The organism is Lentzea sp. NPDC020367 (genome assembly GCF_044387305.1).
Lineage (GTDB): Bacteria > Actinomycetota > Actinomycetes > Mycobacteriales > Pseudonocardiaceae > Lentzea.
Window position 1 is genome coordinate 1 of sequence record NZ_JBIRVV010000025.1, and the last position, 88,927, is coordinate 88,927.

82 protein-coding genes, 2 tRNA genes and 1 riboswitch are annotated in these 88,927 nt (G+C 69.1%); of the genes, 58 read left to right on the forward strand and 26 right to left on the reverse strand.

The window, feature by feature from the left end; genetic code table 11:
• Positions 1 to 148 precede the first annotated feature (148 nt).
• On the reverse strand, positions 149 to 676 hold the full coding sequence (locus ACH413_RS45010; RefSeq protein WP_360048235.1) for a YbhB/YbcL family Raf kinase inhibitor-like protein: 528 nt from the start codon (positions 674 to 676) through the stop codon (positions 149 to 151).
• A 203-nt stretch (positions 677 to 879) separates the two neighbouring features.
• Between ACH413_RS45010 and ACH413_RS45015 the strand changes: the two genes are divergently transcribed.
• The 4 genes from ACH413_RS45015 (at position 880) to ACH413_RS45030 (ending at position 3,076) form a co-directional block, all read left to right on the forward strand.
• A complete protein-coding gene (locus ACH413_RS45015; protein WP_360048234.1) occupies positions 880 to 1,536 on the forward strand; it encodes a polysaccharide deacetylase family protein in 657 nt (218 codons plus the stop codon).
• A 65-nt stretch (positions 1,537 to 1,601) separates the two neighbouring features.
• Complete coding sequence (locus ACH413_RS45020) at positions 1,602 to 2,054, forward strand: hypothetical protein (RefSeq protein WP_360048233.1); 453 nt, start codon at positions 1,602 to 1,604, stop codon at positions 2,052 to 2,054.
• 12 nt (positions 2,055 to 2,066) lie between these two features.
• The gene (locus ACH413_RS45025) at positions 2,067 to 2,537 is read left to right on the forward strand and encodes a hypothetical protein (RefSeq protein WP_360048232.1); all 471 of its coding nucleotides are present in this window, start codon (positions 2,067 to 2,069) and stop codon (positions 2,535 to 2,537) included.
• A gap of 62 nt (positions 2,538 to 2,599) precedes the next feature.
• Positions 2,600 to 3,076, forward strand: a complete 477-nt coding sequence (locus ACH413_RS45030) for a hypothetical protein (protein WP_360048231.1) — start codon at positions 2,600 to 2,602, stop codon at positions 3,074 to 3,076.
• A 70-nt stretch (positions 3,077 to 3,146) separates the two neighbouring features.
• On the opposite strand, the gene lon is transcribed toward ACH413_RS45030, so the two are convergent.
• Positions 3,147 to 5,498 carry an endopeptidase La gene (lon, locus tag ACH413_RS45035; RefSeq protein WP_360048230.1) on the reverse strand — a complete coding sequence of 784 codons (2,352 nt, stop codon included), beginning with the start codon at positions 5,496 to 5,498 and terminating at the stop codon, positions 3,147 to 3,149.
• A gap of 76 nt (positions 5,499 to 5,574) precedes the next feature.
• Positions 5,575 to 6,285 carry a hypothetical protein gene (locus ACH413_RS45040; RefSeq protein ID WP_360048229.1) on the reverse strand — a complete coding sequence of 237 codons (711 nt, stop codon included), beginning with the start codon at positions 6,283 to 6,285 and terminating at the stop codon, positions 5,575 to 5,577.
• Positions 6,286 to 6,331: 46 nt separating this feature from the next.
• Here ACH413_RS45040 and ACH413_RS45045 point away from each other — a divergent pair, with 46 nt between their 5' ends.
• Entirely contained in the window at positions 6,332 to 7,168 is an 837-nt protein-coding gene (locus ACH413_RS45045) for an SAM-dependent methyltransferase (RefSeq protein WP_360048228.1), read from the forward strand.
• Here the strand turns inward: ACH413_RS45045 and ACH413_RS45050 are convergent.
• Positions 7,141 to 8,169: a hypothetical protein gene (locus ACH413_RS45050; RefSeq protein ID WP_360048227.1), complete on the reverse strand. Its 1,029-nt coding sequence runs from the start codon at positions 8,167 to 8,169 to the stop codon at positions 7,141 to 7,143. The genes ACH413_RS45045 and ACH413_RS45050 overlap by 28 nt on opposite strands.
• Before the next feature lie 585 nt (positions 8,170 to 8,754).
• Between ACH413_RS45050 and ACH413_RS45055 the strand changes: the two genes are divergently transcribed.
• Positions 8,755 to 9,255 (forward strand): hypothetical protein, encoded by a 501-nt coding sequence (locus tag ACH413_RS45055; RefSeq protein ID WP_360048226.1) that lies wholly within the window; start codon positions 8,755 to 8,757, stop codon positions 9,253 to 9,255.
• Positions 9,256 to 9,261: 6 nt separating this feature from the next.
• Here ACH413_RS45055 and ACH413_RS45060 read toward each other — a convergent pair whose 3' ends face one another.
• Positions 9,262 to 11,142 (reverse strand): patatin, encoded by a 1,881-nt coding sequence (locus tag ACH413_RS45060; protein WP_360048225.1) that lies wholly within the window; start codon positions 11,140 to 11,142, stop codon positions 9,262 to 9,264.
• 64 nt (positions 11,143 to 11,206) lie between these two features.
• Here ACH413_RS45060 and ACH413_RS45065 point away from each other — a divergent pair, with 64 nt between their 5' ends.
• Positions 11,207 to 11,815: a hypothetical protein gene (locus ACH413_RS45065; protein ID WP_360048224.1), complete on the forward strand. Its 609-nt coding sequence runs from the start codon at positions 11,207 to 11,209 to the stop codon at positions 11,813 to 11,815.
• Between the two features lie 9 nt (positions 11,816 to 11,824).
• Here the strand turns inward: ACH413_RS45065 and ACH413_RS45070 are convergent, their stop codons facing one another.
• Genes ACH413_RS45070 through ACH413_RS45085 form a run of 4 tightly spaced genes read right to left on the reverse strand, consistent with a single transcriptional unit; the run spans position 11,825 to position 15,792 of the window.
• Positions 11,825 to 12,361, reverse strand: coding sequence for an ATP-binding protein (locus tag ACH413_RS45070; protein ID WP_360048223.1), 537 nt, complete (start codon positions 12,359 to 12,361; stop codon positions 11,825 to 11,827).
• A complete protein-coding gene (locus ACH413_RS45075) occupies positions 12,358 to 12,990 on the reverse strand; it encodes a CatB-related O-acetyltransferase (protein ID WP_360048222.1) in 633 nt (210 codons plus the stop codon). Before ACH413_RS45075 ends, ACH413_RS45070 begins: the two co-directional genes overlap by 4 nt.
• Complete coding sequence (locus ACH413_RS45080) at positions 12,987 to 14,861, reverse strand: ABC transporter ATP-binding protein (protein WP_360048221.1); 1,875 nt, start codon at positions 14,859 to 14,861, stop codon at positions 12,987 to 12,989. The genes ACH413_RS45075 and ACH413_RS45080 overlap by 4 nt, the downstream gene beginning before the upstream one ends.
• Positions 14,862 to 14,895: 34 nt before the next feature.
• Positions 14,896 to 15,792, reverse strand: a complete 897-nt coding sequence (locus ACH413_RS45085) for an alpha/beta hydrolase (RefSeq protein ID WP_360048220.1) — start codon at positions 15,790 to 15,792, stop codon at positions 14,896 to 14,898.
• A 69-nt stretch (positions 15,793 to 15,861) separates the two neighbouring features.
• Here ACH413_RS45085 and ACH413_RS45090 point away from each other — a divergent pair, with 69 nt between their 5' ends.
• The 3 genes from ACH413_RS45090 to ACH413_RS45100 are packed head-to-tail and all read left to right on the forward strand — an operon-like array spanning position 15,862 to position 18,425.
• Positions 15,862 to 16,884 (forward strand): M48 family metallopeptidase, encoded by a 1,023-nt coding sequence (locus tag ACH413_RS45090; RefSeq protein WP_360048218.1) that lies wholly within the window; start codon positions 15,862 to 15,864, stop codon positions 16,882 to 16,884.
• Between the two features lie 15 nt (positions 16,885 to 16,899).
• The gene (locus ACH413_RS45095; protein WP_360048216.1) at positions 16,900 to 17,676 is read left to right on the forward strand and encodes a serine protease; all 777 of its coding nucleotides are present in this window, start codon (positions 16,900 to 16,902) and stop codon (positions 17,674 to 17,676) included.
• Between the two features lie 23 nt (positions 17,677 to 17,699).
• Positions 17,700 to 18,425, forward strand: a complete 726-nt coding sequence (locus ACH413_RS45100; RefSeq protein ID WP_360048214.1) for a serine protease — start codon at positions 17,700 to 17,702, stop codon at positions 18,423 to 18,425.
• Here ACH413_RS45100 and ACH413_RS45105 read toward each other — a convergent pair.
• Positions 18,397 to 20,592: a tetratricopeptide repeat protein gene (locus ACH413_RS45105; RefSeq protein WP_360048213.1), complete on the reverse strand. Its 2,196-nt coding sequence runs from the start codon at positions 20,590 to 20,592 to the stop codon at positions 18,397 to 18,399. The two genes, ACH413_RS45100 and ACH413_RS45105, sit on opposite strands and share 29 nt — an antisense overlap.
• Before the next feature lie 33 nt (positions 20,593 to 20,625).
• Between ACH413_RS45105 and ACH413_RS45110 the strand changes: the two genes are divergently transcribed.
• Complete coding sequence (locus ACH413_RS45110) at positions 20,626 to 21,528, forward strand: ricin-type beta-trefoil lectin domain protein (RefSeq protein ID WP_360048212.1); 903 nt, start codon at positions 20,626 to 20,628, stop codon at positions 21,526 to 21,528.
• Between the two features lie 3 nt (positions 21,529 to 21,531).
• Here ACH413_RS45110 and ACH413_RS45115 read toward each other — a convergent pair whose 3' ends face one another.
• A complete protein-coding gene (locus tag ACH413_RS45115) occupies positions 21,532 to 22,140 on the reverse strand; it encodes a LysE family translocator (protein ID WP_360048210.1) in 609 nt (202 codons plus the stop codon).
• A 148-nt stretch (positions 22,141 to 22,288) separates the two neighbouring features.
• On the opposite strand from ACH413_RS45115, the gene ACH413_RS45120 reads away from it, so the two are divergent.
• Together ACH413_RS45120 and ACH413_RS45125 are read left to right on the forward strand one after the other, a co-directional pair.
• Positions 22,289 to 23,023 (forward strand): serine protease, encoded by a 735-nt coding sequence (locus tag ACH413_RS45120; RefSeq protein ID WP_360048208.1) that lies wholly within the window; start codon positions 22,289 to 22,291, stop codon positions 23,021 to 23,023.
• Between the two features lie 13 nt (positions 23,024 to 23,036).
• Complete coding sequence (locus ACH413_RS45125; protein WP_360048207.1) at positions 23,037 to 23,495, forward strand: GNAT family N-acetyltransferase; 459 nt, start codon at positions 23,037 to 23,039, stop codon at positions 23,493 to 23,495.
• Here the strand turns inward: ACH413_RS45125 and ACH413_RS45130 are convergent.
• A complete protein-coding gene (locus tag ACH413_RS45130) occupies positions 23,449 to 24,642 on the reverse strand; it encodes an 8-amino-7-oxononanoate synthase (RefSeq protein WP_360048206.1) in 1,194 nt (397 codons plus the stop codon). The genes ACH413_RS45125 and ACH413_RS45130 overlap by 47 nt on opposite strands.
• Before the next feature lie 43 nt (positions 24,643 to 24,685).
• Here ACH413_RS45130 and ACH413_RS45135 point away from each other — a divergent pair, with 43 nt between their 5' ends.
• Positions 24,686 to 25,747 (forward strand): hypothetical protein, encoded by a 1,062-nt coding sequence (locus ACH413_RS45135; RefSeq protein WP_360048204.1) that lies wholly within the window; start codon positions 24,686 to 24,688, stop codon positions 25,745 to 25,747.
• Here ACH413_RS45135 and ACH413_RS45140 read toward each other — a convergent pair.
• Positions 25,731 to 26,564 carry a zinc-binding dehydrogenase gene (locus ACH413_RS45140; RefSeq protein WP_360048203.1) on the reverse strand — a complete coding sequence of 278 codons (834 nt, stop codon included), beginning with the start codon at positions 26,562 to 26,564 and terminating at the stop codon, positions 25,731 to 25,733. The two genes, ACH413_RS45135 and ACH413_RS45140, sit on opposite strands and share 17 nt — an antisense overlap.
• Before the next feature lie 84 nt (positions 26,565 to 26,648).
• Between ACH413_RS45140 and ACH413_RS45145 the strand changes: the two genes are divergently transcribed.
• From ACH413_RS45145 to ACH413_RS45215, 15 genes are all read left to right on the forward strand, one after another.
• Entirely contained in the window at positions 26,649 to 27,155 is a 507-nt protein-coding gene (locus ACH413_RS45145; RefSeq protein WP_360048201.1) for a helix-turn-helix domain-containing protein, read from the forward strand.
• Positions 27,156 to 27,165: 10 nt separating this feature from the next.
• Entirely contained in the window at positions 27,166 to 28,125 is a 960-nt protein-coding gene (locus ACH413_RS45150; protein ID WP_360048200.1) for a beta-eliminating lyase-related protein, read from the forward strand.
• Positions 28,126 to 28,155: 30 nt separating this feature from the next.
• Positions 28,156 to 28,292: riboswitch (cobalamin riboswitch) on the forward strand.
• Positions 28,293 to 28,329: 37 nt separating this feature from the next.
• Positions 28,330 to 30,234, forward strand: a complete 1,905-nt coding sequence (locus ACH413_RS45155; protein WP_360048198.1) for a putative cobaltochelatase — start codon at positions 28,330 to 28,332, stop codon at positions 30,232 to 30,234.
• 138 nt (positions 30,235 to 30,372) lie between these two features.
• Positions 30,373 to 30,987 carry a cob(I)yrinic acid a,c-diamide adenosyltransferase gene (cobO, locus tag ACH413_RS45160; RefSeq protein ID WP_360048197.1) on the forward strand — a complete coding sequence of 205 codons (615 nt, stop codon included), beginning with the start codon at positions 30,373 to 30,375 and terminating at the stop codon, positions 30,985 to 30,987.
• Positions 30,988 to 30,991: 4 nt separating this feature from the next.
• Positions 30,992 to 32,371, forward strand: coding sequence for a cobyrinate a,c-diamide synthase (locus ACH413_RS45165; protein ID WP_360048196.1), 1,380 nt, complete (start codon positions 30,992 to 30,994; stop codon positions 32,369 to 32,371).
• A 30-nt stretch (positions 32,372 to 32,401) separates the two neighbouring features.
• Positions 32,402 to 33,445, forward strand: coding sequence for an SAM-dependent methyltransferase (locus ACH413_RS45170; RefSeq protein ID WP_360048194.1), 1,044 nt, complete (start codon positions 32,402 to 32,404; stop codon positions 33,443 to 33,445).
• The gene (locus tag ACH413_RS45175; RefSeq protein WP_360048192.1) at positions 33,445 to 34,266 is read left to right on the forward strand and encodes a hypothetical protein; all 822 of its coding nucleotides are present in this window, start codon (positions 33,445 to 33,447) and stop codon (positions 34,264 to 34,266) included. Before ACH413_RS45170 ends, ACH413_RS45175 begins: the two co-directional genes overlap by 1 nt.
• Complete coding sequence (locus ACH413_RS45180) at positions 34,263 to 35,519, forward strand: cobalamin biosynthesis protein (protein ID WP_360048190.1); 1,257 nt, start codon at positions 34,263 to 34,265, stop codon at positions 35,517 to 35,519. The genes ACH413_RS45175 and ACH413_RS45180 overlap by 4 nt, the downstream gene beginning before the upstream one ends.
• A gap of 104 nt (positions 35,520 to 35,623) precedes the next feature.
• Entirely contained in the window at positions 35,624 to 36,994 is a 1,371-nt protein-coding gene (locus ACH413_RS45185) for a M36 family metallopeptidase (protein WP_360048188.1), read from the forward strand.
• Between the two features lie 125 nt (positions 36,995 to 37,119).
• The gene (locus tag ACH413_RS45190) at positions 37,120 to 37,893 is read left to right on the forward strand and encodes a serine protease (protein WP_360048186.1); all 774 of its coding nucleotides are present in this window, start codon (positions 37,120 to 37,122) and stop codon (positions 37,891 to 37,893) included.
• A gap of 44 nt (positions 37,894 to 37,937) precedes the next feature.
• A complete protein-coding gene (locus ACH413_RS45195; RefSeq protein ID WP_360048184.1) occupies positions 37,938 to 38,651 on the forward strand; it encodes a PIG-L deacetylase family protein in 714 nt (237 codons plus the stop codon).
• A 51-nt stretch (positions 38,652 to 38,702) separates the two neighbouring features.
• Positions 38,703 to 39,911, forward strand: coding sequence for a uroporphyrinogen-III C-methyltransferase (gene cobA / locus ACH413_RS45200; protein ID WP_360048183.1), 1,209 nt, complete (start codon positions 38,703 to 38,705; stop codon positions 39,909 to 39,911).
• A 123-nt stretch (positions 39,912 to 40,034) separates the two neighbouring features.
• A complete protein-coding gene (locus ACH413_RS45205) occupies positions 40,035 to 40,898 on the forward strand; it encodes an RICIN domain-containing protein (protein WP_360048182.1) in 864 nt (287 codons plus the stop codon).
• Between the two features lie 130 nt (positions 40,899 to 41,028).
• The gene (locus ACH413_RS45210; protein ID WP_360048242.1) at positions 41,029 to 42,759 is read left to right on the forward strand and encodes an ABC transporter ATP-binding protein; all 1,731 of its coding nucleotides are present in this window, start codon (positions 41,029 to 41,031) and stop codon (positions 42,757 to 42,759) included.
• Positions 42,756 to 44,588: an ABC transporter ATP-binding protein gene (locus ACH413_RS45215; RefSeq protein ID WP_396426058.1), complete on the forward strand. Its 1,833-nt coding sequence runs from the start codon at positions 42,756 to 42,758 to the stop codon at positions 44,586 to 44,588. The genes ACH413_RS45210 and ACH413_RS45215 overlap by 4 nt, the downstream gene beginning before the upstream one ends.
• On the opposite strand, the gene ACH413_RS45220 is transcribed toward ACH413_RS45215, so the two are convergent.
• From ACH413_RS45220 to yaaA, 4 genes are all read right to left on the reverse strand, one after another.
• Positions 44,533 to 45,711: an MFS transporter gene (locus ACH413_RS45220; RefSeq protein WP_360048180.1), complete on the reverse strand. Its 1,179-nt coding sequence runs from the start codon at positions 45,709 to 45,711 to the stop codon at positions 44,533 to 44,535. The genes ACH413_RS45215 and ACH413_RS45220 overlap by 56 nt on opposite strands.
• Before the next feature lie 327 nt (positions 45,712 to 46,038).
• Entirely contained in the window at positions 46,039 to 47,598 is a 1,560-nt protein-coding gene (locus ACH413_RS45225) for a DEAD/DEAH box helicase (RefSeq protein ID WP_396426061.1), read from the reverse strand.
• 225 nt (positions 47,599 to 47,823) lie between these two features.
• Positions 47,824 to 48,792, reverse strand: coding sequence for a serine protein kinase RIO (locus ACH413_RS45230; RefSeq protein ID WP_396426063.1), 969 nt, complete (start codon positions 48,790 to 48,792; stop codon positions 47,824 to 47,826).
• A gap of 208 nt (positions 48,793 to 49,000) precedes the next feature.
• Positions 49,001 to 49,729 (reverse strand): peroxide stress protein YaaA, encoded by a 729-nt coding sequence (gene yaaA, locus ACH413_RS45235; protein ID WP_360048176.1) that lies wholly within the window; start codon positions 49,727 to 49,729, stop codon positions 49,001 to 49,003.
• A 61-nt stretch (positions 49,730 to 49,790) separates the two neighbouring features.
• Here yaaA and ACH413_RS45240 point away from each other — a divergent pair, with 61 nt between their 5' ends.
• From ACH413_RS45240 to ACH413_RS45250, 3 genes are all read left to right on the forward strand, one after another.
• Positions 49,791 to 51,119: a hypothetical protein gene (locus ACH413_RS45240; RefSeq protein ID WP_360048174.1), complete on the forward strand. Its 1,329-nt coding sequence runs from the start codon at positions 49,791 to 49,793 to the stop codon at positions 51,117 to 51,119.
• 16 nt (positions 51,120 to 51,135) lie between these two features.
• Positions 51,136 to 51,208: transfer RNA gene (locus tag ACH413_RS45245), tRNA-Gln, on the forward strand.
• 8 nt (positions 51,209 to 51,216) lie between these two features.
• A tRNA-Lys gene (locus ACH413_RS45250) sits at positions 51,217 to 51,288 on the forward strand.
• Between the two features lie 65 nt (positions 51,289 to 51,353).
• Here ACH413_RS45250 and ACH413_RS45255 read toward each other — a convergent pair.
• The gene (locus ACH413_RS45255) at positions 51,354 to 52,109 is read right to left on the reverse strand and encodes a class I SAM-dependent methyltransferase (RefSeq protein WP_360048172.1); all 756 of its coding nucleotides are present in this window, start codon (positions 52,107 to 52,109) and stop codon (positions 51,354 to 51,356) included.
• 86 nt (positions 52,110 to 52,195) lie between these two features.
• Here ACH413_RS45255 and ACH413_RS45260 point away from each other — a divergent pair, with 86 nt between their 5' ends.
• Positions 52,196 to 53,152, forward strand: coding sequence for a GNAT family N-acetyltransferase (locus ACH413_RS45260; RefSeq protein WP_360048170.1), 957 nt, complete (start codon positions 52,196 to 52,198; stop codon positions 53,150 to 53,152).
• A gap of 235 nt (positions 53,153 to 53,387) precedes the next feature.
• Here the strand turns inward: ACH413_RS45260 and ACH413_RS45265 are convergent, their stop codons facing one another.
• Complete coding sequence (locus ACH413_RS45265; RefSeq protein ID WP_360048169.1) at positions 53,388 to 53,747, reverse strand: VOC family protein; 360 nt, start codon at positions 53,745 to 53,747, stop codon at positions 53,388 to 53,390.
• A 135-nt stretch (positions 53,748 to 53,882) separates the two neighbouring features.
• Between ACH413_RS45265 and ACH413_RS45270 the strand changes: the two genes are divergently transcribed.
• Positions 53,883 to 55,625, forward strand: a complete 1,743-nt coding sequence (locus tag ACH413_RS45270) for a proline--tRNA ligase (protein ID WP_360048168.1) — start codon at positions 53,883 to 53,885, stop codon at positions 55,623 to 55,625.
• A gap of 76 nt (positions 55,626 to 55,701) precedes the next feature.
• Here ACH413_RS45270 and ACH413_RS45275 read toward each other — a convergent pair whose 3' ends face one another.
• A complete protein-coding gene (locus tag ACH413_RS45275) occupies positions 55,702 to 58,257 on the reverse strand; it encodes a BTAD domain-containing putative transcriptional regulator (protein ID WP_360048167.1) in 2,556 nt (851 codons plus the stop codon).
• Between the two features lie 44 nt (positions 58,258 to 58,301).
• A complete protein-coding gene (locus tag ACH413_RS45280) occupies positions 58,302 to 58,577 on the reverse strand; it encodes a hypothetical protein (protein WP_360048166.1) in 276 nt (91 codons plus the stop codon).
• Between the two features lie 746 nt (positions 58,578 to 59,323).
• Between ACH413_RS45280 and ACH413_RS45285 the strand changes: the two genes are divergently transcribed.
• Positions 59,324 to 62,311: a BTAD domain-containing putative transcriptional regulator gene (locus ACH413_RS45285; protein ID WP_360048165.1), complete on the forward strand. Its 2,988-nt coding sequence runs from the start codon at positions 59,324 to 59,326 to the stop codon at positions 62,309 to 62,311.
• A gap of 97 nt (positions 62,312 to 62,408) precedes the next feature.
• Here ACH413_RS45285 and ACH413_RS45290 read toward each other — a convergent pair whose 3' ends face one another.
• A complete protein-coding gene (locus tag ACH413_RS45290; RefSeq protein ID WP_360048163.1) occupies positions 62,409 to 63,374 on the reverse strand; it encodes a hypothetical protein in 966 nt (321 codons plus the stop codon).
• A 119-nt stretch (positions 63,375 to 63,493) separates the two neighbouring features.
• On the opposite strand from ACH413_RS45290, the gene ACH413_RS45295 reads away from it, so the two are divergent.
• Positions 63,494 to 64,453 (forward strand): ABC transporter permease, encoded by a 960-nt coding sequence (locus tag ACH413_RS45295; RefSeq protein ID WP_360048162.1) that lies wholly within the window; start codon positions 63,494 to 63,496, stop codon positions 64,451 to 64,453.
• On the opposite strand, the gene ACH413_RS45300 is transcribed toward ACH413_RS45295, so the two are convergent.
• Both ACH413_RS45300 and ACH413_RS45305 read right to left on the reverse strand, forming a co-directional pair.
• Positions 64,349 to 64,756: a YjbQ family protein gene (locus ACH413_RS45300; RefSeq protein WP_360048160.1), complete on the reverse strand. Its 408-nt coding sequence runs from the start codon at positions 64,754 to 64,756 to the stop codon at positions 64,349 to 64,351. The two genes, ACH413_RS45295 and ACH413_RS45300, sit on opposite strands and share 105 nt — an antisense overlap.
• Positions 64,757 to 64,760: 4 nt before the next feature.
• Positions 64,761 to 65,318 carry a sugar O-acetyltransferase gene (locus ACH413_RS45305; RefSeq protein ID WP_360048159.1) on the reverse strand — a complete coding sequence of 186 codons (558 nt, stop codon included), beginning with the start codon at positions 65,316 to 65,318 and terminating at the stop codon, positions 64,761 to 64,763.
• Positions 65,319 to 65,340: 22 nt separating this feature from the next.
• On the opposite strand from ACH413_RS45305, the gene ACH413_RS45310 reads away from it, so the two are divergent.
• The 4 genes from ACH413_RS45310 (at position 65,341) to ACH413_RS45325 (ending at position 68,500) form a co-directional block, all read left to right on the forward strand.
• Complete coding sequence (locus ACH413_RS45310; protein ID WP_360048157.1) at positions 65,341 to 66,294, forward strand: nucleotide disphospho-sugar-binding domain-containing protein; 954 nt, start codon at positions 65,341 to 65,343, stop codon at positions 66,292 to 66,294.
• Positions 66,295 to 66,305: 11 nt separating this feature from the next.
• Positions 66,306 to 66,770: a DUF4442 domain-containing protein gene (locus tag ACH413_RS45315; protein WP_360048155.1), complete on the forward strand. Its 465-nt coding sequence runs from the start codon at positions 66,306 to 66,308 to the stop codon at positions 66,768 to 66,770.
• Positions 66,763 to 67,716 (forward strand): aminotransferase class V-fold PLP-dependent enzyme, encoded by a 954-nt coding sequence (locus ACH413_RS45320; RefSeq protein ID WP_360048153.1) that lies wholly within the window; start codon positions 66,763 to 66,765, stop codon positions 67,714 to 67,716. Before ACH413_RS45315 ends, ACH413_RS45320 begins: the two co-directional genes overlap by 8 nt.
• 67 nt (positions 67,717 to 67,783) lie before the next feature.
• A complete protein-coding gene (locus ACH413_RS45325; protein ID WP_360048151.1) occupies positions 67,784 to 68,500 on the forward strand; it encodes a hypothetical protein in 717 nt (238 codons plus the stop codon).
• Here ACH413_RS45325 and ACH413_RS45330 read toward each other — a convergent pair.
• Both ACH413_RS45330 and ACH413_RS45335 read right to left on the reverse strand, forming a co-directional pair.
• Positions 68,497 to 68,925, reverse strand: a complete 429-nt coding sequence (locus ACH413_RS45330) for a ferritin-like domain-containing protein (RefSeq protein ID WP_360048149.1) — start codon at positions 68,923 to 68,925, stop codon at positions 68,497 to 68,499. The genes ACH413_RS45325 and ACH413_RS45330 overlap by 4 nt on opposite strands.
• Entirely contained in the window at positions 68,922 to 69,365 is a 444-nt protein-coding gene (locus ACH413_RS45335) for a hypothetical protein (RefSeq protein WP_360048148.1), read from the reverse strand. The genes ACH413_RS45330 and ACH413_RS45335 overlap by 4 nt, the downstream gene beginning before the upstream one ends.
• Positions 69,366 to 69,494: 129 nt before the next feature.
• On the opposite strand from ACH413_RS45335, the gene rimP reads away from it, so the two are divergent.
• The 18 genes from rimP to ACH413_RS45425 all read left to right on the forward strand — a co-directional run bounded on the left by rimP (position 69,495) and on the right by ACH413_RS45425 (position 88,700).
• Positions 69,495 to 70,019, forward strand: a complete 525-nt coding sequence (rimP, locus tag ACH413_RS45340; protein ID WP_189153688.1) for a ribosome maturation factor RimP — start codon at positions 69,495 to 69,497, stop codon at positions 70,017 to 70,019.
• Positions 70,016 to 71,029, forward strand: a complete 1,014-nt coding sequence (nusA, locus tag ACH413_RS45345) for a transcription termination factor NusA (protein WP_360048145.1) — start codon at positions 70,016 to 70,018, stop codon at positions 71,027 to 71,029. Before rimP ends, nusA begins: the two co-directional genes overlap by 4 nt.
• 126 nt (positions 71,030 to 71,155) lie before the next feature.
• Positions 71,156 to 71,398: a YlxR family protein gene (locus ACH413_RS45350; RefSeq protein WP_396426078.1), complete on the forward strand. Its 243-nt coding sequence runs from the start codon at positions 71,156 to 71,158 to the stop codon at positions 71,396 to 71,398.
• A gap of 87 nt (positions 71,399 to 71,485) precedes the next feature.
• Entirely contained in the window at positions 71,486 to 74,710 is a 3,225-nt protein-coding gene (gene infB, locus ACH413_RS45355) for a translation initiation factor IF-2 (RefSeq protein WP_360048144.1), read from the forward strand.
• A 71-nt stretch (positions 74,711 to 74,781) separates the two neighbouring features.
• Entirely contained in the window at positions 74,782 to 75,078 is a 297-nt protein-coding gene (locus tag ACH413_RS45360) for a DUF503 domain-containing protein (RefSeq protein ID WP_258947864.1), read from the forward strand.
• A gap of 13 nt (positions 75,079 to 75,091) precedes the next feature.
• Entirely contained in the window at positions 75,092 to 75,541 is a 450-nt protein-coding gene (gene rbfA / locus ACH413_RS45365; protein ID WP_360048142.1) for a 30S ribosome-binding factor RbfA, read from the forward strand.
• Between the two features lie 157 nt (positions 75,542 to 75,698).
• Positions 75,699 to 76,685: a bifunctional oligoribonuclease/PAP phosphatase NrnA gene (locus tag ACH413_RS45370; RefSeq protein ID WP_360048140.1), complete on the forward strand. Its 987-nt coding sequence runs from the start codon at positions 75,699 to 75,701 to the stop codon at positions 76,683 to 76,685.
• Positions 76,682 to 77,815, forward strand: coding sequence for an ROK family transcriptional regulator (locus tag ACH413_RS45375; protein WP_360048139.1), 1,134 nt, complete (start codon positions 76,682 to 76,684; stop codon positions 77,813 to 77,815). Before ACH413_RS45370 ends, ACH413_RS45375 begins: the two co-directional genes overlap by 4 nt.
• Before the next feature lie 50 nt (positions 77,816 to 77,865).
• Positions 77,866 to 79,167: an MATE family efflux transporter gene (locus ACH413_RS45380; RefSeq protein ID WP_360048137.1), complete on the forward strand. Its 1,302-nt coding sequence runs from the start codon at positions 77,866 to 77,868 to the stop codon at positions 79,165 to 79,167.
• Positions 79,168 to 79,265: 98 nt separating this feature from the next.
• A complete protein-coding gene (locus tag ACH413_RS45385; RefSeq protein ID WP_396426074.1) occupies positions 79,266 to 80,627 on the forward strand; it encodes a nitrate/nitrite transporter in 1,362 nt (453 codons plus the stop codon).
• 11 nt (positions 80,628 to 80,638) lie between these two features.
• The gene (truB, locus tag ACH413_RS45390) at positions 80,639 to 81,526 is read left to right on the forward strand and encodes a tRNA pseudouridine(55) synthase TruB (protein WP_360048135.1); all 888 of its coding nucleotides are present in this window, start codon (positions 80,639 to 80,641) and stop codon (positions 81,524 to 81,526) included.
• 75 nt (positions 81,527 to 81,601) lie between these two features.
• Entirely contained in the window at positions 81,602 to 82,534 is a 933-nt protein-coding gene (locus ACH413_RS45395; RefSeq protein WP_360048134.1) for a bifunctional riboflavin kinase/FAD synthetase, read from the forward strand.
• Between the two features lie 84 nt (positions 82,535 to 82,618).
• Positions 82,619 to 83,107 (forward strand): helix-turn-helix transcriptional regulator, encoded by a 489-nt coding sequence (locus tag ACH413_RS45400; protein ID WP_319977437.1) that lies wholly within the window; start codon positions 82,619 to 82,621, stop codon positions 83,105 to 83,107.
• Positions 83,108 to 83,378: 271 nt separating this feature from the next.
• Entirely contained in the window at positions 83,379 to 83,648 is a 270-nt protein-coding gene (gene rpsO / locus ACH413_RS45405; protein ID WP_045318466.1) for a 30S ribosomal protein S15, read from the forward strand.
• A gap of 234 nt (positions 83,649 to 83,882) precedes the next feature.
• The gene (locus tag ACH413_RS45410) at positions 83,883 to 86,132 is read left to right on the forward strand and encodes a polyribonucleotide nucleotidyltransferase (RefSeq protein WP_360048132.1); all 2,250 of its coding nucleotides are present in this window, start codon (positions 83,883 to 83,885) and stop codon (positions 86,130 to 86,132) included.
• Between the two features lie 107 nt (positions 86,133 to 86,239).
• On the forward strand, positions 86,240 to 87,532 hold the full coding sequence (locus tag ACH413_RS45415; protein ID WP_360048237.1) for a pitrilysin family protein: 1,293 nt from the start codon (positions 86,240 to 86,242) through the stop codon (positions 87,530 to 87,532).
• Positions 87,529 to 88,266 (forward strand): 4-hydroxy-tetrahydrodipicolinate reductase, encoded by a 738-nt coding sequence (dapB, locus tag ACH413_RS45420; protein ID WP_360048130.1) that lies wholly within the window; start codon positions 87,529 to 87,531, stop codon positions 88,264 to 88,266. Before ACH413_RS45415 ends, dapB begins: the two co-directional genes overlap by 4 nt.
• Complete coding sequence (locus ACH413_RS45425) at positions 88,263 to 88,700, forward strand: tetratricopeptide repeat protein (protein ID WP_360048129.1); 438 nt, start codon at positions 88,263 to 88,265, stop codon at positions 88,698 to 88,700. The genes dapB and ACH413_RS45425 overlap by 4 nt, the downstream gene beginning before the upstream one ends.
• Positions 88,701 to 88,927 lie beyond the last annotated feature (227 nt).

Here is an 88,927-nt window from a genome sequence, read left to right on the forward strand (position 1 = left end):
GTCAACTCGACGAAAAGCGTGTCGAGTTGACACCCCTCCTCAGGTGCAGCAAGAGCTATGGCGCGACTCGTGACGGGACCCCACCGCCCAGCCCGCTTGGTAAGGACGGCTCGCCTTCGGCTTCGCGGGTGGTTGGGCGCTGGTGGCGTTAGTGCTGGTAGGTCGGGGTGATGATCGCCCTTGCCAGGGTGTGGAAGGCCAGGTTGAAGCTGACCACCGCTGGGGAGGCGTTTTCGTCCACGTCCAGCTTGTCCACGTCTACGGCGTGCACCACGAAGTAGTAGCGGTGTGGGTGGTCGCCCTTGGGAGGGGCGGCGCCGCCGAAGGCTCGGGTGCTGTAGTCGGTGCGCACGTGGAAGGCGTCACCCGGAAGTGTGGCGTCCGAGGTGCCTGCGCCGGTGTCCAATTGGGTGGTTGTTGCCGGGAGGTTCACGGCCACCCAGTGCCAGAAGCCCGAGGGGGTTGGGGCGTCCGGGTCGTAGCAGGTGACTACGAAGCTGCGGGTGTCCTCGGGGAAGCCCGACCAGGAGAGTTGAGGGGAGGTGTTGCCGCCCTCGAAGACCTGGGCGTCGTCCAGCTGTTCGCCGTCGCGCACGTCCGTCGAGGTGACGGTGAAGGTGCCGACCTGCGGGAGCAGCTGGTAGGGGTCGGGAGCGACTGGGCGCTCGAGGCTCATGGGAGTCCTCCTTTTGTGATCAGTTCGACCCTATCCCCGTGCAACCATGGAGGCCTGCGCGACGTCTTTCGCGTGGAGGGGGATTTTTGATGTCGAGGTTGCGGCTTTTTGCTGCCTTTTTGCTGGTTGCTGGAGTTGTGGCGTGTGCGGACGCGCCTGAGTCCGGGACCGGTGGGCCGGTGCTGACCACGTCTGCTGCGCCGGTGACCACCACTACGGCGGAGCGGCCCAAGCGGATGTTCGAGCCGCCCTATCCGTACGGGACTGTGCAGGCGAAGGCGCCTGCTGTGGTCGACGGGATGGTGCCCGTCGTCACGCGCATTCAAACTGACAAGCCGTACGTGTTCATCACGATCGACGACGGGGCCGTGCAGCATCCGAAGGCTCGTGAGCTGATGATCGAGGCCGGGGTGTGGCCTTCGGTCTTCCTGAACACGAAGTACGCCGAGGGGCACAAGGACTACTTCAAGCAGTTGCCCGTCACGGTGCACAGTCACACGACTAGCCACCCGAACCTGCAAGGCAAGGGGTTGGAGTTCCAGAAGCACGAGATCTGCGGCAACGCGGACTTCCTCGCTGCGGACTACGGGAAGCGGCCCACGTTGTTCCGGCCGCCGTTCGGGAACTACGACGCGACTACTCGCCACGCGGCGGCCAGTTGTGGGTTCAAGGCGTTGGTCAACTGGACTGCGGCGGTCAACGACGGGCACGTGCAGTTCCAGCAGGGGGACAAGCTCAACCGCGGCGACATCGTGCTCATGCACTTCCGCACGACGTTCGTCGAGGACTTCACGGCGTTCCTCAACCGGGCCAAGCAGGACGGGCTGACGCCGGTGCCGCTGGAGGACTTTCTGGGGTAGCGGGGCAACCGGGAGGCCCTGTCGCGCGTGATCTGCGCGGGCGTCTTCTGGGAAGAGGGGGAGAGATGAAGCGAATCGCAGCAGCAGCGCTTGTCGCCGTGGGGATGGCGGTGGGTGTTGTGCCGGCCGCGTCGGCGGCTGAGGGGAACGAGCTGACGGCCATCCGGACCGGGCTGCACGCCGGGTACGACCGGGTCGTGTTCGAGTTCAACGGGGCGCGGCCGAGCGTGGTGGAGTCCCGGGCGGCCTCGCTGGAGCACTGCGCGTCCGGCAAGCCGATCGCGGCCAAGGGGGATGAGTTCCTGGTCGTGAGCATGCGGTCCGCCAACGCGCACAACTACCCCGGGCTGCGTGCGTTCGACACGCCTGGGCTGGCGAAGGTCAAGAGCGTCACGAACACGTGCGACTTCGAGGGCCACCTGGACTTCGCGATCGGGTACGCCGGGACGGGGCGCGCGTACACGATCTCGTTCCTGGACAACCCGAGCCGTGTCGTGGTCGACGTCAACAACAGCTGACTGGGGAGACGAGTGAAGAAGCGTCTTGGTGCGGTGCTGCTCGCGGTGGCCGCGGTGTTCACGAACGTTTCGGTGGCATCGGCGCAGGGGCATGCCGAGCTCACGAACATCCGGACCGGCAAGCACGACAGGTTCGAGCGCATCGTGCTCGACATGAACGGCTTGCCGAGCAACTCCCAGTCGCGGGAGGCGACCGAGGTCTCGAACTGCGCCTCGGGCAACTCGGTTCCGATGGCGGGCAACGAGGTCCTGGAGACGATTTTCTTCAACGCCGCGTCGTACGACGAGAACTTCAACCGGACGTACACCGGTCCGCGCAACTTCGTGCCGGAGGGGCTGACCAACGTGAAGGGCGTCGCCTTCACGTGCGACTTCGAGGCCACGATGGGCATCGCGGTCAGCTACGCCAACGTCAACTCGTGGCACAAGGTCTTCACGCTGACCAACCCCGACCGGGTCGTCATCGACATCTACTCGTACTGACGCAACTGTGGTCTGGGTCACACGTCTTCAGGGTGTGGGAAGAGCCCTGAGAGGGGGCCGAGATGAACAGACGTCTTGTCGCGGTGCTCGTGGCGGTGCTGGCGGTGTTCACGATCGCGCCGATGGCGTCGGCGCAGAGCACGGTCACGCTGTCGGACATCAGGACCGGGCAGCACAACGGCTTCAGCCGGGTGGTGCTGGACCTGTCCGGGTTGCCGGGCGAGTACCGGGTCAGTGAGGTCACCGGCGTGTCGCACTGCGCGTCCGGGAACCCGATCACCGTTGCCGGGCCTGGAATCCAGGAGATCCTGGCGGTCACGCTGATCGGCGCGGCCGCGCACGACGACAACGGGAACCTGACGTACACCGGGTCGCGGAACTTCGCGACGCCTGGCCTGAGCAACGTCCGCGGGGTCGCGCTCACGTGCGACTTCGAGGCCACGCTGGGAGTTGCCGTCGGTTACGCCAACGCCGCGTCGTGGCACCGGGTGTTCACGCTGGCGAGCCCGAACCGGCTCGTCATCGATGTTGGCCTGTAGAAACGAAAAAGCCTCGTGGGGGCAGCAGTCGCCGCTACTGCCCCCACGAGGGGTCTAGTCGATGAAGCCGTTACGCCGCAACGGTCGTGGCGACGGTCTCCTTCGAGAGCGCGTGCTCCAGCACCTGTGCCACGTCCGAGACGAAGTGCACGGTCAGCTGCTCACGCACCGACTCCGGCACGTCCTCCAGGTCCGGCTCGTTGCGCTGAGGCAACAGCACGGTCGTGATGCCCGCACGGTGAGCGGCCAGCAGCTTCTGCTTCACGCCACCGATCGGCAACACCCGGCCGGTCAACGAGATCTCGCCCGTCATCGCCACGTCCGAACGCACCGGGCGGCCGGACAGCAGTGACGCCAGCGCCGTCGTCATCGTGACGCCCGCGGACGGCCCGTCCTTCGGCACCGCGCCCGCCGGGACGTGGATGTGCACTCCCCGGTCGGCCAGTGCCGCGGCCCTGTCGTCGTGCGCACGCAGGTACGACAACGCGATCTGCGCGGACTCCTTCATCACGTCGCCCAGCTGACCGGTCAGCGTGACGCCGGACGAGCCGGTGTCCTTCGGGGCCAGCGAGGCCTCGATGAACAGCACGTCACCACCGACACCCGTGACCGCCAGACCCGTTGCCACGCCGGGGACGGAGGTGCGCTCCGCTGATTCCGGCGTGTTCTTCGGGCTGCCGATGTAGGACTTCAGCGACGGCTGGTCGATCGTGATCGGGAACTCCGCCTCGCCCAGTGCCACCTTCGCGGTCGCCTTGCGCAGGATGCGCGCGAGGGCCCGTTCCAGTTGCCGCACACCGGCTTCCCGCGTGTACTCGCTCGCGAGCTGGTGCAGCGCGGGCTTCTCGAACGTGACGTCCTCAGGGGTGAGGCCGGCGCGTTCGATCTGGCGCGGCAGCAGGTGACCGCCGGCGATCGTGACCTTCTCGTCCTCGGTGTAGCCGTCGAGCTGCACGAGTTCCATGCGGTCGAGCAACGGTGCCGGGATCGTGTCCAGCACGTTCGCGGTCGCGAGGAACACGACGTCCGAGAGGTCCAGCTCGACCTCCAGGTAGTGGTCGCGGAACGTGTGGTTCTGCGCCGGGTCCAGGACCTCGAGCAACGCCGCCGTCGGGTCGCCGCGGTAGTCCGAGCCGACCTTGTCGATCTCGTCGAGCAGCACGACCGGGTTCATCGAACCGGCCTCGGTGATCGCCCGGACGATCCGGCCCGGCAACGCGCCGACGTACGTGCGGCGGTGACCGCGGATCTCGGCCTCGTCGCGCACGCCACCCAAAGCGACACGCACGAACTTGCGGCCCATCGCCCGTGCCACGGACTCACCGAGCGACGTCTTGCCGACGCCGGGAGGGCCCGTCAACGCGAGCACGGCGCCTGAACGACGTCCGCCCACGACGCCCATGCCGCGGTCGGCACGGCGCTTGCGCACGGCCAGGTACTCCGTGATGCGCTGCTTCACGTCGTCCAGGCCGGCGTGGTCGGCGTCGAGGACCTCGCGCGCCGCCTTGATGTCGTAGGAGTCCTCGGTCCGCTCGTTCCACGGAATCTCGAGGACGGTGTCGAGCCACGTCCGGATCCAGCCCACCTCAGGCGACTGCTCGGAGGTGCGCTCCAGCTTGTCGACCTCGGCCAGCGCGGCCTTCGCGACCTTCTCCGGCAGGTCCGCCGCCTCGACGCGGGCGCGGTAGTCGTCCTGCTCGGTCGCGGGCTTGCCGTCGAGCTCGGCCAGTTCCTTGCGGATAGCGGCCATCTGCTGGCGCAGCAGGAACTCGCGCTGCTGCTTCTCGACGCCCTCCTTGACGTCCTTGGCGATCGTCTCGTTGACGTCGAGCTCGGTCAGGTGCGCCTGACCCCACTCCACCAGCTTCTCCAGCCGGGTGGTGACGTCGCTCGTCTCCAGCAGCCAGATCTTCTGCTGGTCGTCGAGGTAGGAGGCGTAGCCCGCGAGGTCGGCCAGCGCCGACGGGTCGCTGATCTGCTGCACCGAGTCGACCATCTGCCACGCGCCGCGCGTCTGCAGGATGTTCGTCACGAGGGCGCGGTACTGCTTCGCGAGCTCGCGGGTCCGGTCGGTGATCGGGGAGTCGTCCGCGATCGTCGCGTTCACCCACAGCGCGGCGCCCGGCCCCGTGGTGCCCGTTCCGATGCGCACCCGCTTGGTACCGCGCACGACGGCAGCGCGTTCGCCACCGGGCAGGCGCCCCACCTGTTCGATCTCGGCCAGTGTGCCTACTGCTGCGTACTTCCCGTCCAGCCGTGGGACCAGGAGCACTTGATGATTTGCCGCGGTCGTGGCGGCGTCTACGGCCGCACGGGCCTCAGCGCTCGCGTCCGCACCGGAGATGCGGATCGGCACCACCATGCCGGGCAGCACCACGACGTCGTCCAGCGGCAGTACCGGCAGGGCCAGAGTCTCGCCCATCTCGTCACCCTCCAAAGTTGAGTCTGTACCGCTCAACCATCTGGAGTGGGGTGGTGTTCCCCTGGCGTGTTCGCTGTCAGCGAGCAGCTGCCCGCAGGCGCCTGACCAGCGCGATCTCACCGGTCACACGGGCGAGCGCGGTGCTCGTGGGGCACGCGGCCAGCACGCCGACGGGCCTGCGCCGCAGGTCGAGGCGCTCACCGCCGGGAAATTTCACCGAGCACCGGTTGGCCGCCGCGACGAACGGCAGGAGCATCTCGCCTGCCTCGACCGTACGCCCGCTCAGCACGACGGGGCGGGGCGTCCGGCGGGGAGGAGCGAGGGGAACCGGGGTGTCGAACCGCAGCAGCTCCTCGACGGCGTCCCGCGCGAGCGCCGGTTCGGACCTGAGCAGCTCGGCCTGGGCCGGATGATCGTGGAGCGCGCGCAACGCGTTCGTGAGGAACGCCTGCGTGGTGGCCAGGGCCGTGGCGGCGAACGCTTCCACGCCGTGCGCGAGCGTGAACGCCTCGGCCGCCGTGGCGGCAAGCGATTGCGCGAACGTGGCGTCGTCGGCGTCGAGCAACTCGAGGGTGCTCATGGTGACCACGGGCCGGACGACCTTCATGGCGTGCGCGATCGCCCGTTTGGGTAACGGGTCCGGGTCGCCCGCGTCGAGGTCGAGCACTGTCAGTACGTCGTCGTAACGGGTGATGCACCAGCCACCGATATCGGCGTCGAAGTGCACCGGCGAGCGTTCCCTGAGAAGGCGGAACCTCGCGTGGAGCTCAGCGGTGCTGGAGGACATGTCCTCCCACACGTGACCGAAACCATCCCGGTTCGGTGGTGTGGCGGTGGACACCCGTGCGGCGACGACGGAGGATGCGCACGTGATGGAAGAGCTGAAGTGGGTCCCGTCCACGGTCGACGTCACCCGCCCGAGCGTGGCGCGGATGTACGACTACTACCTGGGCGGCTCGCACAACTTCGAAGCCGACCGTGCCGCCGCCAAGCAGGTGGAGCAGATCTTCCCCGGCGTAGCCCAGAGCGCGCAGGCGAACCGCTCGTTCCTGCGCCGGGTCGTCCGCCACCTGATGACGCAGGGCGTCGACCAGTTCCTCGACCTGGGCTCCGGCATCCCGACCGTGGGCAACGTCCACGAGATCGCCCAGCACGACAACCCGGACGCGCGCGTCGTCTACGTCGACTTCGAGCCTGTCGCCGTCTCGCACAGCAACGCCCTGCTGGCCGACAACCCCAACGCGAACGCGATCCTGGCCGACCTGCGCGCCACCTCGTCGGTGCTGGCCGGCGCCCGCGAGACGCTCGACTTCTCCCGCCCGGTCTGCGTGCTGGTCATCGCCGCGCTGCACTTCGTCTCGGACACCGACAGCCCGTACGAGGCCATCGCCCAGTACATGGCCGACCTGCCGTCCGGCTCGTACCTCGCCATCACCCACGCCACCTGGGACACGCTGTCCGAGGAGGAGCTCGCCGAGGCCCGTGAGGTCGCCAAGATCTACAGCAGCTCGGACAACAAGCTCACCATGCGCACGCACGCCGACGTGACGCGGTTCTTCGACGGCATGGAACTGCTGGAGCCGGGCGTCGTCGCGGTCAACGACTGGCGCCCGGACTCCTTCGACGACGCCCACGTGGGCATCTACGGCGCTGTCGGCCGCAAGCCCTGAAGCAGCCTGTCCCTGATCTCGTTCGTCTCGTGGTCGGTGAGGGTGCGTTCCGGCGCCCTCATCGTCACGCGGATGAGCACGTTCTTCTGACCGTGCTTGATTTCCAGCCTCTGCAGGACGTGCGGCGGTAGCTCTTCCGAAGGTGTCTCGCTGAGGATCTCGATCTCCTCGACGACGTCCTCCGGCACGAGCGCGCGGATCCGGTCGCCCAGGGTCTCCACGTCCTCTTCGTCGCTCGCGACGATCGAGATGTCCCTGATCGCGGCCGGGTGCCGGGAGATCGGCCGGTACTCGGTGAGGTCCAGCATCTGCGTCCTGATGCGCGGGTCGTCGTTGCGCAGCAGGCGGATGTCCGGGATTCCCTTGCGCAGCATCAGGATCCGGTCCAGGCCGAGGCCCATCGCGAGTCCGTGCGGATGGTGTTTGACGACGTGCCGCGCGGCCCGTCCGCACTCGCCGACCTCGACCCACTCACCGTCGTGCTCGACGTCGATCTGCTTGCCGTGCGTGGTGTACGGGTGCTGGGCGTCGATCGTGCGATAACGCTTGCCGGGCAACAGGGTTGTGACGACCGTGTGGATTAGCGCGTCGAGCGGTTCCTCGGCGCTGCTGATCCGCCAGACGTCCAGCTGGTGCGGTGTGCCGGTGTGCAGGCGGTCGACCGTGTCGCGGCGGTAGACCAAGCCGGGGCAGAGCAGCGTCACGTCCGGGGTCGCGTCCCTGAGCGCGGGCGGGATCATCGCCGTGGTGTGGCTGCGCAGCATGCACGTCTCGCTGACGTACCTGGTGTAGCGGGCGTCCCGGGTGATCGCGTCCTTCGGGTAGCCGAGGTGTTCGTAGTTGTGCTCCACCGGGACGAGCGGGTGGTGGCGGACTTCCCGCGGGTTGTCCAGTGCCTGTTTCAGGTCGGCGATGAGGAGTTGCATCGCGTGCGGGCCCTGCGCGGGATCGGTGAGATCGCGGACGTTCAGGGCGTGCACGAGTTCTTCGGTGCGGTACATGGGGTTTCCCGTCTTCCGGTCTGGGTTCCTGACTGCGGAGTCCCCCGACCGACGGGAAGGTTTTTAGGCGCGCGCCACCCACGCAGGTCGGGGGCAGCTAAATCGGCGCGTCATGGGTCCCAGGCTAGCGGGTGAGGTCAAGGTGATAGCGCCGATCGGGTGATGGAATCGTCAACGTGTTAACGCGCGGTGACTGGTCTTCGAACCATTGGGCAGCCGGCTGCTCGTGCCCACATGACCTTCTCCGCAAAGGCGAGATCCATGACCGAACCGACTCAAGGGCCCATCGGGCAGCCGCCTGCAGGGCAGCCGCAACCCACCCAGTGGCAGCCGCAGCCGGGCGTGTCCGCAGCTGAGCCGTCCGTCCAAAGTCCTTTTCCGCCCAGGAAAAAGCCGCATGCTGTCGTGTGGCTGGCCGCAGGTATGGCGGTGTTGCTGATCGGCGCGGTGGCGCTGGCGGGCCGCTCCTCGCGGCCACCGGCGACTGCTGTCGGAGTGAGCTCGTCAGCTGTCACCACGACCACGAGAACAACCACCACTACGACCACGACGACCACCACCACTCGGCCGAAGTTGCCACCCTCCGTGTTCAAGGGTTCTGGCGACGACGTGATCACCCTGGATCGACCTGCGGGCTTGAAGATCGTCAAGTTCGAGTGCCCCGCCTGCACGCGCAACACCGTCGTGAAGTCCGATGGCTTTGATTCCTTGCTGGTGAACGAGATCGGTGCGTACAGCGGTCAGATGTGGATGGACATCCGCGACGGTAGCCGCACGAGCACTTTGACGGTCAGTGCGACCGGCGCTTGGACGCTGACCGTTGGTGACATCGACATGGTGACCGTGGCGACCGGGCCGATGTCGGGCAACGGCGACAGCGTCGTTCTGTACACGGGAAGTTCCAGCAAAGCGAAGATCACCAACGCTGGAGCGCGCAACTTCACCGTGCACGTCGTGCCGATCGCGACCAGCACGATCAACCTGGCTGTCAACCACATCGGCGGTTACGAGGGCACGGTGCCGTTCAACGGACCCGCGTTGGTGCAGATCTCGTCGACCGGGGCCTGGACGATCACGCCGTCCTGATCGTGCCTACTCCGGTGGCGTCAGCCGCAAATCCGGATCCACCGGCGGCACCCCGTCGAACGGCCCGTCGTCCTTGAGGCGCCCGACGTGGTCCAGCGCGACGTCGATCTCCTGCCGGAACGGATCGCCGTCGGCCGGGGGAGTGCGGAACCAGTCGTGCAGTTCGGCCGGGATCTCGAACCGCTCGAGCAACTCCTCGTACAGCGCGTCGCGGTCGGCGGCCTGCGTGCCGAGCTCCTGGTACTCGCGCAGCGTCATGCGCAGCCGGATCCAGCGGTAGCGGTCGGTGTTGTGCTGCTGCTCGAACCGTGCGCGCAGCATGTCGCCGGCCTGCTGCCCGCGCAGGGCGAGCTTCTTGATCGTGGCGGGCGGCATGAACAGGTTCGAGCCGCCCTCGTCCGCCGACTGCCGCACGTGCGCGATGCGGCCGCGGTAGCCGGGGAGCGCGGACTGCATGGTGTCGCGCCAGTCCAGGAACGTGTCCAGGATGGACACCAGGAACCGCGGCACGGAGCTGATCGACGAGTAGGGGGTGCCGGAGGCCGACGCGTCCTGCTCCGGCAGCCACACGTCGTTCTTGTCGCCGTTCGGGTAGGGCTGGATGGTCAGGCCGAACGTGGGCCAGCGCGGCAGCAGTGCGTCGAAGAAGTGGATCGGGAAGTTGCTGGTGATGCCGCCGTCGGAGAACCAGTGCACCCGCCCGTCCTTGCACAACGGCACGGCGGCGATCAGGCCGGGGAACGAGAGTGACATCCGCACGGCGACCACGACCGGAAGCTGGTCGCGCGGAGGGAGTTCCCGCAGCGGCATGAACTCGTGCAGCGGGCACTTGGCCGCCGTTTCGCGCCCGTTGAGCTGCTCGACCACCCGGCTCGGCAACACGTAACCCAGGCACTCCTCGCAGTACTGCCACTCCTCCTTGAACGGCAACCGGTACGGCCGCCCCTCGGACAGGTCCGTCGTCATCAGCACGAGGTTGATGTCGCCGAGATCGCCGAACGTCAACGCCTCCGAGGTGCCCGCGATGTCGTCCAGCTGGTCGGCGATCCAGTCGGCCAGCGGTGGCACGCCCGTCGACTTCGGCACCCCTGCCAGGCGATCGAGCCACGACGGCGTGAAGTCGCCCGTGCCCGGCACGAGTCCGAAGTGGATGGACCGCGCGTTGTTCTTCAAGAACCGTTGCATGGCATACCCGTACGTGACGAACAGCGCGCTGACGGCCGCGAGCGACAGCACCAGCCACACGAGCAGCACGATCGCCGCCGTCGCGTAGTGCCGCGAGAACGCCAGGCCCAGCACGAGCGGCACCGCGCCCAACACCCAGGCAGGCCAAGGCAAACTCGACCGCAACGGCCACAACACCATCACCAGGCACGCCACCGCCAGCACGACGACCAGCGCCGCGATCCAGCCCGGATACGCCGAGGGCGCGAGCCACGCCGAGAACAGCACGGGCCCGCCCAGCCACAACAACGCCATCAGCGCCAGCACCGACTTCGCCCGAAGCCCGACCGCCCCGAGCAACGCGAAGAACAGGCACGAGAACGCACTACGCCCCGTCGTCTCGCGCTTCTGCATGGACGCGATGACGATCCGGTACAGCGCACGGGTCTTCTCGGCGGGCTGGAACAGCTGAGCCATCCGCCACCGCTCCGCGCCCGAACCGGACGTGAACCAGTCGATCAGCCCGGCCAGCTTCTCGAACCCGCCGGACGCACGACCACGTTCGGCCGCCGCCGTGAACCCCGCGGCGATCGCACCGGCGGACGCGCCACCGATCTGCTTGAACTCGTAGTGGCGGGCCAGCGAGGCGACCGCGAGGGGGTACACGACTCCGCTGGTCGTGCCGCCCCGCATGGTCAGGTCGCAGTAGCGGTCGTACTCCATGTGCCCATGATCGCGCGATCAGCGCAGTCCGTCGGAAAAATCACTCGGACGCCACGGTGAACAGGTGGCGCACGGGCTGCCTGCCGCGCTCGACGTCGTGCTCAGCCCCGACAGCGATGACCGGCACCACCTCTACGACACCGCGTGGGCGCCCGGCGAGGAGCTGGCGTCCATGCGGGACGGTGCGGGCAACGAGTACGCCGTCGTGTTCACGGCCGCGGGCGCGTACGTGCGCGGGTTCGACCACGAGTCGCCCATGAGCCCCTACGCCACCGACGATGAAAAGGCTTGGCCTGGCGTTCTCGACAGCGTGCCCGAAGTGTTCCGGGCGTGCGTGGAGGAGCCGGCGTTCTCCGACGAGCTCGGCATGCCGTTCGTCACCGTGTGCCTGTGGCGGGAGCACAGCGGCACCGCCTGGCGGCACGGCGACATCGACTTCCCCGGCGACGGCGACGACGGGGCCGACTGGCTGTTCGCCCTGCTGACCGACGGCACGCCCGAGGCGTTCCAGGACTGGGCGCAGAGCTACTACGAGATGCCGGTCGACCTGGGCGCGGTGCGGCACTTCTACGCGGGGCTGCCGCTGACCGAGGACGTCGTGACCGCGCTCAACCCCGCCACCACCCTGGCCGCCGTCACCGACCAGGTCGCCGCCACCGGTCACCCGATCTGACGTCCGGTCCTAGGTCGACGACCCCATCGGGATCGGCTCCCTGAGCAGCCATTCCAACCCCACCTCGAGCGACACCTCCTCCACGGGCCGGTTCGCGTCCTTCACGTAGTCCTCGATCGAGGACGACGCGAACAGCGTCTCGAGTTCGTCGGCGCGGTTCAGGTGCCACCGCAGTTCCGCCTCGTCGAGGTGCCGCGCCAGGAGTCGTTCGTGGATCACGGACAGGTCCGCCTTCAGCCGGCAGACCGTGAGCTCCCCGCCGACGGCCTCGGCGTACCGCTCGCGATCGGCCCGGCTCTCCACGACACCCGCGAGCACGAGGCGGTCCGTGTCGGCTTTGGCGTAGTTGCGCGCCACCGCCCGGAGGTTGCGCAGCTGCAGTTCGAGCTGGAACGGGTCGTCGGACGGCGCGGGCAGGCACTTCGACAGCCAGTCGAGGTCCACGACGGCCACCTGCCCTCCTGCCCTGGCCAGGTGTCCGCCGACCGCCTCGGCGACCGTCGTCTTGCCGACCCCGACCGGGCCGGTGATCAGCAACGTCCTCATTCGACGGCCGCGAGCTCGGCCGGGGTGCCCGCCATGATCACGCGGACGTGCTCGGTCACCTTCTCCACCGGCCAATCCCACCACGCGACCCGTTCCAGCAGCTCTACCTCGGAGTCGCTGTACCGCTTCCGAAGCAGGCCGGCCGGATTGCCGCCGACGATGCCGTACGCGGGGACGTCCGACACCACCACGGACCCGGCGGCGATGATCGCGCCGTTGCCGATCCGCACGCCCGGCATGATCAGGGCGTTGTAGCCGATCCAGACGTCGTTGCCCACCACGGTGTCGCCGCGGCTCGGTGCGCCGAGGGCGATGTCGAGCGTCTTCTCGCCCCAGACGCCGCCGAAGATCGTGAACGGGAACGTCGACACGCCCGCCATGCTGTGGTTGGCGCCGGACATGATGAACCGCACGCCTTCGGCCAAAGCGCAGTAACGGCCGATGACGAGCTTTTCGGCGCCGAAGTTGTAGAGCACGTTGCGCTGCTCGAACTCCGTGGCGTGGTGCGGGTCGTCGTAGTAGGTGTACTCGCCGATCTCGATCTGCGGGTTCTTCACCAACGGCTTGAGCAGCACCGTGCGCGCGTAGTCCGGCAACGGGTACAGGTTGTCGGGCGAGGGGATGGTCACGGTGCTCCGATCGGCTCTTCGCTGAACTGAGTGCGGTACAGCTTGGCGTAGTGGCCTTCCAGGGCCAGCAACGTCTCATGCGTACCACGTTCGACGATCTGACCGGCGTCGACGACGAGGATCTGGTCCGCGGCCCGGATGGTCGACAGCCGGTGCGCGATCACCAGCGACGTCCGGCCAGCCAGCGCCTCGACGAGTGCCTCCTGCACGGCGGCCTCCGAGCGCGAGTCCAGGTGCGCGGTCGCCTCGTCCAGGATCACCACGCGGGGCTTGGCCAGCAGCAACCGGGCGATGGTCAGCCGTTGCCGTTCGCCACCGGACAGGCGGTAGCCGCGTTCCCCCACCACGGTGTCGAGCTGATCCGGCAACGACGACACCAGGTCCGCCAGCCGTGCGCGGGTCAGCGCGTCCCAGATCTCCTCGTCGGTGGCCGACGGGGCCGCGAGGCGCAGGTTCGCGCCGATCGACTCGTGGAACAGGTGCCCGTCCTGCGTCACCATGCCGACGGTCTCGCGGATCGAGTCGAACGACAGGTCGCGAACGTCCACACCGGACAGCCGGACCGCGCCGGAGTCCGCGTCGTACAGGCGGGGCAGCAGAGAGGCGATCGTCGACTTGCCCGCACCCGACGCGCCGACCAGTGCGATCAGCGAACCGGGCTCGGCGACGAACGACACCCCGCCGAGGATCACGTCGCCGCCACGGGTGTCGAGCGTCGCCACCTCCTCCAGCGAGGCCAGCGAGACCTTGTCCGCGGACGGGTAGGCGAACCTCACGTCCGAGAACTCCACGGACACCGGGCCGTCCGGAACGGTGACCGGCGACGGCTTCTCCTTGATCAGCGGCGGCAGGTCCAGCACCTCGAAGACCCGCTCGAACGACACCAGCGCCGTCATCACGTCCACCCGTGCGCCGGCCAACGCCGTCAACGGCGCGTACAGGCGAGTCAGCAGCAGCGCCAGCGTCACGATCGTGCCCGGCGCCATCTCCCCGGCGAACACGAAGTACCCGCCCAGGCCGTAGACCAGCGCCAACGCCAACGAGGACACCAGCGTCAACGCCACGAGGAACAGCCACTGCGCCACGGCGGTCCGCACGCCGATGTCACGCACGCGCCGTGCCCGCGACCCGAACTCGGCGCTCTCGATGGAAGGACGGCCGAACAGCTTGATCAACGTCGCGCCGGGCGCGGAGAACCGCTCGGTCATCTGCGTCGTCATCGCCGAGTCCAGGTTCGCGGCCTCGCGGTGCATGGACGCCAAACGCTTGCCCATTCGCCGTGCCGGCAGCAGGAAGATCGGTAGCAGGATCATCGCGAGCACCGTGACCTGCCACGACAGCGTCAGCATCACGATCAGGGTCAGAATCAGGGCGATCACGTTCGTGACGACACCGGAGATCGTCTCGGAGAACGCCCGCTGCGCCGCGATCACGTCGTTGTTCAGCCGCGACACCAGCGCACCGGTGCGCGTGCGGGTGAAGAACGCGATCGGCATCCGTTGCACGTGGTCGAAGACGGCCTGCCGCAACCGCAGTATCAGGTCCTCGCCGACGCGCGACGACTGCCACCGCTCGGCCAGTGAGAACCCGGCCTCCAGCACCGCCACCCCGGCGATCGCCAGCGCGAGCCACACGACCAGACCGAAGTCGCGGCCGCCGATGATGGTGTCGACGACCCGGCCGGCCAGCACCGGCGACGCCACCGCGAGCACCGCCGCGACCGAGGAAGTGGCCAGAAGTCCGTACACGGCACGCCGTTGCGGGTGGGCGAACCGGGCGACACGCTTCAACGTCGCCCGGCTCACGCGACGGCTTTTCTCGTCCTGCATCGCGCTTTCGAGCGCGTACCAGGCGTTGAAGTCGATGTTCATGACGACCAGTCTCGAACCTCGACCTACAACGAGGTCAAGCCGTTTTCAGGAACTCGTCGACCTCCGCGAGAGCCGCCGCACGCACCGGCTCAGGCGAGAGGAACAGGTCGTGCATGCCGGCCTTGATCTCCACGACCCTGACCGATGATCCGATCTTCGGACCCCACTTCCGCATGCCCTCGACGTCGAGCACGGCGTCCGCCTTGGACACGTCCTCGCTCCACTCCTTGGCGTTCAACATGCTCTTGTCGGAGTGCAGCACCAGCACGGGCACGCGCACGTCGAGTCCGTTGTGGACCTTCTCCTGCGCCACCAGCACCGCCCGGATCCACCCGGCCAGCACGGGGAAACCGGCCAGCGGCTTCCACTTCAGGTCGAAGTCCCACTCGCCGTTGCGCGAGCTGTGGATCGCGGCCCCGTACGCCTCACCGAGGTTCGCGCGGATCTTCACCTTCGGCGCGATCCCGCCGATCACCTTCACGAGTTGCCGCACGAACGGCGGCTCGACGACGTCCAGCCACGGGCTGTTGAGCACCAACGCGTCGATCAGGTCGCTGGAGCGCCGTTCGTGCGCCCACAACGAACTGGTGAGGCCGCCCGTCGAGTGCCCCATCAGCACCACACGCGAATGCTCTTCACGAATGACGGCGATCGCGGCGTCGATCTCCTCGAAGTACACGGCCATGTCGGTCGTGTAGTTCGGCACCTCGCCGTCGCGCAACGACCGGCCGTATCCGCGCAGGTCGACGGCGTAGAAGTCGTAGCCCTGGGCCGTGTAGTGCGCGGCCACGTGCTCCTGGAAGAAGTAGTCCGCGAAACCGTGCACGTAGAGGATCGCCCCACGGTCGTTGGCGACCGCACGACGGCGGACCAAAGTCGCTGAGGCCCCGCCGTGCAACGGCAGAACTGTGGTGTCTTCGTCGCTGCTCACCGGGCAAGTTTGCAACCATCCGGCGCCGATTCCGTGCAGCCTTGTCCGGATCGTGTCTAACCTGGGGGAGTGACGGGGGATATTGAGCAGTCATCGAGGGTGCGGTTCCCGGGCATCAGCCCACGCGCCTATGAGCATCCTGCCGACCGAGGCGCCCTCGCGGTGCTGAGGGCGGTGCCCGCCGTGGCACCGATCCTCAAGGCGGTCGCCGGAGCCTTCACCGAGCGGGGTGAGCGCCTGCTTCAGGTGGCGTCCTCCGTCCGGGTGGGCCCCAAGCAGTACCCGAAGCTCGACCGCATCCGCAACGAGGTGGCGGCGACGTTCGACCTCACCGAGGTGCCCGAGCTCTTCGTCGAGCGCAACGCGCAGGCGTACGGCTACACCTACGGCATCGACAAGCCGTTCATCGTGATCAGCACCGGCTCGGTCGACCTGCTCGACAACGAGTCGCTGCGCTTCCTGATCGGTCACGAGATGGGCCACGCGATGTCGGGCCACGCGCTCTACAACACGCTGCTGCGCAGGCTCGTCGACCTCACGACGTCGTTCGCGTGGGTGCCCGCGGGTGCCATCGCGATGCGCGCGGTCATCGCGGCGTTGCGCGAGTGGCAGCGCAAGACCGAACTGTCCTGCGACCGGGCCGGCCTGCTGGCCTGCCAGGACCCGCAGGCCGCGCTGCGCACGCACCTCGCGCTCGCGGGTGACCTCGGCGGCAACGTCGACATCGCGTCGTTCCTCGCCCAGGCCAAGGAGTACGAGGAGGTCGAGGACATTCGCGACAGCATCCTCAAGCTCCTGCACACCGAGACCCGCACGCACCCGCTGGTCGTGGTGCGGGCCGCCGAACTGCAGCGCTGGTCGGCGAGCGAGGAGTACCGCGAGATCCTGACGGGCACGTACGCGCGCCGTGAGGACGACAGGCCGACGACGAACCTCGGCGACGACATCAAGAGCGCCGCCAGGTCGTACAAGGACACCATGAGCAACTCCGCCGACCCGCTGATCAAGACGATCAACGACATCGGCGAGTCGGTCATGGGCGCGGCAGGCAGGGTCTGGAGCAAGGTTGCTCCGAACGGACCAGCGGAGTAGCTACCATCTGGAGTCATGAGACGACTCCTGGTGTTGGTTCTCTCCGCATTGCTCGCTTCCACGGGCACCGCCGCCGCCGACGAGCAGGTCGTCGGCGGCGAGCGGGCCTCCATCGAGGCCAACCCGTGGGCCGTCTACCTCGTCGACGACCGCGGGGGCCAGTTCTGCGGTGGCACGATCGTCGCGCCGGAGAAGGTGCTCACCGCGGCCCACTGCGCGCTCGGCCGCTCGCCGAGTGAGCTGAAGGTCGTCGCCGGCCGCGAGGACAAGCAGGACCGCACGGCAGGGGTGACGGCCGTCGTCACGAAGATCTGGATCCACAAGCAGTACGTCTCCGCGGACGAGGGCGAGGACGTGGCCGTCCTGACGCTGAAGGACGCGCTGCCGTACCGGCCGCTGCCGTTCGCGGAACTGTCCGACCGGGCGCTCTACCAGCCGGGAACGCAGCTGCGCGCGCTCGGCTGGGGGCGCACGGCGGAGAACGGCAAAACCTCCCGCTTCCTCATGCAGGCCACCGTGCCGGTGCTGCCGGACGACTTCTGCGTCGACACCTATCCGCAGTTCGTGAAGGCGGACATGTTCTGCGCGGGCTACGAGGGCGGCAAGGTCGACACCTGCCAGGGCGACTCGGGCGGCCCGATCGTGGTGGACGGCAAGCTCGTCGGCGTCACGTCGTGGGGCGAGGGCTGCGCGCGCAAGAACAAGCCCGGCGTGTACGTCCGGATCTCCCGCTACGCCAAGGATCTTCACTCGGTCGTGGATGCTTCGCCGCCCGGGGTTGTCGACCCGTAGGCCGCTGGGGTCAGCTGGTCCACATGCGACTGCTGGCGGTGCTGGTCCTGCTCGTGATCACGGTGACCCCGGCCCGTGCCGACCCCCGGATCGTCGGCGGCGAAGTGGTGGACGACGTCGCCGAGGTGCCGTGGATGGTGGCGCTGACGACGTCGTCGGGTTACCAGTTCTGCGGCGGCGCGCTCCTCGGACCCCGGCAGGTGGTCACGGCGGCGCACTGCGTCCACGGCCGCGAGCCCGGCTCGATCACCGTCGTCGGTGGGCGGCTCGACCTGCGCACCGACGGCGGTTCCACCTCGGCCGGCACGTCGTACGAACTCGTCGACGGCTACGTGACTCCCTCGCGTGGCAAGGACATCGCGTTGCTCACGCTCGCCGAACCGTTGCCGTACCGGACGATGCCGGTCGCCGCCGCCGGTGTGTACATGAACGGCAGCGTCGGCGTCGTGTACGGCTGGGGGCGGCAGGCGGAGAACGACGCGGACAAGAGTCCGTTGCTGCACAAGGCTTACGTCCCGATCATGCCGGACGAGCAGTGCGCCGCGACCTATGCGCGCTACGACGCCCAGTCCATGTTCTGCGCGGGATATCCCGACGGCGGCATCGACGCGTGCGTCGACGACTCGGGCGGCCCGTTCGTCGTCGACGGCCGGTTGGCGGGCATCGTGTCGTGGGGCATCGGCTGCGCTCGTCCGAACGCGCCCGGCGTCTACACGCGCGTCACGACGTACCTGAGCGGAGTGTCCTGACCAGGTCGGCCCGGTAGCGCAGTCCGGCGCTCTCCGCTCGTTCGATCGCCTTGTCGTACAACGTTTCGTCGTGCGTAAGCGCGGCTTTGCCCGCCAGCGCGCGCACCTCGATGATGCGGAACCCGGCGTCGGCCGCACGGCGCAGCACCTCGTCGTACCCGGCGACCGACCGGTTGACCTCCGCGAGCACCAGGCAGGCGTCGACCTCGATGAACAGGTCGTCGTCGCCCGCCAGTTCGAGCGCGCGTTCAGCGTGGTCACGGGCTTCCTCGCGGCGGTCGAGGGCGATGAGCAGCTCCGCGTACTCGACCCGCGCGGACATCTCGATCGGCCGCAGCCCGTGCTTCCGCGACAGGTCGAGTGCCTCGCTGAACGCGGCTTCCGCGGCTGCGTGCCGGTGCCGGGCGGCGAGCACCACGCCGAGGTTGTTCAGGCCGTTCGCGAGGTGTTGCCAGTCGTCGATCTCCCCGGCCAGTTCGACGGACCGGCGCAGCGCGTCCTCGGCGGAGGAGAGCCTGCCGAGTTCGAGGTCGACCAGCCCGAGGTTGCCGAGACCGCCGATCAGCTGCGATCGCATGCCGTTGGGCCCGTAGAGCTCGATCGCCGCCGCGAGGTGCTCGCGGGCGCGGGCGAGGTCACCGAGGTCGTGGTGGATCCCGGCGAGGATGTTGAGCGCGGTGGCCTCCGGGGCCTGCGTGCCGGCGGCGCGGTACTCGGCGATGGCCCGCTCGCTGTGCTCGATCGCCGTCCGGTGCTCGCCGGACCGCCAGTCGAGGTAGGCGAGGCAGACCCGCATCGCCGCCGCGCGCTGCCCGGTCTCGCCGCCGTCCAACGCGGCACGAGCGATCGTGCGCAGGTCGGCGTACTGGCCCGTGAGCAGCAGGAACGGCCTCGTGGCGACGACTAATGCCGCGTCGGGGTGCTCTTCGGCGAGCGCGACGAGGTTCGGCCGTTCCACTTCGAACCAGGCCATCGCCTCCTCGCGGTCCGCGAACGCGACGGCGTCCGAAGTGGACGGAAGCAGGCGAGTGAAACCGACCTGCAGCTGTGCCTCGGCACCGTCTGCTCGTTCGAGGTACCAGTCGAACACCGTCCGCCGGTCCTGCTCGGTCGCTCGTTCGTGCGCGTAGAGGCGCAGCAGGTCGTGCAGCTGGTAGCGGTTGTTGTTCTGCTGCACCAGATTCGCCGCGACCAGCTCGTCGGTCGCGGCTCCGGCCAGGTCGTGCGGGATGTCCGGGCCGGGCACCGCGCCGAGGAAGTCGAACGTCCTGCGCGCCCGCGGTGAGAGCTTCCGGTACGAGAGGTCGAAGGTCGCCTGCACGGCCGTGTCGTCGTCTTCGATCTCCAGCGCCTCGAGACGGTGCTCGCGCAGTTCCTCGACGTAGTCCGGCAGGTGCCGCCCGGCGAGGTTCGCTCCGGCGATCCGCAACGCCAGCGGCAGCCGCGCGCACAGCCCGATCAGCTCGCTCGTGTCCCCTTCGACCCGCATGCCCTTGAGCAGCTCCCGTGCCTCCTGCTCGGCCAGCACGGACAGGGTGACCTGCGCGAACTGCGGCAGGTCCTGGCGGCTCGTGATCAACGCGGCGCAGCCGGGGGCGGCCGGCAGGAGGGGCTCGATCACCTCGGCGGTCGCGTTGTCGAGCACCACCAGCACCCGCCGGTTGCGCAGCAGCTCGTGGTAGTCGTCGTTCGGCCCGCCGCCCAGCGCCTTCACGAACCGCTCCAGCGCCTGCCCGACCGTCATCGCCGGCCCGGTGGAGAAGCCGCGCAGGTTGACGTAGAGCTGGCCGTCCGGGAACTCGGGCCGCAGCCGGTGCGCCTCCCTGATCGCGAGCACGGTCTTGCCGACGCCGGGCAGCCCGGTGATCGCCCGCACCGGCTCGTCGATCAGCTCCAGCCGCGCGATCTCGTCCCTCCTGCCGACGAAGTCCGGCAGGTCGGCGGGCAGCTGGCACGGCGCGGGCGGGCGCGGCACCAGCCGGTACCCGGTCGGTTCGGTGATCACCTGCTCGGTGCCGCGCAACCGGCTGACCAGCGTCCGCAACGCCGCGCGCGGATGCATCGGCGGCTCGTCCGGCCACACCTCGGCGGCCAGCACGTCGAACGGCACCGGCTCGCCGGGACGTGCGGCCAGCGCGTCCCGCAGTGACTGCAGTCGATCCGCCACGAACTCGATCGTAGATCCGTAGCGTGCAGGGGTATGGGGAAAAGATCGTTGGGTGTCGTCGCCGCCATCGCGGCCGCGCTCACCCTGGGGGCAATGACCACCGTTCCCGCGAGCGCCGAGCCCGCCGGGAACCCGATCATCGAGGTCAAGGGCGTCGCCCGCGACCAGTGCATGACCTCGGCCAGGAGCACTTACTTCCAGGTCGAGATGGCCGCCTGCACGGGTGCGGACACCCAGCGGTGGGAGAAGGTCGGCCTGCCGAACGGGCAGTTCTTCCTGCGCAACGTGGCCGACCGGTGGTGCGTCGACGGGGAGCGTTCCTTCGTCACCGAAGCGTGCGACGAGGCAGACGGGAACCAGCGCTGGGAGTTCGTCACCGACGCGTCCGGCGCCACGAGGCTCAAGGCCGCGACGTGGCAGGGGTTTGCCGACACGACCTGGTACGACGAGTTCGATCTCAAGATCATCCCGGACTCGTCGCAGGACAGCGACCACCAGCGGTGGGTCGTGACGGAGGTCAGCTCGGTGCCGCCGTTGCCGGACACCACCGGCGCCCTGGTCACCCTGGAGAACTCCAGGTGGTGGGCCGTCGAGCTGGCCGACTACTGCGCAAAGGGCGCCGGCATGGGTCCGTGCCCCGGATCGCCGTACCAGCGGGTCGAGCTCGACGGCGGCGCGTTCCAGCTGCGGGCGGGCGAGGTCTGTCTTCGTTCCAAGCCGGACACGAGGTTCGTCGACCTGGCGGGGAGCTGCGCCGCGGCAGATCCGGCACAGCAGTGGCGGCTGGAGGGACCTGACCTGTTCGGCGGTCACCTGATCCGCAACGTGGGCAACGGTGACTACCTCACGCCCGGCTCCGCAGGTCTGACCCTGTTCCAGAAGGATCCCCCCGGCCGGTACGTGCAGGTACAGAGGTGGTACCTCCACCTCGCGTGAGGCCTAAAGCACCAGACCGACCGACATGGTGAGGAAGACGGCCGCGCAGACAGCGTCGAGCGCGGTCGTCACACCGGGTCGCTTGAGCTTCCCGGCCACGCGGGAAGCCGCCAGCACGATCATCAGCTCCCACACCGCCGCCAGTCCGAGGAACACGACGGCGAGCATCGCGAGCTGAGGCGCCGGTTCACCCGATCCGATGAACTGTGGCAGGAACGCGAGCGAGAACAGGATCATCTTCGGGTTCGTGATGTTGGTCAGGAAGCCCTGCCGGAACGGCCGCGTGCTCATGACCTCCTCCGGCTCGCCGCCGGAGCGCTTGATCAGGCCGCGCGTGATGGAAATCGCCAGGTAGAGCAGGTAGCCGGCGCCGATCCAGCGCAGCGCCGTGAGCACCATCGGGTACCGCGCGAGCAGCACTCCGAGGCCCGAGATCACCAACGCCACCTGGACCGCCGCGGCCGCGTGGATGCCGCCCAGCGCGAGCAGTCCCGCGCGGGTGCCCGAGCGCAGTGACGTGCGCAGGAGCAGGAACGCGTCCACGCCGGGGGTCACGATGACGACCGCGCACGCGATGAGGAAGGCCGGAACCTGGCTGAAGTCGAACAACACCGTACATACCCCCGTGATCTAAGTCATAGACCGCAAAATCTCCGGCCTGATGGGACATTAACACGAGAATCTCCGGTTTTGACGCCGTCCTAGCGCGATCGCTACCGTTGGTGACCGATCGTCCACCTGGCGCAACGAGGAGTGGTCCGTGAGGGGTAAGCGGTGTGCCGTGCTGGTAGCGGTGATCGCGCTGGTCAGCGGTGGTTCGTCCGCTGATGCGATCGTTGGGGGGACACCCGCGCGGGTGGCCGACACCCCGTGGGTTGTGGCGATCACCACCACGGACGGTCAGCTGATCTGCGGTGGCGCGCTCGTCGCCCCGGACAAGGTCATGACGGCCGCGCACTGCGTGACGCTCAAGGGCGTGCTGGGCAAGAACCAGCGTCCGCCGGAGCAGTTGCGGGTGGTCGCCGGCCGCACCGACCTGCGGAACAAGGCCGAGGGCGTCGACGCGGCGGTCGCGGGCGTGTGGCGGCACCCCGACTACGTCGAGGTCACCAAGGGCGACGACGTGGCGGTCCTGACGCTCGCGAACCCGGTGCCGTACCGGACGATCGCGCTCGGCGAGGTCGGTGACGACGGCGTGGTGCTCGGCTGGGGCCGCACCGCCGAGAACACCCCGCCCGCCATGTCGCTGCGCAAGGTGACGGTGCCGATCCTGTCCGACTCCGAGTGCCTGCTGAAGGAACCGGACTACCGGCCGGGCGCGATGCTGTGCGCCGGGCGAGGTGGCCGGGACGCCTGCACGGGCGACTCCGGCGGCCCGCTCGTGGTGCGCGGCAGGCTCGCGGGCGTCGTGTCGTTCGGTCGCGGCTGCGCACGCGCAGATGAACCTGGTGTCTACACCCGGCTCGCTCACTACCGGCAGACGCTGGGCTTCTGATATCCACGACCAGGTGCGAACCACACAGTTTCCGGCCACCCTGCGCCGTCAGTGGGGACTCGACCTGAGCCCCACCCAGCTCTACGCGATCTTGCGGCTGCGCCAGGACGTTTTCGTCGTGGAGCAGAACTGCGTCTACGCCGACGTCGACGGTCGCGATCTCGACCAGGGCACACGGCATTTCTGGCTGGAGTCCGAGGGATCGCACGAGCCGCTCGCATACCTGCGACTGCTCGAAGAGGCAGACGGCACGTTCCGCGTGGGACGCGTCGCCACGGCGCGCATGGCCCGTGGCCGCGGCTACAGCCGTCGCCTCATGCAGGCCGCGCTAGTGGACATCGGCACCGCGCCGTCAGTGCTCGACGCGCAGACGTACGTCGCCGACTTCTACGCGTCGTTCGGGTTCGTCGCCGAGGGCGCCGAGTTCATCGAGGACGGGATTCCACACCTGCGGATGCGGCGCTCTCCCTGATCACGCGCACCGCGCGCTCGATGTCGGCCTCGGTCAGATCGGCGCGCGCGGTGAGCCGCAGCCTGCTGATCTGGTCCGGCACCGACGGCGGCCGGAAGCAGCCGACCACGACACCGCTCGCGCGGCAGGTCTCGGCCCACTGGAACGCCTGCTCCGGCGACGGCGCGCGCACGCTCACCACGGCCGCGGTCGGCGTGCTGACCTGGAAACCGGCTTCCTTCAGGCGGTGGCTCAGGTCGTGCGCCACGGTCAGCGCCCGTTCGGGACGGTCCGGCTCCTCGCGCAGGATCTTGATCGCCGCGAGGGCGGCCGCCACGCTGCTGGGCGCGAGACCGGTGTCGAAGATGAACGGGCGCGCGGTGTCGATCAGGTGCTTGATCACCCGGCTCGGGCCGAGGACGGCACCGCCCTGCGCGCCCAGCGACTTGCTCAGCGTCAGCGTGGTGATCACGTCCGGCGCCTTGATGATGCCCGCCGCGGCGACCGCGCCCCGGCCACCGGGGCCGACGACGCCGAGGCCGTGCGCGTCGTCCACGACCAGCGCCGCACCCGTCGCGCGGCAGGCCTCGTGCAGTTCGTTGAGCGGGGCGATGTCGCCGTCGACGCTGAACACCGAGTCCGTGACGACGATCGCGCGCCGCTTGCCGCGGGTCTCCAGGGCGTGCCGGACCTTGCCGACGTCGCAGTGGTCCGCGACGACGACGTCGGCCTTCGACAGGCGCGTTCCGTCGATCAGCGACGCGTGGATGTGCTGATCCGCGACGATCGCCGTGCCGGGGCCCGTGAGCGCCGTGACCGCGGCGAGGTTCGCCATGTACCCGCTGCTGAACACCAGCGCGGACTGCGAGCCGCAGAAGTTCGCGAGCTCGAACTCCAGCTCGGCGTGCAGCTCCGTCGAGCCCGTGACCAGGCGCGATCCCGTGGAACCGGAGCCCCACTTCAGCGTGGCGGCGGCCGCGGCACCCGCGACGCGCTTGTCCTTGGCGAGGCCCAGGTAGTCGTTGCTCGCGAGGTCGAGGTCCGTCGAGTCCGACGTGCGCGGCCGCAGCCGCCGGCTCAGACCCGCCTTGGCTCGCGCTTCAGAGCGGACGTCGATCCAGTCGAACGTCGACTCACCACCACTGGAAATCGCCTCAGTTGTGCTCACGGTCACCGCCTGAGTCTCCCATCCGCCCGCTAGCGTGCCGCTCGTGGACCTGTTCACCTTCACGCGCGCCGAACTCACCTCGCCGGTGCAGTTCCTCGGCGGCCGCTGGGTGGTGTCGGCCTACGAGGACGTGCGCGCCGTGCTGGCCGATCCGGTCACCTACCTGCCCGACAACGCGCTGACCGCCGTGACTCCGGTGGGCACGGCCGCGTTGCGTTCGCTGGTTCGCGCCCGTTTTTCCTTGCCACCGACGTTGGCGAACAACGGTTCCGAGTCGCACGCTCAGTTGCGCCGCCTCGTCGCGTCGTTCTTCACGCCGGTCCGCGTTGCCGCTGCGGAGCCTCGCATCCGATCTCTGGTTTTGGAACGGCTGGGTGGCACGGATCTCGTGCGCTCGCTCGCGTGGGACCTGCCCGCGATCGTGCTGATGGACCTGCTCGGGCTGGAGAACGTCGACATCCCGACGCTGAAGCGCTGGAGCTCCGGGTCGCTGGAGTTCTTCTGGGGCGACATCTCGCGGGAACGGCAGCTGGACCTGGTCGACGACGTCGGTGACTTCCACCAGTGGCTGATCAAGCGCTACCACGCCCGTGACGGCGAGCTGTTCTGCGCGCTGGCCGATGCCGGAGTGTCCGCTGAGGACTCCGCCGGCCTTTGCTACTTCCTGCTGATCGCGGGCCAGGAGACGACGACTCAGTTGTTGTCCACGGCGTTGCGCCGCGGGTTGCAGGACCGCGAGTTGTGGGCGCGTCTGGGTTCGCCGGGTGTCGCCGAGTCGTTCGTCGAGGACGTGCTGCGGACCGAGACGCCCGTGGTGACGTGGCGGCGGCTCACCGCGCGTGAGGTCGTGTTGTCCGGTGTGCGCGTGCCTGCCGGTGCGGAGCTCGTGTTGTTGTTGAGCGGTAAGGAAACCGATCCTCGGCACCTGGCGTTCGGCTACGGCCGGCACTTCTGCCTCGGCGCCGGGCTAGCTCGGTTGGAGGCCGCGGTGACGTTGCGGACGGTGGCCGAGCACGAGCCGTCGTTGCGGCTGGACGGCTCGGAGCCGGAGTGGCTTCAGCTGCTGTCGTTCCGCGCGCCCAAGTCGGTCACGGTCGCGCGATGAGCTTGCCCGCCGTGGTGCGGGCTTCGAGTGCTCGGTGGGCTTCGGCGATCTCGTCGAGCCGGTAGACGTCGCCGAGGACCGGCTTGAGGTCCAGTGCGAGCACCTCTCCGGGCGTGACGTCGCGGGGCAGACCCATGACCGCGACGCCCTTGCGGAAGATGTCGCTCGCCGTCACGTCCAACGGCTCGCCGCTCGCGTAACCGAACACGACCATGCGGCCGACACCGTCCTTGAGCAGCTCGAACGCGCGTTTCCCGACTGCGCCGCCGATGGACTCGAAGACGACGTCGACCGGGTCGAGGCCGTCCCAGTCGTAGCCGAGACCGCCCTTGCTGGACGCCGCGAGCACGGTCGCGCCCGCCCGTTCCGCGAGCTGCACGAGCAGACTGCCGACGCCACCGGTCGCCGCCTCCACGAGCACGCGATCGCCCGGCTGGATGCGCGCCGCCTTGGCCGCCGCGACCGCCGTCGTGCCTTGCAACAGCAGGGCGAGAGCCTCGTGGTCGCTCACGCCGTTGGGCACGTCGATCGGGTGCTCGATGACGGCCTTCGTGGCGTAGGCGCCGTCGCGCGGCACGCCCATGACCCGTCGGCCTTCTCCTGTGGTGCCAACGACTTCCGAGCCGAGGACGACCGGGAACGACGGCCCCGGGTACCACGGGAACAGCTCCCTGCCCTTGCCCCGGCGGATGACCGTCTCGCCGTAGTTGAGGCCGATCGCGGTGACGTCGACGAGCGTGTCGCCGGTCGGGTCCGGGACCTCCTCGACCTTGAGCACCTCGGGCCCGCCGAACTCGTGGAACCGCACTGCCTTCATTCGCTGCCTCCCCTGGATAAGCGGACCGCTGGTCCGGTTGCTAGAATACGGACTGCCGGTCCGCTTGTGTCAAGGGAGAGTTCGTTGGAGCGTGCCGATGCCGCCCGCAACAGGGCCGCGATCCTGGCAGCCGCCACCCGGCTGATCGGGGAGCGCGGCATCGACGCCGTGTCGGTGGACGACGTGGCTGTCGCGGCGGGCGTCGGCAAGGGGACCGTGTTCCGGCGGTTCGGCGACAAGGCCGGCCTGGTGAGCGCCGTGGTCGACGAGACGGCCGCTTCCTGGATCAAAACGGCATCGTTGGAGTGCCGCTCCGCCGGAGAGTTCGCGGGCACCCTGTTCGACCACGTGCTGGCGTCGTTGCCGCTGGTCATCGCCGTGGAACGGACGACGGTCCGCAGCTGCGAGGGCAACTTCCGGATCACCGTCGAACGGCTGGCCAAGCTGGTCGGCTCGACGTTCAAGGCGCACACCGTGCTGGCCGTGCTGCGAGGCGAGCACATCGAGTTCCTGCTGGCCCAGGGCATGACGGCGGCCGAGATCCGGGCGGGCGTTATCTCGCTCGCGGACACGCTCGCCGCTGAGGTTTGATGCGGTGGTGATGAACCGACAGCTCTCCGGAACCCGCAAGAAGACGCTCCTGGAGAGGCTCGGCCCGGTGCCGGACGTCGACCCCGACCGCTACGGCGACGGCGGCCCGGTGGGCGCGCTGGAGACCCGCGTCGCACAACTGCTGGGCACCGAGGCCGCGCTGTTCGTGCCGACCGGGACCATGGCGCAGCAGATCGCGCTGCGGTGCTGGGCCGACCGCACGCACAACCCGATCGTCGCGATGCACTCGCAGGCGCATCCGCTGAACCACGAGGACGACGCGCTGACCGTGCTGTCCGGCCTGCGTCCGATCAAGGTCGAGAACTCCGAGGTCGCGACCTGCCCCGAGCCCTACGGGACGCTGCTGCTGGAGGTCCCGGACCGCGAGCGGGGGTTCGTCCTGCCGACGTGGGACGAGCTGACGTCGCTGGTCGACGCCGCTCGCGAACGGGACGCGGTCGTGCACCTCGACGGCGCGCGGCTGTGGGAGAGCACCTTCGGCCTGGGCAAGCCGCTGCCCGAGATCGCGGGCCTGTTCGACTCGGTCTACGTGTCGTTCTACAAGTCCCTCGAAGGCATTTCCGGCGCGGCGCTCGCCGGCACCCAGGACTTCGTCGACCAGGCACGGGTGTGGCGGCACCGGTACGGCGGCATGCTGTTCCAGCAGTGGCCGGCGGCGCTGTCCGCGTTGCACGGCCTGGACACCGTGCTGCCCCGGCTGGGCACCTACGTCGAGCACGCCAAGGTCGTGGCCGCCGCCATGGGCATGCCGGAGCCGCACACCCACCAGTTCGCGCTGCACCTGCCCGGCGACCCGAAGCGGCTGACCGAGGTGAGCGGCAAGTTCCTCGGCAACTTCTGGCGTGACGGCCTGCTCGCGAAGAACGAGATCACGATCGCCGAGCCCGCGCTGGAGTGGACGGCGGACGAGGTCGCGGAGGCCTGGGCGGAGTTCCAGAGCCTGATCTAGGGCGACGTCGCTCACCTGGCTGTTGGACCCGGCGGTGCGAAATGCGACGATGCCGGGGCTGTGAGGGGAGTGCGAGGAAGCCGGTGCGAATCCGGCGCCGTCCCGCGACTGTGACCGGTAGTGAGAGAACCGGGAGTCAGGAACTCGTTCCCCTCTTGATCACCGACCGCGGGCGTGGACACCCGAGGAAGGACTTCGCCGAGCATGTTCCCCTTTTCGGCTGTCGTCGGCCATGACGACCTCCGGCTTGCCCTGCTGCTGAACGCCGTTCATCCCGGCATCGGCGGCGTTCTGGTCCGCGGCGAGAAGGGGACCGCGAAGTCGACCATCGTGCGTGCCCTCGCCGCGCTCCTGCCCGAACTGGACGTGTCTCGAGGCTGCCGGTTCGGTTGTGTTCCGGGCAGCACCGACTGCCCCGACGGGCCGCACGACGGTGTCGACCGTCGACCGGCCAAGCTCGTCGAACTGCCTGTCGGCGCCACCGAGGACCGGCTGGTCGGGTCGCTCGACCTGGAGAAGGCGCTGACCGAGGGCGTGCGGGCGTTCCAGCCCGGGTTGCTGGCCGCGGCGCATCGCGGCGTGCTCTACGTCGACGAGGTCAACCTCCTGCACGACCACCTGGTCGACCTGCTGCTCGACGCCGCCGCGATGGGGCGCGCGCACGTGGAACGCGAGGGCGTCTCGGTCTCGCACCCGTCGCAGTTCCTGCTGGTCGGCACCATGAACCCCGAGGAGGGCGAGCTTCGGCCGCAGCTGCTCGACCGGTTCGGGCTGACCGTGGCGGTGAAGGCGGCGCGGGACGTGAGCGTGCGCACCGAGGTGATCCGGCGCCGGCTCGCCTACGAGGCCGACCCCGTCACGTTCGCGGCGAAGTGGGAGGCCGAGGACGCGAAGCTCAAGCAGCAGATCGCCGACGCCAAGCAGAAGCTGCCGCAAGTGTCCCTTCCGGACAGTGAGCTGCGCCGGATCGCCGCTGTCTGCGCGGCTTTCGAGGTCGACGGCATGCGCGCGGACCTCGTGGTCGCTCGCGCCGCCACCGCCCACGCGGCGTGGCGAGGTGCCGAGACCGTGGAGGAGACCGACGTCGAGACCGCCGTCCGGCTCGCCCTGCCGCACCGCAGGCGCCGCGACCCGTTCGACGAGCCCGGCATCGAGGAGCAGCAGCTCGAGGACGCGATGAAGCAGGCCGCCGAGCACGCGGAAGAGCCGGAAGAGGGCCCGGACGACGACGGCCCCGGCGGCGGCGAGCTGCCTGAACCGCAGGAAGGCCCGAAGGGCAACGGGAACGCGCCCAACGACCGTCCCGCGCCGGAACCGTCGCCCGCGTTCAAGGCGCGGCTGCTGGAGGTTCCCGGCGTCGGCGAAGGCGCGCCCGGCAAGCGTTCGAGGGCCCGCGCCCGCACCGGCCGGATCGTCCGGTCGTCCAAAGTGGACGGCAACGGACTGCACCTGGTCGACACGCTCACGAACGCCGCGCCGCACCAACGAGCGCGTGGCCGCAGCGGCCCCGGACTGCTGCTCACCGCCTCCGACCTGCGCAAGGCGGTCAGGGAGGGCAAGGAGTCGAACCTCGTCCTGTTCGTCGTCGACGCCTCCGGCTCGATGGCGGCGCAGAAGCGGATGTCGGCCGTCAGCGGCGCGGTGATCTCGTTGCTGCGCGACGCCTACCAGCGCCGGGACAAGGTCGGCGTCGTGACGTTCCGCGGCCAGACCGCCGAAGTCGCTTTGCCCCCGACGACCTCCGTGGACGCGGCGGCCACCAGGCTCAAGAAGATGCGCACCGGAGGCCGGACCCCGCTCGCGGACGGACTGCTCAAGGCCCACCGCGTCCTGGAGATCGAGCGGATGCGCGACCCGCAGAAGCGTCCGCTCGTGGTGCTGCTGACGGACGGCCGCGCGACGTCGTCCGGCCTGGGTGGAGACCCGACCAAGGATGCGCTCAAGGCCGCGACGTTGCTGGAGAAGACCGCCGTCGTGGTCGTCGACTGCGAACAGGGCCATGTCCGCCTGGGTCTCGCGCAGAAGATCGCCGAGGCGTTGCAGGGCACCTGCGTGAAGCTCGACCAGCTCAGCGCCGACCACCTCGCCGGCGTCGTCCGGGCCGCGTGAGTTCGCGCTGGTCGTCCGGCCGCCCCTTCGTCGGGATTCGGCGAAGCCCAATCATGGCGAAGCGGCGGCCGGACGACCAGCTTCCCGGCGAACTCACCGGAGTCTGCGGAGCAGCGACCAACGAGCAAGGAGATTCCAGTGCCTCAAGGACAACCCACCGAGGTGCCGAAGGACGGCTTGACCACCCGCCAGCGCCGCAACCGGCCGCTGCTGATGCTGCACACCGGTGAGATGAAGGGGAAGTCGACGTCGGCGTTCGGCATGGCGCTGCGCGGCTGGAACCAGGGCTGGGACATCGGCGTGTTCCAGTTCGTGAAGTCCGCCAAGTGGAAGGTCGGCGAGGAGTCCGCGTTCAAGGCGCTCGGCAAGCTGCACGACGAGACCGGCGAGGGCGGCGCCGTCGAGTGGCACAAGATGGGCGAGGGCTGGTCCTGGACCCGCAAGCAGGGCACCGAGGACGACCACGCCACCGCCGCGCTCGAGGGCTGGCACGAGATCCAGCGCCGGATCAACGCCGAACGCCACGGCTTCTACGTGCTCGACGAGTTCACCTACCCGCTGCACTGGGGCTGGATCGACGTCGACGACGTCGTGGAGACGCTCGCGAACCGGCCCGGTCACCAGCACGTCGTCATCACCGGCCGGTACGCGCCGCAGAAGCTCATCGACGCCGCCGACCTCGTGGTGGAGATGACCAAGGTCAAGCACCCGATGGACGCGGGCCAGAAGGGCCAGCGGGGGATCGAGTGGTGACCGGATGGTGAACCGCCTGGTCGTCGCGGCCCCGGCCTCGGGCAGCGGCAAGACCACCGTCGCGACGGGCCTGATGGCCGCGTTGCGCAGGGCCGGGTCGCGGGTCGCGCCGTTCAAGGTGGGACCCGACTACATCGACCCCGGCTACCACTCGCTCGCCACCAACCGGCCGGGCCGCAACCTCGACCCCGTGATGGTGGGCGAGCACCGGATCCCCGGCCTGTTCGCGCACGGCTCGAAGGGCTGCGACATCGCCGTCGTCGAGGGCGTGATGGGCCTGTTCGACGGCCGCATCGACACCGCGGGCATCGGCTCGACCGCGCACGTGGCCAAGCTGATCAACGCGCCTGTGCTGTTCGTCGTGGACGCGCGCGGGCAAAGCCGGTCGCTCGCCGCGCTGCTGCACGGCTTCCGCGGCTACGACCCGACGGTCCGGCTCGGCGGCGTGATCCTCAACCAGGTCGGCTCGGAACGGCACGAGCAGGTGCTCCGGTCGGCGTGCGACGAGGTGGGCCTCGACGTACTAGGCGTGCTGCCGCGCGATCCGCAGTTCTCCTTGCCCTCACGGCATTTGGGGCTCGTGACGGCGGCGGAGCACGGGCCGGAGGCCGTCGCCGCGGTCGACGCGATCGCCGCCGCCGTGGGCAAGCACGTCGATCTCGACGCGGTCCGCAGACTGGCCTCGTCGGTGCCCGCGATGGCCGTCGCCGCGTGGGAACCTCAGGTCGACCGAGTCGGGAACGAACCGGTGGTCGCCGTGGCGGGCGGAGCGGCCTTCACGTTCGGCTACGCCGAGCACGTCGAGGTGCTGAAGGCGGCAGGAGCGGCCGTCGCCGTCGTCGATCCGCTCCACGACGAAGATCTTCCGGAGGGCACGGCGGGCCTCGTCCTGCCCGGCGGATTTCCGGAGCAGCACGCGGAAGCTTTGTCCGGCAACGCGAAGTTGCGCGAGGCGGTGGCTCGGTTCGCTCGTTCGGGTGCGCCGGTGCACGCCGAATGCGGAGGGTTGCTTTACCTCGCGCGATCACTGGACGGGCACCCGATGTGCGGAGTGCTCGACGCCGAGGGCTTCATGACCCCGAAACTGACCCTCGGTTATCGGGACGCGGTGGCCTCCGCGAGCTCACCGCTGCACCCGCCCGGCAGCCGCGTGACCGGCCACGAGTTCCACCGGACCCAGCTGTCCACACCGCACTCGACCCCGCCCGCGTGGCACTGGCGCGGCGTCGACTCACGGCCCGTCGCCGAAGGGTTCGTGATGGGCGGCGTGCACGCGTCGTACCTGCACACGCACCCCGCCGGTGATCCGGAGGCCGTAGCCCGTTTCGTGCGGGCCTGCCACCCGTTCGTGGCAGGAGTGGCAGACGGTACGGTCATCGCTTAAGTCTCTCCCCAAACCCCCTGTGGAGCTGTCGTGACGACGACCGGTCGGGTCTCCTTCGTCGGCGCCGGTCCCGGTGCCGCCGACCTCATCACTCTCCGAGGCGCGCGCCGCATCGCGGAAGCCGACGTCGTCATCTGGGCGCCCACAGCGGTGGACGCCGAGTGCGTCCGCGAGCACGCCCGTGCCGACGCCGAACTGGTCGACTTCTCGCGCGTCACGCCCGAGGAGATCACCGACGTGTACCGCCGTGCCGCCGCGTCACGTCAGGTCGTCGTGCGTCTGCACTCGGGCGACGCCGCGACCGGCGGAGGCGTCCAGGAGCAGCACGACCTGTGCGTGCGTCTCGGGCTCGAGACCGAGGTCGTGCCGGGCGTGTCCGTCGTCGCCGCCGCTGCCGCGAAGATCGGCCGCGAGCTGACGCTGACCGAGGCGTCGTCCACCGTGCTGATCTCGCCGGAGAGCAGCGAGCTCGTGAGCGAGTTCGCTGCGCTGCAGACCACGATGGCCGCCACGGTCTCGGGCGCGCGCACCGGCCAGTTCGTGGAGAAGCTGCTGCAGGGCGGGTACTCCGAGGCCACGCCGGTCGTCGTCGCGTACAAGGTGAGCCAGGCCGACGAACTGGTCGTGCACACCACGGTCGGCGAGCTGGAATCCGTCGTGAAGCAGCACAAGCTGTACCGCCCGACGCTGTTCCTCGTCGGTGCCGCGGTGAAGGCGCCCACGCGTCGTGTGTCGGCCTCGGCGACGGCGTCGGTGGACGAGCCGCTGCGCGCCGCCCGCCCGACCCGCTGGTCCCGCCGCGCCGCCTCACGCATCGCGACCCGCGTGGACGAGCCCATTCCCGCGTCCGTGCCCGCGCCGGCCACCGCGCCCGTCGCCGAGCCGAACCCGGCGTGGACGGCGGTCGAGGAAATACAACAGTCGGTGCGCAAGCCCGCCGAGGAGCCCGCGCCGAAGCCGAAGCTGGTGGTGGTCGCGGCGGAGAAGCCGAAGCCGCCGACGGTCCGCGCTTCGACGGCCACTCCCAAGAAGCGGCCGACCGCCCGTAAGCCCAAGCGCACCGCCGGCAACTGATGTCGTTCGAGAAGCTGCTGGAGGCAGCGGGCCGCCCCGTCGAGGTCGTCGACGCGGCGGACGGCCTGCGTCCCGCGCTGAACGTGTGCCGCGCCCGCTCCGCCGTGCTCGTCAAGCTGGCCGCCGGCATCGGGCCCGCCGAGATCGGCGCGGGCCTCGCGGGCTGGCGCCGATCGCTGATCGTGCAGGACTCGGGCGAACTGACCACTGTGGACCCGCGCGACGCGGTGACGAGGCGCTGGACCGCCCCGGACGCCGTGTTGTGCCTGGCGGACAACGAGTTCCTCCGCGCGAACGACGGCTGGGCGCTGCCGGACGACGCCTTCGGGAGCCGCACGCACGTGCTCGGCGCCGAGGTCCGCGCGTTCGTGCTGGCCCGTCTCGCTCCCCGTCCCGGCGTGCTGGTGTGGGACGTGCTGGCCGGTTCCGGCGCGGTCGGCGTCGAGTGCGCCCGGCTCGGCGCCGCGGTCATCGCGGTCGAGCCGGATCCCGTGCAGTGCGTGCGCATCATCGCGAACGCGTCCGCGCACGGCGTGGATGTCCGTGTCGAGGAAGCCGAACTGGACGCGCCCTCGTTGCCGCGCCCGGACGCGGTGTTCGTCGGCCGCGGCAACCTGAGCGCGGTCAAGGCGAGCGCGGCGGCGTCGGCCAAGCGCGTCGTCGTCGCGACCGAGAGCGTGGACGAGATCGTGCCCGCGCGGGACGCGTTGCAGGCCGCCGGTTACGAGGTCGAGGGCGTGCACTGGACCGCCTCGCGCCTGCTCGACTCCGGGTTCGCGCCGGCCGTGCCGGTGACCGTGCTGTGGGGAACCAAGAAGTGATCGGTGTGTTCGCCGGCGCCGCCCAGCGTGGTGACGCCGCAGATCTGGCCGGGCTCCTGGGTGCCGACGCGGTCGTCCCCGACGGTCCCGTCAAGCCCGCTGTCCGCGGTCTCTGGCCCCGCCTGGGCGCCGTCGTGCTGTTCCTGGACGCGGCCGCGGCGGTCCGGTTGATCGCGCCCCTGTTGCGGGACAAGCGATCCGACCCCGCCGTGGTGTGCGTGGACGAGCACTTCGTCGTCGCGCTGGCCGGTGACGTGGACGTGTTCGCCCGCCACGTCGCCGATCTGCTGAACCGCACGGCCGTGGTGACCAGCGGCCCGTCCATCGACTCGGTGCTGGACGAGCTGGTCGAACAGCTCGACGCCACCGCGGACGGTGACGTCGCGGCCTGCACCGCCGCCATCGAGGCGGGCGAGAAGGTCGTGCTGCGCAACCCGTTGAACTTCCCGCTGCCCGCGCTGCCGCCCAACGTCGTGGCGGGTGGCGAGGACGCGACGTGGGTGATCGTCATCGACGACCGGGCCGCCGCGACCAAGGACAACGTGCTGCGGATCGTGCCGCGCACGCTCGTCGTCGGTGTGGGCTCGACGCGCGGTGCGTCGGCCACCAGCGTGGGTGCCGCACTGTCGGAACTGGACACCCACGGTGGTCTGGATCTGCGTGCCATCAAGGCATTCGCGACGGCGGACGCCAAGGCGGACGAACCCGGCATTGTCGATGCCGTGGAGGACTGGGGTTTCTGGCACGGCGACACCGCCGAGCTGCTGACGTTCCCGACCGAGGAACTCGCCGAGATCGGCGTGCCGAACCCGAGCTCGGTGGTGCGCAACTCGATGGGCACCGCGAGCGTCGCGGAGGCGGCCGCGTTGCGAGGCGCGCGGAGCATCGGCCACGGCGGCCCGATCGAGCTGGCGGCCGAGAAGTTCAAGCGGGACAACGTGACCGTGGCCGCGGCACGGGTGCTGCCGCGCGGCCGGCTCGCGCTGGTCGGGCTCGGGCCGGGTTCGGCGGAGGAACGCACGCCCCGGGCCGAGGCAGAAATTCGGCGCGCGGCGTTCGTGATCGGGACCCCGGAGGCGATCGACGCCGTCGGGCCGCTTCTGCGCTCTGGCACCGAAGTCGGTCATGAGGGCGCGTGCGATTTGGCCTCACGTGGGGCCGCGGTCGCGTTCGTCGCTTTCGGAACCGGACCAACGCTGGACAATCCGGTCGAAGCCGACGTAATTGTTGTTCCCGGAGTATGGGAACACTGATGTTTTTCCTTCTTTCGTAGGGTCTCCGCTGAAGTTTTCTTGATTAGCGTCGCCATGCACACGGCCCACCCCTGCACCGGGGCCCGAAAGCACTGGAGACCGGCATGAGAGCCCGTCGTCTCGTCGCTGTCGCCTGCACCGCCGGCGTCGCGCTGTCCCTGCTGACGATCACCGCCCAGGCCGCCGCACCCAAAGAAGGCCTGCGGCTGCTGACCGTTCGCGACTCCCTGACCGCCACGCACACGTGGTACGAGCAGACCTACGACGGAAAACCAGTGCTGGGCGCCTACTACGTCGAGCACGTCGACAAGGCGACCGGTGTGAAGAACGTCGACGACGGCCGGCTCGCCGTCGGTTCGGTCGACGTCACCCCGGCCGTGACCGCCGAGGACGCCAAGACCAAGGTCAGCGCTCCCGAGGGCGCGAACCTGAAGGTGCTGCCCGGCACCGGCCTCGTCTACGAGGTGATCTCCGACAACGGCAAGGGATCCGAGCGCACGCTGGTGCACGCGGAGTCCGGCGCCGTCGTGAAGACCGAGAGCCTGGTCAAGCACGCGAACGGCACCGGCAAGGTGTTCAGCCCGAACCCCGTTGTCTCGCAGCAGAACCAGAACCTCAAGGACGCCAACGACGCCGACTCGGCCGTGCCCTCCGCCGCGTACAAGTCGGTCACGCTGTCCGATCTGGACGGTTCCGGCTACCTCAAGGGCAGCTACGCGACGATCACCGGCGCCAAGAGCAAGCTGGCGTACAACAAGAGCAACAAGTTCGAGTACACCCGCACCAACGACTTCTTCGAGCAGGTCAACGCCTACTGGGGCGTGACGGAGGCGCAGAAGTACATCCAGAGCCTCGGGTTCAAGAACATCAACAACGAGGCGCAGAAGATCACCACGCTCGGCCTGACCGAGGACAACTCGTTCTACGACCCGTCGAAGGACCAGATCACCTTCGGCACGGGCGGTGTGGACGACGCCGAGGACGTCGAGGTGGTGTGGCACGAGCTCGGCCACGCGATCCAGGACGCCCAGGTGCCGGGCTTCGGCTCGTCGCTGGACGGCGGCTCGATCGGTGAGGGCTTCGGCGACTGGTGGGCGCTGGTGCTGTCCTCGCGTGACTCGCAGGACACGGCCAAGACCCCGTTGGCGTGCATCATGGACTGGGACTCGACCTCGTACACGACCACGACGCCGCACTGCATCCGTCGCGCCGACACCGAGCTGAAGGTCGGCGACCGGCAGAACGAGGTGCACTTCGACGGCCAGATCTGGTCGCGGGCGCTGTTCGACGTCTTCAAGGCGTTCGGCCGGGACAAGGCGGCGAAGATCGTGCTGGAGTCGCAGTTCTCCTACACGCCGAACACGACGTTCAAGGCCGCCGCCGAGGCGACCGTCGCCACGGCCAAGAAGCTCTACGGCGACGCGGATGCCGCCACGGTTACGGCCGCGTTCAAAGCCCGCGACATTCTCAAATAGGTCAAATGTGAAGTCGGACATGTGCGACTAATGGCGGTTACGTCGCCGAATCCCCGCCCGTGACGCTGTGTGTGCCGCAGTTGTACACCCTGCACACACAGTGTCATCGGGAAGGACTGGCAAACATGGCGAAAACCCTGCATCGCCTGATCGTGTCCGTCGTGGTGTCCGCTCTCGCGGGCATCTTCTTCATCGCCCCGGCCACCGCGAGTGACGTGTCGCCAATGATCGTCGGCGGTACGCGAGCGAGCACCTCCACCTATCCGTGGGTCGTCTACCTGGCGTCCTCGTCCGGATCGCAGTTCTGCGGTGGAACGCTGGTGAAGGCCAACAAGGTCCTCACCGCCGCGCACTGCGTGAAGGGCAGTTCCGCCTCCAGCGTGCGCGTCGTGCACGGTCGTGACGACAAGCAGAGCACCGCGGGCACGGTCGTCAGCGTGACCAAGATCTGGGTGCACCCGAGCTACACCACCGCGACCGCCGGCTACGACGTCGCGGTGCTGACGCTGGCCAGCGGCATCAACTCGGCCACCCTGCCGCTGGCCACGCCGTCCGACACCGCGCTCTACACGGCCGGCAACTCCGCGCTGATCCTCGGCTGGGGCACCACGTCCTCGGGCGGTTCCGCCTCGCGGTACCTGCTCAAGGCCAACGTGCCGCTGACCTCGGACGCGACCTGCAAGACCGCGTACCCGCAGTACAGCAACACTTCCATGGTGTGCGCGGGCTTCCCGCAGGGCGGCACCGACACCTGCCAGGGCGACTCCGGTGGCCCGCTGGTGTTCGGCGGCAAGCTCATCGGTGACACCTCGTGGGGCCGCGGCTGTGCCGGCGCGGGCTACCCCGGCGTGTACGGGCGGATCGCGCCCTACTACTCGGTGATCACCGCTCAGCTCTGACCCACCTGTTGCAGGGTGCGTGCCCCGGCGCGCACCCTGCACGCATGGCTGATCTGGAAGCTGTACCGGAAGACTGGTCGAACGCGCTGGTCGTCGTCGCTCACCCCGATGACATGGAGTACGGCGGTGCAGGCGCCATCGCGCGGTGGACCGCCCAAGGCAAGAACATCGTGTACCTGCTCGCGTGCCGCGGCGAGAACGGCATCGACTCGATCGAACCGAGTGTCTGCGGGCCGTTGCGGGTCGCTGAGCAGATCGCGGCGTGCGTGGCCGTTGGCGTGACCGAGGTCGAGTTCCTCGACCACCCGGACGGCACGATCGAGTACGGCCTTCCGCTGCGGCGTGACATCGCGGCCGCCATCCGCCGTCACCAGCCGGAGTTCGTGATCACCGGCAACTACCGCGAGACCTGGCCGGGCGGTGGGCTCAACATGGCCGACCACATCGCCGTCGGACGCGCCACCGTCGACGCGGTCAGAGACGCGGGCAACCGGTGGATCTTCCCGGAGCTCGGCCTGGAGAAGTGGGAAGGCGTGAAGTACCTGGCCGCGGCGTCCTCGCCGTTGGCGACGCACGCCGTGGACATCACCGACTCGTTCTATGCCTCCGTGGTCTCTCTACGCGCGCACAAGGCGTACCTGGAGGCACTGACTGGCGACATGGCCGATCCGGCGGCGTTCCTCCGTTCGATGGCGGAGAACACCGGGAAGCGGTTCGGAGGAGTGCTGGCCACCTCTTTCGAGCTGTTGACGCTGTGACCATGTTCCCTTCGGCTGGACACGGCGTGTCCCGTGTGGATGCTTCTACGCATGCCCTTTGAACAGCACTACCTGGCCGGCCTCGACCTCCGGGGCCGGCGCGTCCTCGTGGTCGGCGGAGGCACGGTCGCGCAGCGCCGTCTTCCTCGCCTGATCGCGTCCGGCGCCGTCGTCGAGCTCGTGTCGCCGTCCGTCACACCCGCCGTGCAGGGCATGGTCGACGCGGGCGAGCTGACGTGGCACGAGAGGCGCTACGAGGCCGGTGACGTCGAGGGCGCTTGGTACGTGGTGGCGTGCACGTCCAACATCGAGGTGAACGCGCAGATCGGCGAAGAAGCGCTTTCGCAGCGTGTGTTCTGCGTGCGCGCGGACATCGCCGTCGAGGGCACGGCCGTGACTCCGGCGACCGGTACGCACGACGGCATGTTGATCGGTGTGCTGGCGGGTGGTGAGCACCGCCGCTCGGCCTCCGTGCGGGACGGGCTCGTGGCGGCGTTGCGCGACGGGCGCATCGCGGACCAGGCCGCCCCGCCCGTCGGTGTGGCGCTGGTGGGTGGCGGACCCGGCGATCCGGAGCTGATCACCGTGCAGGGCAAGCGATTGCTGGCTCACGCGGACGTGGTCGTGGCGGATCGGCTGGCGCCACGCGAGTTGCTGGAGGAACTGCCCGCGCACGTCGAGGTCGTGGACGCGGCGAAGATCCCGTACGGCCGTGCGGCGACACAGGAGTTCATCAACCAGACGCTGATCGACCGCGCCAAGGAGGGGAAGTTCGTCGTCCGGCTCAAGGGCGGCGACCCGTACGTCTTCGGGCGCGGCTTCGAGGAGCTGCTGGCGTGCGCCGAGGCCGGGATCCCGGTGACCGTGGTGCCGGGCGTGACTTCGGCGTTCGGTGTGCCCGCGCTGGCCGGCGTGCCGGTGACGCACCGAGGTGTGGCGCACGAGGTCGTCGTCGTCTCCGGTCACGTCGCGCCGGACGACTCACGTTCTCTCGTTGACTGGTCAGCGATCGCACGCCTTCGCGGCACCGTCGTGCTGATGATGGCCGTCGAACGAGCCGGTGCGTTCGCCACGGCGTTGATGGAAGGCCGCCCCGGTTCGACGCCCGTCGCCGTGATCCAGGAGGGCAGCACGGCGTCCCAGCGCGTGTACCGGTCCACTTTGGACTCGCTGGGCGCGGACGTGAAGACCTGGGAGGTTCGTCCTCCGGCGATCATCGTGGTCGGCCCCGTCGCCGGTATTGCTTCCGCAAATAGTTAGATAAGTTTCTTTACAAAAGCCGCGCACCCGGTGGACTCTGCAACCACGCCGCCTAAGTCCACCGGTTTTGCGGAGGCCCGCATGAAACGCGTCCTGTCTTTGGCGGCAGGCATTTTGCTTGCGATGTCCGGTTTGGTTGTTTCGGCCCCGGCGAACGCGGCACCCCAACAGGTCTTCTGGACCTTCTACGGCTGGTACGACAACACGCCGCCCGGTGGTGACATCGCCTACCCGCAGATCCACGACACGGCCGGCGGGAAGGGCACGTGGTCGGACCCGATCACGTTCGCGACGTCCAGCAAGGAGGCCAAGCCGGGAACGAAGATCTATTTCCCGCGGGTCAAGAAGTACTTCATCATGGAGGACTCCTGTTCCTCCTGTGAGCAGGACTGGAACGGCAACGGCCCCAACGGCGGCCCGAAGCTGTGGCACTTCGACGCGTGGATCGGCGGCAAGGGCGGCAACGCCATGAACGCGATCGACTGCGAGGACGCGCTGACGAACTACCACGACGACGGCAAGCCGGTGATGGAGGAGACCATCCTCAACCCGCCGTCGAACCTGCAGGTGGACTCGACGCCGATCTTCAACACCTCGACCGGCGAGTGCTACGGCGGCGCGAAGCCCAAGACCACCAACGGCGAGTACAAGAACGTCTCGACCGGCAAGTGCCTGCAGGGCGGCTCGTCCGGCGCGCAGCTCACCACGGCCACCTGCACCGGTGCCGCGAACCAGCAGTTCAAGTTCCACGGCGCGTTCATGGAGCAGGGTTCGCCCCAGCAGTGCACCACGTTGTCCTCGGGCAAGGTGCTGCTGAAGAAGTGCGACGGCGGACCGGCCCAGCAGTGGTCGATCAACCCGAACAAGACCATTTCGGACATGCAGTACAACACGAAGTGCTACCGGGACGCGTCCAGCAAGGTGACGGCGGCGTCCTGCTCCGGTTCCGCCGCGCAATGGACCTTCAAGGCGGCCGCCAAGAAGTAGCAAATTCACTTTGCGGCTTTACTTGCCACCGTTCAGGCTTCGGTCTGGACGGTGGTTTTTTCGTGCACGTCTCGACCCTCAGGAGCCTTGCTTGTCCACCCAGACAGCCTCGCCACCAGGCGGGGATCGAGTGCTCACCCGCCTGCTGACGACCTACCTGCGGCCATATCGCAGGGAACTGATGATCGTCGTCGGGTTGCAGCTCGTCGGCACGATCGCCTCGCTGTACCTGCCGAGCCTCAACGCCGACATCATCGACAACGGCGTCGCGCGCGGTGACACCTCGTACATCGTGGACCAGGGCGTCTGGATGCTCGTCGTCTCGCTGGTGCAGATCGCCTGTTCGATCGTCGCGGTCAAGTTCGGCACGCGCACCGCGATGGCGTTCGGGCGGGACGTGCGGTCCGGGGTGTTCCACCGGGTCGGCTCGTTCTCCGCGCAGGAGGTCGCGCGGTTCGGGGCGCCGTCGCTGATCACCCGCACGACGAACGACGTGCAGCAGGTGCAGGTGCTGGTCGTGATGCTGACGACGATGTTCGTCGCGGCGCCGATCATGTCAGTGGCCGGTGTCGTGATGGCGCTGCGCGAGGACGTCGGGCTGTCGTGGCTGCTGCTGGTCTGCGTGCCGGTGCTGGCGATCGCGATCGGCATGATCACCGTGCGGATGGTGCCGTTGTTCCGGCGTCAACAGGAGCGCATCGACCACGTGAACCGGGTGCTGCGCGAACAGCTCACCGGCGTGCGCGTGGTGCGGGCGTTCGTGCGGGAGAAGGCGGAGACCGAACGGTTCGCCGACGCCAACGCGCAGCTGACGGACATCGCGCTTCGGGCGGGCCGGCTGCAGGCGATGATCTTCCCGACGGTCACGCTGATCTTCAACGTGTCCAGCGTCGCGGTGCTGTGGTTCGGGGCGCACCGCGTGGCGGACGGGGAGATGCAGGTCGGCGCGCTGACCGCGTTCCTCGCCTACCTGCTGCAGATCCTGATGTCGGTGATGATGGCGTCGTTCATCTCGACGATGGTGCCGCGTGCCTCCGTCAGCGCTGGGCGGATCATCGAGGTCATCGAGACCGAACCGTCGGTGCACGCTCCGGTGGAGTCGGTGGCCGCGTCTCACGGGCGTGGCGAGGTCTCCTTCCACAGCGCGGAGTTCCGGTACCCCGGTGCGGACGCGCCGGTGCTGCGGAGCACGTCGTTCGCCGTGGGCGCCGGGCAGACCACCGCGATCATCGGCAGCACCGGATCCGGCAAGACGACGTTGATGAGCCTGATCCCGCGGTTGATCGACGTGACGGCGGGGGAGGTGCGGGTCGGCGGCGTCGACGTGCGGGCGCAGGACCCCGAGACGCTGCGGTCGCGGATCGGGCTGGTGCCGCAGGTGTCGTACCTGTTCACCGGCACCGTGCGGTCGAACCTCCAGCACGGCGCGCCGGACGCCACCGACGAGCAGATGTGGACGGCGCTGGACATCGCGCAGTCCCGCGACTTCGTCACCGCGATGGGCGGGCTCGACGCCACGATCGCGCAGGGCGGCACCAACCTGTCCGGAGGCCAGCGGCAACGACTCTCCATCGCACGGGCGCTGGTGCGCAGGCCGGACGTGTACCTGTTCGACGACTCGTTCTCCGCGCTCGACCTCGCCACCGACGCGGCGTTGCGCGCGGCGCTGAAGCCGTACACGCGCGACGCCGCCGTGATCGTCGTGGCGCAGCGGGTGTCCACTGTGGCCCAGGCCGACCAGATCCTCGTGCTGGAGAACGGCGAGATCGTCGGCAGGGGCACGCACCGCGAGCTGATGGACAACTGCCCCACGTACTTGGAGATCGTCCACTCCCAGCTCACGCCGGAGGAAGCGTCATGACCACCACCCGTGAGCAGCCGCGGCCGATGGGCGGCCCCGCCGGGCGGTTCGCCATGCAGGCGCCGGTCAGCAAGGCCGCGGACTTCGGCACGTCGGCCCGGCGCGTGGCCGGCCTGATGAAGCCCGAACGCGTCACGTTCGTCGCCGTCGTCGGACTCGGCGTGCTCGGCATCGCGTTCACCGTCCTGGGCCCGAAGATCCTCGGCGACGCCACCGACATCATCTTCAACGGCCTGCGCGGTTCGGGCATCGACTTCGGTTCGCTGGGAGCGGTGCTCTCGTTCGCGCTGGGCCTGTACGTGTTCGCCTCGTTGTTCAGCTGGCTGCAGTCGCGGCTGCTGAACGGCGTGGTGCAGCGCGTGGTCTACCGGCTGCGCGAGAGCGTCGAGGAGAAGCTGCACCGGTTGCCGCTCAAGTACTTCGACGGCCAGCCGCGCGGCGAGCTGCTCTCCCGCGTCACCAACGACATCGACAACATCGCGACGACGTTGCAGCAGACGATGAGCCAGCTGCTGACGGCCGTGCTGAGCATCATCGGCGTGACGGTGATGATGTTCGTGATCTCGCCGCTGCTGGCGGTGGTGATGATGCTGGTCATCCCGATCTCGGTCGCCCTGACCGGCGCGATCGGCAAGCGCGCGCAGAAGCAGTTCGTGGCGCAGTGGAAGCACACCGGCCGCCTGAACGCGCACATCGAGGAGGCGTTCAGCGGCCACCAGCTGGTGACGGCGTTCGGCAGGCAGCAGGAGTCGGAGGCGGAGTTCCGCCGCCGCAACGACGAGCTGTACGAGGCGGCGGCCGGCGCGCAGTTCATCTCCGGCCTGATCATGCCGTCGATGATGTTCGTGTCGAACCTCAGCTACGTCGCCATCGCGGTGATCGGCGGCCTGCGCATCACCTCCGGCGGCATGACGCTGGGCGAGGTGACGGCGTTCATCCAGTACTCGCGCCAGTTCACCCAGCCTTTGACGCAGGCGGCATCGCTGTCGAACCTGCTGCAGTCCGGCGTAGCGTCGGCGGAGCGCGTCTTCGAACTCCTCGACGCACCGGAACAACGCCCGGACTCCTCGGACGCCGTTCCACCCCCGTGGCGCTGCGGCAAGGTCGAGTTCCAGAACGTGTCGTTCTCCTACGACCCGGACAAGCCCCTGATCGAGAACCTGTCCCTGGTCGCCGAACCGGGCCAGATGATCGCCATCGTCGGCCCCACCGGCGCCGGCAAGACAACGCTGGTGAACCTCATCATGCGGTTCTACGAACTCAGCGGCGGCCGCATCACCCTCGACGACGTCGACATCACCTCACTGCGCCGCGCGGACCTGCGCGCACAGGCAAGCATGGTGCTGCAGGAGACATGGCTGTTCGGCGGCACCATCCGCGACAACATCGCCTACGGCAAACCGGGCGCCACAGAGGAGGAGATCCTCGCCGCGGCCGAAGCGACCTATGTGGACCGTTTCGTGCGCTGCCTGCCCGACGGCTACGACACCGTGATCGACGAGGAGGGCTCGAACGTCTCGGCGGGCGAGAAACAACTCCTCACCATCGCGCGTGCGTTCCTGTCCGACCCAACGCTGCTGATCCTCGACGAGGCCACCAGCTCGGTCGACACCCGCACGGAGTCGTTGGTGCAACACGCGATGGCAGCACTGCGTTCGTCGCGCACGTCGTTCGTCATCGCCCACCGCCTGTCCACCATCCGCGACGCCGACCTGATCCTGGTGATGGAGGCCGGGAGCATCGTCGAGCAGGGCACGCACGAGGAGTTGCTCGCTAGGCAGGGCGCGTACCACCGGCTGTACTCAGCGCAGTTCGCGGCAGCGATCTGAGGCTGAGCAGCCCCACGGCGGTTCGCAGCGCGACCGACAGGTACCAAGGAGCAAGCAGGCCGAAGTAGTCAGCGGTGAGTCCGCCCAGCAGCGCGCCGACCGGCTGAACACCCCAGGTGATCAGGGTCTGCGCGCTGCTGACGCGGCCGAGCAACTCCGTGGGCACCACCCTCTGCCGGAAGCTCGAGGTCGCCACGCCCCACACCGCCGTGCAGAACGAACTCACGACCGCGAACACCGCGACCGTGGCGAGGTCGTGGGCGAGCGTCGCGATCCCCAGCCACATCAACGGAATCAGCACCACTGTCACCGCGACCGCGTGGCGGTACCGCGCGAGCAACCGCTCGGCGAGCAGCCCACCTGCCACCCCGCCGCACGCCAGCGTGGCCAGAAAGGCCCCGAACCCGGCGTTCGTCAGCCCAAGTCTCTGCTGGGCGAACAACACCAGCGTCGCCATCGTCATCGCGATGCACAGGTTCGTCGTCGCCGAGACGACCGTGATGGTTCTCAGCGCCTTGTGCTTCACCAGCCACCGCAAGCCTTCGGTCACCTTCGGCCGGGCCGACGGCTCCTTGCGTTCGGTGCGCATCTTCATGACCAGCACCGCCGCGATGGCGAACGTCAGCGCGTTGACCCAGAACGGCGCAGGCACCGCGATCGCGAACAACAGCCCGCCGAGCGGTGGCCCCGCGAACTGCAATGCCACCGCCTGAGACGCGAACAGCCGCCCGTTCGCCCGCTCCAGCAGGTGGTTTTCCACGGTGGCCTTGATGAGCGGCTGTCCGACTGCCCTCGGCACGGTCTCGGCAGCGCCGATCAGAAACGCCATGCCGTACAGGAAGGCGATGTGCGCACCGTGGAAAGCGGCGAGCAACGCCATGAGCGCGCACTGGACCCACAAGGCCGTGAGCAGCAGACGCCGGCCGTCGTACCGGTCTGCCGCGGCTCCTGCCTGGAGTGCGACCAGCAGCCAGGGGAGCGTGCCGAAGAAACTGACACCCGCGATCAGCTTCGGATCCTGCGTGAGCGTGGTGGCGAGCAGCGGAAGTGCCGCCAGGAAGATGCCGTCCCCCAACGCCGAGATGGCGCTGCCGCCCCACAGCAGGTACCAGTTCCGCCCCATGCGGCACCTTACGTGCCGCACCGAGAACGCCCGCTGCTCAGGCCCCGCCCACCCAGGGGGCTGACCACCTGCCTCCACCCAACTTAACGACGATTCTGGCGCGTCAACCCACCGCTCACCGATCTGTGGACAACTCGGCCGCAGAAACGGCGAAAGCGGCGCCTCGTCGTGGGAAACGGCCCACTCAAGCGCAGCCAACGCCGTTCCCGACATGAGGAGGCAGCTGCGTACGGCAAAGGACGTCTTTCAAGACGCCGACCCCCGCACACGACGAAGGCCGCCTCCCCGAGACGGGGAAGCGGCCTTCAGCCGTTGATCAGATCAAGCTCAGTGCTGCGGTGCTGCCCGGCGCGGACGACCCGCGCCGCGCTCGGTCCGCCCGAACGTGCGACCACCCTCGGAACGCTCCGAACGGCGCGGTCCACCGCGGAACTCGCCGCCCTCGGTGCGCCGGCCGGAGCCGCCGCGGTAGCCACCGCCACCGCTGCCGGCGGCCGCGGGGGCGCCGAAGCGACGACCGCCGGAGCCGCCGGAGCGGCGGGCCGGCTTCTCGCGCTCGATGATCGGCTCGCCGGAAGGCGTGCGGGCACCGGTGATGCGGACCAGGTCGTCGTCGCCGGGGCGCACCTTCGTGCTCTCCGGACGGATGCCCGCGCGTGCGGCCATGCCCTGGACTGCGCGGCGCTGGTCGTGCGTGACCAGGGTGACGACCGTGCCGGACTGGCCTGCGCGGGCCGTGCGGCCGGCGCGGTGCAGGTAGTCCTTCGGGTCGGCCGGCGGGTCCACGTGCACGACGAGTGAGACGTCGTCGACGTGGATGCCGCGTGCCGCGACGTCCGTCGCGATCAGAACTGGCGTGGTGCCCTCGCGGAACTCGCCGAGCACGCGGGTGCGTGCGCTCTGAGCCTTGCCGCCGTGCAGGGCGCCGGCGTGGACGCCGACCGAGCGGAGCTTCTTGGCCAGGCGGTCGACGTGGTGCTTGGTGCGCACGAACATGATCGTGCGGCCCTCGCGCGCGGCCACCTCGGTCACCACGTTCTGCTTGTCCTCAGCGGACACGAACAGCAGGTGGTGCTCCATGGTCGTGACGCTGGCGGTGGCCGGGGCCACCGAGTGCGTCACCGGGCTGTGCAGGTACTGGCGGACCAGCTTGTCCACGTCGCCGTCGAGCGTCGCGGAGAACAGCAGGCGCTGTCCGTCCTGCGGGGTCAGGTCGAGGATCGCGCGGACCTGGGGCATGAACCCCATGTCGGCCATCTGGTCGGCCTCGTCCAGCGCGGTGATCTCGACGGAGCCGAGGTCGCACGTGCCCTGGCGGACGTGGTCGGACAGGCGGCCCGGCGTCGCGATCAGCAGGTCGACGCCGCGGCGCAGGTGTTCGATCTGGCGCGGGAACGACGTGCCGCCGACGACGACGCGGCACCACAGGCCCAGCGAGCGGGCGTGCGGCATGAGAGCCGTCTCCACCTGCATCGCGAGCTCGCGGGTCGGGACGAGGATCAGGCCGCGCGGCTTGTTCGGCTGCGAGCGGCCGGTCGCGAGGCGGGTCAGCATCGCGAGGCCGAACGCCAGCGTCTTGCCGGAGCCGGTCTGGCCACGGCCGAGGATGTCGCGGCCGGCCATGGCGTCGGGAAGGGTGGCCGCCTGAATCGGGAACGGCTCGGTGATTTCGTTGGCGACGAGCGACTTGATCAGCGCGTCGGCAAGGCCGAGTTCAGCGAACGAGGGCAGCGGGCCTTCCGGCAGCGTGCTCTCGAAGACCTCGGCGACGATCGGTTCCTCGACCCGCTGCTGCGGACGCGAGGAATTGCCCTGGCGACCCGAGCGGCGCCGCGGTGACCTGCGGCTTTGCCCACGCTCGGAACGGCCTTCGGACATTGATGGCAAAACAAACCTCCGGGACATGGCACGTCTCGAGGCTGCCCCGCGAGCTACCGCGGTGCCGATCACAAGGACGGGCCCGGCGTGATGGTCACGCCGCTGATGAGTGGGTGGAAACACCGGTCAACGGCCGTCAAGCCTGCATCGGTGTACAGCACAGTCTAGCTGATCTATCGCGAAGCCTTGCGCGCCCGGCAGTGTCGTTGGACACGGCCGGGCGCGCAACGTGGGTCAGGCCATACCCGCCACGTCCAGCAGCGTCGCCACCAGCGCGGACGGGTCGCCGATCTCGTGCGGCAGGCCGCGCGAGGCGAACCAGCCGCAGATGTTGCGGACGTCGCGGTCGAGGAATTCCGGGCCGCGGGGGTTCGCGACCAGGTCGACCACCTGCGGCAGGTCGATCATGATCAGCCTGCCGTCGTGGACCATCAGGTTGTACGCCGAGAGGTCGCCGTGCGTCATGCCCGCCTCGGCGAGCGTCATCAGCGTCGCGACCAGCTGACGCCACAGGTCGAGCAACTCGTCCTCGTCGGGACGGGCCTGCGCGAGCCGCGGTGCCGCCGTGCCGTCGGAGTCCCCGATGAACTCCAGCAGCAGCTCGGTGCCGCTGCGCTGCACCGGATACGGCACGGGTGCGCCGATCTGCCACAGCTGGGCGAGCGCGGCGAACTCCGCGACCGCCCACTGCTCCGCGATCAGGTTGCGCCCGAACGCGGTGCGGTTCGCGATCGCCCGCGTCTCACGGGACTTCTTCATGCGACGACCCTCGAGGTACCCCGCGTCGCGGTGGAACATCCGGTGGTCGTTGCTGCGGTAGCGCTTCGCGGCGAGCAGGGTCGACCTGTCGCCGATGGCGCGTTCCAGCAGGAATACGTCCGCCTCCTTGCCGGTCTTCACGATGCCCAGCTCGCGGTCCACCGCGGCCAGTTCCGTGATGAGCCAGTCAGGATGCGGTTTCGGACCCTGGTCGGCGTCGCCCCACGTGGACCAGCGGTCGCCGTCCTCGGGGGTGTCCGCGGAGCTGAGCTGGTCCTCGCGCAGTCGCGAGACCCGCAGCTTCTCTTCCTCGGTCATTCGGCCGCGACGCGTCGGTCCCGCGTCGTCGGCGATCCGGTTGGTGCGCTTTCCCTTGCGCCGCATGGTGTCGTCGGCGCCATCGAAAGCAGATTCGTAACGTTCGAAAAGATCGTGCTCGCGCACGGTGGGGTCTCCCAAAAGGCGAAGGTGACCGCCCCACTGGCGCTCTGCGATCAAACGGTGCTGATCAGGCGCGAGGGGCGGCTGGACGGGTCGCGAACGCGGTGCCACGTCCAAAGACAGGCTCTGACATCACGCACCTCCTCGATCCAGCTTCGTTTCACGCTTCGGAGAGAAGCTTGCCGCGCGGGTCCCGATGCCCGCAACCGAATTAACCGGTGATCAGGTCCGCGGTCTTCTCGCCCGTCGGCACCATCGTGAGCCCGGCCTTCTGCGCGAGCCTGACCAGGCCTTTCAGGTCGTGCGGCTCCGTGCTGGACGTCGCGATGGCGCGCGCGAGCAACCCCTTGTGCGCCTTGTTGAAGTGGCTCACGACCTTGCCCTCGCTCGTGATCACCCGGACGACGACGGCGTGCGGGATCCGCGCGAGGCTGGAGTACGCGCCGGAACGCAGGTCGACGACGAACTCGCCGGCGTCCGCGAACAACGGCTCCAGGGCGGGCTTCCACACCGTCCGCAGGCTGCCGTGGTCGGGCAGCGTGCTGCCGCCGGACAACCGGTACGCGGGCACGGGATCGCCGCCGCGCACCGCCCCGAACAGCGCTGACGCGACCGCGAGCCGCTGGTAGGCGCGTTCCTTCGCGGCCTTCTTCAGCGACGGGAAGTCCAGGTTGTCGTAGAGCACGCCGGTGTAGCGCAACAGCGCGGGCGTGGTCTCCGACGTGCGCAGCGCCGCGTTGCGGTGCACCTCGTCGACCTGGCGTTCGGAGATGTCGAGCGCCTTGAGGCTCGCCGGGACGTTCTTCGCGAGATCGGCCAGCGCGGACACCAGCTTGTCGCGCACGGGGTTGAGCTCGGGGAACGACAGCGCGTCGAGGTCGAGCGGCGCGCCCTCGCCGCCGATCGCCTTGGTCTCCGACGGGGGAAGCAGCACCAGCACGGTTGAAAAGGGTAGGGCAAAGCCGGAAAACGGCTGGACAGGGCGTGGTCATCTGGAAGGCGTGGACGCACTCGACCGCCTGTACCGCTCGCTCGACGCCCGGCCGCGCCCGGAGGACGTGGCCGTCCTCGTGCTGGAGGCGCTGCCGTCGCTCAAGCGGCGCGAGCGTGCGGTGATCAACGGTGTCGCGGCGCACGCGTCCCGTTGGCACGGCTTCTCCGGGATGAGCGACGACTACGCCCGCCCGGTCGGTGCCGCACGTCAGGTCGCCGCCACCCGCCGCCTGTTCGAGATGGACGACGTGGTCGACGTCGAGGACCCGCTGTCGGTGCTGGAGTTCGCGGCGCTGGCCGGTGCCGGCATCGGCTTCGACCCGGAGCACGCGGACTTCCTCGCGGACCGGCTGAACCGCGACGCCCGCGCGTCCGCCGGCATCGAACTGTCGAAGCGGCAGTACAACCGCCGCTTCCGCGTGCTGCGCAGGCTGTCCGCGAAGGCCGATCGGCTGGGGCGCGCCCAGGAACTGCGCCGCGCGACGCTGCTCGCGTCGGCTGGGTTCGTGGGTGTGATCGACCGCGACCGCTTCCGGGCGGACCCCGACGCGGCCTGCTTCGTCGCGTACTTCACGGCCCGTCGCAAGCTGCGCCGCGAGTTCAGCCTGGCCGGCCGCGAGAACCCGTTCGACCAGGTCGCCGACGTGCTCCTCGAACGGTGCCGGTCCGGCACGGACTGGGCGATGATCGCGCTCGCGCACCCGGTGTGGGACGTCCTGCGGCACCTGTCCGCCGAGCAACTCGGCGAGTTGCTAGGCCGGTGGTCCGCGGCGACGAGGTCCATCGCCTCCGTGCTCGGCGAGCTGTGGCGCACGTCCGACGTGGACAGGGCGACGATGATCGTGCGTTCCGGTGTCGACTCGTCGACCTGGAACGCCTACGCCGGTGCCTACAACGCCGCCCGCACCGCGTGGATCGCCTGCTTGCACGCCGCAGGCCTCACGTCGTTGCTCGAGGCCGCCTGGCCGGGCAAGACGATGCGCGTCATGGCGGCAGACCTGGCCTGGTGGCACGGGCAGTCCGGTGGCGGCCTGCACCCGGACACCGCCGTGTGGGCATCCCTGCCGCTGCCGTGGGAGGTGCTGGACGGCACCGCGACGTGCACGCGTTCGTTCGTCGAGGTCGCGTGCCGTTCGCACGGTGTGGACCCGGAGCGCGCCGGCTGGACCGCGCCCCGCAAGCACGGCCTGATCGCGCGTTTCCGGCCGACCCCGGAACTCGTGCACGGCGTGGCCGTGTCGGATCCGTTGTGGGCCATGACATTGCGGCGTGCGCACGCGTTCAGCGGCAAGGCACTGCGCACCGAGGTATTCGGTGGACAGGACCTTCCCGGTTGAGCAGGCTGGAGTGCGTTCGGTGGTAGCTCAGAGGTAGAGCGCCCGGCTCTGGGACCGGGTGGACGCCGGTTCGAGCCCGGTCCGCCGAACGCACTTGGAACGCGTAGCTCAGTGGTAGAGCTCCGGCTCTTGATCCGGAGGGACGCCGGTTCGAGCCCGGCCGTGTTCCCCGACGGAGGTGCGGCGCGCCGGCCTCGTCCGTGACTGTCGCGGACGAGGCCTACCGGACCAGGCCTACGGCGCCTGGAGCGTCAGGTAGGCCAGGCCGAGCGTGCCGCGCCACCCCCGCAACCGGTAGCCGCGGGAGGTGTCGGCCTTCGCCCTGATCTCCGGCGCGTGCTCGGAGTCCGGGTTGTCGCGCAGCCAGCGTTCCCAGGCGAGACCGTGCCCGTTCTCGAACACGTCCCACTCGTCGAGGCTCGCCTGTTCCACCGCGAGCATGCGGTAGCCGTGAGAGTGCGCGAGGTCCACCAGGTCGGCCACCGAGCCGTACTGGTCGCGCGGCACCGGCATCGCCGCCAGCTGCTCCTCGGTCGGCTCGCGTTCCCAGAAACCCTCGCCCAGCAGGAGCCTGCCGCCCGCGCGCAACAGCTGCTTCGCCGCCGTGAGCGCGTTCGCCGTGTGCTGCAACGGGTCTCCACCCCACACCTGGCTGGCGCCGTTGACGATCACGACGTCGGCCGGCCGGTCCGGATGCCACCGGGCCACGTCCGCCACCTGCAGACTGACGCGGCCGGCCAGGCCTCGTGCCTCGGCGTTGGCCTGACCGTGCGCGATGTCCGCGGCGTTCAGGTCGACGCCGGTGCCGGTGGCCGTGGGTGCGGCTTCCAGGGTCCGCAGGAGGAACTCCGCCCAGCCGCAACCGACGTCCAGCACGTGGGCGTCGTCCAACGGCAGGAGTGAGCGGATGAGGCGAGCTGCTCGTGCCTCGGACAGAGGCCCGTGGAACGTCAGGTCCTCGTGCAGCGGTGCGATCTCCGGTGGCGTCATCGCTCGCAGGATGGCCCCGGTGGCTCATCGCGGGCAACGCGTTATTCGGTTGTTGGCGACATCCCCTCCCCGTAGCGTCATTCGACGTGGAACTCGTGTGGCGCCCGCTCACGACAGCGGACATCCCGGCGGTGGCCGCGCTCTACAACGCGGCCGAGGCGGTCGACGACACCGGCGAACTGTTGTCCGAAGAGGACTTCGCGGAGTCGTTCGGCAAGGCCGACCTGCCCGGTGGATCGCTGGCCGTGCTCGCGGGCGGAAGGCTTGCCGCCTACGGGCTGGTCGTGTTGCGCGACAACCCCGTGGGCACGCACCGCGTCCGGCTCGACGGAGCGGTCCACCCCGAGTTCCGCCGCGAGGGCATCGGGCGGCAACTGCTGCCGCGCCTCGCCACCCTGGCGCACGACCTCCACGTCGCACGACACCCGGACCTGCCGCTCGCCGTGTGCACCATGGTCGAGAGCCGCTCCGAGGGACACGTCGCCCTGGTCGAGAAGCTCGGCTTCGGCGCCGACCGCTACTTCTACGAGCTGGAGGTGGCACTGGGCGAGTCACTCGCCCAGGTCCCGGTCCCGTCTGGCTACGAGATCGTGCCGTTCTCCGCGGCTCGCGACGAAGAGGTCCGCAACGTCTGCAACACGGCCTTCGCCCAGCACTGGGGGTCGGTCGACCGCAGCCCTGAGGAGTGGGCGGCGTCGTTCACCGACAGCTTGCGGTTCGTTCCGGAGTCCTCCTTCCTGGCGCTCTCCGAAGGCACCGTGGTCGGGTTCGTGCTCGCACGGCACTACCCGGTGGTCGAGGAGATGACCGGCGTCCGCGAGTTGTGGATCGGGGACGTCGGCACCCTGGAGGAGCACCGCGGGCGTGGCGTGGCCTCGGCCCTGCTGAGCCGCACGCTGGCTCAGGGCAGGACGCAGGGCTACCACCGCGCCGGGCTCTCCGTGGACTCGGCCAACTCGACCCGTGCGCTCGGCGTGTACGAGCGCGCCGGGTTCGAGGTGGCGCGGACCTGGATCGACTACGGGCTGCCGGTCGCGCTTTGACCGGGTGACCCGGTCCGGTGGTGAGCGGATTCGCCCGGCGCCGGACCGAGCCGTGCCGCTGGAGCTCTGGGCTGCTGGTGGCGCTTTGACGGTGTGACTCGGCCCGATGGCAGGCGGATTCGCCCGGCAACGGACGAGCCGCACCGCTGGAGCTCCCGGCTCCCGATGGAGCTCTGACGGCGTGACCCGGCCCGGTGCGGAGCGAACTCGTCCGGCGACGGGCCGAGCCGCGCCGCTAGAGCTCTTCGCCGGCCTGGCCGACGCAGAACTCGTTGCCGTCCGGGTCGGCGAGCACGGTCCAGACGAGACCGGGAACGCTGTGCACCGCGACCTCCGTGGCGCCGAGCGCGACCAGGCGGGCGACCTCCGCCAAACGGTCGGGCACGTGCGAGTCGAAGTGGACTCTGTTCTTGCCCGGCGTGGCGTCCGGCACCTGCTGGATGCCGAGCGCCGGACCGGTCTCGGTGTTCGGCGCGAGCACGATGAACTCACCCCAGTCGTTCTGGATCGTGGTGCCGAGTGCGGCCGTCCAGAACTCCGCGAGCTTGCGCGCGTCGCCCGTGTCGATGGTGATCATGGCAATGGTCAGAGGCATGGATCGGACGCTACTCAAGGGGTCTGACAATTCTGGTTCGCCCAGGTCAGAGCCCAGACGGAGCACCGCGCGCGATTTCGCGGAACGCCCAACCAGTACGCTGTTTCAACTGCCCGTGAACGAGGAGCACCCACCGTGATCACCAGGATGTCGTCGCTGTTCCTGCGCACCCTTCGCGAGGATCCGGCGGACGCCGAAGTGCCCAGCCACAAGCTGCTGGTGCGCGCCGGCTACGTCCGCCGCGTCGCGCCGGGCGGGTACACCTGGCTGCCGCTGGGCCTCAAGGTCCTGCGCAACATCGAGGCCGTCGTCCGCGAGGAGATGGAGGCCTTCGGCGCGCAGGAGATCCAGTTCCCCGCGTTGCTGCCCAAGGAGCCCTACGAGGCGACGAACCGGTGGGAGGAGTACGGCCCCAACCTGTTCCGCCTCAAGGACCGCAAGGGTGCCGACTACCTCCTCGGGCCCACGCACGAGGAGATGTTCACCCTCACCGTGAAGGGTGAGTACAGCTCCTACAAGGACTACCCCGTCACGCTGTTCCAGATCCAGACCAAGTACCGCGACGAGGCGCGTCCCCGTGCGGGCATCCTGCGCGGCCGCGAGTTCCTGATGAAGGACTCGTACTCGTTCGACCTCAGCGACGAGGGCCTGAGCCAGTCGTACCAGGACCACCGCGACGCCTACATCCGCATCTTCGACCGGCTCGGCCTGGAGTACGTGATCGTCTCCGCCACGTCCGGCGCGATGGGCGGCTCGGCGTCCGAGGAGTTCCTGGCCGTCGCCGAGACGGGCGAGGACACGTTCGTGCGCAGCACCGAGTCCGGTTACGCGGCGAACGTCGAGGCCGTCGCGACGCCCGTGCCCCCCGCGCAGTCGATCGACGACAAGCCCGCCGCACAGGTGCACCACACGCCGAGCACGCCCACCATCGAGACGCTGGTGGACTTCCTCAACGCCAACACCGACCGCAAGTTCACCGCGGCCGACACGTTGAAGAACGTCCTGGTGAAGGTCAAGAGCCCCGGCAAGGACTGGGAGCTGCTCGCGATCGCCGTCCCCGGTGACCGCGAGGTCGACTTCAAGCGCCTCGAAGCAGCCCTCGAACCGGCTGAGGTCGCGATGCTGGAGGCGGCCGACTTCGCCAAGAACTCGTTCCTGGTGAAGGGCTACATCGGCCCGGGAGCCATCCAGGCCAACGGCATCCGCTTCCTCGCCGACCCCCGCGTCGTCACGGGCACCGCCTGGGTCACCGGCGCGGACAAGGCCGACCACCACGTCGTCGACCTGGTGGCGGGCCGCGACTTCACCCCGGACGGCGTCATCGACGTCGCCGAGGTCCGCGAGGGTGACGCGTCGCCGGATGGCAAGGGTGTGCTGGTCGCCGCGCGCGGCATCGAGATCGGCCACATCTTCCAGCTCGGCCGCAAGTACGCGGACGCGTTCTCGCTCGACGCCCTCGGCCCGGACTCCAAGCCCGTCCGCATCACCATGGGCTCGTACGGCGTCGGCGTCTCGCGGCTCGTCGCGGTCATCGCGGAGCAGTCGCACGACGACCGCGGCCTGATCTGGCCCCGCAACGTCGCCCCCGCCGACGTCCACGTCGTGGTCGCCGGCAAGGACGAGACGCTGATGAACGCCGGTGAGGACTTCGCGAAGCAGCTCAGCGCCAAGGGTCTCAACGTCCTGCTGGACGACCGCAAGGCGAGCCCCGGCGTGAAGTTCGCGGACGCCGAGCTCGTCGGCATCCCGACGATCCTGGTGATCGGCCGCGGCCTGAAGGACGGCACGGTCGAGGTCAAGGACCGCCGCTCCGGCGAGCGCGTCGAGGTGCCGGTCGCGGAGGCCGTCGACCACCTGGTGCAGGTCGTCACCAGCTGAAGCAGGAACTGAACGCCGGGCAGCGCGCTGGGGGTGGGTCGCGCGGCCCGGCGTTCAGCGTGTCACCGGGGAGCGGTCAGCCCGCCCGGCGGTCGGTGAGGTCCAGCGCCGGTTCCTCGAACCAGCCGAGCGCGCGTTCCCGCTTCACGGCCCGCTCGGCGCGGGGCAACTGGTCGGCCACGACGTCGCGCACCAGCAGATGCCGGAACCCGTACTCGATCTCGCCCGTCTCGCTGTTGCGGCCCTGACGGCGCAGGAAGTCGCGCTGTTCCAGCAGTTCCAGCGCCTTGGCGACCTCGAGAGCGTTCCGCTGCCCCGCCGCGGCCACCGCTCCTGGCGACACCAGATCACCCGCGACGGCGGCGTCCTGAAGCACTGCCTTCACCTCAAACGGCAGTGAGTCGAGCTGAGCGGTCAGCACGCCACGCACTGATGGCGGGACCGGCAGCGAAGCGTCGTTCTGCACGCACGGCATGCGCGGATCGGCCACCATGCGGGCGTACTCGGTGGCGAACAACGGGTTGCCGCCGACGCACGTCACCAGCGCCTGCCAGAGTTCGGACGACAGCTCGCGGGTCTGCAGCAACGAGTTCAGCAGGCTGCGCGTTCCGTTGTGGGACAACGGCTCCAGGCTGATCGTGGTCGCGTTGCGCTTGCCGCCGAACCACGAAGGCCTGCGTTGCAGCAGCTCCGGCCGCGCGGTGGCGATCACCAGCAACGGCACGGAACCGGCGTGCTCGCTCAGTTCCTCCACGAAGTCGAGCACCACGTCGTTCGCCCAGTGCACGTCCTCCAGGAAGACGACCAGCGGGTCGGACTCCGCGACCTCCTCCAGGAACCGCCGCCACGCCGGGAAGTCCGCCCGCACGCCAGGACCGGGTTCGGCCAGGCAGGCGAGGCTCCCGTGCAGCCGGTCCGCGAGCTCACCGACGCCGACCAACGACGCGAGAGCGGCCCGCAGGGTCTCGAAGGAGGAGAAGCCGCTCACGACGTCCGACAGCGGCCCGTAGCCGTGGTCGTCGCCGAAAGCCGTTGCAGTGCCACGCAATGCGGTCTTGCAAGATGACGTGAGCTCGTTGACGAGCCGTGTCTTGCCCACGCCCGCTTCGCCGAGCACGGTCACGAAGTGCGGGCGTCGGCGCGTGCGGACTTCCTCGAGAAGCCCTTGCAACACCAGCAACTCACGCTCACGTTCCACGAACGGCACGGCGGCCTGCGAACGCCGGGTCGCGCCACGCGGTGACACGCACGAGACCGCCTGCCAGCCCCCGGTCGGAGCGCCATCGGCCTCCCACGTCACGGAACCGGCCGCCTCACGGGTCGCGGAGCACGCACGAACGGCGCCCAGTGGAGACAACGCCATCAGCTGACGGCACTGATCGAGCAGCACACCCGTGGCAGTGGGCGTACCGGACGAAGGCAGGCGCACGAGAGAGTCGCCGGTCGCCACGCCGATCTGCACGTCGGCGACAGCGGCCAACCGGTCGCGGATGGCCAACGACGCACGCACGGCACGATCGGCGTCGTCCTCGGCCGTTTTGGGCACACCGAACAGAGCCAGGAACACGGAACCCACGTTGCCGCCGACGACGCCCCCAAGACGGGAGACCTCGGCGGAGACGACGGAAGCGACTTCCTGGTGCACCGCGTCGACGTCCTCCGGGTCACCGTCACCGGTCGCGAGACCGAGCTGGGCGGACACCATCACGACGCTGACGAGCTTGCGCTCCACGGTCGTCACGTTCATCGCGCCCGCGGTGACCGCCGGTGCGACGGGCTCTGCGACGGGTGGCGTGATCACGACGGGAGCGGACACGGGAGAGGCATGGCCGACGGAGAGCAGATGTCTGCGTTGCACCGACGGCGGAAGGTCCAGCGCGGGGGCGTGGTCGAGGATCGCGCGCTCCAGTTCCTGGAGCTCGCGACCCGGTTCGAGGCCGAGTTCCTCCACCAACGCCGCCCTGGTACGGCGGTAGACGCTCAGCGCGTCCACCTGCCGGCCACACCGGTACAGCGCGAGCATCAGCTGCCCGTTGAGTCGTTCGCGATACGGCTCCACCTCGATCAGCGACTCCAGCTCGCCGATGATCTCGTAGTGCCTTCCGCAGGCGAGTTCTGCCTCGAAGCAGTCCTCCTGCGTCGCCAGCCGCCCGTCTTTGATGGCGGTCAGCTCCGGCCAGTTGATGCCGGTCTCCGCAAGATCCGCGAGCACCGGTCCGCGCCACAAGCTCAGTGCCTTGCGGAGCACAGTCGCCGCGGCGGGCCAGTTGCCGGCGGAGAGTTCACCTCGTCCCTGTTCGGTCAGTTGCTGGAAACGCGACAGGTCGAGGGAGTTCTGGTCCACGCGCAGCAGGTACCCCGGCGCGTGGGTCAGCAGCAGTGCGGACCCTTCGGGGTTGCTGCCGTGGGGAGTGAGAACGCCTCGCAGCCCTGAGACGGCGTTCTGGAGCATCTTGCGCGCCGTGGGCGGGACATCCCGTGACCACAACGCTTGGAGCAGCTTGCTCGTCGCCACCACTCGGTTGGCGTGCAACAGGAGGAAACCCAGAGCCGCGCGCTGCTTGACGCCGCCCAGCGGCACGGGCAGGTCGTCGTCGAGGACTTCCAGTGAGCCCAGCAGGTGGAATCGCATGGTTCTGGCCTCCTTGGGTGACTATCCGAACGGAGGGGGAGCGATCAGCCCCAAGGAGTGTCGTCGTCCCACGGGGTGTCGCCGTCGGCCGGAAGGGCCGGCAGCGTGATGCCCTTGCCCCACGGGGTGTCGTCGGAAGCGATGGCGCCCCAAGGGGTGTCGCCGTCGTTGACGATCTGGCTCCAGGGGGTGTCACCGCCCGCGCCCTTGCCCCACGGGGTGTCGTCGTCGGCCTGGGCGGTGCCGGTGAAGAGCGTCAACGCGAGGGCCGCCGGGATGGCGGAGAGAACCAGAGCGGCTGCGGTCGTCTTGCGGATCATGTCGGCCTCCTCTTTCTTGGTCGGTCCTTGGTTCGAGTTGTGCTTCAGACACCTTCGAGTGGTGCCTGAGAACGAAGTTAGAAGTGCCGCCCATCGCCGCTCTATCGCGCACCCACCGCGTATCAATCGGCCGTGATGGCGGGGCTCGCGCAACCAATTGAGACGCTCCAATAGCTGACCCGCCAGTCAGCACACAGCTGTTACTACGCAGGGTGGTCGCTTATCCGGAGAATTAGGTGCGGTGTACCGCAATGGTTGGGTGCGGTTAGCGATCCGAACGAACGGCTTGTGCCGCTCGGAGTAGTCCCGATGAGACGTTCAGGCTGCTTGGCGGCATGCCGTACGATCGCCGTGAAGTCCGCCGCCACAACGATGAATTCTCGGGTTCACGTACTCGTTGATCTGCCAAGATGCCCCGGATCTGATCATCTCCAAATGAGATGCCTATTGAGATCGAGCGCATTATGGTGGATCGTGTAGTCATGCACAAGAAGGATCTTGACAGTTTTCCTCGCCGAGGCTAACTTCGGAGATCATCACCCATCGGAGTACTCGCCTGCAGTTGATGCAACCGGAGGTCAAACACGAGATGTGAAGGATTTTCATCTTAAAACCGATCTTGAGATGACGTCCTGGAAGTGCCTTTTTCCACGTCTTCGGTAAATGTAATTCGGTAGCGGTGAAAACGACCGGAGCGTGAGGTGCAGGGGCATTGCGGGAAATAGAGGCGCGAGGGGTCGTCCGTCATGAGCTCCGCCCCTGACGAGGAACTGATTTTCAAGCTGCTCGGTCCGATCGAGGTGATCGGAGCGGAGGAGCAGGTGCAGGTGCCGCCAGGACGTCAGCAGACGATCCTGGGCGCATTGCTGCTCGAAGCCAATCGCGTTGTCAGCATGGACCAGCTGATCGACCTCGTCTGGGAGCACACCCCGCCGTCGACCGCACGGGCGCAGATCCAGATCTGCGTGTCCGCGCTCCGGCGGGAGTTCGCGAGAGTCGGCGTCGACGCCCAGATCGAGACCCGCCAGCCCGGCTACCTGCTGCGCGTCGCCGCGGACAAGATCGACACCTTCCTCTTCGAACGCCGCGTGGCCGACTCCGACGCCGCCGTCCGGCAGGGCCGCATGGAAGAGGCGTCGACGGTGTTGCGAGCGGCATTGGCGTTGTGGCGCGGACCCGCACTCGGTGGCGCCGGTGCCACGTTGCAGAACAAAGCGCTGCGCCTCGACGAGAAACGCCTGTCGGTGCTGGAGAACTGCGTCGACATCGAGTTGTTGCTGGGCCGCCATCACGCACTCATCGGTGAATTGCAGAGCATGGTGACGGAACACCCGCTGCGAGAACGGCCGCGCGGCCAGTTGATGCTCGCGCTCTACCGCTCCGGCCGGCAGTCCGAGGCGCTCGACGTTTACCGCGCCGGCCGCGACCTGTTCATCGAACACCTGGGCCTCGAACCGAGCGACCAGTTGCGCAAGCTCGAGACCGCGATCCTGACCGACGACGAGGTGCTGCGCCTCGATCAGGAGAAGTCGGTTCCGGTCACCGTGCAGAACGTCGTGTCACCGCACCAGCTTCCGGCCACCATCTCCGACTTCATCGGCCGCCAGGACGTCGTGGCGCGCGCTGAGAGCATTCTCGCGGGCGACCACATGACCATGCCGGTGGTGAACATCTCCGGCAAGGCGGGCATCGGTAAGAGCGCTCTCGCGGTGCACGTGGCCCATCGCGTCGCCGCCGAGACCTACCCGGACGGCCAGCTGTACTGCGACCTGCGCGGCACCCAGGCGAAACCGGCCACACCGGCCGAGGTGCTCGGCCGGTTCCTGTCCGCGTTGGGCGCCGTGGGCTCGACGTTGCCCGACGGCGTCGACGAGCGGGCGGACATGTACCGCAGCATGCTCGCGAACCGCCGCGTGCTCGTGGTCCTGGACGACGCGGGCAGCGAGTCGCAGGTGCACCAACTGCTTCCGGGCTCGCCCACGTGCGGTGTGGTCGTCACGAGCCGCACCCGGCTGACCGGTCTCGCCGGATCTCATTTGGTCGACGTCGACTTCATGGACTCCGATGACGCTCTGGAGTTGTTGGGGCGCATCATCGGCAAGCAACGCCTGCAGAGCGAACCGGTCGCCGCGGCCGCGTTGGTGGACGTCGTGGGAGGGCTCCCACTGGCGTTGCGGATCATCGGCGCCCGCCTCGCCGCCCGCACGCACTGGAGCCTCGCCTCGATGGTCGGCCGCCTCGCCGACGAACGGCACCGCCTCGACGAACTGGTGCACGGCGACATGGTCGTGCGCGCCAGCCTGTCGCTGACCTACGACGGTCTGGAGTCCGACACGTGCCGCGTGATGCGGCTGATGTCGTTGCTGGAAGCGGAAAGCCTGCCCGTCTGGACGGCCTCGGCCCTGACGGACGACGACCGCCACCGCGGCTTCGACCTGCTGGAGCGGTTGGTCGACGCCCAGCTGCTGGACGTGGTCGGCAGCGACATCACCGGCCTGCCCCGCTACCGCTTCCACGACCTGATCCGCCTGTTCGCCAAGGAGCAGCTCGCGGTGCACGAGGCCCCCGCCACGCAACTGGCCTCGGTCGAACGCGTGGCCGGCGGCTGGCTCGCGATGGCCGAACAGGCCCACCAACGCCTCTACGGCGGCGACTTCACCGTCCTGCACGGCACCGGCCGGCGCTGGCAGCCCAGCGCCCCGTACCTCGACCAGGTGCTGCAGGACCCGTTGGGGTGGCTGGAAAGCGAGCGCCCGAACATCTGCGCCGCCGTCCTGCAGGCCGCCGACGCCGGCCTGGACGAGCTGTGCTGGGACCTCGCGATGACGCTCGTGACGTTGTTCGAGACCCGCAGCTACCTCGACGACTGGCAGCAGACCCACGAACGCGCCCTGGACGCCGTGCGCAGGGCGGGCAACAAGCGCGGCACCGCGGCCCTGCTGTGCTCGCTCGGGTCGTTGCACCACAGCCAGCGGCGCATGGACGCGTCCCGTGCCGCTCTCGAACCGGCGCTGGAGCTGTTCACGGAGCTCGACGACACCCACGGGCTGGCGCTGGTGCGCCGCAACCTCGGTCTGCTGGAGTACAACGAGGGCCGTCCGGAGATCGCCCTGAGGATCTTCGAGCAGTCGCTGGTGGGCTTCAAACGCGTCGGCGACGTCGTCGGCCAGGCCTACGTGGTGTCGCAGCTCGCGCAGCTGTCACTGGACCGCGGCGAACACGAGCTGGCGGTCGGTCAGCTGCGCGGCGCCCTCGGCATGTGCCGCGAGATCTCCAGCCCGCGCGTGGAGGCCCAGGTCCTGTACCGGCTCGGCAGCGCGATGCTCGTGCAGGGGCGCTACGAGCAGGCGCAGCAGCTCATCACGTCGGTGCTCGGCATGGTGCAGCGCTCCGGCGACACCGTGGGGGAGAGCTACGCGCTGCACTCTCTCGGTCTGATCCACGGCCGCATGCGCATGTTCGCCGAGGCGGGGCGGTTGCTGCGGCGCGCGATCCGGCTGTGCGAGGAGAACCTCGACCGCGTCGGGGCCGCGCGGATCAGGCTCGACCTGGCCCAGCTCGTGTCGCAGCGCGGGGAGACGTTCCACGCGATCGCGATCGTGGAGCAGGCGATGATGACGTTCCAGGAACTGCGGCTCGCGCTGTGGGAGAGCAAGGCGCTGGCGGTGCTGGAGAAGATCACCGCCGAGAACCCGCTGCCCGCCGCCGTCACGTCCAACGGCGGCGCGCGCTAGTGGTGTGGCTCGGAACGTTGCCGGGGGAATTCGCGCCGCGAGGTGCCCTGCTGAGCGTGGATCACCTCGCCAAGGTTCCGAGACGCGCCACCAGGTCCTAGGAGGTCGGCGTCAGCGAGTCGACCATCTTCTGCAGGTCCGACTCCTTGAGCAGCGGCGGGTTGGTGCCGCCTCCGCCACCCTCCAGGTCGCCGTTCACGGCCAGCACGTGCAGCTTGTTGCTGCCGTTGAGCACCACGACCTTGACCATGCCCTTGCTCGCCAGGCACTTGTTGCCGGTCTGGGTGACCGTGGCGTCGATCTGCACGCCGTCGACGACGACCTTCTTGCCGTCCTTCTGGGTGTGCTGGATCTTCACCGGCTTGGGTTCGGCGGTCGTGACCTTGGGGTCGCCGCCCGACGAGTAGTACTGCGCGGCGAGGGCCTTGGTGAAGTCGGTGGCCGTCTTGTTGATGTCGCTCTTCGGGAGCAGGGTGCCGCCGTTGGTGCCCTTGGTGAACGGCTTGCCCTCGCACGTGTAGTCGCCGTAGGTGGTGATGCCGGACAGCAGGACGCCGTCGAACCCGTCCACCGGGATCTTGGCGTCGGCGATGACGTCCCAGTTCTTCGGGACCACGTAGTTGTAGCCGAGCCCCGTCTCGATGCACTGCTGGCCCTCGTTCTTCGGGCACGCGGTGTCGGTCGGTTGCGCGGAGGTGCTGTTCGAGGTGGACGGGTCGGGCTGCGCGGTCGTGTTGTCCTGGCGCGAGAGCAGGAACCAGGTGAGGCCACCGCCGACGAGCAGCACGAGGACGACGGAGCCCATCACGAGCCAGAGCGTCTTCTTGCTCTTCTTCGGCGGCTCGTTGTCGAAGCCCCCGTACACGCCGAGGCCGCCGTACCCGCCGTAACCCTGCTGCGGGAACTGACCTTGTTGCGGGAACTGGGGCTGCTGCGGGAAACCACCGGTCTGCGGGTAGCCGCCGGTCTGGTAGCCACCGCTCTGGTAGTCACCCTGTTGCTGCTGGCCCCAGCCCTGCTGGTCGTTCCAGCCGCCCTGTCCGCCGCCACCTGGGTAAGTCACGGGGAAACGGTACCTGGTGGGTCTGACAGAGGCTTAATTCATCACGCGTTGACTTCGGGAACAGGCGAGGCGTAGCGTGCGCGTTAAATTCAACGCATGATGAACTAAGGAGGCAGATGATGCGCACCGCGCTGGTCACCGCCGTCGCAGGCGCGGTGGTGGCGTTTCTCCTGGGCCTGCTGACCTTCGGCGTGCAGGCCACCGTGCACCCGCACGACGTTCCGCTCGCCGTCGTGGCGCCTCCGCCGATCGCGGAGAAGGTCAAGGCCGCCGACTCGGCCGAGGTCGACATCCGGGTCGTGTCCGCGGACGAGGCGCGGAACCTCCTGCGGGACAAAGAGGTCTACGGGGTGCTGGAGATCGCGCCCGGTCAGGCGACGATCCGGCTCAACCCCGCGGTCAACCCGTCCGGCACGCAGGTCGCGCAGCAGGTGCTGACCGGTGTCGCGCAGGGTGCCGGGCTGCCGGTCAGGATCGACGCGCAGACACCGACGGCCGCCGAACGCACCGCGCCGCTCGCCGCGTCGGCACTGCTGTGGGTCGGCGGGATGATCGCCGGACTGCTGTTCGTGGTGCTGAAGGGCGGCAGGCTCAGGTGGCTGTCGGCGCTGACCACGGCCGTCCTGGTCACCGGCTCGACCACGGGACTGCTGGCGTGGTGGGGCGTCACGTTCAGCGTCGAGGCGCTCACGTTCCTGCTCGCCGTCGCCGTGTCGTTCGCGCTGCTGCAGGCCGGGCTGTTCAAGCACCTCGGCATCCGCGCGATGGGGATCCTCGGCATCCTCTACCTGATGGCGCCCGCCGTCGCGGGCCAGGTGCCGGAGCTGCTCAACCCGGCCTACAAGGCGGTCCTGTGGTCGTGGACGCCGTTCCGGTTCTCGGCGGAAGGCCTGCGCAGCCTCATGTACGACGGGTCCGTCAGCACCGAGTGGTGGGTGTTCGGCGGGATCGCGCTCGTAGGGCTCGTCCTGCTGCTAGCCGGCGAGAAAGCTCAGACGGACCGTGCGAACGGGGTTGTCGACGTTGGTGTCCACGAGGCAGATGGACTGCCACGTGCCGAGCGTCAGCACACCGCCTAGCACCGGGATCGTCGCGTAGGGCGGCACCAGCGCGGGCATCACGTGGTCACGGCCGTGGCCAGGGGTGCCGTGCCGGTGCCGCCACTTCACGTCGCGGGGCAGGATGCGCTCCAGCGCGGTCAGCAGGTCGTCGTCGCTGCCCGCGCCCGTCTCGATGATGGCGACGCCCGCCGTCGCGTGGGGCACCCACACGTGCAGCAGGCCGTCACCGCTCTCGCTGTCGAGGAACCGCTGGCATTCCCGCGTCAGGTCGTGCACGACCTCGTCGGCACCGGTGCGGATCTGGATCTCCTCGCTGCGCATGACCTCAGATCTTACGAACCACCCGTGCGGGGTTGCCGACCGCGAGCACGTGAGCAGGCAGATCACGCGTCACGACACTGCCCGCGCCGACCACCGTGTTGTTGCCGATGGTGACTCCGGGGCAGACGATCACGCCGCCGCCGAACCACACCTTGTCCCCGATGACGATCGGCGCGGTCGTCTCCCAGCCCTCGATCCGCGCGTCGTGGTCCTCGATGGGGTGCAACGCCGTCAGCAGCTGCACGCTCGGACCCATCATCACGTGATCGCCGATGGTCACCGGGCCGCAGTCGAGGATGATGCCGCCGTAGTTCATGAAGCTGTTCGCGCCGATGCGGGTGTTGTAGCCGTACTCGATCTGCAGGCGCTGCATGAACGTCGAGTTCTCGCCGATCTCCGCCACGAACCCCTTGAGGATCGCGTACATCCCGTCGACGTCCTCCGGATCGTGTGCGTTGAACCGGGCCATTTCACGCCAGCCGCGCCGACGGTCCGCGTCCAGCTCGGGGTCTCCGGGGAGGTAGGGCTCGCCATTGATCATCTTCTCGCGGTTGGTTCCCATGAGGACTCAGTATCGTCAGATCATGCGCGTGCTCTTCGCCAGCATGGCCACGGTCGGCCACACCTATCCGTTGATCCCGCTGGCGTCGGCCTTCCGCGCCGCCGGCCACGAGGTGCACTTCGCGGTCGGCGAGGAGATGCACCCGGTGCTCGGGAAGCTCGGGCTGCGGCCCTTTCGTCCGGGGGTCGTGTTCGGCGAGATCTACGCCGAGGACATCGCGCCGGAACTGGAACGGTTGCTGCCCGACCTCGTGATCGGCGAGTGGGCGGTGCCCGAGGTCGTCACCGAGGCCCGGCGCCGCGGGTTCTCCGCGCTGTTCCACGGGTTCGGGCGGATGTTCCCCGACGGCATCGGCTTCGTGCGGCCCACCGGCGGACGGCACCTCGACATCTGCCCGCCCTCGTTGCAGGATCCCGCCTTCCTGAAGCAGGACCGGATCCCGCTGCGGCCGGTGCCGTTCTCGCCGCCCGGTGACGTGCCGGTGCGCACCACGGGCAAGCTGATCTACCTCACGCTCGGCACGGCGTTCGGCACGCGCGAACTGCTCGCCGAGGCGGTCGTGGGGCTCGGCAAGATCTCCGAGGCGCAGGTGGTCGTGGCCGCGCCGCGGGTCGGACTCCGCGACGTGCCGCCCAACGTGAAGGTGTACCCGTGGCTGCCCCAGGCCGAGGTGCTCCGGTACGCGGACGTCGCCGTTCACCACGGTGGCAGCGGCACGATGCTGGGCGCGCTCGCCGCCGGGGTTCCCCAGGTCGTGCTGCCGCAGGGCGCGGACCAGTTCGGCAACGCCGACGCGCTCGTCGCGGCCGGTGCGGCGCTGCGGCCGGCCGCGTTCAGTGCCGGGCCGATCGCGGACTGTGTGCGACAGCTGTTCGCGGACTCCTCCTACCGCGAAGCCGCAGGTCAGATCACCCGGGAGATACGTCACATGCCCTCGCCCGAGGAAGTTGCGGACAGTCTGGCGAGCGTTGTGTAACACTGTTTTTTATGAAGGCAAGCCGCCTGCGCTTCGGGATGAACCTGTGGCCGCCGTTCCTGTTCGCCGGCATCCGCGTCGTGGAGATCTCGCCGGACTACCGGTACGCACGGGTGCGGATGCGTCTGCGCCCGTGGAACCGCAACTTCTTCGGCACCCACTTCGGCGGTTCGCTGTTCGCGATGACCGACCCGTTCTGGGTGTTGCTGCTGTTCAACCAGCTCCAGGGCGACCACGTCGTGTGGGACCAGGCCGGTGAGATCGAGTTCGTCGCGCCCGGCCGCGGCACGGTCCACGCCGAGTTCCGGCTGACCGACGAGCACGTCGCGCAGGTGCTCGAGCAGACCAGCGGCGGCGAGAAGGCCCTGATCTGGTTCGAGACGGACGTCGTCGGGCAGGATGGGACCGTGATCGCACGGGTGAAGAAGCAGGTCTACGCGCGACGTAAGCGCGGCAAGCAGCTCGCGCATGCGTGAGGCCTTCGGAGCGGTTTTCGACGTCGAGCCCGGTTACCTGAACACGGCGTCCATCGGCGTGCCCCCGCGGCACGTCGCCGACGCGGTGAGCGCCTCGCACGAGCGGTGGCGGCGCGGTCAGGACACGTCGTCCACGTTCAACGACGCCGTGGAGATCTCGCGTGAGGCGTTCGGGCGGTTGATCGGGGTGCCCGCCACGTCGGTCGCCTGTGGCGCCACGGTGTCGCAGTTCGTGTCGCTGGTCGCGCAGTCGTTGCCGGCCGGCTCGAAGGTCTTCGTGGATCCCGGCGACTTCACCAGCGTCACGCTGCCGTTCGTCGCCGCCGGGCACCAGATCGTGTCCACAGTGGACGAGTGCGACCTCGTCGCGATGAGCGTGGTCCAGTCGGCCGACGGGAAGATCGCGGACCTCGAAGCGTTGCGGGCGTCGGGCAAACCGGTGCTGCTCGACGTGTCGCAGGCCGCCGGGTGGCGGCCGTTGTCGTTGGCGTGGGCCGATTTCGTCGTCGGCGTCGCCTACAAGTGGCTGATGGCACCGCGCGGCGCGGCCTGGATGGCGGTGCGGCCGGACCGGATGGAGTCGCTCAAGCCGTTGGCGGCCAACTGGTACAGCACCGGCGAGAACTACGGCACCGATCTTGTGCTCCGTTCGGACGCGCGGCGGTTCGACCTCTCGCCGACGTGGTTCTCGCACGTCGGTGCGGCGGTCGCGCTCCCGTGGGTGGCCACACTGGACCTCGAAGCAGTGCGCGCGCACTGCGTGAAACTGACGGATCGCCTCCTGAGTGGACTGGGCCTGCCGCCCAACGACTCGGCGATCGTCTCAGTCGGCAGGCCACCCGTTCAGGGCGTTGTTTCCTCGGTTCGTGCAGGTCGCACGCGGTATGCGTGTCACATGTACAACACGATCGAGGACGTTGATCGGGTGCTCGAAGCGCTCGCGTGACTGCCGTCCGTTACCGTGGGTCCTTGTGTCGGAACCACGCCAGTCACCTGAAGAGGTGACCCAGAACATGCCTCGCTTCCCACCGAGGCCCACCGACACCGCGCCGTTGTACCCGGCCGACGAGCTCGTGAAGCTCCAGTCGATCATGGACAACCGCCAGGGGCACTTGCCCGCGCCGCCGCCTCCACCCCAGCGCAAGTCGACCTGGGTGGGCAAGGCGCTGGCGCTCGTCGGCGTCGCGGTGGTGTCGGGGTTCGTGTGGTGGGTGCTGCAGCCGTCGGACCCGATCGACCAGCAGGTCGCGCAACCGCAGAAGACCGCGGGGGAGTTCGAGTTCACCACCGTGCCGGAGTTGCCGGAACCGGTGAAGGACAGCGACTGCGCTGCCCACGCGACGAGCCAGACGCAGGCCTTCTTCAAGACCACGCCGTGTCTTCAGCTGACGCGTGCGTTCTACACGGCCAAGTTGCCCAACGGCAGCACCGTGTACTCGTCGGTGTCCGTGGTGAAGATGAAGAACGCGGACGAGGCACGGCAGCTGCGCGAGCTGACCCAGAAGGACGGCACCGGCAACGTCAAGGACCTGGTGCTGGACAAGGCGATCACCGTGCCGCCGCTGACCACGCTGGCCAACGGCGGCTACGCCTCCGAGCAACGCGACCAGCTGGTCGTGATCGTCGAGTCCGACTCGCCGACCAGGGGCGCCGACGCGCTCGCGCACAACAAGGAGATGAAGCGGGTCTCCGCGGACGCGATCAGGCTCGCGTCCTCCTTCGGCAGCTAGCCCGAGGCGACACCCGGCATCGTGATCGACGCCGGGTTCGTCCCGGCCGTCCGGCGCCACCGGGTCGCACGGACGGCGGCCGTGGTCAACGCCTCCAACGCCGACGTGCGCAGCGCCTGGTCGTCGGTCCGCTCCAGCACGCCACGCCACGCGGCACAGGTGTCCTGCTCGACGGCCACCAGCGCGGCGAGCGCGGAAGGCCCGTCCGACACCGGCGTGGGCGGCAGGTAGGCGGCCGCGGGCGGGTTCGGGGTCGCGCTGTGGTCGCGCAGCCACCGCTCGGTCGTGTCCCGGCGTGCCCGGTGCAGGTTCGCGCCCTCCGCGACGGCGGCGGCCTGGTCGCCCAGGAACGCCGACACCATGCCGTAGGTCCACAACGCCGCGTGCTCGGTGCCGAGCGCGGTCTGGACGGATTCGACGCTCATGCGAGCACCTCCCGCAGCGAGGCGCAGCCGGCGGCCACCGAGCCGACTAGACCGGCGCGGTAGGCGGGCAGCTTGGCGACGACGGCCGAGGCCTCCCGGACGGAGTCGTCGAGCGCGGTCCGCAGCGCCGCCAGCGGGTCGGGCGGCGTGGGCGGCGAGGTGGGGGCGGGCGGCGCCGTGGACGACGCGGGCGGGCGTTCGCGGTCCACCTCGGCCTGCAACAACGAGGCGTGCGTCTCACGGGCCTTCGCGATCTCGGCGGCCGCGGGCACCGTCGTCAGCGCCTGGGCCAGCTTCGCGTCCGCACGCGCCTGCGCCGCGAGGGCCGACAGCGGGTCCGGCGGCGGTGGCGGCGGAGGTTCTGTGGTGCACGCAACGGCGAGCGGTGCGGCGGCCACCGCGAACAGCACACGGCGGCGGCTGACCGATTCGGAGATCACGCGACCCCATATTGCCAGCAGCCGTGCGGCGCGGTGGGAGCCGGGCGAACCAGATAGTCTGGTCGTCCACGGCCGCCGAAAGTACCGTCGGCCGGGGTTTTCATGCGTTCGAACTGAAGGAGACACCACGTGTCCAGCCCGCCGCGCGGAGAGCTTTCCGCGCAGCTAGCACCCGTTGTGCGGGAAGCTCTCGAGGCCGCCGGCTTCGACCTCGACGCGCTCGACGTGAATCAGGCTGGGCGCCGCCGTCTGGTCAAGGTCGTCGTGGACGGTGAGGACGGCATCGGGCTCGACGAGGTCGCCGAGGCGAGCCGCGTGGTCTCCGCCGCGCTCGACGAGCACGACCACATCATCAACGGGCCGTACACCCTCGAGGTCACCTCGCCGGGTGTCGACCGCCCCCTGACGCGCCCGCGCCACTGGAAGCGCGCTCACCTGCGTCTCGTGAAGATCAAGCAGCCCGAGCAGGCCGAGTGGTTCGGCCGGGTCGGCGAGTGCGACGAGACCGGGGTCGAGCTGCTGCACAAGGACGAGCTGCGGCGCGTGGAGTACCGCCATATCGAACGCGCGGTCATGGAGATCGAGTTCAAGCAGCCGCCGGTCGAGGAACTGGCTCGGCTCACTCGGAAAGCACCGAAGGAGGAGCCGAGGTGAACGTCGACATCGCCGCCCTGAGGGCGATCGAACGTGAAAAGGACATCCCCTTCGAGACGGTCCTGGAGGCGATCGAGTCAGCACTGCTGACCGCCTACAAGCACACCGACGGGCATGCCACGCATTCGAAGGTGGAGATCGACCGCAAGACCGGTGTCGTGCGCGTGATCGCGCAGGACATCGCGCCGGACGGTGCGATTCGGGAGGAGTGGGACGACACTCCCGAGGGCTTCGGCCGCATCGCGGCCACCACGGCGCGGCAGGTCATCCTGCAGCGCCTGCGCGACGCCGAGCACGAGCGCACGTTCGGTGAGTTCGCCGCCAAGGAGGGCGAGATCATCGCGGGTGTCGTCCAGCGCGACGCCCGTGCGAACGCCCGCGGCATGGTCGTCGTGCAGGTCGGCGACACCGAAGGAGTGCTGCCGCCGGCCGAGCAGGTGCCGGGCGAGCAGTACAACCACGGCGAGCGCATCAAGTGCTACGTCGTGAGCGTGTCCCGCGGTGCGCGCGGGCCGCAGATCGCTCTCTCGCGCACCCACCCGAACCTCGTGCGGCGGCTGTTCGCCCTCGAGGTCCCGGAGATCGCGGACGGCACCGTGGAGATCCCCGCGGTGGCACGTGAGGCAGGTCACCGTTCGAAGATCGCGGTGAAATCAACGGTTGCCGGAGTGAACGCCAAGGGCGCCTGCATCGGCCCGATGGGTGCCCGTGTGCGCAACGTCATGCACGAGCTCGGTGGCGAGAAGATCGACATCATCGACCACTCGGACGACGCGGCCACGTTCGTCGGGAATGCCTTGTCCCCGGCCAAGGTTGTGTCTGTTCGGGTGCTCGACGAGCGCGCCAAGACGGCGCGTGTCGTGGTGCCGGACTTCCAGCTCTCGCTGGCGATCGGCAAGGAGGGGCAGAACGCCCGCCTGGCCGCCCGTCTGACGGGCTGGCGCATCGACATCCGCAGTGACGCGGAGGCTCCGGCCGCCGGTGCGGTCACATCTGGTTCGGCTGAGTGAGCTCCAGGGGATAGAATTATCAACGGTTCAACGTCGGGAGCGGTCTCCCAGCACATCGGCCCTGTTCGTACGTGCATTGGATGCCGTGCCCGGACGTTGCCGTCTGAGCTGCTGCGTGTGGTCGCGGTGGACGGTTCGGTGGTTCCGGACGTCCGTCGGCGGCTTCCTGGTCGAGGTGCTTGGTTGCATTTCGATCTCGAATGTCTCCGCAACGCCGAGCGGCGACGGGCGTTCTCGCGGGCCTTCAAGGTCCAGGGAGCACTCGACGTCGCTTCGCTGCGCGAGCACGTGGAGCGGCAGCAAGGGAACTTGGCCTCGGGACAGCCCCGCGGCCAACAAGCAACAAGGAAGCAGGTCGACCCGTCATGAGTCAGCCGTGAAGCTGAAGACATGAACGCGCGACGTTAAGACGAGGTCGATGGGACTTGCCCGCCGGCCTCACTACCTAGGAGAGCAGTGGCAGGCAAGGCCCGCGTGCACGAGCTCGCAAAAGAGCTCGGTGTTACGAGCAAGGAAGTTCTCAACAAGCTCGCCGAACAAGGCGAATACGTGAAGTCCGCGTCCTCGACCGTCGAGGCCCCCGTGGCCCGACGGCTTCGTGACGCGTACGAAGCCAAGTCCTCGAAGCCGTCGGCTCCCAAGCCGGCCGCTCCGAAGCCGAAGGCACCCGCACCCGCTGCTGCCGCGGCGCCCGCCGCACCGGCGGAGTCCAAGCCGGCAGCATCCGACAAGCCCGCAGCGCCCAAGGCCTTCCCCGGCCCGAAGCCCGCGGCTCCGCGCCCTCCGGCGCCCAAGCCCGCTCCGGCAGCTCCTGCCGCGCAGGCCCCGGCTCCCGCGGCGCAGGCTCCCGCTCCCGCCCAGCAGCCCCAGGCTCCGGCCGCCGCACCGGCACCCGCCGCGTCGGCTCCGGCCGCCCCGAAGGCTGCCCCGGCTCCGGCCGGTGGCTCCAAGCCGGGCAGTGGCCCGCGTCCGGGCCCGCGCCCGGCTCCGCAGCAGGCGCCCGCAGCACAGCCCCAGCAGCCGCAGGCTCCGGCCGCGTCCGCTGGTGGTCAGTCCCCGTCCGTGGTCCCGCCGCGCCCGCAGTCTTCCAAGCCTGCCGGCCCGCGCGCCCCGCGTCCGGGCAACAACCCCTTCGGCGTCGGTGGCGGCAACGCTCCCTCGCCGCGTCCTGGGCCTCGTCCCGGCCCGCGTCCGGAGCAGGGCGAGCGCCCCTCCGGCCCGAAGCCCGGCGACCCGCGTCCGGCGAACCCTCGTCCGAGTGGTGCGCCCGGCCAGGGTGGTCAGCGTCCGGCTGCCGCACAGGGCGGTCGTCCCGGCGGTCCCGGCCAGGGCGGTCCCCGTCCCGGTGGGCCCGGTCAGGGCGGTCCTCGTCCCAACCCGGGCAACATGCCCCCGCGTCCGAACCCCGGCATGATGCCGGGCAACCGTCCGGCCGGTAACCGGCCTGGTCCCGGTGGCGGCGGCGGTGGCGGTCGTCCTGGTGGCGGCGGCGGTGGCGGCGGTCGTCCCGGTGGGGGCGGTGGGGGCGGTGGCGGTGGCGGCGGCTTCCGCGGAGGCGGCGGTGGCGGTGGCGGCGGTGGCGGCTTCCGTCCCGGTGGCGGCGGTGGCGGTGGCGGTGGCTTCCGTCCCGGCGGCGGTGGCGGCGGTGGCGGTGGCTTCCGACCCGGTGGTGGCGGCGGCGCAGGTGGCGGTGCCCCTGCCGGTGGCGGCGGTTTCCGCGGTCGTCCCGGTGGCGGTGGCGGCGCTGGTCGTGGCGGTACTGCTGGTGCCTTCGGTCGTCCGGGTGGTCCGGCGCGTCGTGGACGCAAGTCCAAGCGGCAGAAGCGCCAGGAGTACATGGACAACATGCAGGCGCCTTCGGTCGGTGGCGTCCGCCTGCCCAAGGGGCAGGGCGAGACGATCCGCCTGCCGCGCGGTGCCTCGCTGACCGACTTCGCCGACAAGATCAACGCCAACCCGGCGTCGCTCGTGCAGGTGCTCTTCCACCTGGGCGAGATGGTCACGGCGACCCAGTCGGTGTCCGACGAGATCCTGGAGCTGCTCGGCTCCGAGATGAACTACGTCGTGCAGGTCGTGTCCCCCGAGGAGGAGGACCGCGAGCTGCTGGAGACGTTCGACATCACCTACGGCGAGGACGCCGGTGACGAGGACGACCTCCAGATCCGTCCGCCGGTCGTGACCGTCATGGGTCACGTCGACCACGGTAAGACGCGACTGCTCGACACCATCCGCAAGGCGAAGGTGGCCGAGGGCGAGGCCGGTGGCATCACCCAGCACATCGGTGCCTACCAGGTCCAGACCGAGCTCGAGGGCAACCCGCGGCTCATCACCTTCATCGACACCCCGGGTCACGAGGCGTTCACCGCCATGCGTGCTCGTGGTGCGAACGCGACCGACATCGCGGTCATCGTCGTCGCAGCCGACGACGGCGTGATGCCGCAGACGGTCGAGGCGATCAACCACGCGCAGGCCGCTCAGGCGCCGATCGTGGTCGCGGTCAACAAGATCGACAAGGAGGGTGCGAACCCCTCCAAGATCCGCCAGCAGCTCACCGAGTACGGCCTCGTCGCCGAGGAGTACGGCGGCGACACGATGTTCGTCGACATCTCGGCGAAGCAGGGCATCAACATCGACAGCCTGCTCGATGCCATCCTGCTGACCGCCGACGCGTCGCTGGACCTCCGGGCCAACCCGGACATGGAGGCCCAGGGTGTCGCGATCGAGGCTCACCTCGACCGCGGTCGCGGTCCGGTCGCCACGGTCCTCGTCCAGCGCGGAACGCTCCGCGTCGGCGACTCGATCGTCGCGGGTGACGCGTACGGTCGCGTCCGCCGCATGGTCGACGAGCACGGCGACGACGTGCACGACGCGACCCCGTCGCGTCCGGTGCAGGTCATCGGTCTGACCTCGGTGCCGCGCGCCGGTGACTCGTTCCTCGTCGTCGACGAGGACCGCGTCGCCCGCCAGATCGCCGAGCGTCGTCAGGCCCGCACCCGCAACGCCGCCAACGCGGCGAAGCGCAAGCGCGTCAGCCTGGAGGACCTGGACGCCGCGCTGAAGGAGACTTCAGCACTCACCTTGATCATCAAGGGTGACAACTCGGGTACCGTCGAGGCCCTCGAGGACGCGCTCATGAAGATCGAGGTCGGCGACGACGTCGAGCTGCGCGTGATCCACCGCGGTGTCGGTGGCATCACCGAAGGCGACATCAACCTCGCCGTGGCCGGTTCCGCCATCGTCCTGGGCTTCAACGTCCGGGCCGAGGGCAAGGCGACCGAGCTCGCGAACCGCGAGGGTGTGGACGTCCGGTACTACACGGTCATCTACCAGGCGATCGACGAGATCGAGGCGGCCCTCAAGGGTCTCCTCAAGCCGGAGTTCGAAGAGGTCCAGCTCGGCCGCGCCGAGGTCCGCGACGTCTTCAAGTCCTCCAAGGTCGGCACGATCGCGGGTTGCATGGTCCTGTCGGGCGAGATCCGCCGCAACGCGCGTGCTCGCCTGATCCGTGACGGCAAGGTGATCGCGGAGAACCTCCCGATCAGCTCGCTCAAGCGGTTCAAGGACGACGCCACCGAGGTCCGCGAAGGTTTCGAGTGTGGTCTCACGCTCGGCAACTACAGCGACCTGAAGCTGGAAGACATCATCGAGACCTTCGAGATGCGCGAGAAGCCGCGCGCCTAGTCGGTCGATGAGGGGTGCGGAGCCGTTTTAACCGGTGGCTCCGCACCCTTTTCTTCTGGAGGATCTTGCCCATGTACGTGGGTGCTCTGGAACTGGACGTGCTCTTGGGCGACGTCCATTCGTTGAAGGAGAAGCGCTCGGTGGTGCGGCCCGTCGTGGCCGAGCTGCGCAAGCGCTTCGAGGTCGCTGTCTCCGAAGCCGGTCATCTCGACCTGCATCGGCGCAGCTTGATCGGGGTCGCGGCAGTCGCCGCCGACCTGGAGCACGTCAGGGACGTCCTCGCCGGCTGTGAAAGGCTGGTCGCCGGACGTCCCGAACTTGAACTGCTCTCTGCCCGGACGCGTTTCGTCGGGCCGGAGGACGACTAGGAAGGGGAGGCTCGTGGCCGACACGGCACGTGCCCGCAAGCTCGCCAAGCGGATCTCGCAGATCGTGGCTTCGGCTCTGGAGCACGAGGTCAAGGATCCGCGGTTGGCTCGGGTCACGATCACCGACACCAAGGTGACCGGGGATCTGCACGACGCGACCGTTTACTACACCGTGCTCGGTGAGCGCCTGAACGTGGAGCCCGACTACGCCGGGGCCGCTCTGGCCCTGGAGAGCGCCAAGGGTGTGCTGCGGTCGATGGTCGGAGCTCAGACGGGGGTGCGTTTCACGCCCACGCTGACGTTCATGACCGACACCGTTCCGGACGAGGCTCGGAAGATGGAAGAGCTCCTCGCCAAGGCGCAGGCCTCGGACGCCGAGGTGGCTCGGCGCGCGGTGGGAGCTGCTCCCGCCGGAGAGGCCGACCCGTACAAGGCTCCTCGTGAGGACGAAGACGAGGACTGACGAGCAACTGACCAAGGCGGACACGTGCGAACGTGTCCGCCTTTGTGTTGCGCGGCCGTTCGTCCACATGGCACACAGGCGCGGAAATCGGATGGAAACTGTCTTGTCTGAGGGTGCCGTACAACATTTCGAGACGGTGAGCGGCTAACGTCTCCCTGTGGCAGACGACCTGAGCACGACCATTGCCGAGGCCGCGCGGTTGCTGGCCGGTGCCCGTGATGTGACCCTGCTCAGTCACATCAACCCCGACGCGGACACGCTCGGGAGTGCCCTCGCGGTGGGACTCGCGCTGCACCGGCGCGGAGTGACGGTGCGGGTGGCCTTCGGCGAGCCCGAGGATGTGCCCGAAAGCCTGAAAGCGCTGGACACAGCGGGGTTGCTGGTCCACCGCGACGAGGTGCCGGAGCAGCCGGAGTTCCTGGTCGTCATGGACACGGGAAGCCTGCAGCGGCTCGGACCGCTCGCCGGCCGCGTCGCCGCCTGCACCGGGCCCGTCATCGTGGTGGACCACCACGTGTCGAACACGCGGTACGGAACGGTGAACTGCATCGACGACCGTGCGGAAGCCACGGCGCTCATTGCACTCAAGTTGCTCGACGAGATGGACGTCGAGATCGACGAGCCCATTGCCCGCTGCATTTACGCCGGACTCGTGACCGATACCGGGGGCTTTCGGAAGGCCGGACCCGAGGCTCACCACACCGCCGCGCGCTTGCTCGAGACCGGAGTGGACGCCTACGCCGTTACGCGGCCGTTGATGGACGCACATCCGTTCGCGTACCTCGGCATGTTGTCGCGGGTGTTGGCCAAGGCAGAGCTTGACCAGAAGGCCGCACACGGCCTGGGACTGGCGCATGCGGTCGTGAGCCTTGACGACGCGCGTGGAGTGCGTAGCGAAGAGGTGGAGAGCGTCATCGACGTCGTGCGCTCCGCCTCCGAGGCCGAGGTCGCGGCCGTGTTGAAGGAACTGCGGCCTGGGTTCTGGTCCGTGTCGCTGCGGGCCGTGAGCCGGGTCGATGTTCGTGAGGTGGCGCAGATCCTCGGGGGCGGTGGGCACCGGCTGGCGGCCGGGTTCACCTTCGACGGGGCCGCTGAGCAGGTCGTCGCCGCGCTGAAGGGCGCGTTGGAGCAGGTGGGGTCATGACACGGACAGGGAGCCCGCGGCTGCTGCGGGAGATCAACGACCGGGCCGCGATCGAGACGCTGTTGCGCAGTGGGGCGATGACGCGGGCCGAGCTGGAGGAGGTCATCGGGCTGTCCAAGCCCGCGACCGCCCAGCTGCTGGCACGGCTCGAAGAGGACGGCATGGTCGTCCGCACCGGGTTGCGCGGTGGCGGGCGTGGACCTCGGGCACAGATGTGGGCCGTCAACGGCGGCGTCGGGTACGTGGCCGCGGTGGCGTTGACGGCCGAGCTGATCGACGTGGCCATCGCGGACATCACCGGATCGCTGCTGGCCGAGCACAGCGCGCCGATGCCGAAGGAGAACACCCTTCAGGCCTTCCGGGAGACGGTGCAGAAGGCGACGGCGCTGGCCGGGCTCAAGCTGGACGCGCTGGCGCACGTAGTGGTCGGCACTCCGGGTGCCGTGGATCCGTCCACCGGGCACCTCGGGTTCGCGCCGCACCTGCCGGGGCTGGTGGACGTCGACCTGCCCTCGACGTTGCGGGAGCTGTTCGGCACGTCGGTGTCGATCGAGAACGACATCAACCTCGCCGCGCTGGAGGAGATGAGCTCCGGCAAGGCGGCCGGGGTGCGCAACTTCGTGCTGTTCTGGCCGGCGGACGAGATCGGGTCGGCGGTCGTGGTCAACGGCGTGCTGCTGCGCGGCGTCACCGGCGGCGCGGGTGAGATCGACTCGATGCAGGTGCCCGGTGGGCGCTACGGCGACCAGGTCGACAGCGACGCGATCGTGGAGCTGGCGGCCGAGTACGGCATCAAGGAGTCGTCGGGGCTGGAGGCGGTGGCGCACGCGCTCAACGCCGGTACCGAGGGGCGGGCGTTCCTCACGGTTCTCGCGCATCGGATCGCGCTCGGGCTCGCGAACGTCGTGTGCGTGCTCGACCCGGAACTGGTGCTGCTGTCCGGTGGGGTGGCGCACGCGGGTGGCGAGACGTTGTGCGATCTCGTGGCCGCCGAGCTGCTGAAGCTCGTCGTGCCGCGGACGCCGGTGTACCTCGCGCAGATCACCGCGAACCCGGTGCGGTCCGGGGCGTTGCACTCGGCGCTGGCCGTGGCGCGCGAGCAGGTGTTCGGGCTGCCCCAACGGTCGTGAGTGGCCGCCATCACCGCACGGTGGTGGCCGTCACCGCATAGGTTCGTCCGGTGGAGGATCGGGTTCCCGCTCGGCGGGTCATCGGGCTGGCGGTACCCGCTCTCGGGGTGCTGGCGGCCGAGCCGTTGTACGTGCTCGTCGACACGGCCGTGGTCGGGCACCTGGGGGCGTTGCCGCTCGCCGGGCTCGCGCTCGGCGGTGTGTTGCTCACGCAGGTGTCGACGCAGCTGACGTTCCTCTCGTACGGCACGACGGCGCGCACGGCCCGGTTGCACGGGGCTGGGCGGCGTCAGGAGGCCGTCGAGGAGGGCGTGCAGGCGACGTGGCTGGCGCTGGCGGCCGGAGTGCTCGTCGTGCTGTTGGGGCAGCTGTTCGCGCGGCCGTTGGCGGAGCTGCTCGCCGGTGGTGGCGCTGTGGCGGACGCGGCGGTGGAGTGGGTGCGCATCGCGTTGTTCGGTGCGCCGTTCATCCTCGTCACGATGGCCGGCAACGGGTGGATGCGCGGTGTTCAGGACACCAAACGGCCCCTGAAGTACATCCTGATCGGCAACGGCATCAGCGCGGTGCTGTGTCCCGCGCTCGTCTACGGCGCGGGCTGGGGCCTGGAGGGCTCGGCCGTCGCGAACGTCGTGGCGCAGGTGCTCTCGGCCGGGCTGTTCTTCAAGGCGCTGTTCGCGGAGCACGTGTCGTTGAAGCCTCAGTGGACCGCCATGCGCGCGCAGCTCGGCATGGGGCGTGACCTGGTGTTGCGGAGCTTGGCGTTCCAAGCGTGCTTCATCAGTGCGGCCTCCGTCGCGGCACGGTCGTCCGTCGCTGCCTTGGGTGCGCATCAGGTCGTGTTGCAGCTGTGGACGTTCCTCGCACTTGTGCTCGACTCGTTGGCCATCGCGGCGCAGTCGCTCGTCGGCGCGGCACTGGGGGCGTCGAAGCGTCGGCAGGCGGAGAAGCTCGCCTGGCAGATCACGCGGTACGGACTGGTGTTCGGCATCGGCCTCGGGCTCGTGTTCGCGGCGTTGTTCACGGTGCTGCCGCGGGCGTTCACGACGGACGCCGGGGTGCTGGGCGAGATTCCGAACGCGTGGTGGTTCTTCGTTGCGCTGCAACCGATCGCGGGCGTGGTGTTCGCGTTGGACGGTGTGCTGCTGGGCGCCGGTGACGTGAAGTTCATGCGGACCGCGACGCTCGGCTCCGCGGTGATCGGGTTCCTGCCGCTCGTGTGGGCCTCGTACGCGTTCGGGTGGGGGCTCGCCGGGATCTGGACGGGGTTGTCGGCGTTCATGGTGCTGCGGCTGGTGGCCGTGGTGTGGCGTACGCGGTCGGGGGAGTGGGCGGTCGAGGGCGCGGTTCGGTAGCTGTGAGCAGCCCCACGGGGTGGACGCCCGATCGGACGCTGTGTCCGACCTCACGGCATGAAATCGTTACCAAGAAGGTTGTTTAGGCGATGTAACTAATGTCTGCCTGCCTCCGACCTGGGGAGAGTGCCGCCTTGCCACCGGTCGATCGCGCCACCCGCACTTCGTGGCTGATCTGGACCACCGCCGTCTTCGTCTACTTCGCCGCCCTGTTCCACCGCACCACGCTCGGCGTGGCCGGACTGGAGGCGAGCGAACGTTTCGGGCTCGGACCCGCTCAGCTCGGTGTGTTCACCGTGCTGCAGATCGGGGTCTACGCCCTCATGCAGATTCCCACCGGTCTGCTCGTGGACCGGTACGGGCCGCGCCGGGTGCTCACCGTCGCCGCCCTGCTCATGGGCACCGGCCAGGTGCTCTTCGCCATCGCCGACTCGTACGGGCTCGGGCTCGTCGCGCGGGCCGTGCTGGGCATGGGTGACGCGATGACGTTCATCAGCGTGATCCGCCTCGTCGCGACGCACTTCCCGCCGCGCCAGTACTCGCTCGTCGTCGCGGTCACGGCCGCGATCGGCGGTGTCGGCAACCTCGTCGCCACCGTGCCGCTGACGCTCATGCTCGGCTCGATCGGGTGGACGTGGGCGTTCCTCATCGCGGGCGGGGTGACCGCGCTGTACTCGGTCGTGGCGTTCCTGCGGGTGCGGGACGTGCCGGCTGGATTCACCGCGCCGAAGCCGGAAGTCGTGCCGTTCAAGAAGATCTGGCCGAAGGTGCGGCAGGCGTGGCGCGTGCCCGGCACCCGGCTCGGGTTCTGGGCGCACTTCAGCACCATGTCGACGCCGGCCGTGATCGGTCTGCTCTGGGGCTACCCGTACCTCGTGCAGGCGCAGGGCATGTCGCCGCGCGCCGCGTCCTCGACGCTCGGCCTGCTCGTCATCGGCGCGATCGTGGCGAGCCCGATCATCGGCGGCCTGTTCTCGCGCAACCCCGAGTGGCGCATGCCGATCTCGGTCGGGTTCCTGGCGTTCGCGTTCACCGGCTGGGGCGTGCTGCTGCTGTGGCCGGGCGGGCACGTGCCGGCGCCGGTCATCGCCGTGGTGTTCCTCGTGCTGACCGTGGGCGGGCCGATCTCGGGCGTGGCGTTCGCTCTCGCCCGTGACTACAACCCGTCGCATCGCCAGTCCACCGCGAGCGGTCTGGTCAACGTCGGCGGCTTCCTCGCGGTGACCGTGACCGCGTTGGGTGTCGGCGTGCTGCTGGACCTCGTGGAGGGTGTGCTGGCGCCCGCCACGGCGTTCCGCGTGGCGTTGAGCTTCTGCGTGCTGGTGCTCGTTCTGGGCGGCTGGCGGATGCTCGTGTGGTGGCGTCGCGCGCGTGCCGCGGTGTTCGAGGCCGAGGAGCGCGGGGAGACCGTGCCGGTGCAGATCCGGCGTCGTCGTTGGGACGCTCTGCACGTCGCTTAAGCTCTTGCGCCGTGAAACCCTCTGTTGCACCGGGCCTGGTCGTCGTCGACAAGCCGGACGGCATGACCTCGCACGACGTGGTGGCGCGTGTGCGCAGGATTCTCGGCACCCGCAAGGTCGGGCACGCCGGCACGCTGGACCCGATGGCGACCGGCGTGCTCGTGCTCGGCATCGAGCGGGCGACGAAGCTCCTCGGCCACCTCGCCCTCGACAGCAAGGCCTATCTCGCGACGATCGTGCTCGGCGCGTCCACCACGACGGACGACGCCGAGGGCGAGGTTCTGTCCACTGAGGACGCTTCCGGCGTCGCGGACGACGCGATCGCCGCCGAGATCGCGAAGCTGACCGGCCCGATCCAGCAGGTGCCGTCGTCCGTGTCCGCGGTGAAGATCGACGGCAAGCGCGCCTACGCACGGGTGCGCGCCGGTGAGGAAGTCGAGATCCCCGCACGCCCCGTGACGGTGCACCGGTTCGACGTGCTGTTCTCACGCCGTGAGGACAAGCAGGTCCTCCTCGACGTGATGGTCGAGTGCTCGTCCGGCACGTACGTGCGCGCGCTGGCCCGCGACCTCGGCGCCGCACTGGGCGTCGGCGGGCACCTGGGGGCGTTGCGGCGAACCAGGGTCGGCCCGTTCGACCTCCGCGTGGCCAAGACCCTGGCGCAGCTGGAGGAGACGCCCGGCCTGTCGCTGGACCTGGACTCGGCGGTCGCGACGGCGTTCCCGCGCCGGGAGATCGACCCGACCGAGGCTTCGGCGCTGTCGCACGGGCAGCGGCTGCGCGCGGGCGGGATCGAGGGGACCTACGGGGTGTTCGGGCCGGACGGGCACGTCATCGCGCTGGTCAAGGACGAGGGCACCGCCTGCAAGCCGGTGGTGGTCCTGAGCCCGGCCGACTAGGGCTGGTGCCCGAGTTCGGACCGCCTTGCGAGGCGGGCAGGCGTCAGGCGGGACGGGCGTCGTAGGCTGATCACCGTGCAACGCTGGCGCGGACTAGATCACCTTCCCGGCGGCTGGGGCCGCTGCGTAGTGACCATCGGCGTGTTCGACGGTGTCCACAAAGGCCACCAGGCCCTCATCGGACGTGCCGTCGAACTCGCGGAGCAGCGCGGACTGCCGAGCGTGCTGATGACCTTCGACCCCCACCCGTCCGAGGTCGTGCGGCCCGGCAGCCATCCCGCGCAGCTCACGACGCTGCGGCGGCGGGCAGAACTGGTCGAGGAGCTGGGCATCGACCACTTCGTGGTGGTGCCGTTCAGCCTGGAGACCAGCCGGATGCCCGCGGACCAGTTCGTGCACGAGGTGCTGGTCGAGAAGCTGCACGCGGCCGCTGTCGTGGTGGGTGAGAACTTCACCTTCGGGCACAAGGCTGCCGGTACCGTCGCGATGCTGCGCCAGCTCGGGCAGCGGTTCGGATTCGTGACCGAGGGGGCTGATCTGGTGTCCGCAGAAGAGGTGACGTACTCGTCCACCTACATCCGGGCGTGCATCGACGCCGGCGACGTGAAGGCGGCGGCGGAGGCGTTGGGCCGGCCGCACCGGCTCGAGGGGATCGTCGTCAAGGGCGACGGGCGCGGCAAGGACCTCGGGTTCCCGACCGCCAACCTGTCGACGCCGAAGTTCGCCGCGGTTCCGGCGGACGGCATCTACGCGTGCTGGTTCACCGACGCCAAGGGCAAGACTTTGAAGGCCGCCGTCTCGGTGGGGACCAACCCGACTTTCTCCGGCAGGGAACGCCGGGTCGAGGCGTTCGTGCTCGACGTCGACGAGGACTACTACGGGCAGCGCGTCGCCGTGGACTTCGTCGAAAGGCTGCGCGAGATGGAGAAGTACGACTCCGTCGAAGCCCTGCTGGAACAAATGCATCGAGATGTAGACCGAACGAGGGAACTGCTCACCGAGTCGTGACCGTCAGATTGGGCGAAGCGGACGTCTGTGCGTTCGCAGGCTGGCAGGATGCTGGTCGGAGAACGGGCTACTGGAGAGGGCGACGTGGAGGACCACAAGATCGTTCAGCGCAACCTCGCCCTGCAGAGGGAGTGGTACGGGGAGCCTCTGGGTGACCGCGTGCGCCGGTTGGTCGTGGCCTTCAACGTGTCCCAGGCCCAGCTCGCGGACGTGCTCGGGATCAGCGCGCCGATGCTCAGCCAGGTGATGAGCGGCCGGCGCGCCAAGATCGGCAACCCCTCCGTCCTCGCGCGGATGATCATGCTGGAGCGCAAGATCCTCACGCCGGACGTGGCGACCGGGGCGCCGGAGGCGTTGCAGCGGGCGCTCGACGACGTGCGGGAGTCCAAGCCGACCGTGTCCCGCGACTCGCTGCCGGTCAACGGCGACGAGAGCGTCGCGTACCCGGTGCTGCGCCGCGTCGCCGACCGCGTCGAGCTCCAGCAGGCCGCTGATCTGCTGCACGAGGACTTCCCGGCGATCGCGGAGTTGTTCCGCCGCGCGATCCGCGCCGCGGGTTACCCGGTGAAGTGAATTAATTCGGTTGGCACGGCTTGCCGGTGCGAACCACAATGGGTGAGCGCGCCGGACAGCGGCGCGAAACAGCGCTCGTGAGCAGCGCCGACGGTGCCCGCACACCCGTGAATCGGGTGGGGTTGCGCACGTCAGCGCGCCGCTGAGCACTGTGCCTGATAGCCTTCGCAGTTGGGTCTGGCTGCGGTCCGTGGCGGCCAGTACCGGCTACCCCGGCCAGCAATTCGGCGGGCGGGGCCGCACGGACCTGAACAAGTAGGAGAAGTACCTAGTGGCACTGTCCACGGATCAGAAGAAGTCCATCCTCGGCGAGTACGGTCTGCACGACTCGGACACCGGCTCCACCGAGGCCCAGGTGGCCCTGCTGAGCAAGCGCATCGCTGACCTCACGGAGCACCTGAAGCAGCACAAGCACGACCACCACTCCCGCCGTGGTCTTCTGCTGATGGTCGGCCGTCGCCGCCGTCTGCTGAACTACCTGACCAAGGTGGACATCAACCGCTACCGCGCGCTGATCCAGCGCCTCGGTCTGCGCAGGTGATACTTGCCGAGGGGGAGTGACCGGCCGGTCACTCCCCCTCGGCGCACAACCGGGTGTATACAGATCCCTGGTTGCAAAGAGGAACGAAACACAGGACCCGCATCGCGCGAAGCAGTTTTTCTCGCCGGTCCTCGGTAGTGGCCTCCTGGTGGAAACGCCCCAGGGGACTTCGATCGAAGACCGGCCTCGTCAAAACGCGTGAGCGGTGTCCAAAAGACGAGGAGTAACAAGTAAATGACGGACATCGAGGTCCACGAGGCGACTGCCGTTATCGACAACGGCAAGTTCGGCTCGCGCACCATCCGCTTCGAGACCGGGCGCCTCGCGCGTCAGGCCGCCGGCAGCGTGGTGGCGTACCTGGACGACGAGACCATGCTTCTGAGCGCCACGACGGCGTCGAAGCACCCCAAGGAGCACTTCGACTTCTTCCCCCTCACGGTGGACGTCGAGGAGCGCATGTACGCCGCGGGCCGCATCCCCGGCTCGTTCTTCCGGCGTGAGGGCCGTCCCAGCACGGACGCCATCCTCACCTGCCGCCTGATCGACCGTCCGCTGCGCCCGTCCTTCGTGGACGGTCTGCGCAACGAGATCCAGGTCGTCATCACGGTGATGAGCCTGAACCCGAAGGACCTGTACGACGTCGTGGCGATCAACGCCGCGTCCGCGTCGACGCAGCTCGCGGGTCTGCCGTTCTCCGGCCCGATCGGTGGCGTCCGCGTCGCTCTGATCGAGGGCCAGTGGGTGGCGTTCCCGACCTACGAGCAGCTCGAGAAGGCCGTGTTCGACATGGTCGTCGCGGGCCGCGTGGTCGAGTCCGGTGACGTCGCGATCATGATGGTCGAGGCCGAGGCCACCGACAACGTGATCGACATGATCGCCGAGGGCGCCACCGCCCCGACCGAAGAGGTCGTGGCCGCGGGCCTCGAGGCCGCCAAGCCGTTCATCAAGGTCCTCTGCGAGGCCCAGGCGCAGCTCGCCCAGGTCGCCGCGAAGGCCACCGGCGAGTACCCGACGTACCCGGCCTACCAGGCCGACGCGTTCGAGGCCGTCGAGGCTTCCGCCTCCGGCGAGCTCGCGCAGGCGCTGACCATCGCGGGCAAGGCCGAGCGCGAGTCGAAGCTCGACGAGGTCAAGGCCGCCACGCTCGAGAAGCTGGCCGAGCAGTTCGAGGGTCGCGAGAAGGAGGTCGGCGCCGCGTTCCGCTCGCTGACCAAGAAGCTCGTGCGCCAGCGCATCCTGCGCGACAAGGTCCGCATCGACGGCCGTGGCCTCACGGACATCCGTGACCTCGGTGCCGAAGTGGCCGTGATCCCGAGGACGCACGGTTCGGCGCTGTTCGAGCGCGGCGAGACCCAGATCCTGGGTGTCACCACGCTGAACATGCTGCGCATGGAGCAGCAGATCGACTCGCTCGCTCCCGAGACGCACAAGCGCTACCTGCACCACTACAACTTCCCGCCCTACTCGACCGGTGAGACCGGCCGCGTGGGTTCGCCGAAGCGCCGCGAGATCGGCCACGGCGCGCTGGCCGAGCGGGCGATCATGCCCGTGCTGCCCAAGCGCGAGGAGTTCCCCTACGCGATCCGCCAGGTGTCCGAGGCGCTGAGCTCCAACGGCTCGACGTCCATGGGCTCCGTCTGCGCCTCGACGCTGTCGCTGCTCAACGCGGGTGTCCCGCTGAAGGCGCCGGTCTCCGGCATCGCGATGGGGCTCGTCTCCGACGAGGTCGACGGTGAGACCCGCTACGTGGCGCTGACCGACATCCTCGGTGCCGAGGACGCGTTCGGCGACATGGACTTCAAGGTCGCGGGCACCAAGGAGTTCGTGACGGCGCTGCAGCTCGACACGAAGCTCGACGGCATCCCGTCCGAGGTGCTGGCGGCGGCGCTGGGCCAGGCCCGCGACGCGCGCTACACCATCCTGGAGGTCATGGCCGAGGCCATCTCCGACCCGGACGAGATGAGCGCCTTCGCTCCGCGCGTGACGTCGGTCAAGATCCCGACCGACAAGATCGGCGAGGTCATCGGCCCGAAGGGCAAGATGATCAACTCGATCACCGAGCAGACCGGTGCCGACATCTCCATCGAGGACGACGGCACGATCTACGTCGGTGCGGCGGACGGCCCCTCGGCCGAGGCCGCGATCGGCATGATCAACGCGATCGCGAACCCGCAGCTGCCGAAGGTCGGCGAGCGCTTCCTGGGCACCGTGGTGAAGACCGCGGCGTTCGGCGCGTTCGTCTCGCTGCTGCCCGGCAAGGACGGTCTCGTCCACATCTCGAAGCTGGGCAACGGCAAGCGCATCGCGAAGGTGGAGGACGTCGTCAAGGTCGGCGACAAGCTCCGCGTCGAGATCGCCGACATCGACCAGCGCGGCAAGATCAGCCTCGTCGTGGTGTCCGAAGAGGACGCCGCGAAGCCGGCTGAGGGCGCCGAGGCTCCGGTCGCCGAGGAAGCTGCGCCTGAGGCGGCTCCCGCGCAGTGAGCACGACAGACAACAACGTGACGGCCGCGGGTGCATCCACCCGCGGCCGTCCGCGTACTCACACATTGGGGCACCTGCAGAAGCCGGGCAGCACGCGGGTGCTCGAGATGTCCGCGGGGTCCGAGGTGCGGCGCAGCATGCTGCCCTCGGGCCTTCGGGTCATCACCGAGCGCATCCCGAGCGTGCGGTCCGCCTCGGTCGGGCTGTGGGTGCAGGTCGGGTCCCGTGACGAACGGCCAGAGGTCGCGGGTGCGGCGCACTACCTGGAACACCTGCTGTTCAAGGGAACCGCGCGGCGCACGGCGGCGGCCATCGCGGAGGAGATCGACGCGGTCGGCGGCGAGCTGAACGCGTTCACCGCGAAGGAACACACCTGCTACTACGCGCACGTCCTGGACGAGGACCTGCCGCTCGCGGTGGACCTGGTCGCGGACGTGGTGTTCGAGGCGATCTGCGGTCCGCGTGACTTCGAGACCGAACGTGGTGTCGTGCTCGAAGAGATCGCGATGCGCGACGACGACCCAGAGGACCTGCTGCACGACGCGTTCATCGAGGCGTTGTTCGGCGCGCATGCGTTGGGGCGTCCGGTTCTCGGCACCGAGAAGTCCATTCAGGACATGGAACGGGACGCGCTCTACTCGTTCTACAAGAAGCGGTACACGTTGCCGCGCATGGTGTTCTCCGTCGCGGGCAACATCGAGCACACGCACGTGATGCGTCTGGTGCGCAAGGCCGTCGGCGACCGGCTGTCGCGGGAGGGCAGCGCGGTGGTGCCCCGAGCGGGTCGCGCGCGCATCGCCGACGCCCGCAAACTGGTGCTGCACACCGACGACACCGAGCAGGCGCACCTGATGCTCGGCATGCGCGGTATCGACCGCCACGACGAGCGCCGGTTCGCGCTGAACGTGCTGAACGCGGCCATCGGCGGTGGCATGAGCTCCCGGCTGTTCCAGGAGGTCCGCGAACGACGAGGCCTGGCGTACCAGGTCTACTCGTCCGTCGGCCTCTACGCGGACACCGGCACGTTCGCCGTCTACGCGGGCTGCCAGCCGGACCGGCTCGGCGAGACCGCCGGCGTCATCCGCGAGGTGCTCGTGGACGTCGCACGCGGCGGCTTGTCGGACGCGGAAGTGGCGCGTGGCAAGGGACAGCTGCGCGGCGCGCTCGTGCTGGGCCTGGAGGACACCAGTTCCCGGATGTCGCGCATCGGCAAGTCCGAACTGAACTACGGCGACCACCTGAGCGTCGAGGACACGCTGGCGCGGATCGACGCCGTGTCGGCCGACGAAGTGGCGTCGCTCGCACGTGATCTGCTGCGCCGTCCCGTCGCCGCGGCGGTGGTCGGCCCTTACGATCACGCCGACGATCTGCCGGACCAGGTACACGAGGTGATTGCATGATTCGCGTCGGAGTTCTCGGCGCGCGGGGCCGCATGGGTTCCGAGGTGGTCCGCGCGGTTGAGGCCGCGAAGGACATGGAGGTCGTGTCGGCCATCGACGCCGACGACCCGTTGCAGGCTTTGGTGGACGCCGGCGCGCAGGTCGTCGTCGACTTCACGCACCCCGACGTCGTGATGGGGAACCTGGAGTTCTGCATCGCCAACGGAATCCATTGCGTCGTCGGCACTTCCGGTTTCGACCAGCCGAAGCTGGACGCGGTGGCGGCGTTGCTCGCCTCACAGCCTTCAGTCGGTGTCCTCGTGGCGCCGAACTTCGGCATCGGCGCCGTCCTGCTGATGCGCTTCTCGGAGATCGCCGCCCGCTACTACGAGTCGGCCGAGATCATCGAGCTGCACCACCCGCGCAAGGCCGACGCCCCGTCGGGCACGGCCGCCCACACCGCCCGCCTGATCGCGGCCGCACGCTCCGGCATGGACCCCATGCCCGACGCGACCACGCAGGAGGAGCCGGGCGCACGCGGTGCCGTCGTCGACGGCGTGCGGGTCCACTCGCTGCGGATCTCCGGGATGATCGCGCACCAGGAGGTCGTGTTCGGCGGCGAGAGCGAGACCCTGACGATCCGTCAGGACTCGTTGCACCGCACCTCTTTCATGCCCGGCGTCGTGCTGGGTGTGCGGGAGATCGTGGGTCGTCCCGGGCTCGCCGTCGGCCTCGACAAGTACCTCGACCTGTGAAGGTTCGGATCACCGTCGGGGTGCTGATCGCGGCTCTCGCGGTCTACTTCGTGCTGCTCACCGGCCGGGCTGTGGCGTTGCTGCAGACCGGTGAGGTGGTCGGCGTGCTGCTCGGTGTCGGTGTGTTGATCCTGCCGGTGCTTGGTGTTTGGCTTGTGTACTCCAACCTGCGGTTTGGGTGGGAGACCGAGAAGATGGCCCGCGAGTTGGATGCGGACGGGTTGCTGCCTGATGTCTCGCATCTGCCTCGGCGGCCGTCTGGGCGGGTGGATCGGGATGCTGCCGACTCTTGGTTTGAGGAGCGGCGGGCTGAGGTTGAGGCTTCGCCCGAGGACTGGCGGGTTTGGTTTCGGTTGGCTTACGCGTATGACATCGCTGGGGATCGTGGGCGGGCTCGCGAGACCATGCGGAAGGCGATTGAGTTGCACGCCTGATCTTGTCGGGGGTGCTGAGTACGTTGAGATGTAGGGGTTCCTGGATTGGGGGGACCCCTGCGTCAGCGTGCGCGTTCTTGTGATCCGCGACCGGGTGGGTGGGTCACCTTGCGGGCGGGCGGGTTGCGTTGGGTGCTTCCCCTGGGGGCTCTGCCCCCAGACCCCCGGCAATCTGATCGGGGGGTCCGCGCCACTCGCGGGTTGATGGCACGCCTGTTGCTTTGGGC

What these genes read in the sequence shown, in the direction of transcription:
- ACH413_RS45010 (WP_360048235.1), bottom strand. Translation starts at nt 676, where the DNA reads ATGAGCCTCGAGCGCCCAGTCGCTCCCGACCCCTACCAGCTGCTCCCG.
- ACH413_RS45020 (WP_360048233.1), top strand. Translation starts at nt 1,602, where the DNA reads ATGAAGCGAATCGCAGCAGCAGCGCTTGTCGCCGTGGGGATGGCGGTG.
- ACH413_RS45030 (WP_360048231.1), top strand. Translation starts at nt 2,600, where the DNA reads ATGAACAGACGTCTTGTCGCGGTGCTCGTGGCGGTGCTGGCGGTGTTC.
- lon (WP_360048230.1), bottom strand. Translation starts at nt 5,498, where the DNA reads ATGGGCGAGACTCTGGCCCTGCCGGTACTGCCGCTGGACGACGTCGTG.
- ACH413_RS45040 (WP_360048229.1), bottom strand. Translation starts at nt 6,285, where the DNA reads ATGTCCTCCAGCACCGCTGAGCTCCACGCGAGGTTCCGCCTTCTCAGG.
- ACH413_RS45050 (WP_360048227.1), bottom strand. Translation starts at nt 8,169, where the DNA reads ATGTACCGCACCGAAGAACTCGTGCACGCCCTGAACGTCCGCGATCTC.
- ACH413_RS45060 (WP_360048225.1), bottom strand. Translation starts at nt 11,142, where the DNA reads ATGGAGTACGACCGCTACTGCGACCTGACCATGCGGGGCGGCACGACC.
- ACH413_RS45070 (WP_360048223.1), bottom strand. Translation starts at nt 12,361, where the DNA reads ATGAGGACGTTGCTGATCACCGGCCCGGTCGGGGTCGGCAAGACGACG.
- ACH413_RS45080 (WP_360048221.1), bottom strand. Translation starts at nt 14,861, where the DNA reads ATGAACATCGACTTCAACGCCTGGTACGCGCTCGAAAGCGCGATGCAG.
- ACH413_RS45095 (WP_360048216.1), top strand. Translation starts at nt 16,900, where the DNA reads ATGAGACGACTCCTGGTGTTGGTTCTCTCCGCATTGCTCGCTTCCACG.
- ACH413_RS45100 (WP_360048214.1), top strand. Translation starts at nt 17,700, where the DNA reads ATGCGACTGCTGGCGGTGCTGGTCCTGCTCGTGATCACGGTGACCCCG.
- ACH413_RS45110 (WP_360048212.1), top strand. Translation starts at nt 20,626, where the DNA reads ATGGGGAAAAGATCGTTGGGTGTCGTCGCCGCCATCGCGGCCGCGCTC.
- ACH413_RS45140 (WP_360048203.1), bottom strand. Translation starts at nt 26,564, where the DNA reads ATGAAGGCAGTGCGGTTCCACGAGTTCGGCGGGCCCGAGGTGCTCAAG.
- ACH413_RS45150 (WP_360048200.1), top strand. Translation starts at nt 27,166, where the DNA reads ATGAACCGACAGCTCTCCGGAACCCGCAAGAAGACGCTCCTGGAGAGG.
- ACH413_RS45155 (WP_360048198.1), top strand. Translation starts at nt 28,330, where the DNA reads ATGTTCCCCTTTTCGGCTGTCGTCGGCCATGACGACCTCCGGCTTGCC.
- ACH413_RS45165 (WP_360048196.1), top strand. Translation starts at nt 30,992, where the DNA reads ATGGTGAACCGCCTGGTCGTCGCGGCCCCGGCCTCGGGCAGCGGCAAG.
- ACH413_RS45175 (WP_360048192.1), top strand. Translation starts at nt 33,445, where the DNA reads ATGTCGTTCGAGAAGCTGCTGGAGGCAGCGGGCCGCCCCGTCGAGGTC.
- ACH413_RS45185 (WP_360048188.1), top strand. Translation starts at nt 35,624, where the DNA reads ATGAGAGCCCGTCGTCTCGTCGCTGTCGCCTGCACCGCCGGCGTCGCG.
- ACH413_RS45190 (WP_360048186.1), top strand. Translation starts at nt 37,120, where the DNA reads ATGGCGAAAACCCTGCATCGCCTGATCGTGTCCGTCGTGGTGTCCGCT.
- ACH413_RS45195 (WP_360048184.1), top strand. Translation starts at nt 37,938, where the DNA reads ATGGCTGATCTGGAAGCTGTACCGGAAGACTGGTCGAACGCGCTGGTC.
- cobA (WP_360048183.1), top strand. Translation starts at nt 38,703, where the DNA reads ATGCCCTTTGAACAGCACTACCTGGCCGGCCTCGACCTCCGGGGCCGG.
- ACH413_RS45205 (WP_360048182.1), top strand. Translation starts at nt 40,035, where the DNA reads ATGTCCGGTTTGGTTGTTTCGGCCCCGGCGAACGCGGCACCCCAACAG.
- ACH413_RS45215 (WP_396426058.1), top strand. Translation starts at nt 42,756, where the DNA reads ATGACCACCACCCGTGAGCAGCCGCGGCCGATGGGCGGCCCCGCCGGG.
- ACH413_RS45220 (WP_360048180.1), bottom strand. Translation starts at nt 45,711, where the DNA reads ATGGGGCGGAACTGGTACCTGCTGTGGGGCGGCAGCGCCATCTCGGCG.
- ACH413_RS45255 (WP_360048172.1), bottom strand. Translation starts at nt 52,109, where the DNA reads ATGACGCCACCGGAGATCGCACCGCTGCACGAGGACCTGACGTTCCAC.
- ACH413_RS45265 (WP_360048169.1), bottom strand. Translation starts at nt 53,747, where the DNA reads ATGCCTCTGACCATTGCCATGATCACCATCGACACGGGCGACGCGCGC.
- ACH413_RS45275 (WP_360048167.1), bottom strand. Translation starts at nt 58,257, where the DNA reads ATGCGATTCCACCTGCTGGGCTCACTGGAAGTCCTCGACGACGACCTG.
- ACH413_RS45280 (WP_360048166.1), bottom strand. Translation starts at nt 58,577, where the DNA reads ATGATCCGCAAGACGACCGCAGCCGCTCTGGTTCTCTCCGCCATCCCG.
- ACH413_RS45285 (WP_360048165.1), top strand. Translation starts at nt 59,324, where the DNA reads ATGAGCTCCGCCCCTGACGAGGAACTGATTTTCAAGCTGCTCGGTCCG.
- ACH413_RS45295 (WP_360048162.1), top strand. Translation starts at nt 63,494, where the DNA reads ATGCGCACCGCGCTGGTCACCGCCGTCGCAGGCGCGGTGGTGGCGTTT.
- ACH413_RS45300 (WP_360048160.1), bottom strand. Translation starts at nt 64,756, where the DNA reads ATGCGCAGCGAGGAGATCCAGATCCGCACCGGTGCCGACGAGGTCGTG.
- ACH413_RS45305 (WP_360048159.1), bottom strand. Translation starts at nt 65,318, where the DNA reads ATGGGAACCAACCGCGAGAAGATGATCAATGGCGAGCCCTACCTCCCC.
- ACH413_RS45310 (WP_360048157.1), top strand. Translation starts at nt 65,341, where the DNA reads ATGCGCGTGCTCTTCGCCAGCATGGCCACGGTCGGCCACACCTATCCG.
- ACH413_RS45315 (WP_360048155.1), top strand. Translation starts at nt 66,306, where the DNA reads ATGAAGGCAAGCCGCCTGCGCTTCGGGATGAACCTGTGGCCGCCGTTC.
- ACH413_RS45320 (WP_360048153.1), top strand. Translation starts at nt 66,763, where the DNA reads ATGCGTGAGGCCTTCGGAGCGGTTTTCGACGTCGAGCCCGGTTACCTG.
- ACH413_RS45325 (WP_360048151.1), top strand. Translation starts at nt 67,784, where the DNA reads ATGCCTCGCTTCCCACCGAGGCCCACCGACACCGCGCCGTTGTACCCG.
- ACH413_RS45330 (WP_360048149.1), bottom strand. Translation starts at nt 68,925, where the DNA reads ATGAGCGTCGAATCCGTCCAGACCGCGCTCGGCACCGAGCACGCGGCG.
- ACH413_RS45360 (WP_258947864.1), top strand. Translation starts at nt 74,782, where the DNA reads ATGTACGTGGGTGCTCTGGAACTGGACGTGCTCTTGGGCGACGTCCAT.
- ACH413_RS45375 (WP_360048139.1), top strand. Translation starts at nt 76,682, where the DNA reads ATGACACGGACAGGGAGCCCGCGGCTGCTGCGGGAGATCAACGACCGG.
- ACH413_RS45385 (WP_396426074.1), top strand. Translation starts at nt 79,266, where the DNA reads ATGTCTGCCTGCCTCCGACCTGGGGAGAGTGCCGCCTTGCCACCGGTC.
- ACH413_RS45410 (WP_360048132.1), top strand. Translation starts at nt 83,883, where the DNA reads ATGACGGACATCGAGGTCCACGAGGCGACTGCCGTTATCGACAACGGC.
- ACH413_RS45415 (WP_360048237.1), top strand. Translation starts at nt 86,240, where the DNA reads ATGTCCGCGGGGTCCGAGGTGCGGCGCAGCATGCTGCCCTCGGGCCTT.
- dapB (WP_360048130.1), top strand. Translation starts at nt 87,529, where the DNA reads ATGATTCGCGTCGGAGTTCTCGGCGCGCGGGGCCGCATGGGTTCCGAG.